This is a genomic window from Mesorhizobium sp. M0768, assembly GCF_040320195.1.
Lineage (GTDB): Bacteria > Pseudomonadota > Alphaproteobacteria > Rhizobiales > Rhizobiaceae > Mesorhizobium.
In genome coordinates this window covers 162,805-263,978 of sequence record NZ_JAMYPD010000007.1, presented here as the reverse complement: position 1 = coordinate 263,978, position 101,174 = coordinate 162,805, and the positions used below count along the sequence as shown (strand labels likewise).

Sequence of the window (101,174 nt, the reverse complement as noted above, 5' to 3'; positions counted from 1 at the left end):
GCGCCTGCTTGCGCTCCTGCGCGAACAGGGCAAATTCCGTCGCATTGCTGGCGCCGCACAGGCTTGCTGCGATCATCATCACGATCAGGTCGCCAAGCCGGTGCGTGGCGTTGGGCGCGCGTGGATCAGGCACCGCGCCAAAGTAGCTCTCAAGGCAGGAAATGGCAGTCGCTCCTTCGCTCAACTGCCTCTCCAAAGAATCCTTTCTCAGCCTAAACTCAACCCCAAAATCGCCATATGCGATTCCCCTGCCCCTTGAGGGGGAGATGCCCGGCAGGGCAGAGGGGGGTGCCTCGCGCCGACATTTCCTACCAAGGCACGACACTGATCTCCGGCCAGTTCTCCCTGGCACGCGCGCCCTTCATCTCGTGCGTCTGCCGATTATCCAGTGCACGGTTCGGGGTAACGCGAAACGAGAAGATGTCGTCGAGCCCGAACGGCGCCACGAGCGCGAGTTGCCCATCGGTGCCGAATCTAACGCCGACCGCATGGGTTTTCGAAGCGAAATAGGACAGCGCCTCGGCGGACGACGACAGTCTGGGATAGGAACCGCCAAAGCGCGCCTCAAACCACAGATGCACCCGCGCCTGGTTGCGCACTTCAACCGGCAGCGTCAGTCCTTCGAACTGCTTCGCCGCCCGGCGGATGACCGTGTCCTCGGCTTCATAGGACAGATCGCTCTCATCGAAATAGAACAGGTCGACATCGCGGATGCCGTACCCCGAGGGCTTCCCGGTCAGATGATTCCAGACGCTGTTGTAAAGCGCGCCGGACACGACCAGCCAGTCCGGCAGGCCTAGCACCCGTACCCGCGACAGCGTCTCACCGACCAGCGGATCGGCCGAGACGATATCGAGAAAGACTGCACGCTGTTCCTCGAAAGACAGCCCTGAATAGCGCAAATGGTCCATCGTCCCTTGGACGGCGATTCGCCATCTGCCGGCAACCCCTCTAGATCCTCAGCGCGCCATGCGTTGTGCAATTATCGGAAAGGGCGTCGTGACGCCCATTTCTGCAGGCTAGTTTCCCTCCCGCCCAAGGCTCATTGTTCGGTCGGTCTCGGACCAGAAGACTGGCTCCTCGATTGACGGCCATTCTTCGCCATACACAAAGCCTTCGATCGCCTCTAGCTTTCCTTCAATCTCATCGAAGAACAGCACCATGCCGCAAAGAAGCTGGTCAGGTCCAACGCACGCTACCCGAAGCGAACTGAACACTCGACTCTCAAAGCGCAATTCCGGGGGAACCGATGAGGCAACGATTGTGGTCATGAACCCTACAGGATCGCGGCTGCGGTCTTTGACTTTCAGCGCACGCATCATGTCAGGAGAAACGCCGGCGGAACGGCAGAACTCCTTGACGAAAAACACTTCCAGCGGGGTCAGGTGCATTTAGCTCAGCGGCAGAACGGACAGCGTTTCATTGGCGCTTGTACATCACGTCCGTTCGGATGACGTACTTGCGCCCCGACAGCACCTCGTCGCCGCGGTGTTCGATCGGATGATAGAAGGCCAGCGCCATGCCTTTCCTGGGTTTCACCACCAGGCTGGTGCCGGCATAACCCGGCATCTCGCCGCGAAACGAGGTTCCGCCCCCTTCAAATCCATCCGACAGATAGATCATGAAGGTAAACTGGCTGCGCTCCGAGGCATTGCGCTCGAAATAGCCGTCATTGTGCCAATCGAACTTCTGGCCCGGCCCGTAGCGATAGAAGCGGAAACGCTCATTCAGCCCAGTCAGCCGCCAGTCGCCGAGGCCGCGATAGAGCATCGGGCGCGCCCGCGCAAAAAGCAGGTCGGCAAGATCCTCGTCATCAAAAACGACGCGGTCGTTGTTGCGGAGTTCCGTCATCACGCTCGCGCCGCCGGCGCTGTTTACCTTGGCTGCCTCAAAACCACGCCGTTCGCTGTCGGCGATCAGATCGGCGCATTCCTGGTCGTCCAGGAACCCATCGACAGTCCCGATATGCGTTGCCAGCCAGTTGATGGAGAGCTTGTGGTCCATCAGAGCATCCCCTTACGTCCGCAGCACGCCGCCGGTCTGCTTGCCGACATTATCGACGATGCGCTTGGCCAGCGCCTCGAAATCCTCATCGGTCAGCGTCTTTTCGACCGGCTGGATCGACACTTCAATGGCGATCGATTTTTTCGCCGCGCCGAGCGCTGCACCCTCGAAAACATCGAACACCGAGACGCCGGAAATCAGCTTCCGGTCGGCGGCAAGGGCGGCGCGAACGAGTGTGCCGGCTTCGACCGCCTTGTCGACGACGAAGGCGAAATCGCGCTTGACCGCCTGGAAGGCGGACAGATCAAGCCTCGGCTTTGTTCGCGTCGGCTTGGCCTTCGGCTCGGGCACGGTATCGATGAACACTTCGAAGCCGCAAAGCGGGCCGGAGACGTCAAGCCCCTCCAGCGTCTTCGGATGGAACTCGCCAAACGTGCCAAGGATTACCTTCGGCCCAAGCTTGATCGTGCCGGAGCGGCCGGGATGATACCAGGCCGGGCCGCCAGCCTCGATCTGCAGCCGCTCGACCGGCGCGCCGCAGGCTTCGAGTGCTGCGATCGCATCGGCCTTGGCATCGAAGACGCCGACGGCGCCGGCATTGCCGGCCCAATGGCGGCCGGAGCCCTCGAGCCTGGCGGTGCCGCGCCGCACGCCGGCGGCAACGCGCCGCTGCTGGTCGGCACCATCGCCCTCATAAGTGCCCGACACTTCGAACAGCGCGACATCGCCGATGCCCTTGTCGGCATTGCGCTGTGCTGCCGCAATCAGCCCCGGCAGCAGCGACGGCCGCATGTCCGACATATCGGCGGCGATCGGGTTGGCAAGCTTCAGCGCCTGCTGGCCGCCGCCGAACAATTCGGCGTGTTTTGCCGGAATGAACGACCAGGTGACGGCCTCCATCATGCCGCGCACGGCAAGTGCCCGCTTGGCGGCGCGGGTGCGGATCTGCAGCACAGTGAGGATCCTGGCGTTGACCGCATCGTGCGAACCGAGCGGCTGCGGCGCGATGTTGTCGACGCCGTGGATGCGCATGACCTCCTCGACCAGGTCGGCCTTGCCGTCGACATCCGGCCGCCAGGACGGGACCGCCACATTGACGACATCGCCCGTGCCCTCCGGCCTGAAGCCGAGGCGGGCAAGAATGTCGAGGCTTGTCGAGCGCGGCACTTCGATGCCGGTCAGCCGCTTCACTTCCGACAATGGGAACGAGACGATCTTCGGCTGATGGCCGGCATAGCCGACGACTTCGGTTTGCGCCGGCGTACCGCCGCAGAAATCGAGCACCAGCTTCGTCGCCAGCTCCACACCGGGAATCATCATTTCCGGGTCGACGCCACGCTCGAAGCGGTAGCGTGCGTCGGTGATGATGCCGAGCGTGCGGCCGGTGCGGGCGGTGGTGATCGGGTCCCAAAGCGCCGACTCGATCAGCACGTCGGTGGTGTTCTCGTCGCAGCCGGAATGCTCGCCGCCCATGATGCCGGCAATCGATTCGATGCCGTCCTGGTCGGCGATCACGCACATCTCCGGCGTCAGCGTGTATTCGCGGCCGTCGAGCGACAGCACCTTTTCGCCATCACGCGCCCGGCGCACGGCGAGATTGCCGGTGACCTTCGCAGCGTCGAAGACATGCAGCGGCCGGCCGCGGTCGAAGGTGACGTAATTGGTGATATCGACGAGCGCGCTGATCGGCCTCAAGCCGATGGCGAGAAGCCTTTGCTGCAGCCATTTCGGCGACGGTCCGTTCTTGACGCCGCGCACCAGGCGCAGCGCAAAGCCGGGACAGAGCTCTGGCGCTTCGATCGTCACCTTGACCGGCGTCTCGCCCTTGCCGGGGATCGGCTCTATCGGCGCGCTCTTCAGCGTGCCGAGCCCGCTCGCCGCCAGATCGCGGGCGATGCCATGGACACTGGTGGCATCCGGCCGGTTCGGCGTCAGATTGATCTCGATCAGCGGGTCGTCGAGATGGGCATAGGCGGCGAAGCTGGTACCGACCGGCGCATCGGCCGGAAGGTCGATGATGCCGTCATGCTCCTCGGACAATTCGAGCTCGCGCTCGGAGCACATCATGCCGTGGCTTTCAACGCCGCGGATCTTGCCGACGGTCAGCGTCACATCGATGCCAGGAATATAGGTGCCCGGTGCTGCAAAGGCGCCGACCAGGCCCGCGCGGGCGTTCGGCGCTCCACACACGACCTGCACCGGCGGCTTGCCGTCGCCGGTGTCGACGGTCAGCACGCGAAGCCGGTCGGCGTCGGGATGCTGGACCGCCGTCAGCACCTTGGCGATGACGAAGGGGGCCAGGCTCGCCCGGTCGTCGACATGCTCGACCTCGAGGCCGATCGAGGTGAGACGCTCGACGATTTTCGCCAGCGAGGCGTCGGTCTCGAGATGATCCTTGAGCCAGGAGAGGGTGAGTTTCATGACTGTGTTCCGTCTGGTCTGGGCACGCTGCACTTGAAGCTATGCGGCCGCGCGTCGGACATGTGCAGGAAGGCGAGCTGCCTGCGGATTTGCTGCGGCCCGGTCGTCACGCGCTCAAGCCCCCGAACAGCGTCGGCATGTCGAGCGGCCTAAAACCGTAATGCGAAAGCCAGCGGACATCGGCGTCGAAGAAGGCGCGCAGATCCGGCATGCCGTATTTCAGCATGGCGATGCGGTCGATGCCCATGCCCCAGGCGAAGCCCTGGTATTCGTCAGGATCGAGGCCACCGTAACGGAGCACATTGGGGTGGACCATGCCGCAGCCGAGGATCTCCATCCAGTCCGAGCCCTCGCCGAAGCGCACCTCGCCGGGCCGCGAACGGTCGCACTGGATGTCGACCTCGAGGCTGGGCTCGGTAAACGGGAAGAAAGACGGCCGGAAGCGCATCTTGACGCTCGGCACCTCGAAGAAGGCTTTGCAGAACTCCTCCAGCACCCATTTCATGTTGGCGACGTTGGCTGATTTGTCGATCACCAGCCCCTCGACCTGATGGAACATCGGCGAGTGGGTGGCATCGGAATCCTGCCGGTAGGTCTTGCCGGGGATGACGATGCGGATCGGCGGCTTCTGCATCTCCATGGTGCGGATCTGCACCGGCGAGGTGTGGGTGCGCAAAAGCTTGCGCTCGCCCTGCTCGTCCGGCTGGAAGAAGAACGTGTCGTGCATCTCGCGCGCCGGGTGGCCTTCCGGGAAGTTCAGCGAGGTGAAATTGTAATAGTCGGTCTCGATGTCCGGACCTTCGGCGATGGCAAAGCCGAGATCGCCGAAAATCGCCGCGATCTCGTCGATAACCTGGCTGATCGGATGGATGCGGCCGCGCTCGGCCGGCGATTGCCTGACCGGCAAGCTGACGTCGACCTTCTCGGCGGCAAGCCGTGCTGTGATCGCCACATCTTTCAGCTCGGCGCGGCGCGCCGAAAGTGCCTCGGTGACGCGGTTCTTGAGGCCGTTGATTGCCGGGCCTTTGACCTGTCGCTCCTCGGCGCTCATCGAGCCGAGTGTCTTCAGCATCTCGGAAACCGAGCCCTTCTTGCCAAGGGCAGAGACACGCACCGCCTCGATCGCCTGCTCGTCGGCGGCCGAGGCGATCTCGGCCATCAGGGAATTTTCGAGAGTTTCCATGTCACTCATGTTCCAGATCCGATTGGAAGCAAAGAAAAACCCGCGCCAGCCCTGCCAGCGCGGGTTTCCCAAATCAAGTATCGAATAGCTTGGGAAGCGCTGGTCTTAAGCGACAGCGCTTTCAAAAGCATTCGGCGTGGTATTCTTCAGGTATTCGAGCGCGACTTTGGCCTTGGCCACGAGTGCGGCGAAGGCCTGCGGCTCGTGGATGGCCATGTCCGACAGGATCTTGCGATCGATCTCGATCCCGGCCTTGTTGAGACCGTCGATGAAACGGCCATAGGTCAGGCCATGCTCATGCGTCGCCGCATTGATGCGCTGGATCCACAGCGCGCGGAACGAGCGCTTGCGGTTCTTGCGGTCGCGATAGGCGTACTGCAGCGACTTTTCCACCGCCTGCTTGGCGATGCGGATGGTGTTCTTGCGACGGCCGTAAAAACCCTTGGCGGCTTTCAGGACCTTCTTGTGCTTGGCGTGCGAGGTGACGCCTCTCTTTACGCGTGCCATGTCATGATCTCCTTAACGCTGTCCAGACCGAATGCTCAGAGGCCGTTCGGCAGAAAATTCTTGATGACCTTCTTGCCATCCGGTTCAGCCAGAACCATCGTGCCGCGGGCATTTCGAATGAACTTGTTGGACCGCTTGATCATGCCGTGACGCTTGCCGGCCGCAGCCGACAGAACTTTACCCGTACCTGTGATCTTGAACCGCTTCTTGGCGGCCGATTTGGTCTTCATCTTGGGCATTTTGCTACTCCGTTTATATGCGCACCAATGCGCTTTTTGTTCGCTTCAGGCCGACCAAAGCCCGAAAAGCAAATGAAACCGCCACGGCATGCCCTGCCGGGCGGTTTTTTGGGAACGGCGGTCCTATACGTCAAAGCGGGGGCGCGCGCAACACCCCGTGCCCAGCAACACTGTACTCAGCAACACCGTACTCAGGGGAAACGGAACAGCACCGGCAATATGCCGGACTGCTGGGCGCCGTCGATCAGTTCGAAAGCCGGCAAGGCAACCAGGAAGACCAGACCGTCGAGCAGCGTGGTTCGCAGCAGGCGCGGCTTGAAGCCGCCGGTGTCGCCTTCCTGATACAGCGACAGTTTCGGGAAGAAGCGCGGCACTTTCAACAGGTAGGCCTGGTATGGCGCGCCAAGAACCTGCCTGAGGAATTTCTCCTCGCGCAGGATAACGATGTAAAATGCACCCGCGCAGAGCGCTCCAAAGCCGATCGTGGCGGTGATGGAGCCGATCTGTGCGCCGACACCGGCGGCAGCTAAAGTAGAGAAGACATAGAGCGGGTTGCGGGTGATCGAATAGGGTCCGCCGGTCACCACTTCGGAGGATTTGCGTCCACCAATATAGAGCGTCGACCACAAGCGTCCGACAACGCCGAGAAAGATCAGCAGGACGCCGACCATTTCGATCGTTTCATGCACAGGCGTATCGGGCGGAAAAACCGACTGCCCGAACAAAAGCATCGCGAAAAGGACGACGACGACGACGGCAAGCACCATCCTGCGCGTGTGCTGGTAGCTGCCCAGCCCATATTTGGCTTCCGAATGCTTGACGTCATTGACCATGTCGGGAATCCGATCGTCGAGGGAACCAGAGCGTCTTTGCTCTCGCCGGCGATCGCAGCGTCTGGCCAAGAAAACAGGCGCCCCGCCGATCGCCGGGACGCCTTGCAACATGATTCAGGCGGATTTTATGCACGTCGCCCAAAAGTGCGCAGCGGTTTTGCGACAACGACATGCACAAAACAGAACTAAAGCGCAACGCGCTTTAGCGGGGCGCCAGCACCATCATCATCTGACGGCCTTCGAGCTTCGGTTCGGCTTCGACCTTGGCGATCGGCGCCACTTCCTCGCGAACCTTGTTCAGAAGCTGCATACCGAGTTCCATATGCGCCATCTCGCGACCGCGGAAGCGCAATGTCAGCTTGACCTTGTCGCCTTCCTCGAAAAAGCGCCGAACGGCCTTCATCTTGGTCTCGTAGTCGTGGCTGTCGATGTTCGGGCGCATCTTGATCTCCTTGATCTCGATGACCTTCTGGTTCTTGCGCGCCTCGGCCGCCTTCTTCTGGTTGGCGTATTTCAGCTTGCCGAGATCGAGGATTTTTACGACGGGCGGCACTGCATTGGGCGATATCTCGACCAGATCGAGCCCCGCCTCTTCGGCGAGCAGCAATGCATCGTTGATGGAGACATCGCCGCGGTTCTGGCCTTCGGCGTCGATTAGCTGGACCCGGGGAACCCGGATGTCACGGTTGGAGCGCGGGCCTTCCTTGGTGGGCGCCGCTGCTTTGAAAGGTCTGCGAATGGTCGTGGTCTCCTTGAGCCGTTTCGTTAAGGGGTTCTTCAGTTCAGAATTGCGAACGCGCAATGTGGTGAGCGCGCGGTCGGAGTCAATAGCACAGCATTCTCAGGAAATCACCTGCTCGATGGAATGCTCCTCTGCACCAAGCGAAGAAAGTGGCGGAGCACTTTTCGTTGAATGCCTTGCTGTGCCAAAAGACCGGCGTGAGGGAATACACCATGACCACCACCCCGATCTTTCTGGACGTCGACGGGACGAGCATCGCCGTCAGGCATGCGACAGGTGCCGAGCCCGGCATCGTCTGGCTCGGCGGCTACAAATCGGACATGCTGGGCACCAAGGCCGAAACGTTGTCGGAATGGGCGCGCAAAGAAGGTCGCGCCTTTCTGCGCCACGATTATTCCGGCCACGGCGAATCGGGTGGCGCCTTTGCCGACGGCACCATCTCGAAATGGCTGGGCGAGAGCCTGGCGGTTTTCCGCCGCTTCACCCAGGGCAGGCAGATCCTGGTCGGCTCCTCGATGGGCGCCTGGATCGCGCTGCGCATGGTGCAGGAATTGCGCAAGGCGGGCGAAAACAGCATCGCAGGTCTTGTGCTGCTGGCCCCGGCGCCCGATTTCACATTCGAACTGGTGGAGCCGGTGCTGACCGGGGCGCAGAAGCGCAACCTCAGGAAAAAGGGCTTTTTCGAAGAGCCGTCGGACTATTCCGCCGAACCGTACATCTACACGCGCGCACTGATCGAGGACGGCCGCAACAACCGGGTGATGACCGGGCCGATCGACACGCACTGTCCGGTCCACATCCTGCAAGGCCTGGCCGATCCCGACGTGCCGTCGAGCCATGCGCTGAAGCTGGTCAGCCTGCTGCCGGCCGACGACGTCACGCTGTCGCTCATCCCCGACGGCGACCACCGCCTGTCGCGGCCGCAGGATCTCGACATGCTGGTGCGGGCGGTGGACGCTATGGTGCGGCAGGCGGGATAGAGACATGCGCATTTCCATTCCGGTGTCCGCCTTCGTGGCGGCGATCGTCGGCTTCGGCGGTACGCTGGCCATCGTCATTGCCGCCGCCAAGGCGGTCGGCGCAACGCAGGTCGAGACCGCAAGCTGGGTGACGGCGCTTTGCCTGGCGATGGCGATCGAGAGCCTGTGGCTGTCCTGGCGTACGAAAATGCCGGTCATCACCGCCTGGTCGACGCCAGGCTTGGCGCTGATCGCCGCGTCGACCGGCTTTTCGATGGGTGAGGCGGTTGGTGCCTTCGTCGTCACCGCGGTCCTGCTGATCACCACCGGCCTGTTCGGGCCCTTGACCAAGCTGATCGCCAGAATACCGGCGTCCGTCGCGTCCGGAATGCTGGCCGGCATCGTCGTCACCTTCGCCATCAATGCGGTGAAAACCGTTCCCGTCGACCCCTGGCTGATCCTGCCGCTGGTTGCGGCGTTCTTCGTCATCCGCCTGTTCAACCCGGCCCTCTCGGTGCTGCTGGTGCTGATCGGCGGCGGTCTCGCCGCCTTCCTCACCGGCCGGGTCGGCGGTCTGCCGGCACCGGAACTCTCGAGCTTGACGCTGGTGATGCCGCAGTTCACCGCCACTGCGATCATCGGCCTCGCCTTGCCGCTCTATCTCGTCACCATGGCCTCGCAGAACCTGTCCGGCCTCGCCGTGCTGAGGGCAGCCGGCTATCATCCCGAACCAGGGCCGCTGATCGGCGTCACCGGCCTGTTTTCGCTGCTGACGGCGCCGCTCGGCGCCTCGACCACCAATCTGGCGGCAATTTCGGCGGCGATCTGCACCGGGCCCGACGTGCATCCCGATCCGGCCGAGCGCTGGAAGACCGGGCCGTTCTATGCGTTGGCCTATCTCGTCTTTGCCCTGTTCGGCGCCTCGCTGGTGGCGATCTTCGCCGTATTGCCGCAGAGCCTGATCGCGCTGGTCGCCGGCCTGGCGCTGATGGCGCCGCTCGCCAATGCACTGTCGATCGCCTTGAAAGACGAGGACGAGCGGATGGCCGCCACCGTCACCTTCGCCGTCACCGCATCGGGGCTGACGCTGTTCGGCGTCGGTGCGGCGTTCTGGGGCCTGATCGCCGGATTGGTCGTGCTTTTCCTTGAAATGCTCAAAAAGCGATAATCATTTCAGCCGCTTGTCCGGTTTTGGCGGCTGCTGTCTTGAATCGCCGTTTTCTTCATCCCATTTCGATTCCACGCAGCCGGATTTGGCTGCCTCCAACTGAAGGATTGGAAGAAATGAACACATCTGCATTGATCCGTCCGGCCTGGACGCCGGCGACCATCGCGTTGATGGTGATCGGGTTCATGGTGTTCTGGCCGCTCGGCTTAGCCATGCTCGCCTACATCATCTGGGGCGATCGGCTCGAGGGCTTCAAGCGCGACGTCAACCGCGCCACCGACGGCATCTTCGCCGGTTGCCGCCGCGGTTCCGACAGGGCCGCGCGCTGGGGCCATGGCTCTGCACGCACCGGCAACGTCGCTTTCGACGACTGGCGCGAAAAGGAACTCGAGCGGCTTGCCGAGGAACGCCGCAAGCTCGACGAGATGCTGAGCGAGTTCGATGAATATGCCCGTGAATTGCGCCGCGCCAAGGACCAGGAAGAGTTCGATCGCTTCATGGCCAACCGCAACAAGTCGACGTCGCCCACGACGGGTGGGTCAACTGGCTCGACGACGAACAACAAACGCGGCGGCAACTCCACGCCAGGCCTGCTCGACGAGTAAGGTCCCGTGCCCAGATAGATAATCCAACGGCGTCGCGTCAGCGGCGCCGTTTCTTTTTTGTTCTAGTCGTTTCCCTCGAATCACGTATCGTCCCGGAATGTCCTTCGGCTTCTTCCGCACCCCGACGAAACCCAAGTCCACGCCCGTCGTGGAGCGCGAGCATTGCGTTGCCGGCCGCACGCTGCCGCTCAAGATCGTCGAGAACGACCGGGCGCGGCGCCTGACGCTGCGCATCGATTCCGGCGGCCGCGGTTTGCGCATCACCGTGCCGCCGGGGCTGCGCCGCGGCGAGGTGGAAAAATTCCTCGACCGCCATCAGGACTGGCTGGAGCAAAGGCTGGCCAAGGTACCCAACCGGCCGCAGGTGCGGCCCGGCATCAAGGTACCGGTGCGCGGTGTGCCGCATCGCATCGTCCATGAACCGTCGAAACGCGGAACCGTCACGCTGTCGCGCGACGAGCGCGGACCGCTGATGATCGTGCATGGCGAGCGTGTGCATCTGCCGCGCCGCATCGCCGATTTCCTGAAGCGCGAAGCCAAGCGCGAGATCGAGGCGCTGGTGACGAAGCACAGCGCGGCGATTGGCAAGCGAGCCAAGGCGATCCGTTTCAAGGACACGTCGAGCCGCTGGGGATCCTGCACGTCGGACGGCAATCTGGCGTTTTCCTGGCGCATCATGATGGCGCCGCGGCCGGTGATAAACTACCTCGTCGCGCATGAGGTGGCGCATCTCAAGGAGATGAACCACGGCCCGAAATTCTGGAAACTATGCGAGCAGCTTTGCCCGGATACCGAGCGCTGCAAGGACTGGCTCAAGCGCAATGGCGGCGCGCTGCAGGCGATCGCGTTCGAGTAGGATGCTTGTAGGGGCACGAAATGGAAACTGTAGCGATCCTTCGCGCCGGCCTCAATAGATTCTGCACTGCCGATCAATCGTCATTGGCTGCGTTCAACTCCTCCGGCCGCAACCCCTCATCGACATGGCGCGGCCAGGGCAGGAAATCCTTCTCGAAGGTCTCGTTGCTGAAATAAGCCAGCGCCCGGTGCGCCTCGGCGCCGTTGAAGGCTGCCTTGTCCATCAAATGAGCGATGACCTCATGGGCCTGCGCCAGCTTTTGCCTGAGTTCCGCGACGGTCTTTTCCGGCATGATCTTTGTTCTCCCGCCTCTGTGCCTGAGCAAGTAGCGTTGCGCTTATATTAGCAAGGTAGCGCGTTCCGCTCTTACATTAGCAAGGTAGCGCGTTCCGCGCTGGCGGCAAACAGGATGCTTTTTCTCGACTCTTTGGCCGTTTCATGCCAATCCCGCGCCATGGCGCTGGACATCAAGATATGCGGGTTGAAGACCGACAAGGCACTGGCTGCGGCATTGGCCGGCGGCGCCAGCCATGTCGGCTTCATTTTCTTTGCCAAAAGCCCGCGCTATGTCGAGCCGGCGGAAGCCGGCCGCCTGCGCGAAGCGGCGCGCGGCAAGGCCAAGGCGGTTGCCGTGACGGTCGACGCCAGCGATGCGTTCCTGGATGACATCGTCGAAAAGATGCAGCCCGATATGCTGCAGCTTCACGGCGCCGAGCCTCCCGAGCGGGTGGCCGAGGTGAAGGCCCGCTACGGCTTGCCGATGATGAAGGCACTGCCGGTCAGCGAGGCCGCCGATCTCGGGCGAGTCAAGCCCTTCATCGGCATTGCCGACCGCTTCCTGTTCGATGCCAAGCCGCCTAAGGGTTCGGAATTGCCGGGCGGCAACGGTCTTGCCTTCGACTGGCGCATTCTGGCTGGCCTTGACGCCGGCGTCGATTACATGCTTTCCGGAGGGCTCAATGCCGGCAATATCGGCGACGCCTTTCGGCTGGCGAACCCGCCCGGAATAGATGTTTCCTCGGGCGTGGAGAGCGCGCCGGGCGTCAAGGAACCGGCGCTGATCGAACAATTTTTCCGCGCCGTCGGGGCAGCACGCGACAACCGCGCCGCCTGACCACGCTTCAAACCACAGACCAGGAGATCGGCGATGGACAAGCCGGCGATACCGAATTCCTTCCGCACCGGCCCCGACGAGCAGGGCATGTTCGGCATTTTTGGCGGTCGTTTCGTTGCCGAAACGCTGATGCCGCTGATCCTTGAGCTGGAGCGGCACTGGAACGAGGTCAAGAACGACCCGGATTTCAAGGCCGAACTGACCGATCTCTCGACGCATTACGCCGGGCGGCCGTCGAAGCTCTATTTCGCCGAAGGCCTGACCAGGCATCTTCGTGAGGTGTCCTCGGCGAAGGGCCTAGGCGGCGGCGCAAAGGTCTATTTCAAGCGCGAGGACCTGAACCACACCGGCTCGCACAAGATCAACAACTGCCTCGGCCAGATCCTGCTCGCCAAGCGCATGGGCAAGACGAGGATCATCGCGGAGACCGGTGCCGGCCAGCATGGCGTCGCTTCCGCTACGGTCGCGGCGCGCTTCGGGCTTCCTTGTATCGTCTATATGGGCGCGACCGATGTCGCCCGGCAAAGCCCCAACGTATTTCGCATGAAGCTTCTGGGCGCCGAGGTGCGGCCGGTGACGGCCGGCCACGGCACGCTGAAGGACGCCATGAACGAGGCCCTGCGTGACTGGGTGACCAACGTCGAGGATACCTATTACCTGATCGGCACCGCCGCCGGCCCGCACCCCTATCCGGAGTTGGTGCGCGACTTCCAGTCGGTGATCGGCACCGAGGCGCGCGCCCAGATCCTCGAGCAGGAAGGCCGGCTGCCGGACACCATCATCGCTTGTGTCGGCGGCGGTTCCAACGCTATCGGCCTGTTCCATCCCTTCCTGGATGACAGTGAGGTGCGCATCATCGGCGTCGAAGCCGGCGGCCGCGGCCTCGACGGCATCGAGCATTGCGCCTCGATGAGTGCCGGCGCGCCCGGCGTGCTGCATGGCAACCGCACCTACCTCTTGCAGAACGCCGACGGCCAGATCATGGACGGCCACTCGATCTCGGCCGGGCTCGACTATCCGGGCGTCGGTCCCGAGCACTCATGGCTGCGCGATTCCGGCCGCGTCGACTATGTGCCGATCCTCGACGACGAGGCGCTGGAGGCGTTTCAGCTGACGACACGCGTCGAGGGCATCATTCCGGCGCTGGAATCGGCCCATGCCATCGCACAGGCGGTGAAGATCGTGCCTGACATGGAAAAGGACCAGATCGTCATCGTCAACCTGTCCGGCCGCGGCGACAAGGACGTGCATACGGTGGCCAATATGCTGGGCATGGAGATCTGATCATGGCCACCCGTATCGACCGCCGCATGGCAAAGCTGAAGGCCGAGGGGCGACCGGCACTCGTCACCTATTTCATGGGCGGCGATCCGGACTACGACACGTCCCTGTCGATCATGAAGGCGCTGCCCGGCGCCGGCAGCGACATCATCGAGTTAGGCATGCCGTTTTCCGATCCAATGGCCGACGGCCCGGCGATCCAGGCGGCCGGCCTGCGGGCGCTGAAGGGCGGCCAGACTTTGGTCAAGACGCTGAAGATGGCCTCGGAATTCCGCGCCGGCGACAGTGAAACGCCGATCGTCTTGATGGGCTATTACAATCCGATCTACATCTACGGCGTCGAGCGCTTCCTGAGCGACGCGCTGGCCAGCGGCATCGACGGGCTGATCGTCGTCGACCTGCCGCCTGAGATGGACGAGGAGCTTTGCATCCCGGCACTCAAGGCCGGCATCAATTTCATCCGGCTGGCGACGCCGACCACCGACGACAAGCGCCTGCCCAAGGTGCTGCAGAACACGTCGGGTTTCGTCTACTACGTCTCGATGACCGGCATCACCGGTTCGGCGCTGGCCGACACCGGCAAGGTGGCGGCAGCGGTCAAGCGCATCAAGAGCCATACCGACCTGCCGGTCTGTGTCGGCTTCGGCGTCAAGACCGCAGAGCAGGCGCGCACCATCGGCGCGTCGGCCGACGGCGTCGTTGTCGGCACCGCGATTGTCAATGCAGTCGCCAACGTGCTGGGGCCGAAGGGCGAAAAGACCGCCGATCCGGCCGAGGCCGTCGCCACGCTGGTCAGCGGGCTTTCGCAAGGGGTTCGCGCGGCTCGCCTTGCTGCCGCTGAATAATCTTGATCTTCTGGTTGGCCATGATCTCCAGCGAAAACCGGTTTCCACTTTTCGGGATCATGGTCTAACTCTTCGTAAGGACAGGAGCCGAAGCGATGAACTGGATCACCAATTACGTCCGCCCGAAGATCAATTCGATGCTCGGCCGCCGCACCGACATGCCGGAAAACCTGTGGATCAAGGATCCCGAGACCGGCGAAATGGTGTTCCATAAGGATCTGGAGCAGAACCAGTTCGTCATCCCGTCCTCCGGCCACCATATGAAGATATCAGCCAAGGAACGGCTGAAATTCTTCCTCGACGACGGCAAATACGAGACGCTGGAAAACCCCAAGGTCGTTCAGGATCCGCTCAAGTTCCGCGACGAGAAGCGCTACGTAGACCGGCTTAGGGATGCCAAGGCCAAGACCGGCATGGAAGACGCCATCATCAATGCGCTGGGCACGGTCGAGGGCGTGCCGGTGGTGGTGACGGTGCAGGATTTTGCCTTCATGGGCGGCTCGCTCGGCATGGCGGCAGGTGACGCCATCGTGCATGGTTTCGAGGTCGCCTTGCAGCGCAAGCGGCCGCTGATCCTGTTTGCGGCCTCCGGCGGCGCCCGTATGCAGGAAGGCATCCTGTCGCTGATGCAGTTGCCACGGACCACGGTCGGCGTCGACAGGCTGAAGGAGGCCGGCCTGCCCTACATCGTCGTCCTGACCAACCCGACGACCGGCGGCGTCACCGCCTCGTATGCGATGCTGGGCGACGTGCATATTGCCGAGCCCGGCGCCCTGATCGGCTTTGCCGGCCCGCGCGTCATCGAGCAGACCATCCGCGAAAAGCTGCCTGACGGCTTCCAGCGCGCCGAATATCTGATGGAACACGGCATGGTCGACATGGTGGTGTCACGGCTGGAGATGCGCCAGACCATTGCACGGCTGCTGAGAATGCTGCTCAAGCTGCCGGAGGAGCAAAAATCTCAGGAACCGGAAATCTTGCCGCCGTCGGTGATTCCGGCCGAAGCCCGGCCGCACGCCTGACGCATTCGCCACGAACTGCGATTGCGCGCCGTCCGCGGCGCGCCTAGGATTCGCCATGACCACGCTTGCCGCCGACCGCGAAATCGAAAGCCTGATTGCGCTTCATCCGAAGGGCTTCGACCTTTCGCTCGACCGCATTTCGCGGCTGCTCGAGCGGCTCGGCAATCCGCAGGACCAGCTGCCGCCGGTCATCCACATCGCCGGCACCAACGGCAAGGGCTCCTGTGCTGCTTTTTCACGGGCGCTGCTCGAAGCCGCCGGCTACCGCGTCCACGTCCACACCTCGCCACATCTGGTGAACTGGCACGAGCGCTACCGGCTGGCCGCAGATGGCGGCGGCAGGCTGGTCGACGACAAGGTCTTCGCCGAAGCCATCGCCCGCGTCGCCAAAGCCAATCAAGGCCAGAAGATCACCGTCTTCGAAATCCTCACCGCCGTCACCTTCCTGCTGTTTTCCGAACATCCAGCCGATGCCGTCATCCTCGAGGTTGGCCTTGGCGGCCGCTTCGACGCCACCAATGTCATCGCCGAGCCGGCCGTGTCGGTGATCATGCCGGTGTCGCTCGACCACGAAGCCTATCTCGGCGACCGCGTCGAGCTGATCGCCGCCGAAAAGGCCGGCATCATCAAGCGCGGATGCCCGGTCGTCATCGGCGCGCAGGAAAGCGAGACGGCGCAGCAGGTGCTCATCGAAACCGCCGAGCGGCTCGACTGCCCCGCCTTCGTCTATGGCCAGGATTTCCTTGCCTATGAGGAAAACGGCCGCATGGTCTATCAGGACGAAGACGGATTGATGGACCTGCCGCCGCCGCGCCTGCCGGGGCGCCATCAATTCGCCAATGCGGCGGCGGCGATCGCGGCGGTCAAGGCGGCGGGCTTCGAGATCAGCCACCGCGCTGCCGAGAAGGCGATGGCGAATGTTGCCTGGCCGGGCCGCATGCAAAAGCTGCCGCAAGGACGGCTGAGCGAACTGGCGCCGAAGGGCGCCGACATCTGGCTCGACGGCGGCCACAATCCCGGCGCTGGCGTGGTCGTCGCCGAGGCGCTGGCCGAGCAGGAGGAAAAGAACCCGCGTCCGCTGTTCCTGATCTCGGGTATGATCAACACCAAGGACCAGAGCGGCTATTTCCGCGCCTTCAAAGGCCTGGTCCGGCATGTCTACACCGTGCCGGTGAGCCTGAGCGACGCGGGCGTGCCGAACGACGAGCTGGCGACCCGCGCCATCGAGGCCGGCCTGTCGGCTGAACCGGTCAGTTCCGTCGCCAATGCGCTGATGCTGCTGCGCGACACATGGGACGGACCGCCGCCGCGCATCCTGATCGGCGGGTCACTTTACCTGGCCGGCGCGGTGTTGGCCGAAAACGGCACGCCGCCGGTTTGAGGCGTGCTTCAGCCGGGCCACGGTGACGCCAAACTTGTCAGACCACCGCGAGGAGCCAATCATGATCAAGGTAAAGCAGCTCGCACACGTTTGCATTTTCGCGAATGACCTGGAGATGACGCGAAGCTTCTATCGGGACGTCCTCGGCATGGACACCCAGTTCAATTTCCTGCGCGACGGGAAGATTTTTGGCTTCTACCTCAATTGCGGCAGCCGTAGCCATGTCGAGGTGTTCCAGAAAGACGGCGCCAGCTATGGCGACTTGAACCAGATCAACCACTTCTGCCTCGAAGTGGAAAACATCGACGCCGCGATCGCCCATCTGAGGTCAAAGGGGGTTGATGTCACTTCCAAGAAACGCGCGTGCGATGACACCTACCAGGCTTGGATCCGCGACCCCAACGGCGTGAGGATAGAACTGTTCGAATACACTGAAAAAAGCGCACAATTCGTCGGCGGCGATCGTGTCGCGGATTGGTGATCGCGCCTCGCCGGGACAATTGTAGCGGCGCAGCCGATGGTTGGTGGACTACTTCAGCTCGACCTCGATGAAGGCGAATTCGCCATCGTTTGCACTGATGACGTCATGTTCGACGCCCTCGTTGCGGAAATACGGGGCGCCCTTCTTCATCTCGGCAAAGGATTCGCCATCCTTGGTCAGGAGCTTCACCTTGCCGTCGGTCAAAGGCACGATCACATAGTCGTGGCCATGGCGGTGCCAGCCGGTGTTGTCGCCCGGGGCGAAGCGGTATTCGGTGACGATGACGCGCTCATTGTCGATGAAGACGGTGGCCTTGGCGGATCCGGTCATATCGCTTCTCCTTTGAATTCAGAAGAGAAGAATACCGGGCGGCAAGCCGCGAGTGCCAGAGCGGCCCACCAATGACGCCAGCAAAAGAAGGCCCGGCGCGAGGCCGGGCTTTTCTGCAAAATTTTGATCGGATCAGGCGAGGCTGCCGTTGATCCAGTGCGACAATGCCGTTTTCGGCGCAGCACCGACCTTCATGTCGGCGACTTCGCCGCCCTTGAAGATCATCAGCGTCGGGATCGAGCGCACGCCGAACTGCGCGGCCAGCTCAGGATTCTCGTCGATGTTGAGCTTGGCGATCTTTATCTTGCTGCCGAGTTCGATGGCGATGTCCTCGAGCGCCGGGGCGATCATCTTGCACGGGCCGCACCATTCCGCCCAGAAATCGACCACGACCGGCTCCTTGGCGTTGAGCACGTCGGCCTGGAAATTGCTCTTGTCGACCTTGACGGTGGCCATGCTGAGATCCTTTCGATTTATTCGTCCCACCAAATGTGGTGGTGATCGTGTCCGTCTTCAAGCAAGTGTTGTGTCACGCTCCCGTGAGTCTAGCAAGCGCGTCGTCCATGGCCGCTGCCGGCAGCTCGATCAGCCGCGGCGCTTCGGTGAACAGCAGCGCCGCCGAGACCTCGCGTCCCGGATAGAGCGGCTGAAGCAGCGCGCGATAAAGTGCGAGCTGCAGAACATAGGCTTGCGGCACTTCGGCGAGCGTAGCTGGCGCTGGCCGATTGGTCTTGTAGTCGACGATCGAAACCTTGTCCGGCGTTACTGCCAACCGGTCGATCTTGCCGGAAATCGAGCGCAGTTTGCCCCTCACCTCCAGGCTGCCCATGATGGCGACTTCGGCGCGCGAGTTTGGCGCAAACAGCGGCGCGAAGCGGCTGTCGGCAAGAATTCTGAAAACGCCAGCCAGGGCCTTGTCGCGCTCGTCGTCGGGCCATGCCGCGCCGGCTCTTGCCAGATAGCGTTCGGCGGCATCCCGGCGTGTTCCCTCGGCGATGCCGGGCAGCATCTGCAGCAATTTGTGCAGCGCCAGCCCGCGCACGACGGCAAAGCCGGGCTCGGCGTCGGCATCCAGCACCGGCGAACGCGTGTCGGCCACCGCTTGCCGCGCCTCGTCGATCAGCACCGAGGCGCCGGACGGCGAGAGCGGCCGCGGCAATTCCTCGAAGGGCGGCAGAGACTGGAACAGGGTTTCAGGCAGTGGTGCAAAGCGTTCCGCCTGTCGTGCCTCATTCACTGCCGCCAGTGGCATGGGCGGCAGCTTCGTCACCTGGAAACGATGCACGGTCTCGCCAGTGGCGGGATGCCGGCGTTCTTCGCTCTCTGCGGCACCGACCAGTGCGCGGCTGACGATCGAATGCCAGGTACCGATATTCGGCGCCCGCTTGCCGTGGTAGCCGCAGACGATCAGCCGATCCTCGGCGCGGGTCATGCCGACATAGAGCAGCCGGCGATATTCGTCGTCGGCGAGCTCGCGGGCGCGGGCCGATGCGGCGCGTGAAAACCCATTTGCGACATCGCTGGCCGAACGCCAGAGATAGCCCTTGCCCTCCCAGCAGTCGCCCGAGCCTTCGAACGGCATCAATCTCGGCAGATGCTGGTCACTGAACGGCGCGGAGCCGCCATCGACAAGGAATACCACCGGCGCCTCCAGGCCTTTGGCGGCATGCACGGTCATGACGCGAACCTCGTCGCGGGTCTGGTCCATTTCGCGCTTGATCTCGGGGCCGGCGTTTTCCAACGTCGACAGGAAGGATTCCAGTCCCGGCAGGCCGGTCCGCTCCTCGGCCAGGCAGAAATTCAGGAATTCGTCGAGGACGTCGCCGGCCTCCGGCCCGAGCCGCGCGATCATCTTCTTGCGCAGGCCGTCGCGGGCGAGAGCTGCAGCATAGAATTCGAACACCGGCTTGAATGCGGCCTCGTTCGACCATGTGCCGAGCCGGCTGACGACGGCGGCCAACGCCTCGCTTTCGCCGGCATGTCGGCGCAGCGAGGCGATCAGCGAGACGCTCGATGGCCTCTCCGCAGCAAGCGCGAAAAGCTGCTCTTCCGAGACATCGAAGATCGGGCTGCGCAGCACGGCGGCCAGCGACAGATCGTCCTCGGGCTGGATGAGAAAGTGACCGAGTGCGATCAGGTCCTTCACCGCGATATGGCCAGGCAGGCTGAGCCGGTCGGCGCCGGCCACCGGGATGTCGCGGCGCTTCAACGCCCGTGTCAGCGCATGGACGAAGCGGTCGCGCTTGCGCACCAGCACCAGCACGTCGCCGGGCCGGAGTTTCTTGCCACGCCCTTCGATGACCTCACCGTTGCCGATCCAGCCGGCAATCGTTGCGGCGACGTTTTCAGCGACGCGGACTGCCGGCGCGTGGGCATGGTCGACCGCTTGCGTCCAATCGTCTGGTTCGTCGACGACGTTGGCGCCGATCGACGGCCAGACCTCGACATGACCCGGCGCATCGGTGCGGATCGCCTTGTGGTCGAGCGGATCGGGATCGTGGCTGATGCCGCGCCGCACGTTCGGGTCGGCAAAGACCCGGTCGACGGCGGCAAGAACATCTTCGGTCGAGCGAAACGACCAGGTTAGCTTGAGATCGGCGAAGGCGGCGGCGGCGGATCTGACTTTGCCGGCAAACAAAAGCCGGCTGTCGGCAAAGGAGTCCGGGGCGGCTCCCTGGAAGGAATAGATCGACTGCTTTTCGTCGCCGACCGCAAAGATGGTGCGGTGGACGGCGTCGCGTGCGCCGAGCCCGGCAAAGAACTCCTCCGCCAGCCGCTTGACTACCTCCCACTGGTCGGGACTGGTGTCCTGCGCCTCGTCGAGGAGGATGTGGTCGATGCCCTGGTCGAGCTTGTACTGCACCCATGGGCCGGCGTCGGGCCGCGCCAGTAGATGGACCGTGCGGGTGATCAGGTCGTTGAAGTCGAGGAAGCCGCGCGCGCGCTTCAATTGCTCGTAGCGGGCGATCAGCCAGTCGGCGATGGTCAGCGCCGCACGCGTGCCTTCCAGCATCCTGAACAAGGCCAGCCGGTCGGAGATTTCAAGAATGGCGTCGACCGCCGCCAGATATCGTTCGGCAAGATCGGGCAACCGGTGAAGCAATGCCCTTTTAAACGTCTTTGCCGGATCGTAAGGCTCGCCGTCGGCCCTCAGGAAAGCCTTGGAGAGCAAATTCAGGCGACGTACCGGATCCTCCTCGGCAAAGGCAAGGCGGGCGTATGGCAGCAGATTGTTCAGCACGATGCGCGCATCGGCGGCCTCGGCTGCCCGTGAAAAGGTGACGAGATAATCCGGCAGGAAGCCGGGCAGCGGCCAGACCGAGGCGGCTATACCTTCGGCCGTCTGGCCGGCGCGGAAATGGAACTCGTCGAACAGCGCCTGAAAACCATCGCCGCCGGCCGCGGCGATGAACGCACGCAAACCATCGCGCTTGCGCACGATCTCGGCCAGCAGTGCGTCGAGCCCATGCTCGCCGCCGCGCTCCAGCACGGTGGCGAAGGCCTCGGACAATGCCGCATCGCCTGCAACGCCGCCCGAAATCATGTCGCGGCGGGCGGCGGCAAACAGCGAAGCCTCCATTTGCGGATCGAGCATTTCGAAATGCGCAGGGATATTGGCTTCCAGCGGGAACTGATGCAGCACCGATTCGCAGAAGGCGTGGATGGTCTGGATCTTCAGCCCGCCCGGTGTTTCCAGCGCCTCGGCAAACAACCGCCGCGCCCGGCGCATGGTTTCGCGGTCGGGCTGGCGGCCGTCCAGCGCCTCTATCCGTGTCGAGAGCTCGGCATCGCCCAGGGCCGTCCATTGCGACAGCGTCGAAAACACCCGGTTCGACATGTTGGCGGCGGCGGCACGCGTATAGGTCAGGCATAGGATCTTGGACGGATCGGTGCCGCGCAGCAACAGCCGGATAACGCGCTGGGCGAGTACATGGGTCTTGCCCGATCCGGCATTGGCCGACACCCAGGCGGAATTGCGCGGGTCGGATGCGCTTGCCTGGCTCGCGGCAGTGTCGCTTGGAATGGGGTAGGCCTTTTTCATGCCTCCCCTCCCTCGTCATCGGCGTCGCCGCCGGCGGACCATTCGAGCACGCGGGCGAGATGGTCGTAGTCGCCGTCGGTCTCGCCCTCGCGGAACGGCAGCGCCCGCGACAGATAGCCCGTCGCCGGGTCGGCGTAGTGGATCAGCAGTTTTTCCAGCCGCGCCCACGCTTCTTCGGCGAGATCGGCGGCGGTTCGCGGCTTGCGGTTGTATTCGAGGATGGATTCCTCGAACACTTCGCCATTCGGCCTCAGCCGCACGAAGGCCAGTTGCGACGGCTCGCATGCGCCAAGCTCCTTGAAAGCGCCGCGCCTGAGCAGCGCGCCCTCGAGTGCCAGTTGCGGCGCGAGCAGCGTGTGCGCCTGTGCTTTGGATGGCGAGGAGCCGGTCTTGTAATCGAGGATGTCGGCCATGCCGCCGGCCAGCAGATCGATGCGATCGGCATAGCCGGACAGGGTCACACCGGATCGGCCCACGCCGGTCTTTTCGGCGCGTTCCTCGGCGTACCGCCGTGCCACGGCTGCGGCCCGGCCGCGCTCCCATTCGATGATGCCGGCGGCAAGCTTTTCGAAGCGTGGCCACCACACCGCCTCGACATCGGCCGGCAGGGCCGCCTCGGCAAAGCAGGAGCGCCCGGCGGCAATAAGCCCATCCAACGCCTCCAGCGCGCGCGGGTCGGCCACCGTCGTTGCGAAAAGGTGCAGAATGGCGTGAAACAGCGTGCCACGCTCGGCTGCGCCCGGATCGCGAATGACCGGATCGAGCGGCATCAGGCCGAGTATCCTTCTGGCATAGACCGCATAGGGATCGCGACGCAGCGTTTCGATCTCGGTGACCGAGAAGTGGTGCGGCCGCGCGGCGAGCGGTGGTTTCGGCTGCGGCCGCGGCGCAAAGTCCTGCTTTTCGCCGGCATCGAGCACGCGCGCCCAGGCAAGCAGTTCGTCGCCGCGCCGGCGAAGTGCAGCAGCGTGGTCCTCGCCGACGAATGTAAGGATGCGCTGCAGCCAGCGCGAAGGTACCGACGGTGCATCGCCGGAGCGGCCGGAGCGAGCCAGCACCACTTTTTTGGCGCCCATGGCCATCTGGAAATCATGGGCGGCAAGGCCGATGCGCCGCTCGGGCGGTTCAAGATCGATGCCGGTCTTCATCAGCCGCGACATGAAGCGGTCGCTCTCCGGCTTGCGCGGCCACACGCCTTCGTTGAGCCCGCCGACGACCAGCGTGTCGACATCCTGAAGCCGCGCTTCCAGCACACCCCAGATGGCGATGTTCCTGTCGGTGCCCTGCGCCGGCTGGACCGTCTCGGGCGCGATCAGCGCCTCCATCACGTCAGGCCATTCGTCAGCGGCGAAGGAGAACGACACCGAGGCCGCGACCAGCTCGCGCAAGAGCTCGGCGAGCTTTTCGCCGGCATCGCCCGCATAGAGTTCGCTCGGGCTGCCGTCAGCGGCGCGGCCGAGACTTTCGAGCGCAACGACGCTGGCGCGCACAAGGGTGGCAAGATCGGCATTCTCGTCGCCGCGAAGAGCAACCAGCGGCGCCAGCGCGGCCGTTAGCCGGATCAGCAGGTCGCGCGCCTGTTCGATGCGCCTGACCGAAAGCCGCGGCCACCAGAAGGGTGGGCGGCGATTGCCGCTGCCGTCGAATTCGAGGAGCCGGGTGTCGAAGAGCTGCGGCAGCGACGCCACGTCCGGACGCCCTGTGCCACCGCGCAGCGCCACAAGTTCGACGATTTCGGCCGCATGGCGCACGCTTGCCCGCTCCAGGCCGAGGCCAAGCAGGGGATGCTTGAGCAGCGACAGCAGGGCGACGGGGTCGCCCGGGCGGAAGGCTGCCTGAAGCGCCAGCCTGAGCAGGCTGGCGGCTGGTGTGTTGATCAGCGGCGTGCCGCCGGAATCGTCGGCGGCAACGCCGAAGCGCAGCAGCTCGACTGAGACGCGCCGCGCCAGAGCGCGGTCGCCGGTGACGAGTGCGGCGCGCTGGCCGGGCCGTTCGACAGCCTGTTTGAGCGCGACGGCGATCGCCACGGCTTCGTCGCGTTCGCTGGCGGCTTCGAGAAGCGTCACCTCGGCGAAGGCCTCGGCAATATCGCCGGCCCTAAAGCGGGCGCGCGTCTCGGCCCAGAGCTCGGTGGTCTCCGCCGGGCGTAGCGCTTCGCCGACAAGTGCGGCGCGCAGCGCAAGCGGTCGCGGCGCAACAGCAAGCTCCTCGACATCGGCGCGCGGCACGCCGATCTTGCCGATCAACTTTGCCAGGCCGTATTGCGGGTGGCCAAGCACGGCTGGGCGCGCGCCCGGTGTGGTGATCGCGGCAAAGGACGGCTCGTCCAACGCCCGGTCGAGCCCGGGCAGCACAACGGCGCCATTGGGCAGACCGGCGATCACGGCAAGCAGCTCGGCCGTGGCGGGAATGGAGCCGGTGGACCCGGCGGCGATCACCGGTCCGGCTGGCGGATTACGCTTCAGCCGCGCCGCCTCCAGCCTTATCAGGGCATTACGATGCGCGGCCGGATTGGAACGATGGCGTTCCTCGAGCAGGTTCGGCCAGTTCTCCGTCACGATGGTCAGGAAGTCGAGTGTCACCTGCCACCAGCCTGCAAGATTGCCGGTTACAAGGTCGGCGAGCCTTGCCCAATCCGTGCCTTCGGTGTCGATCTCATCCATCAGGCGTGCAAGGTCGCGCGCCAGCCAGATGGCGTCGGCGGCGGAGGCCGGTATGACGATCTCCTCGTCGAACAATGCCGCGACATGTGCCGGCAGGCGGCGTTTCCACGCCCGCACCAGCGGCGCAAGCAGCAGAAGACGCTCGACCGCGGCGATCGGCGGCGCAAGGTCGATGGCGGCCGAACCTCCTGCCTCGAAGGCGGCTTCATCCTCATCGAACTCACCAAGCGGGCGGATGACCGGCAGGATCGCCGAGCGGCTTCCCGAGCGCGAGAGAGCATCGACGAAGACGCCGCGAAGCGCCCGCGCCGCACGGCGCGTCGGCACATAGATGGTGAGATCGGCCAGCGCCAGCGGATCGCCGTCATAGGCGAAGCCGGGAACTAAGCGCCCCGCAAGCAGCGCCTCGGCCAGCGTCGGCAGGAACGGCGCTCCGGGCGGGATCGAGAAAATGCGGCGGGAGCCGCTCATTTCGACTCGGTAAGAGCGCCGGGTGCCTCACCGACAGCATTGGGCGTGCCGGCAAGCGCGGCGGCGACCGCTGCTTCCGCCCGCGGGATCGCGTCAGGTGTGCCGACAGTAATCCAGTGACCCTGCATTTTCATGCCGAACAGGCGGCCGGCGGCGATTGCCGCATCGAAATAGGCGTTGAGCGACAGCGGGCCGGCTGGCGCATCCTTGAAGATGCGCGGATGGACGATTGCGGCGCCGGCATAGATCAGGCCAGCCGGATCGTTGTTCGCACGCCGCAAGGCGCCGTCCGGCGCCATCAGGAAATCGGTGCCGCCGCTATGTCCGGTTGCCGACTGGAGATCCGCAAGCATCAGCAGAATGTCCATTGTCGCGCCCTCCCATGCAAGGGCAAGTCGCCTGAGATTGGAAACGCCGCTGTCGATCCAGAAGGTGTCGGCGTTGAGCACATAGAAGGGCGCCCCTAACCTGGGCAATGCCTTGAGGATACCACCGGCGGAGTCAAGCAAGCCCCTACTCTCATCCGAGATGACGATTCTCGGCGCACTGCGGCGGGCTACATGGTCCACGATCTGTTGCGGGAGGTAATGGACGTTGACGACGGCCTTGGCGACGCCGGCTCCGGCTAGGCAGTCCAGCCCCCAGTCGAGCAATGTCTTGCCGGCGACCTTGACCAGCGGCTTCGGCATGGTGTCGGTGATCGGCCGCATGCGCTTGCCGAGCCCGGCGGCGAGCACCATGGCGGTCGTCGGCATCGGCTGCTCATCCGCCGCCTTCAGGCCCAAATCCTTAGCCGTCAAATCGAGCGTTCCTCCAGGAAGCCGTGGGCGATGTAGAAATCCTGCAGCCCGGCCAGCGCCGGATGCGCCAGTGCCCGGCGAAGATAGTCGCGGATGCGCGGCAGATGCTTCAGATAATAAGGCTTGCCATCGCGTTTTTCGAGCCGCACGAAGATGCCGAGGATCTTGGAATTGCGCTGTGCGGCCATGATTGCATAGCTTTCGCGGAATTCGTTCTCATCGAAGGCACCGGCAGCACGTCGCGCGGCGATGTAGGCGGCGAGCGTGTGCTTTTCGATTTCAGGTGAGATGGTGACGCGCGCGTCCATGGCGAGCGAGGCGACGTCGTAGGCTGACGGACCGATCAGCGCATCCTGGACATCGACGACGCCGAGGCGGTCGTGACCGGAACGGTCAGCGCGCCAGATCAGGTTGGGCGAATGAAAGTCGCGCAGCATCAGCGTGTACTCGCGCCCCTCCAGCCGATCGAGCACCGCACTCCATTCGCTGCGGTAACCGGCGCGCAGCGCCTCTCTAGGCGGAGCGCCTGATATCGCCGGGACATACCAATCGACCAGCAATTCGGCCTCGATCATTATGGCGTCGCGGTCGAAAGGCGGCACGTCGTGGAAGACGCCGGGGCCGGCCTGCATGCGGGCCGGCCATGTTTTGCCGTGCATCATGGCAAGCAGTTCGGCCGCCGCCGCATAACGCGCGGCCACCGGCTGGCCGCGCTTGTCGAGGAAGCCTTGGGAACCGAGATGCTCCAGCAGAAGAAAACCCTGCTCGAGATCCTGGGCATGGATTTCCGGGACGCTGACGCCGCCGGCCCGCAAGGCCCGGTCGACGGCGACGAACGCCGAAACGGATTGCGCGGTGTGAGCGATCTCGGCATAGGGTTTGCCGTCGCGGACTGGCGGTCCGAGCACCAGCCTTGGCGAGTTCATCAGCACGCGCGGCGGAAATCCGGCGAGCGTGACGATCTCGTAGGAGCGAGCCGAGGCATCACCGATGAAATATCGTCGCTGCGCTTCGCCCCAACCGGCCTGCCCGAGAAAATCGCGCATTGCCAGCGATCGCGCCGCGCGCTCGAAGGCGGCGCCCTCTCCCGATAGTCTCGCCAGTCGGCCGTCGCCCTGCTGGAGAAGTTCGACCAGCACCGAGGTTTTCGGCAGATATGCCTCTGCCCGCTCCGGCCATTCGACCAGCGCGGCGCCTTGCGTCAGCGCCTCGTCGAAGCCCAGCTCGTCCAGCTCGGATGCCGTGCCCAAGCGGTAGAGATCGAAATGATGAACCGGCACACGCGCGTCGTAGCTCTGGACCAGCGTGAAGGTCGGGCTCGGCACGTCGAGCCCGGCATCGTCGGCCAGTGCCCTGATCAGCGCCCGTGCCAAGGTCGATTTGCCGGCGCCGAGATCGCCCTTGAGGGCGAGCACGTCGCCAACGCGCAGCGACATGGCGAGATCCTCGCCGAACCTTGCCGTCGCAGCCTCGTCGGCGAGAAAACGCTCCAGCACCAATACCGCCATCGAACGCGCTACTCGGCCGCCGCGCGGATGCCGGACGGCGTGTCGGGAAAGGCGCAAACAACCGTGGTGCCCTTATCCCTGCCGGTCTCGATGCGGACGCTGCCGCCATGCAGTTCGACAAAGCTCTTGACGATCGACAGGCCGAGCCCGGCGCCACGGCGGCGGCCGCCATTGGTGCGCGGCTCGAAGCGCCGGAACACTGAGTCAAGCAGGTCCGGCGGCATGCCGGGGCCGTCATCGTGAACGGAAAATTCCACGCCGTCGGCAAGTTGGCGGCAGGCGAGCGTTATGGTGCTCGCCTCCGGCGCGTAATTGGCGGCATTGCTGAGCAGATTGAAGAGGATCTGGCGGACGCGGATCTCGTCGCCGTGGAAGGTTTTCGGCGCGGCCGCCGCGTCGATCCTGAGCTTGATCGCATGTTCCTCCAGCCGGTCGGCGACCAGTTCGGCGGCAGCCGTAATGGTTCGATCGATGTGAACTTCGGAAATGTCGAGTTCCATGATGCCGGCATCCACCGTCGCCAGGTCGAGGATGTCGTTGACGATGGTGAGCAGGACCGAGGAGGACGAGCCGACATGCCCGATATATTCGCGTTGCTTCTGGTTCAGCGGACCAGTCGACGGCAGTGAAAGAAGCTCGGTAAAGCCGATGATGTTGGTGAGTGGCGAGCGCAGCTCATAGGAGACGTGCTGCACGAATTCGTTCTTGATCTGGTCGGACTTTTGCAGCGCCTCATTCTTGTCCTTCAGCGCCCGCTCGACATTGACGCTGTCGGTAACGTCGACGAAGGTCATCATCACCTGGCCGTTGGGCAAAGGGATGACGGCGTAGCGCAAAACGGTGCCGTTGTTCAATTCGGTTTGGCCGTGGCGGTCGCGGCGCTCGTCGTCGAAGCCGGTGATGGCGGCAACGAACCCGCCCCACGGACTGTCGACGGCACGGCGGTCGCAAAGGTCGCGGATCGTCGAGACATGGACGTTGGGTTTTGAGGCATCGGCATCCAGCCCCCACAATGCCGCGAACGCCGGGTTCGACAGTCTCAGCCTGCCGTCGGGGCCGAACACAGCGACGCCTTCGGCGAGGTTGTCGAGCGTCTCGCCCTGGACCCGGACGGCGGTCTGGTAGCGGCTTTCAAGGTCCATCTTCTCGGTCAGGTTCTCGAACACCCAGGTGACGCCGCCCTTGGGCTGCGGATTGGCGACGACGCGAATGGTCTTGCCGTCCGGCAGATGCCACCAATGCTCCTGCGATTCAACCGCGCGGTAAGCGCCGAGCAGGCTCTCTTTCCAGCGCCGCCATTCGGGCTGCTCGGCGATCTTGCCTTCGCTGCGCAGGCGGTCGAGCAGCAAGGCGTTGTCCGGCGCGCTGTGCAGGAAGCCGCTGTCGAGGCCCCATAGTTTCTGGAACGCCTGATTGAAAAACCGCAATTTCTCGTCGGTGTCGAAAATCGCCACGGCGGTGTTGAGCTGATCGAGCGTGTCGGCGTGGCTCTGCATGGTCCGCTCATATTCGGCGCGAATGGCCTCGATAGCGCTGATGTCGCAGGCAAGACCAGCCGAACCATCCGCCCCGGCAAAATCGGTCACGGCAAACATACGGCGGTCGCCTTCGATGACCGTGGAGAGCGTCTGTTCAAAGACCGCGCGCGACCTGTGCTGCGCAGCGATCGTGTCGCGCGCCTGGCCGCCGAGGAATTCCTTGCCATCGCGGACCGCCGCTTCGGCATTCTCGGCCTCGACCGCTTCGGCATAGGCGCGGTTGACCCATTTCAGCCGCCCGTCGACAGTACGCAGCCATGACGGCATCTTGAGCGCATCCAGAAGACCGATCAGCGTCTCATGGTCGGCGGCTAAGCGCTGGTTCTCGATCTTCAGCCTGGCCTGGCTTCGCTGTGTCTCCGAAAGCGAGACGAAGCGAACCAGCACATGCGCCGCACTCTTGCGGCCGTGAACCTCGAGCGGCTGGCCGGCCTGCGATTCGATGACCAGATCGAACGGCTTTGCCTTGTCCCGCAGTGCCGCGACGGCATGTTCGAGTGCAGCCGCCGAACGCGGCATCAGCCAGCGGCCGAAAGCCAGGAAGGCCGCCCGGTCCTCCGGCGCGCCGCTCTCGATCGGCAATGTCCCGACAAGCTCGGGCTTCTTGTTCTCGGCCGCCCATACCACCACGCGCTGATCGCGGGAATGGAGCAGCGCCTCCGAGCGCTGCAGCGCGGCATTGACGTCGGCGATACGGGTCCTGAGCTCGGTATTTTCCGCCGCGGTGCGCGCCCGTTCGCGGATCAGAAAGATGGCCGACAGCAATGCCGCCCCCATGACGCCGACGAACATGGCGAGTTGCATGACCTCGACCGTGCTGACCGACAGCCCGGCCTTTTGCGCCACGCGGGTTTGGGCATGTGCAGTAAAGCCAAGCAGCGGACCAACTAGCGCGGAAGAAGCAAGCAGCACCCCGACACGGCTGCCGGCGCGCCATAGAAGGCTGCCGCCTCTGGCAGCGGAGCCCGTGATCGAATCGTTATGGCCGCCGGAAACGGCCTGCCCCGCGCAAGGCGGGTTATCCCCCGGCATGTCTTGGTCCTCTTCGCCGCCTGAATGCAAGACCGCCCTGATGCGTGCGCCCGGGCCTCGTCCCCGGACAGCGAATCAGCACCATAGCGCTTGCGCGAATCGGCGTGAAGAATCAATCAGCGCAAAAATAAAGCCGGGCGAAAAGTCAATCGCCCGGCTTCAATATCTAGTGGCAAGTTTCGCCGTGGTTAATAGCGGTAGTGTTCCGGCTTGAACGGTCCCTGCGGAGTGACGCCGATATAGGCGGCCTGTTCGCCGGACAGTTCGGTCAGGCGGGCACCGAGCTTGTCGAGATGCAGGCGCGCGACCTTTTCGTCGAGATGCTTCGGCAGGACATAGACCTGGTTCTCGTACTGACCGGGCTTGGTGTACAGCTCGATCTGGGCCAACACCTGATTGGTGAAGGACGCCGACATGACGAAGCTCGGATGGCCGGTGGCGTTGCCGAGGTTGAGCAGACGGCCTTCCGACAAAAGGATCATCCGCTTGCCGTCCGGGAAGGTGATCATGTCCACCTGAGGCTTGATGTTGGTCCACTTCAGGTTGCGCAGCGAGGCCACCTGGATCTCGTTGTCGAAGTGACCGATGTTGCCGACGATCACCATGTCCTTCATCAGGCGCATGTGGTCGAGGGTAACGACGTCCTTGTTGCCGGTGGTGGTGATGACGATGTCGGCCGTCGGCGCCGCGTCTTCGAGCGTGACCACCTCGAAACCGTCCATCGCCGCCTGCAGCGCGCAGATCGGATCGACCTCGGTGACCTTGACGCGGGCGCCGGCGCCCTTGAGCGAAGCCGACGAGCCCTTGCCGACGTCGCCATAGCCGCAGACAACCGCGACCTTGCCAGCCATCATCGTGTCGGTGCCGCGGCGAATGCCGTCGACAAGCGATTCCTTGCAGCCATATTTGTTGTCGAATTTCGACTTGGTGACGGAATCATTGACGTTGATCGCCGGGAACGGCAGCAGGCCTTTTTTCTGCAACTGATAGAGCCGGTTGACGCCGGTCGTCGTCTCTTCGGTGACGCCGCGGATCGCTTCCTTCTGCTTGGTGAAGAAGCCGGGCGATGCCTGCATGCGCTTCTTGATCTGGGCAAACAGGATCTCTTCCTCTTCGCTGCCCGGATTGGACAGCACATCCTCGCCGGCCTCGGCGCGGGCGCCGATCAGGATGTACATGGTGGCATCGCCACCGTCATCGAGGATCATGTTGGAGGTGCCGCCATCGGCCCACTGGAAGATCTTGTCGGTGTAGACCCAATAATCCTCCAGCGTCTCGCCCTTGACGGCAAACACCGGAATTCCGGCCTCGGCAATGGCCGCGGCAGCGTGGTCCTGGGTCGAGAAGATATTGCAGGAAGCCCAGCGGATGTCGGCGCCGAGCGCTTTCAGCGTTTCGATCAGCACCGCCGTCTGGATGGTCATGTGCAGCGAACCGGTGATGCGCGCGCCCTTGAGCGGCTTCTTGTCGCCGAATTCCTCGCGGCAGGCCATCAGGCCGGGCATTTCGGTTTCGGCGATCTCGATCTCCTTGCGGCCCCAGCCGGCAAGCGCGATGTCAGCGACCACATAGTCCTTGCTACCCGTCATGGCAGTGCTCCGATGCGAATTGATTGCGGGACGCGCCCGCCCCGAAGGCATTTCGGAGGGCGCGAGTTGCCGGCCTGACTAGCAGATCGGGAGTGGGACGACAATGGGATATAAAGAAATCTTTATCCGTGCATGTCTTCAGCGGCGGCGGCCATGAGAGCGCGCAGAAGGGGTGCTGTCCAAGGTGGCCGTCCCTCAGACCTCAGATCGGCAACACTTTCAAAGCCGGAAACAAAAACCCGCCTCGGCGGGCGGGTCTTCGGGGCCAATTGGCACTATAGCGAAATTAGTAGCATAGCTGCCGGCACAAAGCAAGAACAAAATACGCGACGGTCGCGCAAAAATGCGATTTCCTTCACCGCCGCAAGGTTGCGCCCGAACATGCCGTAGCAGGTGCCGTCGGCGAAGCCGTCAGCACTCCTCGCCGAAACGGGAAGCAACCAGTTGCTCCAGCGCATCGATGACCTCTTCGGCCTCCGGGCCGGTGGCGGTGACGCGTATCGAATAACCGGGGCTCGCCGCCAGCATCATCAGGCCCATGATCGAGGTGCCGCCGACCTTGACGCCGTCCTTCTCGACCTGGACCGTGGCGTTGAAGCCGCTGGCGATTTGAACGAACTTGGCCGAGGCGCGCGCATGCAGGCCGCGCTGGTTGACGATTGGAAAGTCGCGAACGATCTTGTCCTTTTCCGGCAACAGCGCGCTCATTTGCTGCTCAGGAGTTGACTGGCGACATTGATGTATTTGCGGCCGGCAGCCTGCGCCTCATCCAGCGCGGCCGTCATGTTGTCGCCCTTGCGAACGCTGGACAGCTTGATCAGCATCGGCAGGTTCATGCCGGCAATGACCTCGATACGCCCGGATTCCATCACGGAAATGGCGAGGTTAGAGGGCGTGCCGCCGAACATGTCGGTCAAAACGATGACGCCTGATCCCGTATCGACGCGGCCGACTGCCTCGATAATGTCGCGGCGGCGCTGTTCCATATCGTCGTCGGCACCGATCGCCACGGTCTCGAAATTGTCTTGTGGCCCAACGACATGTTCCACGGCATTGCGGAACTCGGCGGCCAGTTGACCGTGCGTTACAAGCACGAGTCCGATCATTCTTTGGTGGCTCCCGTCATCGCCGCTTCACAGGCGCATTTTATGCTCGCCGACCGTTCCAGGTGGCGGGAGCGCTATCTTGTCGACGCAAGGCCCGTTGACAAGCCCAAAATTGCGCCGGCCCAAGCCAATTTGACGCATTGCAGCAAAAAATCGAAATCGGATCACAGGAAAGGCGCAATTGACAGGCGCGACATCACTGCCGGCAAGGCCGCCGCTACATTGCGCCCGGCAAGATCGATGCGCGGCACTGGTACGCCGACAACGAGTTCGCAGCAGTCTTCCTGGAAGCGGGCCATTTTGCCGGCTGGCACCAGCCGGATAATGAGGTCGATCACGCAGCTTGGCTCGAACCGTATCGGTTTGGGGCCGAATCCCGGCACCTCGACGAGGCCGGCTATGCTGACTGGTGCGCGGCAGACCAGCCGCCCGTCGCAATCTGCAGCATAGAGCTGGTCATCGCCGATCAGCCGGGAAAACAGCTCACGCTGGCTGCAATGATCGATCAGGGCGAGCGCCAGCGTCGTCTTGCCCAAACCGGACGGTCCGGTGATGAGAATGCCGCGATCACCCATCAGGATCGCGGTGCCGTGAATATTTTCAGGCTGCACAATAGGACCAGGCGTGATTGGAATTCATCCGTCAGCCTTCCGCCGGCAGCGTCACCACGAAGCGCGCGCCCTTGATCTCGCCAGGCTTGGTGCCCGGGATGTTCTCGGCGCTCAGCGTGCCGCCATGGGCTTCAACGATCTGCCTGGATATCGACAGGCCAAGGCCCGAGTTCTGACCGAACGCCTCGCCGGCCGGCCGATCGGTATAGAACCGCTCGAAAATGCGGTCGATGTTATCGGCCCGGATACCGGGTCCATTGTCGTCGATGGTGACGATGTTGAACTTGCCGGCGCGCGCCAGCGATATGGTGATGTGGCCACGTTCCTCGGGAACGAACGAGCGGGCATTCTCGATCAGGTTGGTGATCACCTGGCCGATCCTCAGATCATGACCGACGACGAAGTAGCCTTTCACGCCCTGCGGCAGTTTGGCGACCTTGAATTCGATCTCGACCGCCTTCTTGTTGCGCGTGGCCTCGCGCGAGACGGCGACCAGATCGGTGATGAACTTCTTGAGGTCGACGGTTCCTGCATCTTCCCGCGCCAGCTCGGCATCGAGACGGGAGGCATCGGAAATATCGGTGATGAGACGGTCAAGCCGCCTCACATCGTGCTGGATGATATCCATCAGCCGGCTGCGCGAATTGTCGTTCCTGGCCAGCGGCAATGTCTCCACCGCGCTGCGCAGCGAGGTAAGCGGGTTCTTCAACTCGTGCGAGACATCCGCGGCAAAACTTTCGATCGCCTCGATGCGGGCGTAGAGCGCGTTGGTCATGTCGCGCACGGCGATCGACAGATTGCCGATCTCGTCCTGGCGGTCGGAGAAGTCGGGGATTTCCTCGCGGTTCTTGACGCCGCGGCGAACCCTGACCGCCGCCGCGGAAAGCCGGCGCAGCGGGTTGGCGATGGTGGAGGCCAGCAGCATCGACAGGATGGCGGTAACCAGGGCGGCAATGCCGAACACGCGCAGGATCGCCTTGCGCTCGGCCGCGACGATCTTGTCGATGTCGCCGCCTTCGGTCGACAGCATCAGCACGCCGAGAACGGCACGGAAGCGCTGGATCGGCACCGCCACAGAAACGATCTGCTCGCCCTGCTCCGAGATCCGCACGATCGTCGACGGGCTGCCGGTAAGCGCCTTGACCACTTCCGGAAACGCGGCGCCGTTGCCACCCGGCTGCTCGCGATAGACAGGCAGCTGCTTGTTGCGGAAGAAATCGAAGACGAATTTCTGGATGCGCTCCAGAAGGTCTGGCTGTTCCTCTTCGACCGGCGGCAAATCGTAGCGAAGGATCTGGCCGCGCGAATAGAGATGGCGGGAATCGAGCAGCAGGTTGGCGTCGCGGTCGTAAATGCGGGCGCGTGTGCGCGTCGGCGAGATCAACCGCCTGAGCACCGGCGCCACGCGTTCCGGATTGATCGGGAAATCGAGGTTGTCGAGCTGATCGGAGCCCGGGCCGAGGCTTTCGCCGGCCTGCAACTCGAGCAGCTTCTCCGGATCGATGCTGATCGAATCGGTCTCGACCGTCGCCGAGGCGGCGATCGCGCCGGCGATGATCTCGCCTTGAGTCATCAGGCTCTCGACACGGGCGTCGATCAGCCCGTCGCGAAAGGTATTGAGATAGAGAATGCCGGTGACCAGGACGGCAAGGCCGGCAAGGTTGAGAAAGAGGATACGCCGCGTCAGGCTGGAAAAGATGTGATGGCCGAGAAACCGGCGCATCGGCACCGTAATTTTCGACACGAAGGCGGGCAGAATCCGCGGCGGGCGCCTGGCGGCGCCCGACCGTCTCACTCGCTCTACTTGCACTGCCATCGAATAGCAGCTCCCGCTCGACTCAAGCTTCGCGGAACCGATATCCGACTCCGTAAAGGGTTTCGATCATTTCGAAGTCATCATCAACGGCCTTGAACTTTTTGCGCAGCCGCTTGATGTGACTGTCGATGGTGCGGTCATCGACATAGACCTGCTCATCATAAGCCGAATCCATCAGCGCATCACGGCTTTTTACGACCCCCGGACGCTGTGCCAGCGAATGCAGGATGAGGAACTCGGTGACGGTAAGCGTCACCGGCTCGCCCTTCCAGGTGCAGGTGTGGCGCTCCTGGTCCATGACAAGCTGGCCGCGCTCAAGCGACCGGGCCTGCTGGTTGGGCGCCTTGGCCGCCGCCTCGCGGGTGCTGGCGCGGCGCAGCACGGCGCGGACGCGCTCCACCAGAAGACGCTGCGAGAAGGGTTTGCGGATGAAGTCGTCGGCGCCCATCTTGAGGCCGAACAGTTCATCGATCTCATCGTCCTTGGAGGTCAGGAAGATTACTGGCAGGTCGGATTTCTGACGCATCCGGCGCAGCAACTCCATGCCGTCCATGCGCGGCATCTTGATGTCAAGGATGGCGAGGTTCGGCGGGCGCGCCGCCAGTCCCTCCAGCGCCGATGCCCCATCCGTGTAGGTTTCGACCCGATAACCCTCGGATTCGAGGGCGATCGAAACCGAAGTCAGAATGTTGCGATCGTCGTCGACAAGCGCGATTGTTGCCATTTCAAGCGGCTCCCTCATGAGCTGTCCCTTCTTTCGTCGAGAAGGGGCTTTTGCAGGACAAATTAGGTACAAAATGTGGCACAGGCTGTATCCGCTGTCACGCGCGGCATGTCGACGGCTACAATTGTACCTCGATATGGATTGGACGAATGAACATCGCCAATCCTTTGGGCAACCATCAGTGTTTTTGCACATATAAACGATTTAAACAACTTTCAAAATATTTAAATCGATTAATGATTTGATATCATTCGCCTTTTCTGGTTTTGACGTTTTTAGCTCCTGCAATGGGGGTTCCGGAATTCGCCGGTAAAGACGCGGTAAATCGAAGAAGGGACACCCATGTCGGAAGCCGGCAAACGCAATCCTGCATGTGCAATCGATCGCATCGACCTGAGAACCACGGGCGTGGTGCGCTATAATTTCGGCGCGGCCGCGCTCTACGAGGAGGCAATCCGCCGTGGCGAGGCCCGACTCACCGCGCATGGCGCGCTTGCCGCCGAGACCGGGCAGCACACCGGCCGCTCGCCCAGGGACAAATTCGTGGTGCGCGACGAAAGCACCGCGCCGCATATATGGTGGGACAACAACAAAGCGATTTCGCCGATCCAGTTCGATACGCTGCTTGCCGATTTTCGCGCCCACGCGGCCGGAAAGGACCTTTATGTGCAGGACCTGGTCGGCGGCGCCGACGAGGAACTGAAGCTGCCGACCAGGGTGATCACGGAGCTTGCCTGGCACTCCTTGTTCATCCGCAATCTGCTCATCCGACCGGCCGCCGCCGAACTCGAGCATTTCATGCCCGATTTGACGATCATCGACCTGCCGTCGTTTCGCGCCGATCCCGCCCGCCACGGCACGCGCGGCGAAACGGTGATTGCCGTCGATCTTTCGCACATGATCGTGTTGATCGGCGGTACCTCGTATGCCGGCGAGATGAAGAAGTCGGTGTTCACCGTGCTCAACTATCTGCTGCCGGCAAAAGGTGTGATGCCGATGCACTGCTCGGCCAATGAAGGGCCCGTCGGCGACGCGGCCGTTTTCTTCGGCCTTTCCGGGACCGGCAAGACGACGTTGTCGGCCGACCCGTCGCGCACGCTGGTCGGCGACGACGAGCATGGCTGGGGACCGCACGGCATCTTCAATTTCGAGGGCGGCTGCTATGCCAAGACGATCAAGCTTTCGGCCGAAGCCGAGCCGGAGATCTTCGCCACCACCCAGCGCTTCGGCACGGTGCTGGAGAATGTGGCGCTCGACGCAGGCCGCGTGCCGGATTTCGACGATGGCGGGCTGACCGAAAACACACGCTGCGCCTATCCGCTCCACTTCATCCCCAACGCCAGCAAGACGGGGCGCGCCAGCCACCCGAAGAACATCATCATGCTGACCGCCGACGCATTCGGTGTGATGCCGCCGATCGCGCGGCTGACCCCGGCGCAGGCCATGTACCATTTCCTCTCCGGCTATACCGCCAAGGTGGCGGGGACCGAGAAGGGCGTTACGGAACCCGAAGCGACATTTTCGACATGCTTCGGCGCACCGTTCATGCCGCGGCATCCGTCGGAATACGGCAATCTGCTGCGCGAGCTCATCGCCCGCCACGGCGTCGATTGCTGGCTGGTCAACACCGGCTGGACCGGCGGCGCCTACGGCACCGGCAAGCGAATGCCGATCAAAGCAACGCGGGCGCTGCTTGCGGCGGCGCTCGACGGCTCGCTGAAAGCGGCCGACTTCCGCACCGACGCCAATTTCGGTTTCGACGTTCCCGTGACGGTTGCCGGCGTCGACCGCGCCATTCTCGACCCTAGATCGACTTGGATCGACAAGCCCGCCTACGACCGGCAGGCGGCAAGGCTGGTCGGCATGTTCGTCGACAATTTCGAAAAATTCGAAGCCCATGTCGACGCCACCGTGCTCGGCGCCGCACCACGCATGCAGGTAGCGGCTGAATAGCCGTCGCCCCTGGTGATGCTTCAAGGCCCGGCTTCGATCGGGCCTTTTCTTTTTTCGCCTGCCGCGCCATGAGTGCGGCATGAACGCCGACGACAAGATCATCATTACCGACGATGCGGTGATTAATCCGGGCGACCTGCACGAGGACTTCATCCGTTCGTCCGGCCCGGGCGGCCAGAACGTCAACAAGGTGGCGACGGCAGTGCAATTGCGCTTCGATGCCGCCAATGCGGCTGGCCTGTCGGAGCGGGTGCGCGAACGGACCATCAAGCTTGCCGGCCAGCGCGCCACCAAGGACGGCGTCATCGTCATTGAAGCCGGACGCTTCCGCACCCAGGAGCAGAACCGGGCGGACGCCCGGGCGCGGCTGACGGCACTGGTCGCCAAGGCCGCCGAACCACCACCACCGCCGCGCAAGAAGACCAGGCCGTCCAAAGGCGCGGTCGAAAGACGGCTCAAGAGCAAGGCCGGGCGCGGCTCGATCAAGAAACTGCGCGGCCGGGTCGGGGATGAGTGACAGCCGAAGCGGCTTCCGATCTCAGATCGCCGGTTAAAGCGCGCAGCCACCGTCGGAGGCGGCTTTCGGGTCGCCGTTTTCATTTGACGGTGGCATTCTGATTTCTCCAGACCAACGGATTAAGCGACGCGATGCTCGTACTGCCCAAAGGCGTCCGCCATATGCCCGGCTACCTGTCGCGCGCCATGCAGGAAGTGCTGGTGGAAGATATCAGGCAGATCGTGCAGAACGCGCCGCTGTTCGTGCCGGCGATGCCGCGTACCGGCAAGGAGATGAGCGTGCGCATGACCAATTGCGGTCCGCTGGGCTGGGTCACCGACAAGGAGCACGGCTATCGCTACCAGCCGACCCACCCGGTGACCGGAAGGCCTTGGCCGCCGATCCCGGAGATGCTGCTCGAACTGTGGCGGGATGTATCTGCCTATGCGCACCCGCCGGAAGCCTGCCTGGTCAATTTCTATTCGCAGGATGCCAAGATGGGTCTTCACCAGGATCGCGACGAGAGCGATTTCTCCGCGCCTGTCGTCTCGGTGTCGCTCGGCGACGATTGCCTGTTCCGGGTCGGCCAGACGACGCGCGACGGCGCTACCAAATCGTTCAGGCTGAGGAGCGGCGACGTCGTCGTGCTTGGCGGCGAAGGGCGGCTCTGCTTTCACGGCGTCGACCGTATCTACCCGTCGACCTCGGCATTGCTCAGGAGTGGCGGCCGCATCAATCTGACGCTGCGACGGGTGACGATGCCGAAATAGGCTGTTCGGGTGGCCGGCGGCCCGGGCGGACATAATCGTCGCGCAGATAGATGCGCTCGGTCTCGTCCTCGATAAGAATGCGGTAGTGCGCCAGGATGGCGTCAAAGCCAAAATGCCCCATCAGTTGGCTTGTCCACATCGTGTTGTTTTTCTTGAAGACGACGATATCCGGGCGCAGACGCACGAACTCTTCGCGTTTGCTTTCGACGTAGCGCGCCATGATGGCTCGGTAACGCATGGCTTCGGCGGTGTCACCCGAGAGAGCTGCCTGCCGGGACAGGGAAAGTGCGAACGCTCCAAGCCAATCGCTGACGTGGGTCGAAACGAACTGCCCATCGATCATACGGTTCAACGGATGTCCCGAGGAAATATCCGAACTGACCAACGCTACGGTCGGCCGATCGGTGGCGGCGCGAATTGCAGCAACCAGCGCCGGCCCTGGTTTCTGGGTGCTCCAGTACGGCAAGAAAGCGATTGCCACCGCCGCCAATGCCCAAGCTCGCGAAGGAGCCGTCACGAACGTCAACAGCTTCGACGGCCGCTGCACGATCCTGGGCAGTGCCGACAGGCAGAAAATGGCTGCAACAGCGCAAAAGATCGCGGGATAGGCATGATAAGACCAGCCTTTGGCTTGGTAGAACAGGGGAAACATGCCGGCGATCGATGCCGCCAACGCTACCGCCGCCAGCTCTGGAAACCGCCTGGCCGGCCACAGCCACCAGATCAGGAAGACAAGGAAACACCACGAGAAACCGTAGCCGATCACAATCGGCCAAAAGATGCCGATCTTTGCATAAACGTCCGCCAAGAGGGGATAGATGTCGCGCACAAATTCCGGATGGATCAGCGTGACCGTGCTGAGATAGACAACGCAGATGCCGCCAATGACCCAGTGTTCCAGGGCGAAGATCGATTTCAGACTGCGCCGGCGCACTGCAACGACCAGCGCCGGCGCCAACACCATGATCGCATAGTAGGGCTTGACCAGCAGCAGAATGCTGCCCGACAGGCCGGCGAGTACGGCGAGCCCGGGGTCTGGTTGGGCAGTTGCGTCTCTGCGCGCGCGCCAGGCATGAAGCGCAAGCAGCGGCATGAAAAGTGCCATGCCGATATGCTCCCGCTCGCTGAAGGCATTTCCGGGGAAGACCACGAACATTGCGCAAAACGCTGGCCCCAGTGCAAACAATGATGCAGTTTCGGTGAAACTCGCACGCTTGACGATCACGCCCGAGAGCGAAAGTCCGATAAGCACGGCAAGGTATGTCCAGGCCTCAACCAGGATTTCCGGCGCGGTGCCCAGCCATCTGGCCGCAGCCACTGGCGGCAGATAGAGCCAGACGCTGAATGGGGGATTGGTCTCGTAGATTTGCGAGTAGAGCCGCTCACCGGACAGCATACGCTCGCAGACCGTGATCAGCCAGCTAGTGTCGGGAACAGTCCCCCAACGTCGCTGCCAGAAGATCGAGAAGACGGTGACTGCGGCAATGGCCAGGACATTGCGGCTAGGAAGCAGCGGCGCCGCAATATCCCGGTCGCGCCAGCGGCTCAAGCCGCCAATGTCGTTCGAGACGCTCATGCTGTTGCACCGAGGCTCTCGAGATCGAGCCATATGTCGTCCAGTGGAGCGATTGGATCCAGCCGTGTCATGGGTTTCCGGGGGCTCCTGCTCTATCGGTTTGGAGCGGCGCAGGCGCCGTGTAACGCAGATAGACAGTGATTTCCGGCTCGGCGTGCAGCAGACGATAGTCGGCCAAGGCGACCTGGATCCGCTTGTCCTGCAGCATCAGGGCAGTCCACGCCGGCGAGCCTGACAGCACGATATCGGGCTTCTTCGCTGATATCTCGGCGGCGTTTTCGCCGATCACCCGATCGCGGATGCTTTCAAGTTCCGGTCTCCGTTCGAGATCGCCGGTGACGCGGGCGAGCGTGTCCGCGTTGGAGACCGCCCAGGCGCTCGGATGGCGTGATATGAACCTGCCGCCGACCAGCCTGGCGAGGGGATGGGCAACCTGCATCTGGTCGGCAATCGACATGATGGCCGGGGTTTCGACCGTTGCGCGGATCGCGGCGACAGACCGGGCGATCGGGCCGTTATCCGTCGTCAGCGCCGCGTACTGTGCCCTGACCGCTATTTGCAGCACCAGCACGCAGCCGAAGATCAGGGCGGCCTTGCGAACGATGCCTGCACTGCCGAATGTGCCGAACCGCACAAGCTGCATGCCAAATGCAAGTGTCGCAACAACGACCATCGGCAGCGCGTGATTGGGCCAACCCTTGCCCATGACGATGAGGGCCGGAATGAACCCCAGGGCGGTCAGGAGCGGAATCCTGACGTCCCAGTTCGTGTTTCTCAGGCCGCCGGCCGCTAGCATGGTGGCGGCGGCTAGAAGCAGCACCACTTTCGGCCAGTTTGCCAGCATATCGGCGGCAGAGGCCCTCAACGGAAGATAGACCTCCCTGACCAAGGGCAGGACGTCGCTGACGTAAGCGCGGTCGAAGAGCGCGATGGACGCGATATAGGCGGCCACGATCGCAGCGCCCATCAGGTTCTCTGCGACGAAGAGCGGTCTCAGCGACCGCCTTTCAAGCGCAAGACAGAGCGACGGCAACATGAAGGCCAGCACAAAATAGGGCGGCTTGACCATGACCACGACCGCCGCGCAGAAACCCGCGACCATGTGCTCCAGGCGCGAGCCCGCGCTGAAATCCAGGTTCCGCTGACGTGTGCATTGCAACGCCACCCAAGGCAGAATGGCAATCAATGCGAAGTGCTCGCGTTGGCCGAATTGATCCGGCATGAAACACAGGATCAAAAACAGGGCCGCCGCTGCCGCCCACAGCGCATGGGGCTGCCGGTAGACCGGTTCATCGCGCGCGAGAATACGGACGGAACCGAAAAGACTGGCCAGGCTCAGGCAAACGACGCCAAGCGTCAGCCAGAATTCCGCACGTATGCCGGTGAGCTTTTCCAGGAGCATGAATGGCATGTAGAGCCAGATCGAGAAAGGTGGGTTCGTCTCCACGATGTCGGTGTTGAGCCGCTCTCCGCCAAGCAGGCGGTCGCAGACGACCAGAAGCCATGACACGTCGACATTGGTCGGGATTGCAACGGTGGATAGCCAGACGGCGTATGTGACGACCAGGCAGGCCAGCAGCAACGGAGCACCCGCTACGCCCGCAAAGGGCGAGAAGCGGTTGGCGCCGGGCAGCAGTTCATTGAGGGGTCGCGCGCTAGAGACCACGAAACACCCAGCGCCCGAGGACGACATAGTTGATGACCGGCACGGCAATGCAGGTAAGCAGGATCGGGACTGCGGCGGGGATGCCGAGCATCTGGGTCAAAAGCGCCGGCAGGGCGATCGCGACGGCGAGGCCGGAAGCGGTGAGCAGGAGGAAGCGGGGCAGTTCCATCGCGTGGCTGCCGCCCGAGGTGAAGGTGAAATATTTATGCCCGGTGTAGGAGAACAGCGCGGCGACGGCGTAGGCCGCAAACGATGTGAGCGCCGCCGGCAGGGCCGCCGTCGCCTGTCCACGCGACAGCAGGAAAGCGCAAACGGCGTAGATCAGCGTCGACGCAATGCCAATCAGCGCAAAGCGCGATAGTCGACGATACGAGCCGGTGCCCATAACGCGGTCAAGCTGCCAATTTCTCGTTGAGGCGAGCGGTTTCGACGGCGCTGTCCCTGCGGAACACCGCCAGCAGCGAAACGCCGAAGGGCAGGTTTGCATTTGGTATGATGCGGCCTTCCGCCGAAAACACTGCCTTCATCGCCGCATTCAGTGGTTTCGGCGGCGTGGCATGACCGGCTGGCAAGGCCGGCCTGCGCAACCTGTCCACCAGTCGTGCCAGTGCTGCGACAGGAAAGAGCGCGGCATTTGTGTAGCTCAGCCGGTCGATCGTGAAACCAGCCTTTTCAATTCGTTCACGCAGCAGATTGCGTGAATAGCGCCGCATGTGATGCAGCCCCACATCATGCGTGCTCCACAACCATTGGTGTGCGGGCACGGTAAGGACGACGCTGCCGCCTGGTTTCAGCATTTGGCGGATCGCGGCAAGCGACGCCTCGTCTTCGGCGACATGTTCCAGCACGTCGAACAGGCAGACGAGATCGCAGCTTTGCGGCGCGACAGGAATGTTGTCCGGCAGATGTCCGGCGAGGAAGTCGCGGCCGGTCTTTTCCCAGGCAATCCTGCGCGCGAGGTCGCTCATCTCGACTGCCGTCACCGCGCCGAACTGCTCCAGCATCCGGATATTGCCGCCGGTGCCGGCGCCGATCTCGACGATGCGCGCGTTTTCAGGCAGGCCGATGCTGCGAATGACCGCCTCGGCGATGGCGCGACGCCCGCAGAACCACCAATGCTCGTCTTCGGTGGCGGCCATCTGTCGGTAAGCGTCGATCTCCATCAGCTCATTCCCTCATATTTGCGGCGCACGATATAGATCGGACGCTGCTTGATCTCGGCGTAGACCCTGCCGAGGTATTGTCCGATGATGCCGATGCCGAGTAACTGGATGCCGCCAAGGAAAAGAACACTGACCAGCAGGGAGGCGTAGCCGGGCACATCAACGCCAAAGATCATTGTCTTGGCGACGATCAGCAGGCCGTAGAGGAACGACAGCGCGGAAATCGTCGCGCCGACATAGGTCCAGATTTCAAGCGGAGCGGTGGAGAAGCTGGTGATGCCTTCGAGCGCGAAGTTCCACAGCTTCCAGCCGGAGAATTTCGACTGGCCGGCGATGCGCTGATCGCGGACGTATTCGACGCTTGCGGTGCGGAACCCGACCCAGGCGAACAGGCCCTTCATGAAACGACGGCGTTCGGGCAAAGACCGCAGCGCCTGGATGACCTGGCGGTCGATCAAACGGAAGTCGCCGACATCGTGCGGGATCTTCTGCTGCGCGATCCAGTTGTGAACGCGGTAGAACATCGAGGCGGAGCGCTGCTTGAGAAAGCTGTCGCTCGACCGATTGGCTCGCTTGGCCAGAACAACCTCAAAACCCTCGCGCCACTTTTCCACAAGCAGCGGAATGACATGCGGCGGATCCTGCATATCGACATCCATCGGGATCGCTGCATCGGCATCGCAGCTGTCGAGCCCCGCGGTCATCGCGGCTTCCTTGCCGAAATTGCGTGAAAGGTCGATTACGTGGATGCGTGGATCGGTTTGTTGGGCTTCGATCAGCTTTTCGAGCGTCGTATCGCTGCTGCCGTCGTTGACGAAGATGAACTCGAGGGCAACGCCTTTGTCCTTCAGCAGCGCGGTGCTTTCGCATACCGCCTTCAGGAATGGAGCAATTGCGCCTTCCTCATTGTGGACAGGCACGATCAAGGCAATCGTTGCGCCGCCGCTGCCCGGACGTGCGATGCGGTCAGATGCCGGCCGATCGATGTTTAGGAATGGCGCATTCATTTGTTTGCCGAGCCCGCAGATCAGGCCCGACAATAGAAAGACTGGGTTAAGATGACTTTAAGGAATGTCCCGGGATTTCACAGTTTCCTGAGCGCCACTTCCTCGACCAGATGGTTGGCGCCCTTGCGCAGGATGAGATCGGCTCGGGCGCGGGTCGGCAATATATTCTCGCGCAGATTCTTCAGGTTGATGTTGGTCCACAGGCCCTCGGCGATGGCGCGGGCCGCATCTTCGGAAAGTTGCGAATAGCGGTGAAAGAAGGAGGCCGGGTCGCGGAAGGCGGTTTCGCGCAACCGCATGAAGCGGGCGATATACCAGTGATGGATCAGCGCCTCCTCGGCATCGATGTAGATGGCAAAGTCGAAGAAATCCGACAGGAAAGGCACGATCTTGCCATCCTTCGGCAGCTTGCCCGGCTGCAGGACGTTGATGCCCTCGAAGATCAGGATGTCCGGCCGGTCGATGGTCTGGAACTCGCCCGGGATGACGTCATAGGTCAGGTGCGAATAGACCGGCGCGCGGACGTTGCGCTGCGCCGATTTGATGCCGGACAGGAAGCGCAGCAGCGCGCCGACGTCGTAGCTGTCCGGAAAGCCCTTGCGCTCCATCAGGTTGTTGCGGCGCAGGACTTCGTTCGGCAGCAGGAAACCATCGGTGGTGACTAGGTCGACCTTGGGACTTGACGGCCAGCGCGCCAGCAGCTCCTTCAGCACGCGCGCCGTGGTCGATTTGCCGACCGCGACGGAACCGGCAATGCCGATGATGAACGGTGTCTTGGCCGCGTCCAGCGCGTTGAAGAAGGCCTGGCGCTGCCTGAACAGGAGTTGACTGGCTTCGACATGAGCCGACAACAGCCGCGACATCGAAAGATAGATTCGCTCGACCTCGTGGAGATCGACCGGATCGTTCAGCGACCGCAGACGACGGACCTCGTCCTCGGTGAGCGTCATCGGCGTATCGGCGCGGAACCGCGACCATTGCTCGGCCGAGAAGAAACGATAGGGTGAATACTTCTCGGTAGGAGCGAGCTGGTCCATCGAGTTCCTCCGCAGCGATCAGCCCCGGTCCAGCCGAGACGCCTTTTCGGCGATGCCCGAACGACCGGTGCGGCGTTCAAGCTCGTTGAGCACATCGCTCAGCGGAATGCCCGCTACGCCGAGAACGACAAGCCAATGATAGATGAGATCGGCGCTTTCCGAAACAAGCGCGTCCCGGTCGGCGCTGACGGCTGCGATCACCGTTTCGACTGCCTCTTCGCCGAGTTTCTGCGCTGCCTTGCTCATGCCACGCTGAAAGAGCTTGGCCGTCCACGAATCCGGATCGCCGGAACGTGCGCGTTCGCCAATAATCTTCTCCAGATCGGAGAGCGAGAACTCGGTCATGACGGCGTTTACAGCCTCTTCTTAGCCGGAAAGGCTCTAGGACCGATTACCCGGCGAGTCCAGCCGCATCGGCAGTCCGGCCTGAGCCATGTGCAGCTTGGCTTCGGCGATGCTGTAGGTGCCGAAATGGAAGATCGACGCCGCCAGCACCGCGCCGGCATGGCCGTCGCGAATGCCTTCGACAAGGTGGTCGAGCGTGCCGACGCCACCGGAAGCGATGACCGGCACGCGTACGGCATCGGCGACCGCGCGGGTAAGGGCTATATCATAGCCGGCCTTGGTGCCGTCGCGGTCCATCGATGTCAGCAGGATCTCGCCGGCGCCGAGGTCGACCACTCGCCGAGCGAACTCGACGGCGTCGATGCCGGTCTTCTCGCGGCCGCCATGGGTGAATATCTCCCAGCGATCAGCCTCGCTCGCAGCGGACACTTTCTTGGCATCGATAGCGACGACGATGCACTGGTTGCCGAATTTGTCGGCAGCCTCGGCGACAAAATTTGGGGTCTTCACCGCCGCCGTGTTGATCGACACCTTGTCGGCGCCGGCCAGTAGCAGCTTCCTGATGTCGGCGACCTGACGGACGCCACCGCCAACGGTCAGCGGCATGAAACATTGTTCGGCGGTGCGGGCGATGACATCGAAAATGGTCTCGCGGTTTTCCGACGAGGCGGTGATGTCGAGAAAGCAGAGCTCGTCGGCGCCGGCCGCGTCATAGGCTTTTGCCGCTTCGACGGGATCGCCGGCATCGACCAGGTCGACGAAATTGACGCCCTTGACGACACGGCCGTTCTTGACGTCGAGACAGGGGATGACGCGGGCTTTCAGCATCAGATCCTCTCGATCGCCGCAAGAAAGTCGACAAGCAGCTGGCCGACGACGGGCGGAACTTCGGACTGGGAATCAAAGGCCGGGTCGTAGGCCGAGAGCGTCACGCCGACAATCGGGATTGACCTGGCCAGTCCGCAGGCAAGCTGCCGCAGCTGTTCCGGACTCGGGCCGCCCGGGTGCGCGTAGCGGTTCACCTGCAGCACATCCGGATCGAGGACATCCAGGTCGAGATGCAGATGCGCCCGCACAGTCCCTGTCGCCGTGAGCTTTCCGATCATATCGAGTGCACCGGCACATTCGGTGCGCACGATCGGCAAAGTTTCCAGCAGTCGCTTTTCGTCGGGATCGAGGTCGCGGGCATCGACCAGCATGCAGCGCGCCGGGTCTATCGGCCGGAACCCCGGAATTGCTGCCGCCATCGGATGCCAGCAGAGCCCGAGCGTCGCCGCCAGCGCCATGCCGTCGAGAAAGCCGTAGGCCGACGTCTCCGGCGTGTTGAGATCGCCATGCTGGTCGATCCAGATGATCGAATCCGCCGCTTCGCCGGCAACCGCACCGGCGGCGGTCAGGCAATTTCCAGCAAGGATAATGGGGAAGCGTCCTCCATCGCGGGCGAGGTTAACCTTGGTCGCGACGGCGTTGCAGACGGCGAAGCCGGTTGCAATTTCGCGCCCCTGCTCGTCTCCGACCTTGCCGATATCTTCGACGGCGACGTCATGGCCAGCCACGGTCAGGGCTTCGACCAGCCTACCGCCGACGATGGCGTCCGGCCCCTGGCCGCACCCCTCGTGATAATGCCCGCTGTCGTAGGGAGCAACGATAATCGAGACCTTCACGTTTCACTCCCTGCCATCGGTTTCCCACGCAGGATCGCCAATGCCTCGGCCGGGTCGATGCGGCCGTCGTAGAGGGCGCGGCCGGAGATCGCGCCTTCGAGCTTGCGGGCATCGGGCATGGTCATGCGCACGATGTCGGAGATCGAGGCGAGCCCGCCCGAGGCGATAACCGGGATCGACACCGCGTCGGCGAGATCGATGGTGGCGTCCCAGTTGATGCCAGTCAGCACACCGTCGCGGTCGATATCGGTGTAGATGATGGCGGCGACGCCGGCACCCTCGAATTTCCTCGCCAGTTCAATGACGCCGAGGCTCGAAGCCTCAGCCCAGCCTTCGACCGCGACCTTACCGCCCTTGGCGTCGATGCCGACAGCGATCTTGCCCGGGAATGCCTTGCAGGCCTGCCTGACCAGATCCGGATCGCGGACCGCCACGGTGCCAAGAATGACGCGGGCCAGCCCACGGTCGAGCCAGTCCTCGATCTGCGCCAGGGTGCGGATGCCGCCGCCGAGCTGCACCGGATTGCTCGTCGCCTTCAGGATGGCGCCGACCGCGGCGCTGTTGACGCTCTGGCCCTTGAAGGCGCCGTTGAGGTCGACGACGTGCAGCCATTCGAAGCCCTGCTCTTCGAAGACGCGCGCCTGAGCGGCGGGATCGTCATTGTAGATGGTGGCGGTCGCCATGTCGCCATGCCTGAGGCGCACGCATTTGCCGTCCTTGAGGTCTATCGCCGGAAACAGAAACACCTTCAGGCGCCTTCGACGATGACAAAGTGGCCGGTCGAGCCGGCGAGCCTGTACTTCAACGCCTCCTGGTATTCAGGCGAGCCGTAGCATTCCAGCGCCTTTTCATAGGATTCGAATTCCACCAGCACGTGCCGATTGCCTGCCGGTCCTTCCGGGCTGGTGTACCGCCCGGCGCGCACCGGGAACTTCGCGCCGTATTTCGCGAAAGCCGCGGCATTGGCCTCGATATATCGCTTGTAGATCTCGGGATCGCGGACATCGACCATTGCCATCCAATAGCCCTTCTTGCTCATGGTTCAGGGCCTCCAGCCTAGGAAATTGGTGATCAGCGCCAGGCCCAGCGCCTGGCTCTTCTCGGGGTGGAATTGCGTTCCGGCGAGGTTGTCGCGAGCGACAGCGGCCGTTACCGGGCCGCCATAGTCGGCAACCGCCAGCACCTCATCCTCCTTCCGTGCATCGAGATGGTAGGAGTGGACGAAATAGGCGTGCAGTCCCTTGCCACCCGTCGCAATGCCGGAAAACAGCGGATGCTTGCGCTTCAGGTCAATCGTGTTCCAGCCGATCTGCGGGATCTTCAGTGTCGGATCGGCCGGCGTGATCTCCTTGACGTCGCCGGCGACCCAGCCAAAGCCCTTTGTGACGGTCTTTTCCAGGCCTCGCTCCGACATCAGCTGCATGCCGACGCAAATGCCGAGGAACGGCCGAGCCTTGGCGATCGCCACCTCCTCGATCGCTTCCCACATGCCGGCGACCGCACGCAGTCCAGCGGCGCAATCGGCATAGGCACCGACGCCGGGCAGGACGATGCGGTCGGCGGTCCTGACCCGCTCGGCATCGGCGGTGAGTTCGATCGCGGCGGCAATGCCGGCTTCATGCGCGGCACGCTCGAAGGCCTTGGTGGCCGAGCGCAGATTGCCCGACCCGTAATCGATGATCGCTACCCTCATCTCAGGGCTTTCCCGGAATATGGTTCAGCCCCAGCGCCAGGCCCATCTGCGCCGACCGGGCATGTGCTGCGTCTGGGACGATGCGTTGCACCGTCGGTTGTTCATCCGACTGAGCATCGGCTTCCAATGCATAGCGGAGGTCTGCGTCGTCGAGCCTGTCGGCCTCGACCACGCCCCATTCATGCCAGCCGCGACGGCGCAGGGCTGCGATCCGCAAGCCCTGCCCTTCCAGTCCGACAAAGAGCATGACAAGCAGGGATAAAAGCGAGCCGGTTGTTTCTAGGTCCAGCCTTTCGCCTAGCATCGAGAGCAGGCCCATGGCGACAAACGCCAATGCCGCCTCGACCCACAGCCGGTGCCAGGCCAGCCACAGCGGCGGCACCAGGAAGCCGAGCCAGGCAAAGCCGTCACGGATAAAGGTAGTGTCCACGCTTTCGCTGCGGCCTGGCGGCTTCATCACGACATAGATGGCCATGACGCTATCCTTTCAGGGATCCCTTGGTGGAGGGAACCGCGTCCGGCTGGCGCGGGTCGCGCTCAAGCGCCGAACGCAACACACGCGCCACGGCCTTGAAGCAGGTCTCGGCGATGTGGTGGTTGTTGGCGCCGTAATGATTGGTGACATGAAGCGTGATGCCGGCATTCTGCGCCAGCGCGTGGAAGAATTCGCGCACCAGCTCGGTGTCGAACGTACCGATCTTCGGCGACGAGAACGAAACATTCCAGACCAGAAAAGGCCGGCCGGAGACATCGATTGCCGCCCGCGTCAGTGTCTCGTCCATGGCGAGATCGATCGAGGCGTAGCGCATGATGCCGCGCCGCTCGCCCAACGCCTTGGCCAGCGCCTGGCCGAGCGCGATGCCCGTATCCTCGACCGTGTGGTGGTCGTCTATGTGCAGGTCGCCCTTGGCCTTCACGGTCATGTCGATCAGCGAATGGCGCGACAACTGGTCCAGCATATGGTCGAAGAAGCCGACGCCCGTCGAAATGTCGGATTTACCCGAGCCGTCGACCTGAACCGACACGGCGATGTCGGTTTCCCTGGTCTTGCGGCTTATCTCGGCGGAACGGGGCGCCATGACCTCATCCTTGTCTCAGATTTGCACGGTTCAGGCGTTCACATGCCTGAAAACGAAAGCCTTCTAGCAGCATGATCCGGCGATTGCCAGTTACCGCTGCGGAGCACAGTCCGGCCCGGCGGATGGCCGGTTTGCAATCATCCGGCCTATGCATACATATGGCCGATCAAGTCACTCGTAACGCGCCGATCGCCTCGATGGGATCGGTGCTGATCGGAGCAGAAAATGTCGAATGAACTGACCATGCATGCCACGACCATCCTGACCGTGCGCAAGGGCGGCAAGGTGGTGATCGCCGGCGACGGCCAGGTCAGCCTCGGCCAGACCATCATGAAGGGCAACGCCAAGAAGGTGCGCCGCATCGGCAAAAGCGGCAACGTCATTGCCGGCTTCGCCGGGGCCACCGCCGATGCCTTCACGCTGCTGGAGCGGCTCGAAGCCAAGCTCGAACAATATCCCGACCAGCTAACACGTGCCTGCGTCGAGCTCGCCAAGGACTGGCGCACCGACCGTTATTTGCGCCGGCTGGAAGCAATGATGCTGGTGGCCGACAAGTCGGTGTCGCTGGCGCTGACCGGCACCGGCGACGTGCTGGAGCCCGAATTTGGCGTCATGGCCATCGGCTCCGGCGGCAATTACGCGCTGGCAGCGGCACGCGCTTTGATGGACAGCGACAAGGGCGCAGAGGAGATCGCCCGCAAGGCGATGCAGATCGCGTCAGACATTTGCGTCTACACAAACAACAACTTCGTCGTCGAAACCCTCGATGCCGCCTGAGCGGAGCCTCCGCTATGGTTTTCGGCCGGTGATCCAGAGGGACCTGCCGATGATCGCCGGCTGGCTTGCCGAGCCGCATGTCGCCGAATGGTGGAACGACCCAGAGACCGAGATTGCGGAGATCCGCGAGCATATCGACAGCATTTCGGTCGAGCCGCTGATTATCGAGCTCGACGGAAAGCCCATCGGCTATTTGCAGAGCTACGATCCGCATCTGGAGGACGGCCATCCCTATAGCGACCAGCCGTTCGGCACGCTCGGCATCGATCTGTCGATCGGCGTGCCGGGGCTTGTCGGGGTCGGCCACGGCTCGGCGATCGTCCGGCAGTTCGTCGAGCAGCTTTTCGAGGAAGGTACGCCGCGCGTCATCATCGACCCGGACCCCGCCAATGCACGGGCTATCCGTGCCTATGAAAAGGCCGGTTTCAGGGCTATCGATCGCAGGAAGTCGGAATATGGCGATGCCGTGCTGATGGCGATTGATGCCCCAGAGGGTGACGCCGGACAGGGTGACGCAAAAGAGGGGCAATAGCAGCATGAGCGTATCCAGCGACAAAACCGTCTCGGCCTACGGAGACAGCTGGCGAATGGGGCTTCTGCTGGTTCTCGGCCTGGTCATCTTCCAGGCCGGGGTCCTCTACGGCATGGGGCGGACGCCGATCTGTACCTGCGGCTATGTCAAGCTGTGGCACGGCATTGTGCAGAGCTCCGAAAATTCCCAGCATATTTCCGACTGGTACAGCTTCTCGCACATCATTCACGGTTTCCTGTTCTATGCGCTGGCGTGGTTCCTTTTCCCGCGCTCGCCGATCGGGCTCAGGCTGGCCTTTGCGGTGGTGATAGAGGGCGGCTGGGAGTTGCTCGAGAACAGCCCTTTCATCATCGACCGCTATCGCGCCGGCACGATCTCGCTCGACTATTATGGCGACAGCATCATCAATTCGGTGTCCGACACGCTGGCCATGGTGCTGGGGTTTGTCATGGCGCGAAGGCTTCCTATATGGGTGATCGTGACCCTCGCCCTCATCTTCGAATTCGGTGTCGGCTATCTCATCCGGGACAATCTGACACTCAACGTGATCATGCTGCTGCATCCGTTCGAGTCCATTCGGCAGTGGCAAAGTGGAATTTAGTGACATGAGCACCTTCTCTCCCCGCGAAATCGTTTCGGAACTCGACCGCTTCATCATCGGCCAGAAAGACGCCAAGCGTGCCGTGGCGATTGCCTTGCGCAACCGTTGGCGCCGCCAGCAGCTCGAGGGCCAGATGCGCGAAGAGGTGATGCCGAAGAACATCCTGATGATCGGCCCGACCGGTGTCGGCAAGACCGAGATTTCACGCCGCCTGGCACGCCTTGCCGGTGCGCCTTTCGTCAAGGTCGAAGCCACCAAGTTCACCGAGGTCGGTTATGTCGGCCGCGATGTCGAGCAGATCATCCGCGATCTGGTCGAGATCGCCATCGGGCTGGTGCGCGAGAAGATGCGCGAGGACGTCAAGGCGCGTGCCCACATCAACGCCGAGGAACGGGTGCTCGAAGCGCTCGTCGGCAAGACGGCGAGCCCGGCCACCCGCGACAGTTTCCGCAAGAAGCTGCGCGACGGCGAACTCGACGACAAGGAGATCGAGATCGAAGTGGCCGATACCGGCAATGGCGGCATGCCTGGCTTCGAGATTCCCGGCATGCCGGGCGCCAATATCGGCGTGCTCAACATCAACGACATGCTGTCGAAGGCGATGGGCGGCAAGAAGACCAAGTTGCGCAAGACGACCGTCAAGGAATCCTACGGGCTGTTGATCAGCGACGAGTCCGACAAGCTGCTCGATCAGGACGAAGTGGTGCGCAAGGCACTCGAATCGACCGAGAATGACGGCATCGTCTTCCTTGACGAGATTGACAAGATCGCCTCGCGCGAAGGCGGCATCGGTGCCGGTGTTTCGCGTGAAGGTGTGCAGCGCGACCTGCTGCCGCTGGTCGAAGGCACCACGGTTGCGACCAAATATGGACCGGTGAAGACCGACCACATCCTGTTCATAGCCTCGGGTGCGTTCCACGTCGCCAAGCCCTCCGACCTGCTGCCGGAATTGCAGGGCCGCCTGCCGATCCGCGTCGAGCTGCGGGCGCTGGAGAAGGACGATTTCGTCCGCATCCTCACCGAGACCGAAGCCAGCCTGATCAAGCAGTATATCGCGCTGATGAAGACCGAAGGCGTCGACCTGGTCTTCACCGATGACGCGATCGATTCGTTGGCCGGCATCGCCGTGGACCTTAACGCCAGCGTCGAGAATATCGGCGCCAGGCGGCTGCAGACGGTGATGGAACGGGTGCTGGACGATATCTCCTATGACGCGCCGGACCGCAACGGCACCTCGGTGACCATCGATGCCGCCTATGTCGAGAAGCATGTCGGCGACCTCTCCAGAAACACGGACTTGTCGCGTTTCATCCTGTAGGAGACGCTTCATTCTCGAAGCGGGTCGGGGAATTGCTCCCGGCCTCCCCAATTTGGCCCAGCATTCCCGATGTGTGGCCAAATGGAAGCATCCGGCAAGCTTTCGTCCCGTCGGGTGCAGGCGTCTCTCGACTCCCGGTGGAGCATTACCTAGTTTGCCGGCGACTATTTGGGCGGCGGCGCATGAAAAAACTGATCCTCGTCATTTTGGGGCTGACGCTGGCGGCAGCCATGTTCGCCGCGCAAGCGGCAACGATGGTGCCGCCGGGCAACCGCAACACCGAGCAGCCCGACATACCGGGCGCTTCGAGCCGGCGCACCCAGGCGACCAACACCACCTTCCAGGCGAAATACCGCAAAGTCTTTGCGCTGCTCCAGAACGATGCCGAGTTGCGCGGCAAGATCAAGCAGGCAGCCGCGGCCTATGGCATCGACCCAATGCATATCGTCGGCGCCATCGTCGGCGAGCACACCTACAATGTCGATGCCTACGACCGGCTGCAGACCTACTACGTCAAGGCGATTTCGTATCTGTCGAGCAAGCTCTCCTTTGCCTATGATGGCGAGGACATCTCCGATTTCGTGCAGCGGCCGCAATTTGCGAAATGCGCAGGGAAGTCCGACAGCTACGATCTTTGGGAGTGCCGCGAACAGGTGTGGAACCGGTCGTTCCGCGGCAAGACCGTCGACGGCGAGAGCTTTCCCAACGACCGCTTAGGCGCTACTTTCTTCCAGCCTTATTATGCCGGGCAGACTTTTGGCCTTGGCCAGCTCAATCCGCTGACGGCGCTGCAAATGAGCGACCTCGTGCACAGGGTTTCCGGCCTGCCGGAACTCGACGTCGGCGATCCCAACGCGGTCTACAAGACCATCATGGATCCTGACCTGACACTGCCTTATGTCGCAGCAACAATCCGGAAATCGATCGACGCCTATAGAAGCATTGCCGGCTTTGACATCTCAGGCAATCCCGGCATCACGTCGACGCTCTACAATGTCGGCAACCCCGAACAGCGCGCCTATGCGCTGAAGGCCGAGAACGACAAGCGCCGCGCTGCGGGCGAGCCGGAAAAACTGCCCGAGGAAAATTACTATGGCTGGCTGGTCAACGACAAGCTGCCGGAGCTGAAGGCGCTGTTTTAAGGCGAGCGTCGAGATTCAGGTCTCACCCACTCTTGGGCGTTGGCGCCGCCCCTCATTGCCCTGCCGGGCATTTCTCCCCGTTTAGTGACGGGGAGAAAGAAGCCTGCGCCGATGGTTTCGCCAATCTCGAATGCCGCAGAAAGGGCGCCAACGCTCGTGACAGCCCCTTCTCCCCGTCACTATACGGGGAGAAGATGCCGGCAGGCAGATGAGGGGCGGCGCCCAACCTCGACATTTGGCGCGGCGTTCATGCCGCCAGCAGCGACTTCAGCTTGATCGCCTGCGAGCCCAGCGCTTCCGGCGGCGGCTTTGCCTGCTTTGCAATCAGCATCTCGGCCAGCCTGATGTCGCGCGCGACCGCGTTGCCGGGGCCAATGCCGCTTGCCGCAACCAGCCTGCCGTCCTCGGCGAGGTGGAACAGGATGAAGGCGCCGTCGCCGAGGTCGCGGCGCACGATGCTGCGGCCTTCGTCCGACAGGCCGGCGATCTGCAAGGTCAGGCCGTACTGATCCGACCAGAACCACGGCACCGCCGCATGGGACTCGCCGGCGCCAAGCATATTCCTTGCGGCGAGCGCGCCCTGCTCCTGTGCATTACGCCAGGCTTCGAGCCGCACGCGCCTGCCGCCATAGATGGCGAGCGGAAACGAACAGCAATCGCCGGCGGCAAAGATATCCGGGTCGCTGGTGCGAAGCTCGGCGTCGACGGCAACACCATTGTCGACGGTCAGCCCCGCCTCCGCGGCAAGTCCGGTCACCGGCACGGCGCCGATGCCGATCACGGCAAGATCGGCGACAATGTCGTGTCCACCGGCGAGCGCGATGCGCACTTCGGCGCCATCATCGGCAATGGCGGCGATGCCCTCGCCGCACAGGATTTTCACGCCTTCCGCTTCATGCGCATGATGGATAACCCCAGCGATCTCGGCGGGCACGCCGCGCATCAAGATGCGCGGCTGCGCCTCGATGATGGTGACCGCGGCACCCAGTCTGCGTGCCGCCGCGGCAAGCTCAAGCCCGATGAAGCCGCCGCCGACTATGGCGATGCGATTTCCGGCGCTGAGATGGGCGCGAATGGCCAGCGCGTCGTTGAAGGTCCGGAGGTAGACGCAGCGCCCGCCAAGGCCCGGCATAGGCAGCTTGCGCGGCACCGAACCGGTCGCCAGCAGGAGCTTGTCGTAGGCCAGGGCGGAACCGTCCGAGAGGCGCACGACATGCGCCTCTCGGACGATCGCCACCGCCTGGACCGAATGGATATGCCTGATCGATCTTTCGGCCAGAACCGCCTCACTGGCGATCGCCTTGATCAGGGGCGCGTCGGCAACCATCGCGTCTTTCGACAGCGGCGGGCGCTCATAGGGCAGATGCGGCTCGTCGCCGACCAGCGTCACCGGGCCATCATAGCCGAGCTCGCGCAGCGCAAGGGCGGCGCGCCCGCCGCATTCGCCGGCGCCGATGATGACCATTCCCTTCGTCATCATCAACCGATCCGGACAAGGACTTTGCCGGCGTCGACTTTGACCGGATAAGTTCTTAGATCGACGCAGACCGGCGCGCCCTTGGCAGCCCCTGTCTTGTAGTTGAAGCGGCCATTATGCTTCGGGCACTCGATGACGTCGTCCATGACCAGCCCGTCCGCCAGATGCACCTTCTCATGCGTGCAAAGCCCGTCGGTGGCGAAATACCCGTCGTCGGGGCTGCGATAGATGGCAAAGGTGCGGCCGCCATGGTCGAAGCGCATCACGTCTTCTTCGTCGATGTCCTCGGCGTCACAGGCCTCGACCCAGTCGCTCATTTACGGGTCCCTCGATGTTTGGTGCGTTGGCATGGGCTTGTCATTCAGCAGCCACCGCAACAGCAGCGTTATCGCTGTGGAAATCCTCCCGATAGGGCCGCGCCGTCGGCGGCAGTTCGCGCTTGATGAAATAATCCTCATTGCGCAGCTGGCGCAGGAAAGCCGGTATCATCTCGCGGTAGCCGGCCAGGATGGATGGTGTCGGCGCCGGCAGATCGTGCTTGATCAGTTCGTGCAGCCTGGGCAGCGCGTGATAGGGCACCATGGGAAACATGTGATGCTCGACGTGGTAGTTCATGTTCCAGTAGATGAAGCGGCTTATCGGGTTCATGTAGACGGTGCGGCTGTTGAGCCGGTGATCGGTGACGTTTTCAGCCAGGCCGCCATGCTGCAGCAGGCCGACCATGACATGGTGCCAGGCACCGTAAAGCCTGGGCAGACCGACCAGCATCAGCGGCAGGAACGAGCCGGTATAGAGCGCCAGCGCAATGGTCGCGGCATAGATTGTCGTCCAGATGCGGGCAATGCGAATTGCCTTCGGCTGCTCCTGGTCGGGAATGAAGGTTCTTTCGGCCGGACTGACGATACCGGCTGCATTGCGCAGCATGTCGCTCATCGCATGCCAGGCGTCGAGAATGCCGACGAAGTTGAGCACCACGCGCAGCAGATCGGGCGGACGCATCACCGAGATCTCCGGATCGCGGCCGACTATGATGGTATCGGTATGATGTCGCGTGTGGCTCCAGCGCCAGGTCACCGGGTTGCGCATGATCATGAAGCAGGCGACCTGATAGACCACGTCGTTCATCCACTGCGTCCTGAAAGCGGTGCCGTGGCCGCATTCGTGCCAGCGTGAATCGGTGGAGGAACCGTAGAGGACGCCATAGACGAAGAAGAACGGCACGCACCACCAGCTGCCCCAGAACCAGGCGGCGCCGGCGCCGCTGAGGATCATGGTGCCGAGCCAGATGATGGTATCGCGGATCGCCAGGCCGTCGGAGCGCTGCATCAGCTCCTTCATCTGCTTGCGCGGCACGTCGGTGTGATACCACTCGGCCGCCGCCAGCCCGCTCTCGACGGCAAGCTTCGCGTCGCGGCCGATCAGGCTGTAGTCGCGTCGGGACGCTGCTGCGGAGCTCGTATTCCCGGTTCGGAGTCCAATATCCACCATAGCGGAGGCCTCGATCATATTCGGTCAGCGTTCAAAATAACGCCGAGCCCTGATAGGCTCAATATCACAAAGATAGTTTCTATCATTTTCCATCAGAATGGTGTAAAAGGGCCAAACAGTGGAATGAGGCAGCGATGGCGAAACGGCCGACGATCACCGACCTGGCGCGCATTTCGGGGGTCAGCGTTGCCACCGTCGATCGAGTGCTGAACAACCGCTTGCCGGTGCGCGAGGAAACCGCGCGCCGCGTCTATGAGGCCGCGACCAGCATCGGCTATCACGCAGCCGGATTGATCAAGCAGCGGATGCGCCATGAATTGCCCGAATACCGGCTCGGGTTCCTGCTGTTGAGGCGGGAGGACGTCTTCTACAGCGAATTTGCCCGCGAGCTTGAACTGGCGGTATCGCAGTCGCCGCGCTTTCGCGGCGTGGCCACCATCGACTTCGCCGCTTCGCTGGCGCCGGACGAGATCGTCGAGCGGATGCGCAAGCTGGCCGCCAAATCCAGGGCCGTCGCCCTGGTCGGGCCTGATCACCCGACGCTGACGGTCGCCGTCGAGGCTCTCAAAGCCAATGGCGTACCGGTGTTCTCCCTGCTTTCCGACTTTGCGTCCGGTATTCGCGAGGGCTATGTTGGCCTGGACAATCGCAAGGTCGGCCGCACCGCTGCCTGGATGATCTCGAAGGCCGCGAAGAGACCTGGCAAGGTTGCCCTCTTCGTCGGCAGCCATCGCTTCCATGGCCATGAGCTTCGCGAGATCGGTTTTCGCTCCTTCTTTCGCGAGCAGGCGCCGGAATTCACTCTCCTCGAGACGTTGGTCAATCTGGAAGCGAACCAGATCACGCATGATGCAATGATCGAGCTTCTGGCCCGCCACCCTGATCTCGCCGGTTGCTATGTCGCCGGTGGCGGCATGGAAGGCGCGATCTCGGCGCTGAGGGAGGCAAAGCCGGCTGAGATGCCGGCGGTCGTCTGCAACGAGATCACGCCCGACTCCCGCGCGGCGCTGGCAGATAATTTCCTGACCATGGTGATCTCGACGCCACTGGCGGCGCTTTGCCGCGAGCTTGTCGGGCTGATGGCGCATGCCATCGAGACCGGCGCTGCGAATGCGCCGGGCCAGACCTTTCTGCCCTTCGACATTTATCTGCCAGAAAACATCTGACGTCGCGGTCATCGGCGGCAGACATGATGTAATCTATCAGAATGCTTTCAGGCCTCGCTTGCCTGAGCGTCCGTCCAAAAGCGCTCGAAATGCCGAAAATCCATTCCTCATGGCGAAATCTCGCTTGACGCCCACGTGAAATGGAATAAATATTTCACCATCTGAGCATTTTGGTTCTTTCGTTCCGGAAGATCTGTTTCAGGCAAATGCCTCTGGAACCAAAAATGGCAATCGGGAGAGAATTCCCTGCGAGATCGGGGATTCCGGGTAGATCGGTGCAGCCGGACACCAATGTGGAGGAGAAATAAAATGAAGAAACTGCTTTTGGGCGTCGCGTTCGCGGCGCTGATGAGTTCGTCCGCCTTTGCCGCCAAGATCGGCGTGTCGATGGCGTTGTTCGACGACAATTTTCTCACCGTGCTGCGCAACGGCATGATTGAACAGGCTAAAGGCATGGACGGCGTCGAGCTGCAGGTGGAGGATGCGCAGAACGACGTCGCCAAGCAACTCGACCAGATCAAGAACTTCGCCGCCTCAGGCGTCGACGCCATGATCGTCAACCCGGTCGACACCTCGGCGACCCAGGCAATGTCGGACGCAGCCGCCGCTGCCAAGATTCCACTGGTCTATGTCAATCGCGAGCCGGTCAACGTCGACAAGCTGCCCGAAAACCAGGCCTTCGTCGCCTCGAACGAAGCCGATTCCGGCACGCTCGAGACCAAGGAGGTCTGCCGCCTGTTCAAGGAGGCCGGCAAGACTGAAGCCAATGTCTATGTGATCATGGGCGAGCTGTCGAACCAGGCAGCGGTGCAGCGCACCAAGGACATTGATGACGTGATCGCCACACCGGAGTGCAGCTTCATCAAGATCATCGACAAGCAGACGTCGAACTGGAAGCGCGAAGAAGCGCAGAACCTGATGACCAACTGGCTGTCGACCGGCAAGCCGTTCGACGGCGTCATCGCCAATAATGACGAAAGCGCCATCGGCGCCATCCAGGCGATGAAGGCCGCCAACATCGACATGAAGTCGGTTGTCGTCGGCGGGGTCGACGCTACCCAGGATGCGCTTGCCGCGATGCAGGCGGGCGACCTCGATGCGACGGTGTTCCAGGACGCGGCCGGCCAGGGTGCCGGCGCGCTTGACGCAGCGCTCAAGCTGGCGAAGGGCGAGAAGGTCGAGCACAAGGTCTACATCCCCTTCCAGCTGGTCACGCCGGCGAATATCGACAAGTTCCTGAAGAAGAACTGAGGCGGACCTGTCCGATACGGAGCGGCGCGCCAAAGTAAGACAGCGCCGCTCCGCTTTTTCCCTCTCGGCCTGAACAGCGCCGAGTGGAGACCGTGGCTGACGGAGGAAGCACGATTGGCACAGACATCTCACGGCGTCGGCGGGCTCAGCTATGATGCGAAGCGGCGCGCATGGCCGGCCGAATTCAACGTCTTGCTGGCGCTCGTCATCCTGGTCGGCGCTTTCGAGCTGATCGGCCGGGTCTTCCTGGGCGACAGCTTCCTTTTCAATACCCGCGACAATATCGATGCGATCTTCAACGAAGCGCGGCTGCAGATCATCATCCTGCAGGTGTCGATCGTCGGCATTATTGCCATCGGCGTGACGCAGGTGATCATTACCGGCGGCATCGACCTGTCCTCAGGTTCGATCGTCGGCGCCACGGCGATGATAGCCATGAGCTTCGCCCAGGTGGCGACCGTCAATGGCAACCCGAACCCGAAGGCGATGTTCATCGCCCAGGGCTGGACCGACCTGCCGGTGATCGTGCCCGTGCTGGTCGCGATCGGCTGCGGCCTGCTGGCCGGCCTGGTCAACGGCGCTTTGATCGCCTACACGCGCATCCCGCCGTTCATCGCCACGCTCGGCATGATGGTCACCGCCCGCGGCATCGCCAAATGGTGGTCAAAGGGGCAGCCGATCTCGTTTCCGACCGAGAGTTTCGCCGCCATCGGCAAGGGGCTGATGCCGGTCATCATTTTCATATCGCTCGCAGTGCTGTTCCAGCTGATCCTGAGTTACACCAAATATGGCAAGCACTGCTATGCAATCGGCTCCAATGAGGACGCCGCGCGCATGTCCGGCATCAACATCGCCAACCACAAGATCCTTGTCTACGTCATTGCCGGCGTCCTCGCCGCGCTCGCCGCCGTGGTGCTGAGCTCCAAGAATCTCACCGCCCAGGCGGGCATGGGTGTAATGTACGAGCTCGACGCGATCGCCATGGCGGTTATCGGCGGCGTCTCTCTGTCGGGCGGCCGCGGTTCGATTATTGGGACGGTGATAGGCTCGCTGATCTTCGGCGTGATCATCTCCGGTTTCACCTTTCTGCGCCTCGACGCCTATTATCAGGAGATGGTCAAAGGCGTGATCATCGTCGGCGCAGTCGTTCTCGACCAGTGGCGCCAACGCCTGCGGGCAATGAGGGCTTGATCATGTCGGACATCGTCCTGAGGACCGAAAACCTGACCAAGTATTATGGCGGCGTCCATGCGCTGGAGGGTGCCAACTTCGAGCTGCGCAAGGGCGAGCATGTCGCCATCATGGGCGACAACGGCGCCGGCAAATCGACCTTCGTACGCCAGATCACCGGCGTCGAGCAGCGCACCAGCGGCAGGATGTGGTTCGACGGCAAGGAAGTGAATTTTGCCGGCCCCATCGAAGCCCGCGAGGCAGGCATCGAGACGGTGTTCCAGAACCTGGCGCTCGCCGACGACCTCGACGTGCCGTCGAACCTGTTCCTCGGCCGCGAGCGGGTGCTGTTCAATCTCGGGCCCTTCTCGATCCTCGATCGCAAGTTCATGCGCAAGGCGACCGAGGCAGCCTTGGTCCGCACAGCGGTCAAGATCCCCAACCTTTCCAATACTATCCGCCACATGTCGGGCGGCCAGCGCCAGTGCGTAGCAATTGCCAGAACCGCGACCTTTGCTTCCAAGCTCATCATCATGGATGAGCCGACGGCGGCACTCGGCGTGCAGGAGACGATGCAGGTCGAAAACATCATCCGCACGCTGAAGGAGAATGGCGAACCGCTGATCCTGATCTCTCACAACATGCGCCAGGTGTTCGACCTGGTCGACCGCATCGTCGTTTTCCGGCGCGGCCGCATCGTCGCCAATTTGCGCAAGCAGGACACCGACGGCAACGATATCGTCTCCTACATCACCGGCGCCAAGACCGGGCAGGCGGAACTTGCGGCGTAACGGCCAACGCCGAGCCACAGGCGCTGACACGCCCTCCCTTCCGAACCATCCTCAAAGGAAAATTCTTCATGCCTCTTCGCTTTGCTCTTCTCGGTGCCGGCCGTATCGGCAAGGTTCATGCTCGCGCCGTTGGTTCCAATCCGCAGGCCAGGCTGGTTGCGGTTGCCGACGCCTTCGAGAAGGCGGCGACCGATCTGGCCTCTGCCTATGACGCCGAAGTGCGCAGCATCGATGCCATCGAGAAGGCCGGCGATATCGACGCGGTCGTCATCTGCACGCCGACCGACACTCATGCCGACCTGATCGAACGCTTCGCCAAAGCGGGTAAAGCGATTTTCTGCGAAAAGCCGATCGACCTCGACGCCGCCAGGGTGGAACACTGCCTGGCCGTCGTCGACAAGGCCGGCGCCACCTTGATGGTCGGCTTCAACCGCCGCTTCGATCCGCATTTTGCCGCCGTGCGCAAGGCGATCGACGACGGCGCCATCGGCACTGTCGAAATGGTGACAATCACCTCGCGCGATCCCGGCCCGCCGCCGCTCGACTATATCGGCCGCTCGGGCGGCATCTTCCGCGACATGACCATTCATGATTTCGACATGGCGCGCTTCCTGCTCGGCGAGGAGCCGGTGGCGGTCAGCGCGCATGCTTCGGTGCTGGTCGACAAGAAGATCGGCGAGGCCGGCGACTTCGACAGCGTCAGCGTCATCCTCGAAACTGCTTCCGGCAAGCAATGCGTTATCTCCAACTCACGCCGCGCCACCTACGGTTACGACCAGCGCATCGAGGTGCATGGCTCGAAAGGCATGATTGCGGCCGAGAACCAGCGGCCGGTGTCGATCGAACTGGCCAATGAGAAGGGCTATACGCGGCCGCCGCTGCACGATTTCTTCATGACCCGTTATCTCGACGCTTATGCCAACGAGATCGCTGCCTTCATCGCGGCAGCGACGTCAGGCAAGAAGGCGGCGCCGAGCGGCAAGGACGGGCTGGTGGCGCTCAGGCTGGCGGATGCGGCGCTGAAATCGGCCAAGGAAGGCAAGACCGTCCGCCTCGACAAAACAATCTGACTATCAAGCACAGGAGCAAGGCGATGAACGGTTCAGCCGGTCGCAATTCCGAAACACGCGCCATCGTCACCGGCGGCGCACAAGGCATCGGCTTTGCCGTCGCCGAAGCGCTGGCCGATGAGGGCTGCCGGGCGCTGGCACTGATCGGCCGCTCGCAGGAGAAGGGCGACAAGGCTGTCGCCATCCTTAAGGGGGCAGGCGTCGATGCCATCTTCATCAGCGCCGACGTCTCAAAAGTGGCCGACTGCAAGCGTGCGGTCGAAACGGCGATTGGCCATTTTGGTTCCGTCAACGCGCTGGTCAACGCCGCTGCCACCTCGGCTCGCGGCTCGCTGGTCGAGACCTCCGAGGATCTGTTCGACCAGATATTCCAGACCAATGTGCGCGGCCCGTTTTTCCTGATGCAGGGCGTGGTGGCGCATTTGCTGGCGCGCCAGGCACCGGGCTCGATCGTCAACGTGCTGTCGATGTCGGCGCATTGCGGCCAGTCGTTCCTGGCGCCTTATTCGTCAAGCAAGGGAGCGCTGGCGACACTCACCAAGAATGTCGCCAATGCCTATCGCGGCAATCGCATCCGCTGCAATGCGGTGCTGCCCGGCTGGATGGACACCGAGGGCGAGGCGATCGTGCAGAAGAAATGGCACGACGCCCCGGACGACTGGCTGGAAAGGGCCGAGGCCGCGCAGCCGATGGGTCAATTGGTGAAGCCGGCACAGCTTGCCCGGTTGATCAGCTATATGATCAGCCCGCAGTCCGGCGTCATGACCGGGTCGCTGGTCGATTACGACCAGAGCGTCGCCGGGTCGTCGCCGGAATAACGCCGGCAAGTCTAGCGGAACGCTTCGTCATCCACGGGCGGAGCAAGGAGCGCAGCGACGCGGCGCAGACCCGAGGATGACGAAGTTCGGGGGGCTTCAGCCAATCGCGAATGGCTGGAGTAAACCTCCTCCTCACCAGGCACGTGACAAGCGCATCCGCATCGACTATATCAGCCCTCATGATCAACCTGACCGCCACATATTGGTACTTTATGAGCTCGCTGGCGGCGGGAGGATTGCGCTCGATCTGAAGATTGCAGCAACAATATCCGAACAGCCGCCAGACCTGGCGGCTTTTTTGTTTTCAGCCGGCAGGTCTCCCCAATCAGGAGCATAAGCCGTGTTGACGACCACAGACGATCTTCGGGTCAAGGAAATCAGAGAACTGAGCACACCCGACGAGGTGATGCGGGAGATACCGCGCACGCTGACGGCGACGCGCACCGTTGCCGCGTCACGCAATGCTATCCACGCCGTGCTGACCGGCACCGACGATCGGCTGGTGGTCGTCGTCGGCCCCTGTTCAATCCACGACCCGGCCGCCGCCGTAGACTATGCCAGCCGTTTGGCATCGCTGCGTGAAAGCCTGTCGGACCGGCTGGAGATCGTGATGCGGGTTTATTTCGAGAAACCGCGCACGACAGTCGGCTGGAAGGGCCTGATCAACGATCCCGACCTCGACGGCAGCTTCAACATTGACAAGGGCCTGCGGATGGCCCGCAACGTGCTCTCCGCCGTCAACAATCTCGGCCTTCCGGCGGCCACCGAATTCCTCGACATGGCCACCCCGCAATATATTGCTGACCTCGTCGCCTGGGGAGCGATCGGCGCGCGCACGACCGAGAGCCAGATCCATCGCGAACTCGCATCAGGCCTCTCCTGCCCGGTCGGCTTCAAGAACGGCACCGACGGCAATTTGCGGATCGCCGCCGAAGCCGTGAAATCCGCCGCCCAGCCGCATCATTTCATGGCGGTGACAAAGGGCGGGCGCAGCGCCATCGCGACGACCACCGGCAACGAGGACTGCCACGTCATCCTGCGCGGCGGCATTGTGCCCAACTACGACGCGGCAAGCATTGCTGCTGCCTCCGCTGAGCTCGGCCGGATCGGCGTGGCGCCGCGGCTGATGATCGATGTCAGCCACGCCAACAGCAGCAAGAAGCCGGAAAACCAGCCGCTGGTGGCGGCTGACGCGGCGGGCCAGATCGCGGCGGGCGACGAGCGCATCATCGGCGTCATGATCGAGAGCAACCTTGTCGCCGGCCGGCAGGATGTCGTGCCCGGCAAGCCGCTCCTCTATGGCCAGAGCATCACCGATGGCTGCATCGACTGGGCGACCACCGAGACCGTGCTGCACGGCCTTGCCGACGCCGTCGAGCAGCGCCGGTCGGTGCGCCGCGCCATAATCGCCGGCCGGCCAGGAGCCGCCTGAGGCAGCCAATGCCGGCCCTGGCCCTTCTCCCCTTGTGGGAGAAGGTGGATCGGCGCGCAGCGCCGAGCCGGATGAGGGGTGCTGGAAGAAACTCGGCGCAAAAATATTGAGGGATTTTAAGCGTTTATTTCTTCGCTGTAGCGATCCGTCCAACACCCCTCATCCGACCGAGCTTCGCTCGGCCACCTTCTCCCACAAGGGGAGAAGGGGAGACCAGCGCGGGCTTACTACCGCACCTCCACCCAGCGCTGTTCCGCGAACGAGCGCGCCATCGCGTGCACCGTGCGCTCGATCTCCAGGCCTTCGTCGAAATCGATGATCCGCGCCGGCTTGCCGGCAAGTCGCGTCAACAGTTCCCGGCATTCGATAATCTTGAGGTCATTAAAGCCAAGGCCGTGGCCGGGCGCCGGCAGGAAGGCATCATAAGGCTTATGATGCGGCGCCACGAGGATGGTGCGATAGCCTTGCTCGGTCGGCCGGTCGGCCGTCAAATAGAGTTGGAACTCATTCATCCGCTCCTGGTCATACAGTATCGAGCCCTTCGAGCCAAAAATCTGGATGGCGATCCGGCCTTTGCGGCCCCAGGCCGAACGGTTGACCAGCAGCGTGCCCGCGATGCCGTTTTCGAGATGCATCAGGATGCTGGCGATGTCGTAGGTCTCGACCGCGCGGCGCCCGCCCGAGGCGACGCGGCGGTCGGCATAGGGTTTGGCCATGTCGCACATGACGCGGGCAACGCGGCCGAACAGTATGGCGATGAGCGACAGCGGGTGCACGGCGAAATCGTCGAGCGCGCCGTAGCCGGACGCCGCCTCGTGCTTCCAGAAGAACAGCGCCTCCGGATCGGCCATGAAGTCCTCGTCCATCTCGATACGCAGATGGTTGACCTCGCCGATGATCTTCTCGTCGAGCAGCGCCCCGATATGGCGGATCGCTGGGTTCTGGATGTAGTTATAGCCCAGCGCGGCGACCTTGCCGGACTTTTGGGCCGCCGCAGCCATTGCTTGCGCCTCCGCAAAATTCGGCGCCATCGGTTTTTCACACCACAGATGCTTGCCGGCTTCGAGGATGGCGATGGCCATTTCCGGGTGGAACTGGTTCGGCGTGGTCAGCGAGATGACATCGACATCCGGGTCGTCGACGACAGCGCGCCAGTCACCGGACGCCTTGGCGAAGCCGAATTCGCTGGCACGGCGTTTGGCAAGATCCTCGTTGACCTCGCCCAGATGGACCAGCCTTGGCTTGGCCACATCGGGAAAGACGGTGCCGACCGCGTTCCAGGCAATGGCGTGGCACTTGCCCATGAAACCCGTGCCGATAAGACCTACCCCGACCATCCGCTTGCCTCCCTGTGCGCAAAATTTGTGTGGATGAATTAGTCCATTTTGTCTGCAGATGGAACGCTTGTCTCATTTTTTATGGTGTTCTTGCACAGGCCCGCTATGATGGGCCACAGAGGGAACCAGACGATGAGCCTGGGCGGAGCGACGATGGACGAACGGGTGCCGCGCGATTTCGAGACGCTGCGGGCGACGATACTGGAGCGGCGTCAGAGCCTGCCGAAACGTATCGCCCAGATCGCCGCCTATGCGCTCGACAACCCAGACGATATCGCCTTCGGCACCGCTGCCAGCATCGCCGCTTCCGCCGGTGTCCAGCCTTCGACCCTGATCCGCTTTGCCCAGCAGCTTGGTTTTGATGGTTTCACCAGCCTGCAGTTGGTGTTTCGCGAGCGCCTGCGCGAGCGCAACTCATCCTATGATGAAAGGCTGGCGGCATTGCGCGCCAAGGCCGAGGAAGGCGCCGGCCACCGCGCGATTTTCGACGGTTTTGTTGCCGCAGCCAGTACCTCGCTCAACGACATTTCGCGCACGCTGAATGAAGACCATTTCGAAGATGCGATCACCGTGCTGGCCAAGGCCGAAACCATTTACGTGCTGGCCAAGCGGCGCTCCTACCCGGTCGCCTCCTATATCGCCTATGCATTGGGCAAGCTCAAGATCCGCAACCAGCTGATCGAATCGGCCGCCGGCCTCAATGCAGAGATGATCGGCTTTGCCTCTCCAAGGGACGCCGTGATCGCCATCAGCTTTTCGCCCTATGCCCCGGCCACCATCGAGGAGGCGCGCGTCATTTCGGAGCAAGGCGTGCCGATCGTGGCGATTACCGACAGCTCCTTTTCGCCACTCGCCCAATTCGCCAGGGTCTGGTTCGAGGTCGCCGAGGCCGATTTCGCCGGCTTCCGCTCGCTGTCGGCGACGATGGCTTTGGCTATGGCGCTGACCGTCGCGGTCGGCGAGAAGCGGCGCGACAGCGGCCGCAAGCGCAAGCCTTAGATCACCTCTATTGCCGTTTCGCCTTCTGCCGAAAGCCGCGCTGCGTCGCGTGCGGGCGGCGACCCGAACTGGCGGGCATACTCCCGGCTGAACTGGGAAGCACTCTCATAGCCGACGGCGAAGGCGACACGTGCGACGTTGCCCGGCTGGGCAATCAGCAGATGGCGGGCTTCCAGCAAGCGGATTTGCTTTTGATACTGGATTGGGCTCATGGCCGTCGCCGCCTTGAAGTGACGATAAAACGCAGCACTGCTCATACGGGCAATCTCGGCCAGATCGCCGACCCGGACCGGCTGATGGGGATGCGAACGGATCCAGGCGATCGCCCGGCCAATCCGGGACAGATGGCCATCGGCGCGCGCAAGTTCACGGAGCTTTCCGCCTTGGGGGCCTTGCAGGAGCCGAAACAGCATCTCTCGCTCGATCATGGTCGCGAGCACGGGAATCTCCGCTGGCCGGTCAAGCAGCCGCATCATTCGACGCAACGCGTCGAGCAGGTCGTCATCAGCGGGAGAGGTGGAGAAACTGTCGCCACTGAGGGCCGGCGCGTGCTCGACGAGGAGCGCGGCGACGGCCTGCAGGTCAAGGGTCAAGCCAATGGCCAGGTAAGGACGCGCCGCGCTCGCTTCGAGTATCTGGCTGATGGTGGGCGTCTCGACAGTATAGATGAAATAGCTGGCCGGATTGTAACGAAGAGCCCGGTCGCCGATCAGAACCGTCTTCGCGCCCTGCAGTACGAATAAGATCCCCGACCCCCACACCCCTGGTATTGGCGCCGTGGCGACTTCGCTGCGGCCGATCGAAACGCGGGGAATCGCCGTTCTTGTTCTTCGCCCGCGCGCATGGCGGCTGGCGATCTCGATCAACTCCTGCAGCGCTTCGCTCATTGCGCCAGCATCGCGCATTCGCACCGGCTGCGCAACAGCGTGAGAGGATTAGGCAAGAACCGGAGAATTTCCGGCGCGCGGCGCCCGCTGTCTCGCGCCATTTGTGGGTCTTCCACAGCAAACATGGAGACACCGATATGACGACATCGAAAAGCGCGCTGGTGACCGGCGCCAACAAGGGTATAGGCCGTGAAATCGCCCGGCAACTGGCGACCAAGGGCTTCAAGGTCTGGCTCGGCGCCAGGAGCGCCGAACGCGGCATGGCGGCGGCGCAGGCATTGCGCGCCGAAGGCCTCGACGTGGAGTGGCTTGAGCTGGACGTCACGCGGGATGACAGTGTGAAGGCGGCAGCCGAGGCATTCAGGCAGGCCAGCCCCTGCCTCGACGTGCTGGTGAACAACGCCGGCGTCGCCATCAATTACGACCTGCCGCCGAGCCAGCAGCGGATCGCCGACATCAGGCCACCTACGACGTCAATGTCTTCGGCCCGATCCGCGTGACCCAGGCATTCCTGTCGCTGCTGCTAGCAGCACCTGCTGCCCGGATCGTGATGGTGAGCAGCTCCACCGGGTCCATCGGCCGGGCGCTCGATCCCGCCACTGCGAACCACGCCGTTAACATGATGGGCTACGGCAGCTCCAAGACAGCCTTGAACGCCATCACGGTGGCATTCGCCAGGGAGCTCGCGCCGCAAGGCATCAAGGTCAACGCCGCGGCGCCCGGCTACACTGCCACCGATCTCAACGGGTATAAAGGTCACCGCACGGTGCAGCAGGCGGCCGAGATCGTCATTCACCTGGCGACCTTGGACGCCGATGGCCCGACCGCCGGGTACTTCAACGATGATGGCCCGCTTCCTTGGTAAATCAGCTGGTTTCAGTGGTAGACACTTGACGTTCGTCTGACTTCAAAGTTTCTGAACGCGCGAGCCTTGCACAGCACTTTTCAGCCTTGGGAATGCTCGTTCCATATTGACTATGGATTGGAATTATTATTTCATATTGCCGGCGCCACGCTGCCGCTCGCGCGTGTTACCCAAAACAACAAAGCCGATGGGAGGTTCGAATGGGCGAAGCCGTGGAAGCGAGACATGCGCCGCTCGACATTATCACCATCGGCCGCGCTTCCGTCGATCTCTATGGTCAGCAGATCGGCTCGCGCCTCGAGGACATTACTTCCTTTGCCAAGTCGGTCGGCGGCTGTCCGGCCAATATCGCGGTCGGTACTGCCAGGCTCGGCCTGCGCTCGGCGCTGCTCACCCGCGTCGGCAATGAGCAGATGGGCCGCTTCATCCGCGAGCAGCTGACCCGCGAGGGCGTTTCGGTCCAAGGCCTCAAGACCGATCCGGAGCGGCTGACCGCCCTGGTGCTGCTGTCGGTCGAGGATGAAGGCGTCTCGCCGATGATCTTCTATCGCAGCGATTGCGCCGACATGGCGCTTTCGAAAGACGATATCGATGAGGCGTTTATCGCTTCGGCACGCGCGGTCGTCGTCACCGGCACGCATTTTTCACGGCCCAACAGCGACGCCGCCCAGCGCAAGGCGATCCGTGTCATGAAAGCCAAGGGCGGCAAGGTGGTGTTCGACATCGACTACCGCCCCAACCTCTGGGGTCTCGCCGGCCACGCCGAAGGCTTCGAGCGCTATGTGAAATCCGACCGCGTCTCGGCGCAGTTGAAGACGGTGCTGCCCGATTGCGATCTCATCGTCGGCACCGAAGAGGAAATCATGATCGCCTCGGGCGCAGACGATTGCCTGAGCGCGCTGAAAACCATCCGCTCGCTGTCGGCGGCAACCATCGTGCTGAAACGCGGCGCCATGGGCTGCATCGTCTATGACGGGCCGATCAGCGACGACCTCGAGGACGGTATCGTCGGCAAGGGATTTCCAATCGAGGTCTACAATGTGCTCGGCGCCGGCGACGCCTTCATGTCGGGCTTCCTGCGCGGCTGGCTCGGCGAGGAAGGCCTGGCGACGGCGGCGACCTGGGCCAATGCCTGCGGCGCCTTTGCCGTGTCGCGGCTCCTCTGCGCACCGGAATACCCGACTTTCGAGGAATTGCAGTTCTTCCTGAAAAACGGCAGCAAGCATCTGGCGCTGCGCAAGGACGAGGCGATCAATCACATCCATTGGGCGACCACGCGCCGGCGCGACATCCCCTCGCTGATGGCGTTCGCCTGCGACCACCGCGTCCAGCTGGAGGATGTCGCGGCAAAAGCCGGCGCCGATCCGTCGCGAATCCCGGCTTTCAAGGTGCTGACGGTCAAGGCTGCGGCCAAGGTTGCGGCTGGCCGCGCCGGCTACGGCATGCTGCTCGACGAAAAATACGGACGCGAGGCGATGTTCGAATTCGCCCACCATTCCTTCGCCTGGCTCGGCCGGCCGGTCGAGTTGCCGGGTTCGCGGCCGCTTCGCTTCGAGTTCTCGCAAGACATAGGTTCGCAACTGACCGAATGGCCGGTCGACCACTGCATCAAGTGCCTGTGCTTCTATCATCCAGACGATCCCGCGGCGCTGAAGAGCGAACAGCAGCAGAAACTGCGCGCTTTGTTCGAGGCCGCGCGGAAAATGGGCAGAGAACTTCTGGTCGAGATCATCGCCGGCAAGCACGGCAGGCTCGACGACATGACCATCCCGCGCGCGCTCGAGGAACTCTACGCACTCGGCATCAAGCCCGATTGGTGGAAGCTCGAACCGCAGGCATCGGCCGGCGCATGGGCAAAGATCGAAGCGGTGATCCTGAAGCACGATCCGTGGTGCCGTGGAATTGTGCTGCTTGGCCTGGAAGCGCCGCAGGACGAGCTGGAAGCGGCCTTCGCCGCCACCGCCAAGGCGCCTATCGTCAAAGGCTTCGCTGTCGGCCGCACCATCTTCATTAACGCGGCCGAACAATGGCTTGCCGGCAAGATGTCGGACGAGGAGGCGGTGGCCGACATGGCATCGCGTTTCGAAAAACTGACCGAGGCATGGCTTGCCGCGCGCGGTCGCAAAGCAGCATAAGAAGGCGCGACATAAGCACTGCGGAGGAACCGACATGACCAAGACAATCCGCCTGACGATGGCGCAGGCGCTGACCCGCTTTCTTGCCCGACAGATGACCGAGATGCACGGCAAGAAAGTGCCGATCTTCGGCGGAGTCTGGGCGATCTTCGGCCACGGCAATGTCGCCGGCGTCGGCGAGGCGCTCTACCAGGTTCGCGACGAACTGCCGACCTTCCGTGCCCATAACGAGCAGGCAATGGCGCATGCGGCGATCGCCTACGCCAAGGCCAATTTCCGCCGCCGCTTCATGGCCGCGACCAGTTCGATCGGCCCCGGCGCGCTCAACATGGTGACCGCTGCGGCACTTGCGCATGTAAACAGGTTGCCTGTCCTGTTTCTGCCTGGCGACGTCTTCGCCAATCGCATTCCCGATCCCGTCCTGCAGCAGGCCGAGGATTTTTCCGATGGCACGGCGACGGTCAATGACTGCCTCCGCCCGGTGTCGCGCTATTTCGACCGCATCACGCGGCCGGAGCAGATCGTGCCGGCGCTCAACCGCGCCATGCAGGTGCTGACCGATCCCGCCGAATGCGGCCCGGTGACGCTGGCGCTGTGCCAGGACGTGCAGGCCGAGGCCTATGACTACCCCGAGAGTTTCTTTGCCGAGCGACTCTGGACGCCGCGACGGCAGCGCCCGGACCGCAACGAACTGGCGGCCGCAGTCGCGGTACTCAAAGCAGCGAAAAAGCCGCTGGTGATCGCGGGCGGCGGCGCACTCTATTCGCAGGCGTCCGAGGAGCTGGCAAAACTGGTGCAAGGCGCCGGCATTCCAGTTTGTGAGACGCAAGGCGGCAAATCCTCGCTCCCGGACGATCATCCGTTGAACATGGGCGCGGTCGGCGTTACCGGCACTTCGGCGGCCAACAGGCTGGCCGAAGAGGCCGACGTCGTGCTTGCCGTCGGCACCAGACTGCAGGATTTCACCACCGGCTCCTGGGCATTGTTCAAGCATGCCGGCAGGACCATCATCGGGCTCAACGTGCAGCCTTTTGACGCCGGAAAGCACCAGGCGCTGCCGCTGGTCGCCGATGCGGCGGAAGGGCTCGCCGAACTCGCTGCGGCGCTGAAAGGCTGGAAAGCCCCTTCAGGCTGGACCGACAATGCGATCACGGGCAAGAAGAACTGGCAAGCGGATGCCGACAAGGTGACGGCGTCGACCAATGCCGCCTATCCGTCCGACGCGCAAGTGATCGGCGCAGTACAGCGCGCCATGGGCTCCGGCGTGGTACTGCTTCATGCCGCCGGCGGCTTGCCCGGCGAATTGCACAAGCTATGGCAGGCGGGTACCCCCGGCTCCTACCACGCAGAATACGGCTTCTCGACAATGGGCTATGAAATCGCCGGCGGGCTTGGCGTCAAGATGGCCAAGCCGGACGAAGAGGTCGTGGTGATGATCGGCGACGGCTCTTACCTGATGCTCAATTCCGAGATCGCGACCTCGGTGATGCTCGGCCTCAAGCTGACCATCGTGCTGCTCGACAACCGCGGCTATGGCTGCATCAACCGGTTGCAGATGGCGACCGGCGGCGCCAACTTCAACAATCTGCTGAAGGACGCCCGTCACGAAACCTTGCCCGAGATCGACTTCGCCGCGCACGCTGCGAGCATGGGTGCGATTGCCGAAAAAGTGCCGTCGGTCGCCGGGCTGGAAACGGCGCTGGCGCAAGCGAAGAAGAACACGCGAACGACGGTGCTGGTCATCGACACCGACCCGCTGGTTTCGACCGAGGCCGGTGGAAGCTGGTGGGATGTCGCAGTGCCGGAAGTCTCGGCACGGCCGCAAGTGAATGCCGCGCGCAAGAAATACGAGGAAGCGCTGGGCGGGCGGGTTCTTTAGCCATCCGCGAACGCGCCTCGAATGTCTGAAACTGGAGTGACGACTTGAAAGCCAAACTGGGCATGTCCCCCATTGCATGGTGGAACGACGATCTTGCCGAACTCAGCGATGATGTGTCGCTGGAGGAGTGCCTGCGCCAGTCGCGCTCGGCTGGCTTTACCGGAATGGAAATGGGCCGCCGCTTTCCCAACGATCCGCAAATCATGCTGCCGATCCTGAAAGAGGCCGACGTGACGCTTTGCGGCGGCTGGTTCTCGGGGACGCTGGTCGACGAAGACATGGCGAAGAACAAGGATCGTATCCAGCCGATGATCGACCTGTTCAAGGCGGTGAACGCGCCATGCATCGTCTATGGTGAAGTCGGCCGCTCCATCCAGGGCGACCGCTCGAAGCCGCTCGCCAGCAAGCCCAGGCTTTCGGACGAGGAAATGAAAGCCTACGCCCGGCGGCTCACGCAGTTCGGCGAATGGTGTGCAGAGCAAGGCATGCCGCTCTCCTACCATCATCATATGGCGGCAGTAGTTGAGACCGAGCCAGAGCTAGATGCCTTCATGCGCTATTCGGGAGAAGGCATTCCATTGCTGCTTGACGCGGGTCACCTGGCCTTTGCCGGCGGCGATGTGCTGCGCGCTATTGATAACCACCACCGGCGCATCAACCACGTGCATGTGAAAGACGTACGCATGGAGGTGATCAACAAGCTGGATCGTAGCAGGCAATCCTTTCTCGATGCGGTGGCGCTTGGTGCCTTCACCGTGCCGGGAGATGGCTCCTTGGACTTTGGCGCCATCGTCCAGAGGCTCGCCGACCATGGCTATGAGGGCTGGTTCGTGGTCGAGGCCGAGCAGGATCCGAAGAAGAACCCGCCGCTCAAGATGGCGCAGGTCGGCTACAAGGAATTGATGCGGGTGATGACAGCGGCCGGCTATACGGTGGAGACAAAAGGCTTTCCCAATGCTTGAGGCTCGCGAGGAAGGGCTGATCCGATGCCGGGGGTGATCCGATGAAAGACTCCGAGCACCCGTTTTTCCGGCCGCTGTGGCGGCGCGTTGCCGTTGTCGCGGTCTGCCTGGTCTGGTCGGTGATCGAATTCGCCACCGGCACGCCGTTCTGGGGCGTGATCGCGCTCGGCTTCGCCGGCTATGCCGTCTGGCAATTCTTCTATCTCTACAAGCCGGCTGACGAGGACAAGTCATCGGCGGACGCCGAACCGAAGGAATGACCATGTCGAAGCTGCTCGTCAAAGCCAATAAGGGCCACGGCCGCGTCGCTCATGTGACGCCGCAAAACGCCGGCTGGACCTATGTCGGCTTCGATCTGCATCGGCTCAGGCCCGGCGAGAGCGCTTCCGGGCAAACCGCGGATCGTGAGGTCTGCCTGGTGTTCGTCACCGGCAAGGGCAAGGCCAAGGCCGGCGGCAAGGATCTCGGCTTGCTCGGCGAACGCATGTCGCCGTTCGAGGGCAAGCCGTGGTCGGTCTATGTGCCGCAGGGGTCGGAGTGGTCGGTGAGCGCCGATACCGATCTCGAACTTGCCGTCTGCTCGGCGCCAGGACTGGGCGGCGGTCTGCCGGTCCGTGTCATCGGACCTGACGATCTCCGCCAGGAGGTTCGCGGCAAAGGCACCAACACGCGCTATGTCACCAACATCCTGCCGGAGGGCAGGCCGGCCGATTCCTTGCTGGTGGTCGAGGTCATCACGCCCGGCGGCCACACATCGAGCTATCCGCCGCACAAGCACGACCAGGACAATCTGCCGGCCGAATCCTATCTCGAGGAAACCTATTACCACCGCCTCAACCCGCCGCAGGGCTTTGCTTTCCAGCGCGTCTACACCGATGCCGACGAGAACGGTGCTCGTTCGCTCGACGAGGCGATGGCGATCGAGGACGGCGACGTCGTGCTGGTCCCCAAGGGTTATCACCCCTGCGCAGCCTGCCACGGCTATGATCTCTATTATCTCAACGTCATGGCCGGACCGAAGCGGACGTGGAAATTCCACAACGCGCCCGAGCACGAATGGCTGATGAAGGCCTAACCATTTCCCCTTCGCCCCAACCGCTGGTCCAAGCGAAAAATCGTCGGCTAACGACCCGGCTGTGTGGTTTTGTTACCGAAAACGCCGCAAAGCTTCGTCAATTCGTCATGGAAATCACCTATGGCAGCGGGGCTGACGAGGACTTTCGATGCGCTACGCGATCTATTTCACCCCCCGACAAGACGAACCGCTGGCACGGATCGCCGCCAACTGGCTCGGCCGCGACCCATTCGGTGCCGCCACAAAGCCGGTCGAGGCTGCGGGCGAGTTGTCGGCGGCAGAAGTTGCCTTCCATACCGCCTCGGCGCGCCGCTATGGCTTTCATGCGACACTGAAGGCGCCCTTCAGATTGGCCTCCAACGAGACGGAAACGTCGCTTCGTGCAGCACTCGACGATTTTGCCGAGGCGACGCCGGTGGTTACGATCCCGCGCCTCGTCGTCAGCCAGATCGACGGCTTCTTCGCGCTGTTGCCGGAAGCACCGCTGCCGGCGCTCAACCGCTTCGCCGATGACGTGGTGCGCGACTTCGACCGCTTCCGCGCGCCGTTGACGGAAGCCGAGATCGAACGGCGCAGCCCCGATTCGCTGAAGCCCGACGAGTTCCGCAATCTCTGCCAGTGGGGCTATCCCTATGTCTTCGAGACGTTTCGCTTCCATATGACGCTGTCCGGCCGGGTGTCGTCACAGGAAAGCCCTCGTCTTCGCCTAGCAATCGACAGCCTGTTTGCGGACGTGCTGCAACGGCCGGTGGCGGTGGACGCGTTGACGCTGTTTGTGGAAACTGAACCGGGCGCTCCGTTCATGGTGCTGTCCCATCACGCGCTCGGGCGCCGCCCGGCCAGAAGAACCGCCTAAATGACTATTTGCTTTAACCGCATGGTGCGACGCCAATTCATTTTCAATTGGCTGCAAAATGCTGCAAGGACTGCCTGAAATGACTGCCGAGACCGTTCTTGACAATGCCCGTATTGTGCTGGCCGACCAGATCGTCGAAGGGTCGATCGTGCTGCGCGACGGCATGATCGCCGCCATCGATCCCGGCGCTGGCCGCAGCGGCGAGGACATGGGCGGCGACTTCATCATCCCTGGCCTGGTCGAGCTCCACACCGACCATCTCGAAGGCCATTACGCGCCACGGCCGAAAGTGCGCTGGAACCCGATCGCAGCTGTGCTCGCCCATGACGCGCAGGTGGCGACCGCCGGCATCACCACTGTGCTCGACGCCTTGCGCGTCGGCATGGACGAGGATGCCGACCTGACGGCCGCCGACATACGCAAGCTGGCCGACGCGATCGAGGACAGCGTGCAGCAGGACCGGCTCAGGGCCGACCATTTCCTCCATCTGCGTTGCGAGGTTTCGGCGCCGGACTGCCTCACGGCCTTCGCCAATTTCGACGGCGACGAGCGGGTCAGGCTGGCGTCGCTGATGGACCATGCGCCCGGACAGCGCCAGTTCGTCAATTTGGAAACCTACGCCTATTACTACCAGCGCAAGCTGAAGCTGACCGATCGCGATTTCCAGAAATTCTGCGAAAAGCGGATGGCGGAATCGGCGAGGAATTCGAGCCCGAACCGCAGCTTCATCGCCGCTGCCTGCCAAGAGCGCGGCATCGTGCTCGCCAGCCATGACGACGCAACCGTCGGCCATGTCGACGAAGCGATCGCGCAAGGTGTGCGCGTCGCCGAGTTCCCGACCACCGAGGAGGCGGCGCGGGCTTCAAAAGAGGCAGGGCTCGGCGTATTGATGGGCGCGCCGAACGTCATGCGCGGCGCGTCACATTCGGGCAATGTCTCGGCCCGCACGCTGGCCGGCGATGGCCTGCTCGATATCCTGTCGTCGGACTACATTCCGTTCAGTCTGATCCAGTCAGCCTTCTTCCTCGGCGACGTGGTCGAGGGCATTTCCTTGCCACAGGCGGTGGCGATGGTCTCGAAGAACCCGGCCGAGGCGGTCGGCCTCACCGATCGCGGTGTCATCGAGCCCGGCCGGCGCGCCGATCTGGTTCGCGTGCGCGTCGACGACCATGTCCCGGTCGTCCGCACGGTCTGGCGGCAGGGACGCCGGGTCGCATGATGGTGTCGGCATCGGTCGAGCGTGAATTGTCCGCTATCGGATTTCCGATCCGCGACGGTGTCTTCGTCGCCGTCGTCGGGCCGAGCGGTGCCGGCAAGGACACGGTGATCGGCTATGCGCGCGCCGTGTTTGCCGACGAGAGCCGGCTGGAGTTCGTGCGCCGGGTGATCACCCGGCCGAGCGATGCGGCCACCGAGGATCACGATACGCTCGCCGATGCTGCCTTCGTCGAGGCCGAAGCGGATGGTGCCTTCGCCATTTCCTGGGAGGCGCATGGCCTGCGCTACGGCATCCCGGCCGAAGTCGACTGGTCGGTCTCAAACGGCCGTGTCGCGATCGCCAACGTCTCGCGCGCGATCATCCCGGCGCTGCGGGAGCGCTACGCCAATCTGGCGGTCGTCGAGATAACGGCTACACCGGATATCCTGGCCGAGCGGCTGGCATTGCGGGGTCGCGAATCGCGCGGCGAAGTGCTGGCACGGCTGGCGCGCAGTGCCAATGTGGCGCTGTCCGGACCGGGTGTCACCTCGATCGACAATAGCGGCCCTCGTGAAGCCGCCGGCGAGCGCTTCGCCGAGGTGCTGCGCAAGGCCATGGCCTTCTCCGACATGTCGGGCCTTATCTAAAGTAGAGCCCATCCGATGCATTCGGTATGGGCGCTACTTGTCTAACCGATATCTTTTTTAGAAACCGGTATCCACTTCTCGGGATTATGGCCTCATGCGGCGTGCCGGTCCCGACCAGCGTGACGAGTATCCGTGGCAGTGGTTGTCGACGGCTTCGCTGGCGCATCCGCTGGTGTATCCAGAACTGCAACGTGGTGCCGATACACCATCTCCCAGCCCTTCCAGCCGGTGAACAGCAGTATGCAGACCACTATGAACGACAAGAGCGCACCCCATGGGCGGACCGCGGCTTCGGCGCCTTGCGCATAGCGAAGGTAGAAATTGATCAGTGCCACAACGACCGCGGTCAAGTTGCCCAGCATGTGGTACCAGGCGTCGGACAAGGCGCGAATGCGCGGCTCGTTGAGGAAGTCGATAAAACCGGCTGTCGCAGCGAGAAGGGCCATTACGATGGCTGCCCCGATCAGCCACATCGATGCCCGTGCCCAGAAGGCATCGGCAGTCCCCCAGAAAACCAGGTCGGTGACAAACGCACCGACAAGAAACGCGACAGGAAAAGGTATCAGCATCGGGTGGAGGGGGTGAGTTCCTACTTTGGCGGTACTAACTGGATTCGTGGGCATGGAACGCCTCCGCGTAGCAAAGCTTAAATAAACGCTCAGATACGGGTTTCGTTCCAAATAGAGACCGACCTGAACTGCTGTCGCGAAGCTCCGGCTGACTCTTTCACGCCACCTGCCATGGCCGTCGGCGTATTTCATCCAGCTATTTTTGCGTCACTCAGCGGCAGCACCCGCCACGCCCTTGCGTGTGGCTTCCAGCATCCGCCGCCGCGCCCTGAACACGCCCCATTGCTGGTCGACCAGCACGCCGATGAGGATCACCCCGCCCATGACGGCGAAGTTGAGCGAGGACGGGATGCCGAGCAGGTTGACGAGGTTCTGCAGCTCCTGCAGCAGCACGGTGCCGAGCAGGACGCCGATCAGCGAGCCTTCGCCGCCACGCAGCGAGAAGCCGCCGAGCACCGCGGCCGCGATGGCATAGAGCTCGTAGAACTGGCCGTGGCTCGCCGGCGAGATCGAGCGTGTGTACATGGCGAAATAGATAGCTGACAGCGCCGTCAGCACGCCGCAGATGAGATAGGCGGCCATGACGATGCGGCCGGTGCGGATGCCGGAATATTTTGCCGCTTCCTCGTTCTTGCCGATGGCATAGAGATAGCGCCCGAACACCGACCGGTGCAGCACCACCCACATGACGACGGCGATGACGATCAGCGCGATGAAGCTGTTCGGCACGCCCCAGGACCGCCCCGCCGTCAGGAACTCGAGTTCCGGGAAGTTCTGTCCGAAGGCAAAGCCGGCGGTGCCGTCAGCGGTGTAGAAGCGCGCCACGCCGCGATAGATCAACAGGCCGCACAAAGTCACCACGAAAGGCTGCAATTTGAGCCGGGTGATCAGCCAGCCATGCGCCAGCCCGATGATGCCGCCGAGCACCAGGATCAGCGGCAGGGCGACCGGCCAGGCCATGCCGCGCGTGGCGATGAAGTCGATGAACAGCACGCCGAGCAGCGCAACCACCGAGCCGACCGACAATTCGATGCCACCGGTGATGATGACGAAGGCTTGGCCAATCGACAGGATGCCGAACAACCCGATCAGGTTCGAGGTGTTGGCGAGATTGATCGGCAGCAGGAAGCGTGGGTTGATGATTGCCACCACCGCGCCGACCACCAGGATCAGGATCAGCAGGCCGAGATCTTTCTTGCTCATCGTCTTCTCCCAGTGCCTGCGAACTACTTCGGCTGCTTGCCGACCGCCAGCAGCAGCACGTTTTCCTGGCTGAACCGGTCCTTGTCGAGAATGCCCGAGATCTGGCCTTCATGCATGACGGCAATGCGGTCGGAAACGCCGATCACCTCCTCCATGTCGCTGGAGATCATCAGCACGGCGACGCCGGCGTCGGCCAGCGCCCGCATCAGCCCGTAGATCTCGGCCTTGGCGCCGATGTCGATACCGCGGGTCGGTTCGTCGAGAATCATCACCTTCGGCTTCATCGCCAGCCATTTGGCAAGCACGACCTTTTGCTGATTGCCGCCCGACAGCGTACCGGTACGCGTCTGCACGGAGGGCGCCCTGATGCCGAGATCGGTCTTCTGCTTCTCGGCGGTGGCGGCCTCGGCGCCGGCCGAGACCAGCGAGCGCCGCGAATGCGCCGGCAGATTGGGCAGCGAGATGTTTTGGGCGATCGAAAGGTCGAGCAGGATGCCGGTCAGCTTGCGATCCTCGGGGACGAGGAAAATACCGTTGGCCACTGCGTCCGCGGCCGAACCAAGAACCAGATCTTTTCCGTCAAGCTGGAACGAGCCGCCAAAGCTCTTGTCGATGCCGAACAGGACGCGCGCCAGCTCCGTCCGGCCGGAGCCGACGAGACCGGCGAGGCCGAGGATCTCGCCATGCCTGACATCGAGGTCGACGGGCCGGTCGGGATAGGCAGCGGTGCGAATGGCCTTGACCGACAGCGCGACAGAGCCCGGCGGGCGCGCCGATTCCGCGGCCTTCTCGCGCTCCTTCAGCATGCGGCCGATCATCAGCTTGACCATCTGGTCGTGATTGATCGCGCTCTTCGGCAAGGTTCCGGCGAGCATTCCGTCCCTGAGCACGACGACGCGGTCGGCGACGCGCTCGACCTCGTGAAGGCGGTGCGAGATGAAAATGACACTGATGCCGTCTGCCTTCAGCGCCTTGATGACGCCGAGCAGCTTGTCGGTTTCGGCGATCGGCAGGCTCGAGGTCGGTTCGTCGAGGATAACCAGCCTTGCCTCGATCGACAGCGCCTTGGCGATCTCGACCATTTGCTGCTGCGCCAGCGACAGCGCCGACACCGGCGTATCGGCCGAGAAATTGGCGCCCACGCGTTTGAGCAGCGGCGCCGCCTGCGCTCGCAGCCTGGCGCGGTCGACGAGCTTGAGCGGCCCGGCGCGCAGCGGTTCGCGGCCAAAGAAGATATTGGCGGCCACGTCGAGGTTTTCGAACAGGTTGAGTTCCTGGTGGACGAAGGCGATGCCCGAGCCGATGCTCGCCTCGACAGTCAGCCCGTCATGGGCGGCGCCATCGACGGTGATGGTGCCGGTGTCCGGCCTGGTCACGCCCCCGAGGATCTTCATCAGCGTCGATTTGCCGGCGCCGTTTTCGCCGACCAGGCCGATGACCTCGCCGGGCCTTACGTCCATCGAGAATCCGTCCAGCGCGACGACACCGGGATAGGTCTTGCGCACACCGTCGAGGCTCAGGAACGGAGCGTCCGTGGATGCAACGATGGATGGGTCGGAATAATTCATCACGCCTGACAGCAGCCGGTGAGCCGTTTGGTCTCAGACTGACGGGCCTCGCGAGGCCCGTCAATAGAACGCCGGCTCAAGGCGAACCTTGAGCCGGCGCAACCTAATTTGCTCAGTTTCCAGACATCGCCTTGAGGCTGGCGGCGTAGGCGTCGACATCGTCCTTGCCGATGATCTTGGTCGGGATGATGATCAGGCCATCGGCGGGAATGCCCGACTTATCGCCCTCGAGATAGGCAGCCATCAGCTTCATGCCCTGATATGCCCATTCGAAGGGCTGCTGCACGACGGTGGCGGCGACGGTGCCTTCCTTGACGCCGCCCAGCGTGATCGGATCGTCGTCGAAGCCGACGACGGTGATCTGGCCGAGCTTGCCGGCATCGCGCAGCGCTTCATAGATGCGCGGCGTGTTGTAGGAATAGAAGCCGACCATGCAGGTGACGTCGGGGCTGGCGACCAGCGCGTCCTCGACGTTCTTCTTGGCGCGAGCCTGATCGATGTCGTCGCCACGCACGTCGACCAATTCGATCTTGGTGCCGGCGAGACCTTCCTTCATGCCCTGGATGCGCTCCTTGGCGTTGTCGGCGCCGAGCAGGCCGACGAAGCCGAGGCACTTGCCGCCGTCAGGCATGGCCTTCTTGGCGATCTCTGCCGCCTGCTTGCCGGCATCGACATTGGACGAGCCAATATAGGCGACACGCTTGGTCTGCGGTGCGTCGCTATCGGTGGTGAACAACGCCGTTTCCGAGGCGATCTTGTTCAGCCCGTCGGTCGACGTCTTGGGATCGACGGCCGAGACCATGATCGCCTTCACGCCGGCCGTCACCAGATCGTCCATCAGGCGCTGCTGGATGGCGACCGAGGACTGCTCCGGATATTTGAGCTCCAGATTGTAATTGGGCAGTTCGCCTTGAGCCTTCTTGACGCCGGCTTCGGCCGCCTTCCAGAAATCGGAAGCGCCGTTGACGACGAAGGCCAGTGTCGGCTTGTCGTCGGCCCGCGCAATTGCGCTGGCGGACAGGCCGAGCAGCAGGGCCGCAGCGGCGACGGACGCATTTCGTATTACAGATTTCATATTCAACCTCCCATTTGACTTAGTAATTTTCGCTGATGATGAACGTGCCGACGCGGCTTGGACGCCCTCCTCCTCAGGGTTCCGGCAGCGAGGAACGACGCCATTCCAGCCGCGATCATCGACTTTAGAGACTCATTCGCCGTTCGTAAATAGTCCGATTTGTCTGACATTTCCCGAAACGGCAGGCGAACTTCGGCTGACGGGAACCGTCCGATACCAGGCTTGCTTGCATTCCGAACACGCACGGTCCGATGTCGTCCGGGCATGACGGATTGACGTTATAGGGATGCCAGATATTAGTAAAGAGTATTAGTTGATCGGGATTTCTCGCCACAAAAGAGAGATCTTCCCAGTCGCTGCCGCTTGGGATTGGCGACTAAATCGCGTAAGAGGGTAGATTATATCTATTAGCGCCGCTTTGCCTTATAAATGCGAAATTCGAGGGACTAACGACGTGAACGAACCACTTCGGGATGCGGTCCTTCAGGGTACCAGGCGGCGCAAGCCGTCGGGGAAAAACCCCAAGGGCCGCGTTACCATGACCGACATCGCCAGGGCGGCAGGCTGTTCGCAGGCGACGGTTTCGTTCGTGCTCAACAACACGCCGGGCATCAGGCTGTCGCAGCAAACCCGAGAGCGGGTGATCGAGACGGCGCGAACGCTGGGCTATTCGCCGCCCGTGTTTTCTGCCTTGCGAGCCCCGGTTGCAGCATTCGACGGGCTGGATGGCGTGATCGGCTTCGCCGTCGACCAGTTGGCGACCAGCCCGGAGGCGGTCGTCGCCATTGAAGGGGCGCGGCAAGCCTCGTGGAACGCCGGCAATGTAGTGTTGGTGGCGCAGACCATGGGCGACGAGGTGATGGAGCCCCGGGCCATCGCGGCACTGACCAAGCGGGGCATTTCGGCACTGATCTACATGACCATTTTCACCCGCGAGATCGTCGCGCCGGACTATCTCTACGGCCTCGACATTCCGGTCATCCTGCTCAACTGCTACACCGCCGACTATGCCTTCCCCGCCGTGGTGCCGAGCGAGATCGCCGGCGGCCAGAGCTCCACCCGCCACTTGATCGGCCATGGCCACCGGCGCATCGCCACCATCACCGGCGAGCCCTGGATGCAAGCGGCGCAGGACCGGCTGAAGGGCTACCGCCGGGCGCTGGCGACGGCCGACATTCCGTTCGACCCGGCGCTGGTCGTCGAAGGCGACTGGTCGGCGAGCGCCGGCTATGCCGCGACCGTCAAGCTCTTGGCGCTGAAGGACCGGCCGACCGCGATCTTCTGCCAGAACGACCGCACCGCGATCGGCTGCTACGAGGCGCTGAAGGAGGCCGGCCTGCACATCCCCCGGGATATTTCGGTGATCGGTTATGACGACGAGGAGATCGCGCGGCATCTGTTCCCGCCGCTGACGACGTCGATCCTGCCGCATATGGCGATGGGACAATGGGCGATCGAGCAGCTCGAAGTCCCCGCTGCTCCCGGTCGTGGCCGCTATCCCATCACCAAGCTCGAATGCCCGCTGGTGGAGCGGGAGTCGGTTGGCGCTCTGGCGGGCTGAGGCGAGAGCGCCGGCGATCGACAATGGCACAGGCTTGACATCGGGCCCGGCATATACCCGATTGATTTCATGAGATTGCAAAGCTGCTACAATTTTCAGGACTTCCGCCGGCTGGCAAAACAGCGCCTGCCAGGTCCGATCTTCAATTATATCGATGGCGGCGCGGACGACGAGACGACGCTGCGGCGCAACACGGCGGCGTTCGAGGACTGCGATCTCGTCCCCAACGTCCTTGCCGGCGTCGGACAGGTCGACATGTCGGTCACCGTCATGGGCCAGAAGCTGGCGATGCCGGTCTATTGTTCGCCGACGGCTCTCCAGCGACTGTTTCACCATAGCGGCGAGCGCGCCGTCGCCGCGGCGGCGGAGAAGTTCGGCACGATGTTCGGCGTCTCGTCGCTCGGCACGGTCAGCCTGGAGGAAGTCCGCAAGCACAGGACGCCGCAGGTCTATCAGTTCTATTTCCACAGGGATCGCGGCCTGAACCGCGCCATGATGGAGCGCGCCAAGACGTCCGGCGTCGACGTGATGATGCTGACGGTCGACAGCGTCACCGGCGGAAACCGCGAGCGTGACCTGCGGACCGGCTTTTCCATCCCCTTTCGGCTTACGCTCGGCGGCATGATGCAGTTCGCGATCAAGCCGAGATGGGCTATCGACTATTTGACGCACGAAAAGTTCAGCCTGCCGCAGTTGGACGGCCATATCGATCTCGGCGGCGGCGCGCTTTCCATCAGCCGCTATTTCACCGAGATCCTCGAGCCGTCGCTGGATTGGAAGGACGTCGAAGACATGGTCCGCTTCTGGAACGGCCAGTTTTGCCTGAAGGGGATCATGAGCGTCGCCGATGCCAGAAAGGCGGTCGACATCGGCTGCACCGGTATCGTTCTGTCAAATCATGGCGGCAGACAGCTGGACGGCTCGCGCAGCCCCTTCGACCAACTGTCGGAGATTGCCGACGCGGTGGGCGACAAGATAGACGTGATCATCGACAGCGGCGTCCAGCGCGGCACGCATGTGCTGAAGGCCCTGTCGTTGGGCGCCAAGGCCGTCGGCGTCGGGCGCTACTATCTCTTCCCGCTGGCAGCCGCCGGACAGGCCGGCGTCGAACGGGCGCTCGGCCTGATGCGAACCGAGATCGAACGCGACATGCGGCTGATGGGATGCAGGTCGGTGGCAGAGCTTTCCAGGGGGAATGTGCGGTTTAGGTAATAGAGCCGGGAAGTGGCGCACGGCATAAGCTTTTCGAAGTGCGAAACTATACCGACCTGCCGCTGCTCCTGCCGTCCGTTTCGAAGACAGCCTCGCCGGAAACAGCATCCGTATATCCGCCCTCAAGCTGCTGCAACGTATGGCGGAACCGATCAAGATTGCCCAGCATTTTGTGCCTGGCATCGACCATGTGCTGAAAAGTGTCCCACTCTCCAATCGAGAAGAAGGCGCCATCTCCCGATTTGATGAGAGCCATTTTTCGCAATCCCTCGAAATTGCGCGGAGCGCTGCTGAACAGTTCGACGAATTCGTCTTCACTACCCGGCTTGACCCAGAAGCGGACGCTGTTGAATGCCGTCATGTACGTTCCCCCGTGAAAGAACTGAAAACCTCGAATATGCGAGGCCCTAACGCACCTCGAACCCTTCGAACAGGTGTACAGGAAAATCGGAAGGTTGGCTTCAGTCACCTCTGGCCGAAAGCCCCGTTTCTGGCGCTATTTTGCCAGGAAGAGGACGACGCTCGATCTCAATCGGTACGCCCTTCCGACCGGCAATGAAACGCGCTGTTAACGCCGTTCGCGGGTGACAGGATGTTGGCCGCAGTTCGAAGGTATAATCCGCGTCTCGCTGTCAGTTGCGGAGGCGAAAATGAATTTGCTTCGGATTGCGCTCTTGTGCACGGCCATGATCGACGTTGGAATGCCGGCCGTTCGCGCTGAGGATCGGCCTGTGCCGCAGAACAATAAAGCCGCAACAACGCAGCCGCCCGTTCATTGTGAAGGCCAAAATTGTCTCCCGCCGGCGAAAGATCCCGTGCAGGAATGCACTGGCCAGGATTGCACGCCAGGCCCGCCGACTGAACCGGGCCCGGAGATTAAGCAGGCCGACTGAGCAGCATTAGCTGACGATCCCCTTTTTGGCATGGATGGCGCTCAGCCCTCGCGACTTTCCGGCCACCGGTGGTAGATTCTGTTACTTATGTTCCCGGGGGTAGGCATGAGTTTATTGGCGCGCCCGAAGAGATTCGAACTCCTGACCCCCAGATTCGTAGTCTGGTGCTCTATCCAGCTGAGCTACGGGCGCGCAACAGGCCATGCTTTGCATAGCCCCGCGATCCGATTCTGGCGACCGGCCGCGAATGTGAGCTGTTCCCTAGCGACTGAATTTGCGAAAAGCAAGCCGATCCTGGCCAAAAGTTTTGCCGTCATGTTTTGCCGTCATGCGCCGGCCGGCGAAGGCAAGATCGCGTCACGCGGCGGCCGAGCCGATAGGTCGTCGTCTTGGATCAGTCATTTGCCAATCGGAACGGCCCGTAACGAAAGACGCCGTTGCACGGCGGCCGAGCCGATGGCTCGTAGCCTCGGACCAACCATTTGCGAATTGAAACGGTCCGTAACGAAACGGTTCGTTACGCCGGGCGGCGCAGTCCGTTGCGGGCCTGGTCGAGCCGGACCGGCTGGTCGGGAATGGTGACCGCGAATGTGGTGCGGCCGCCGATGCTTTCGACCAGCTCCACCGTGCCGCCATGGGCGCGGATCAATTCATGGGCGATCGCCAGGCCAAGGCCGGTGCCGCCGCTGCGGGCCGAGCCGCGGAATGCCGCGAACAGGTTTTCTCGCGCCTTTGGCGGCAGGCCGGGGCCGGTGTCGGTGACGACGATGCGGCTGACGCTGCCGATGCGCTCGGCCGATATGGTCAGGCGGCGCACCACGGCGCTCTCGGTGTCGGCCGCCATCGCCTGCACGGCGTTGCGGCTAAGATTGGTGAGCACGCGGAACAGCTGGTCGGAATCGGCGTCGACCTCGAGCACCGGATCGACGGCGTTGACGAATTCGATGCCGCATTCGATGTCGAGCAGGCCCTGGACGTCCTCGACCAGCTGGCGCAGCCGCAGCCTGCGGCGCGACGGCGGCGGCTCCTGGGTGCGGCCATAGGCCAGCACGCCCTCCGAGTAGGACACCGCACGGTCGAGCGCGCGCAGCAGTTTTGGTGCGAATGCCTGCACGGTCGGGTCCTTGACCTGGCGCAGGCGGTCCGACATCAGTTGCGCCGAGGCGAGGATGTTGCGCATGTCGTGGTTGATCTTCGACACGGCCAGGCCGAGATCGGCCAGGTGCTTCTGCTCGGTCAGCATCTTCTGCAGCCGCTCCTGCATCTGCGACAGCTCGCGTTCGGCGACGCCGATCTCGTCGGCCCGGGCGGCGGGGTGAATGATGCGGCCGGGGTCGTCGGGCGCCTCGGAAAAGGACAGCATCGAGCGTGTCATCGTCCTGATCGGGCCGATCATGATCAGGTCTATCGCGGCGTAGACCAGCATGGCGGTGAACAGCGAGATCAGCAGCGAGACGAAGGCGACGTTGCGCGAATAGATCAGCATGGCATTGCGCAGGCGGTGGTCGGGCATGATCAGCTCGAATTCTTTGTCGCTGTCGCCGACCGGCCCGAAAACGCGCAGCATCCGCTTGCCGCCGAAAAACAGCGTGTCCAGCGCGCCGGTCATACCCTCGATCATGCCGACATTGGCGATATCGATATGCTCGTCGACCTGCGGCGGCATTTCGGCCACGACCAGAAGCCGCGAGACGCCGCCGTCGCGCACGGCGATCGCCTTGGCGCCGATCGCCATCAGTACGTCGTTCTGGGCGGCACGCGACAGCGAGGCAGGTTCGCCCTGCACTAGGACGATGGAAACCGCGGCGGCGGTGCTCAGCCTCTCCTTCAGCCAACTCAGCCTGTAGCTGGCGATCCAGGGCACGAAGATGAGGATTTCGGCCAAGAGCACGAAGACGATGGTGAGCAGCAGCAACTTGGTCGACAGGCCGCGCGCCAGCGGCACCCTGCGGGTGGCCGCCTTCGCCTGGGCGATGCTTTCGTCGGTTGCTGGGACTTCACTCATGCTCGTCGTCACGGCTGCCTGTCATCACGGCTGCTTGTCTTAGGGACTGCTCGTCTTCACGATCGCTTGATCGGGTGAGATTAGGCGATTGCGGCTTTTTTGCCAAATTCATCCTTGGTCGAAGCCGGACAAAGGGCCGCAAGACTTCGATGCCGGTCCGACAATGCCGGCCCGACACGCTGGATTGACTTCCAAAACCCTTCTTTCTATAAGCCCGCTCACGCTCGGGCCATTCGTCCCGGCGCGGTTTCGATCGCGCCTAAACCGGCCCGGCAAAGCTCCTGTTACAAAGTGACAGAATCAAGAAGGGCCGCACCCCGCGGTATTTAAACAAATGAAGCGTACTTACCAGCCGTCCAAACTCGTCCGCAAACGCAGGCACGGTTTCCGCGCCCGCATGGCCACCAAAGGTGGCCGCGGCGTCGTCGCAGCCCGCCGCAACCGCGGCCGCAAGCGTCTCAGCGCCTGAGCACCAAGCGAGAGACAAGATCGTTGCCCGCAACCGGCAAGCCAACGGGTGCCCATCCCAAGCGGCTTCTGAAGCGCGCGGAATTCCTGGCTGTCCGCCGCGGCGAAAAGCGCCGCGGGCGGCTTTTCCTCGTCGAGGTCCTGGGCCGCGGCGACAGCGAGGCGCCGCGCGTCGGCTACACCGTCACTAGGAAGGTCGGCAACGCCGTCGTTCGCAACCGCATCCGGCGGCGGCTCAGAGAGGCCGTGCGCACGCATGCCGCGGATGACATGGCGCCGGGCAATGATTATGTCATCGTCGGGCGCGAAGACGTGCTTACCACTCCGTTCGGCCAGTTGAAGGCCGAACTCTCCCGCAGATTGCGTGGAACACGATAGGCCAAGGGCTTCGATGGAAAACAACCGCAACTTCTTCATCACCATCGCACTGTCGGTGCTGATCCTGGCGCTTTGGCAATATTTCTATGTGATGCCGCGCAGCGAGATGCAGCGCGAAGCCGCCCGCATCGAAGAGCAGCGCGTGGCGGAGCAGAAGAAGGCCGCCCAAGGCACCAGTCCGGGCGCCAGCGAAACACCGGTGCAGCCCGGCGCCATTCCGAGCGCGCCTGGCGGCGAAGCCGTCACCGCGGCTAGCCGCGACCAGGCGATCGCCTCGACCAAGCGCGTCAAGATCGACACGCCGAGCCTCGAAGGCTCGATCAACCTCACCGGCGCACGTCTCGACGATCTCAAGCTCAAGCATTACAGGGAGACGGTCGACAAGACCTCGCCCGAGATCGCGTTGCTCAACCCGGCGTCCCTGCCGAACGGCTATTTCGCCGAGATTGGTTTTTCCGGCACGCCGGATGTGGGCAGGCTGCCGGGTCCCGACACCGTCTGGCAGACCGACGGCAATGCGACGCTGACACCGGCGACGCCGGTGACACTGACCTTCACCAACGACAAGGGCCTGACCTTCAAACGCACCTTCTCGGTCGACGCCCAGTATATGTTCACCGTGTCCGACACGGTCCAGAACGGCGGCTCGGCGCCCGCGACGCTGTCGAACTATGGCCGCGTCACCCGTTTCGACAAGCCGGCTATCGCCAGTACCTATGTGCTGCACGAAGGCCTGATCGGCGTTACCGGAAGCGAGGGCCTGCAGGAGTACAAATACTCCAGCGTCGAATCGGAAAGGGAATACAAGCCAGGCAAGTCGACCGACGGCTGGCTAGGCATCACCGATAAATACTGGGCGGTGACCCTGGTGCCGCCTGGCGGCGGCGAATTTCAGCCCAAATTCTCTTATTTCGAGTTCAAAAGCGGGCCCCATCCGCACAGCTACCAGTCCGATTTCCTGTCCGATCCGGTCACAATCGCTCCCGGGCAATCGACGACCGTGGAGTCGGAGATATTCGCCGGCGCCAAGGAAGTTTCGACGATCAACGCCTATGAAAAGGACCGTCATATCCGTCAGTTCGACCTCCTGATCGACTGGGGCTGGTTCTATTTCATCACCAAGCCGATGTTCTGGCTGATCGACACGCTTTACAAATTCTTCGGCAATTTCGGTCTGGCGATCCTCGCCACCACCGTCATCGTCAAGGCGCTGTTCTTCCCGCTCGCCAACAAGTCCTATGCGTCGATGGCGAACATGAAGAAGGTGCAGCCCAAGATGCTCGAGATCCGCGAGAAATACGCGGACGACAAGATGAAGCAGCAGCAGGCGATGATGGAGCTCTACAAGACCGAGAAGATCAATCCGCTCGCCGGCTGCTGGCCGGTGGCATTGCAGATCCCGGTGTTCTTCTCGCTCTACAAGGTGCTCTACATCACCATCGAAATGCGGCACGCGCCGTTCTTCGGCTGGATCCAGGATCTGGCGGCGCCGGACCCGACATCGATTTTCAACCTGTTCGGGCTGATCCCCGTTACCTTGCCGCACATGCTGATGATCGGCGTCTGGCCGCTGATCATGGGCGTGACGATGTTCCTGCAGATGCGCATGAACCCGACGCCGCCGGACCCGACGCAGGCGGCGATCTTCACGTGGATGCCCGTGATCTTCACCTTCATGATGGCGGGTTTTCCGGCCGGCCTCGTCATCTACTGGGCCTGGAACAACACGCTGTCGATCCTGCAGCAGGGCGTGATCATGAAGCGGCAAGGCGCCAAGATCGAATTGTGGGACAATCTGGTCGCGCTGTTCCGCAAGAAACCGTCGCCGGCGGAATAGCCGGCGCTCCGACGATGCGAGACCAAAAAGCCCCGGTTCGTCCGGGGCTTTTTGCACAAGCTGCCCGCCTGGATTAAGCGATTGGTACTGCCGGACGGATCGCGCTATTTTGACCTGCCTGGCAGTTGCTCGACGGAGCTCGATATGACCGGACCCAATCCATCGATCAAGCATCCGATCCCGTTGCACACACGCGTCGGCTTTCTGAAACCGCTGGTGACGGCGCCGAATATCGAGATCGGCGACTTCACCTATTATGACGACCCTGACGGACCCGACAAATTCGCCGAAAAATGCGTGCTGCATCATTATCCGTTCATCGGCGACAGGCTGGTCATCGGCAAGTTCTGCGCCATCGCCGAGGGTGCGCGCTTCATCATGAACGGCGCCAATCACGCCATGTCCGGCTTTTCGACCTATCCGTTCAACATCTTTGGTCACGGCTGGGAGGAAGGTTTCGACCCGGCGACATGGTCGAAGGAGGTGCGTGGCGACACAATCGTCGGCAACGACGTCTGGATCGGCATGGAAGCGGTGATGCTGCCGGGCGTGAAAATCGGCGACGGCGCTATCGTCGCGGCAAAGTCGGTGGTGACGCACGATGTGCCAGCCTATGCGATTGTCGCCGGTAATCCGGCCAAAGTGGTGAAGATGCGCTTCGATGACAGGACCATCCGGCGGCTGCTGGCGCTGGCGTGGTGGCACTGGCCGGTGGAAAAGATCAGCCGCAATCTCGATGCCATTCGTGGCAGCAACATTTTTCTTCTGGAGGCAGCGGTTTGAACGCGTTGAACAAGACCACGATCGGCATCGAATTGTTCACGCGAGCCTGGATCTTCATCCGCGGCGTGCCGGCGATGAAATTCCTGCCGCCGGAGGGTCCACCCGAGATCGCCTTTGCCGGCCGCTCCAATGTCGGCAAATCGTCGCTGATCAACGCGCTGGTCAACCAGAAGGGGCTGGCGCGCACCTCCAACACGCCGGGCCGCACGCAAGAACTCAACTATTTCGTGCCTGGCGGATTTTCGGGAGAAGGCGCCGATCTGCCGCCGATGGCCCTGGTCGACATGCCGGGCTATGGCTACGCCACGGCGCCGAAGGAAAAGGTCGACGAGTGGACGAAGCTCGTGTTCGACTATCTGAAGGGCCGGGTGACGCTGAAGCGCGTCTACGTGCTGATCGATGCCCGCCATGGCATCAAGGCCAAGGACGACGAGGTGCTGTCGCTGCTCGACAAGGCGGCGGTGTCGTATCAGATCGTGCTGACCAAGACCGACAAGATCAAAGCGGCGGGGGTACCGCGGCTGATCGAGGAAACGCTCCAGAAGATCAAGAAACGCCCGGCGGCATTTCCCTTCGTGCTCGCCACGTCGTCGGAAAAGAGCGAGGGCCTCGAGGAATTGCGTGCGGCGATCGTGCTCGCCGCCAATGGCGGATAGGCCACCGACCCTGGCAGCCTGTCAGGCGGGGCTGGAGGCCCGTTCCTGCTCTGCAAGCTGTTCGGTGCCGTAGGCCTTCAGGAACACATCGACGCCCGACCTGACGATGTGTTCGATCTCGGCCGCACTTGGCGCCTTGGTGCGATAGGCGAAAATGCACTGGCGGAAAAGACCGGCCAGACACAGCTCGGTGAACTGATAGGCGGCAAGCTCGACGTCGTCGATCTTCAGCAGGCCGCGTTCGATAGCCATGTTGAGGAAAACGACGACCCTGTCATGGCCACGCTTCGGGCCGCGTTCGTAGAACCGGGCACCAAGCTCCGGAATGCGTTCCGACGCGCCGATCACCGTCCGCTGCGCCAGGATGACCCTCGCCGAAGTGATCTTCATGGACAGCACGACGCCGAACTTCACCAGCGTCTGGCGAAGGTCGCCAATCTGGTCGAGCACTTCATACATGTTCTTGAAAATCGTGCCGCGCTCTTCCTCAATCAGCGCTTCGAACAGCTCTTCCTTGTTGGCGAAGTAGACATAGATGGTGCCCTTGGACACGCCGGCCTCGCGCGTAATGTCGTTCATCGACGCGGCTTCGAAGCCCTTGTCGATGAAGACACGGCGCGCACCCTCGATGATCTGGCTGCGCTTGACCGGGTCTTGCCCCGCGGCCGGGCGGCCGCGCGGCAGACTGTCCAGCAGATCGCACTGGTTCTTGCCGGCGCTGGGCAATGGGCCTGAATCAGGCAAAGGAGCGGCCTTGGGGGCTTCGGCCATAATGTCACACCTCGTAAATAATTCGAACCATCCGGTTCGATTGCTCTTGATATGGGCCTCTTTAAGCGCTAAGTCAACGTCGAGATCGAACCGAACGGTTCAGTCTGACGAAATTCAGCGCCAGTTAATTTAGAGAGATATCATGTCCTCGAACGCGCCCACCAGTGCCGAAGTCCGCCCCTTCCCCAGTGCCAAGGTCCAGCCTGCGATCGAGGCGCCGGAGGCCCCTCTCAAGCCCGCCGACGTCACCCCGCTGGCTCCCGCCAAGAAGAAGCGCTCAATGCGCTCGATGTTGCTGCCCATCATCGGCCTGGCCCTGCTGGGCGCCGGCGCCTGGTATGGCTATGATTACTGGACCGACGGGCGCTTCATGATCACGACCGACGACGCCTATGTTCAGGCCGACACGGCGTTCATCTCGCCAAAAATCTCGGGTTATGTCGATCAGGTCAAAGTGACCGAGAACCAGCAGGTGAAGGCCGGCGACCCGCTGCTGATCGTCGATGACGGCGACTACAAGATAGCCGTTGCCCAGGCCGAGGCGCAGATCGCCACGTTGAGCAAGACGCTCGACCGCATCGATGCCCAGACCGAGGCGGCGCGCGCCTCGCTCAAGCAGGCGCAGGCGCAGAAGACCGCCGACCAGGCCGCGGCCGATAATGCGAAGCGAGCTCAGGTTCGTGCCGCCCAGTTGCTCAAGACCCGCGTCGGTACCCAGGCCCAGTTGGACGATGCCCAGACGGCGGTCGAGCAAGCCAATGCCGCACTAGCCGGCGCCGACGCGCAGATCGCGGCGGCTCAGGCCAATATCGGCGTGCTCCAGGCGCAGCGGGCGGAATCGGCAAGCACGCTGGCCTCGCTGCAGCTTGCCCACGACAAGGCGGTGCGGGATCTGTCCTTCACCGTGCTGCGCGCACCCTATGACGGCGTGGTCGGCAACCGCTCGGTCGAGCAGGGCGACCTGATCAGCCCCGGACAGAAGCTCGCCGTCATCGTGCCAATGGACAAGCTCTACATCGTCGCCAACTTCAAGGAGACCCAGCTTGCCCGGCTGGTGCCTGGTGAAAAGGTCAGAGTGTCGGTCGACGCGATCGACGGTCAGGACATCGAGGGTACCGTGTCGTCGCTGGCCCCGGCTTCGGGAGCAGTGTTCTCGCTGCTGCCGCCGGAGAACGCCACAGGCAATTTCACCAAGGTGGTGCAGCGCGTTCCGGTTCGCATCGACTTGCCCGCGGATGTGCTGAAGACGGGCAAGCTGCGCGCCGGCCTGAGCGTCGTCGTCGCCGTCGACAGCCGCACGGCGCCTTCGGCATCGAAGTAAAGCGGAACCGGGAGCAAAGGTCATGGCGACCGCAACCCTAACTGCAGGATCGGCGCCGACGCCAGCCATGCCGGTGCCGGTTGACCACATCTCGACACGCCGCGTCATCGCCTTCCTGGCAATGGTGTTCGGCATGTTCATGGCCATCCTGGACATCCAGATCGTCTCGGCCTCGCTGGCCGAGATCCAGGCGGGCCTGAGCGCCAGTTCGGACGAGATTCCGTGGGTGCAGACGGCGTATCTGATTGCCGAGGTGGTGATGATCCCGCTGTCGGGCTTCCTCAGCCGGATGCTGTCGACGCGGGTGCTGTTCACAATCTCGGCGGCAGGTTTCACCGCGGCCAGCGCGCTGGCGGCGACCGCAACCAATATCGACCAGATGATCGTCTACCGCGCCGTGCAGGGCTTCATCGGCGGCGGCATGATCCCGAGCGTCTTTGCAGCCGCCTTCACCATCTTCCCGCCGTCGCGTCGCGCCATCGTATCGCCGATGATCGGCCTGGTAGCGACGCTGGCGCCAACCATCGGCCCGACCGTCGGCGGCTATATCAGCCATGCCATGTCCTGGCACTGGCTGTTCCTGGTCAACGTCGTGCCCGGCATTCTGGTGACGACGGCCGCCTGGTCGCTGATCGACTTCGACAAACCCAATCTCAAGCTGTTCAGCAAGTTCGACTGGTGGGGGCTTGCCGGCATGGCCGCCTTCCTCGGCTGCATGGAATATGTGCTGGAGGAAGGTCCCAACAACGACTGGCTGCAGGATCAGGCGGTGTTCATCTGCGCCGTCATCATGACCTTCGGCGCGGTGCTGTTCTTCTGGCGCGTGTTCACCGCCGAGGAGCCGATTGTCGATCTGAGGGCTTTCAGCAATATCAATTTTGCCTTCGGCTCGCTGTTCTCCTTCGTCGTCGGCATCGGCCTCTACGGTCTGACCTATCTTTATCCGGTGTTCCTGGGGCGGATCCGCGGCTACGATTCGATGATGATCGGCGAGGCGCTGTTCGTCAGCGGCCTGGCCATGTTCTTCACTGCGCCGATCTCCGGCATCCTATCGAACAAGATGGACCCGCGCATCATGATGATGATCGGCTTCTTCGGCTTCGCCACGGGGACCTGGTGGATGACGCATCTCACCGCCGACTGGGATTTCTATGAACTGCTGATCCCGCAGATCCTGCGGGGCTGCTCGATGATGCTTTGCATGGTGCCAATCAACAACATTGCGCTCGGAACCTTGCCGCCGGAGCGGCTGAAGAATGCGTCTGGCCTGTTCAACCTGACCCGCAATCTCGGCGGCGCCGTCGGCCTGGCAGTCATCAACACCGTGCTGATCGACCGCAATGCCTTCCACTACGCCAGGCTCTCCGAGCACGTGCAATGGGGAAGTGCCGCTGCGCAGCAGAAGCTGCAGAACATGACGCTCAACTTCGAGCAGACCGCCGGGCTCGACGCCTCCAAGGCGGCCATCTCCAAACTGTCAGGCATGGTCCAGCAGCAGGCGTCGCTGCTGTCGTTCATGGACGTATTCTTCATGCTGACGGTTTTGTTCGCGACGCTTGGGCTCTTCACCCTGGTGATCCGCAAGCCAGCCGCTCAGGGCGGCGGTGGCGGAGGCCATTGAGGCGCGCTGGATCCCCCGCCTGGCGCCCTCGCGCATGACCCCGAAAAAGCGATTTTCGGGGTCATGCGCAAAATCAACCATTACGAAGTTCTCTCGCGCTCCGACAAAGTCAGGGTCGCAGCCGTCCTCACGCCGTCGCCGGCTTGAAGGTCAAGGCAACGCCATTGATGCAGTGTCGCAACCCGGTCGGCGGCGGACCGTCGTCGAATACGTGGCCGAGATGGCCGCCGCAGCGGCGACAATGGACCTCCGTGCGGGTCATGCCCAAAGACCTGTCCACGGTCTTGCCGACGGAATTCGGGATTTCCTGCCAGAAGCTCGGCCAGCCTGTGCCGGAATCGAACTTGGTCTCTGACGAATAGACCGGCAGGCCGCAGCCGGCGCAAGCGAAGATGCCTTTGCGGTGCTCGTTGAGAAGCGGACTGGTGCCCGGGTATTCCGTGCCCTCCTTGCGCAGCACATTGAAGGCCGCGTCGGACAGGATGGCGCGCCACTCGGCTTCGGTCTTGGTAACCTCGAAAGTCTCAGCCGCGCGTGCATCCTGGGCTCCGCCCATGCGCAGCGCGGTGGCGCCTGCGACAACGCCAATGGCTGCCGCACCACTCAAAAGAAGCTCGCGACGGTTCATGGCCATTCCTCCTGTCATTGCTTGTGCCAAATTCGACCGCCGCACGGAAATCAAAAGCCGGTGACGATCGCTGTCCTCAAAGCGGGACTCCGCGCCTATCCACATCTTGCGTGAACGGCGCGGAGTGTACGCAGGGAGGCCCTTAGCGATATCTTCGCCGGCAGCGTGCGTTTGTTACATCTTCGGCAGGAGAACCTTGTCGACGACGTGGATGACGCCGTTGGACTGCTCGACATCGGCGATCGTCACATTGGCGACGTTGCCGTTCTCGTCGGTCACGGTGACCTTGCCGCCGTCGGCCTTGAGCGACAGTTCGCAACCACCGACCGTCTTGACCTTGTGGGTGCCGCCGTCGTTCTTGACCATCTTGGCGACGTCGGCGGCCATCGCTTTGGCGCCGATGACATGGCAAGTCAGGATCTTGACGAGCTTGTCCTTGTTTTCAGGCCTGAGCAGCGTCTCCACCGTGCCGGCTGGAAGTGCCGCAAAGGCCTCGTTGGTCGGCGCGAACACAGTGAAGGGGCCAGCGCTTTGCAGCGTATCGACCAGGCCGCCTGCCTTAACGGCAGCGACCAGCGTCGTGTGGTCCTTCGAGTTGACAGCATTTTCGACGATGTTTTTCTGGGCATACATGGCGGCGCCGCCGACCATCGGATTTTGAGCATAGGCAATGGTGGCGAGCGCGGAAATGGCGACCGTTCCGGCAAGCAAAAGGGTGGCGGATTTACGCATGATTTCAATCTCCTCGGGTTATCGTTCCCCTCATTTGGGAACGCAAGGAGATACGCGATAGAAATGCTGGAGTTTCTTCCTCTCCGCAAAAAAATATTTGTCGCTGCAATTTGCCCGGCGCGGATCGACAGCCGCCAACAAGCTTTGCAGGCGTTTCAATCGCGGGAGATAGATTTCAGGTCTGCTTCCGGAGATGAGAAGCGGTCAGATGCTCTTCAGATCGCCCGCTGCGACCACCGGTCCAGTCGGCTGGCCGGTCGGTGAACCGCCGGCAGGCTCAACGCTGACCGCAAGCACGGCGCCTTTCGCCAATTTCTCCTGGACGGCGGGCGGGATGGCCAAATGCGCGGTCGCACCGGCCGGGATGACGCCCATCGACACCGGCGCCTTCTTGCCTTCGATCATCCACAGCTCGAAGTCCTTGCCGGCGGCCCGCTCGCCGGAAACGTGGGAAAGACCGACCTCGTGACGGGCGGCATCGTAGACGACGAGATATTTGACGTCGCTGCCTTCGGCCGCCAGCGAGGCGACAAGCCGCGCCTGCGGCGGTTCGGTGGACGGGCGGAAGTAAGGCACGGCGATGTAGATCGCCAGCGCCGCGATGGCGGCGGCGGCAAGACCGCGCCAGAAGCCAAGGCTCGACCACAGGCCGGCGCGCGGCTCTGCAGCGAACAGCCGGCGGTCCAATGCTTCCTTGACCCTGATCGGAGGCTCTGTCTCCGGATAGGCGGCGGCCATCGGCGAAAGATGCGCCTCCCAGGCATCGACAAGGCGCGCGAAGGCGGCGTCCGCATCGATGCGGCGCGACGCGATCTCGCGTTCATCGGCGGCCAGAACGCCAAGAACGTATTCGGCGGCGAACAGGTCGTCGCCCCCACGTTCCGGTCCATTGTCGTCAGCCAGCGTCATCTTTCCAGGCATTCTCTCAGTTTCAACAGGCTGCGGCGCAGCCAGGTCCGCATCGTGTTCAGCGGTACGCCATAGCGCTCCGCCAGTTCGGCATAGCTTTTGCCATCCAGATAGGCGCCCCGGACGGCCGCCGCCCGGTCCTTCTCCAATTCCTTGAGACAATGGTAGATGCGTTCGGACTCACCGCCCGCCACGGCCATGGCCTCCGGCCCCGGCGCCGGATCGGCCACGTCGAGCGCGGCATCGATATAGGCGGCAGGCTCTCGCCGCGCCCTGATCCGATCGATCGCATGATTGCGCGCAATGGCCACCAGCCAGGAGATCGGGCTCAGATCCGAAACGGCGAAACGGTCCGCCTTCGTCCATATCTTGACGAAGACCTCTTGAAGCGCCTCTTCTGCATCTCCCCGATCCTTCAATACACGAAGGCAGACGCCGAAAAGTTTCGCGCTGGTCTGCCGGTAGAGCAGATCGAACGCAGCCCGGTCCTTCATCGAAGTCCGGACAATCAGGTTGCTGATGTCCTGCGGCGTCATCCGCCGCCAAATTAGGCGATTGCAATGTATTTGCAACGACTGAAATGGTCTTGCGCACCGGCAGCGCCAGCGTCGATTGCCAATGAAATCGCAGCCCGCTAGCTTGCAATGAGCGGGAGGGCGACCATGTCGATCGAGCGGGTTCTGTGGGAGCATGACGCAACCGGCCAGGCCGCACTCGTGCACAAGGGAGAGATCACACCGCAAGATCTCGTCGATGCGGCGATCGCCCGGGCCGAGGCCACCCACCCGGAGATCAACGCCATCGCCGAACCGCTCTATGAGGCGGCGCGGGCGCGGGCGAAAACCGTCGACCACAAGCTGCCGTTTGCCGGAGTGCCCTTTGCGCTGAAGGACCTCGGCATCGCCATGAAGGGCGTGCCGACGCATGGCGGCAGCCGCATCCCGGCCTTCACCCCCGATTTCAGCTCGGTGATGACGGAACGCTATCTGGCCGCCGGCCTGATCCCGATCGCCACCAGCACCGCACCCGAACACGGGCTGAGGCTGGTGACCGAATCGGCGGCTTTCGGCATCACCCGCAACCCATGGGACACCGCGCATACGACCGGCGGTTCCTCAGGCGGTGCGGCTGCGCTGGTCGCGGCCGGCGTCGTGCCGGTGGCGCATGCCTCGGATGGCGGCGGCTCGATCAGGGTGCCTGCGGCCTGTACCGGGCTGGTCGGGCTGAAGACGTCGCGCGGCCGGGTGCCCTTGACGCCGCTCGTCACCGAAAGCTGGTACGGCTTCGTCGTCGACCATGCGCTGGCTCGCTCGGTGCGCGACACGGCCCGGCTGCTCGACCTGACCCACGGGCCGGACCCACTGTCGCCCTATGCGGCACCGCCGCCGAAAGGCAGTTTCGCTGCGGCCGCCGGGCGCGATCCGGGCAAGCTCAAGCTCGCCTTCTATCGAAAATCGCCGCTCGGCCTGCCGATATCGGAACAGACGTTGAAAGCTCTGGATGCGGCGATCGGGCTGGCGCGCGAAGGCGGACACAGCGTCGAGGAGATCGACCTGCCCTATATCGATCGCGATTTCATCGCCGATTTTGCCAGAACCGTCGCTGCGGCGGTGGCCGGCACGATGCGTGGCGAGGCCTTGCGCGTCGGCCGCTCCATCTCAGGCGACATCGAACGCGCCACGCGCGTGATGAGCGGGTTCGGTGAAATTCTCTCGGCCGGCGAAATCTATGCCGGCCTGCAGCGGCTGCACGCAACCTCGCGCCGGCTTATCACCGAAACCGCGCATTATGATGCAGTGCTGATGCCTGTCATCGCGCACCCGCCGCTCGCCTGCGGCACCATGGACCCGAAAGGCGCCGACGAATTCATCGAGAATGTTCTGGACAGACTGCGCCTCGCCGGCCTGCTGAAGTTCAAGCCGCTATTCGGCCAGCTGATGGACAAGAGCCTGTGGTTCACCCACTGGCCGGCGATCCAGAACGTCAGCGGGCAACCGTCGATCACGCTTCCGGTTTACGTCACCGATGCCGGCCTGCCGCTCGGCGTCCAGGCCGCCGGCCGCCCCGGCGACGAGGAAACGCTTTTGTCGTTCGCCGCGCAGATGGAAAGGATCTCGGGCTGGCTGGGCCGACGGGCGCCGCTGCAGCGGCCGGCATAGGCGGTGATTTGATCGATCGTGACAGCAAAGCCGTTTGCCCCGTCGTCTAATTCCCGCTAAGACGCCGCCGTTCATGCCAAGCTGGGAACCACGCCGATGACGGATGTCGCCGCCACCGCCGAAATGCAGGCCGCGCTGCTTTCAAGGGCGCTGCCCTACATGCAGCGCTACGAGAACAAGACGGTCGTGGTGAAATATGGCGGCCACGCGATGGGCGACATCGCGCTCGGCAAGGCTTTCGCCCGCGACATCGCACTTTTGAAACAATCCGGCGTCAACCCGATCGTCGTGCATGGCGGCGGGCCGCAGATCGGCGCCATGCTCGCCAAGATGGGCATCGAATCCAAATTCGAGGGCGGCTTGCGCGTCACCGACCAGAAAACCGTCGAGATTGTCGAGATGGTGCTGGCCGGGTCGATCAACAAGGAGATCGTCGCGCTGATCAATGCCGAGGGCGAGTGGGCGATCGGCCTGTGCGGCAAGGACGGCAACATGGTGTTTGCCGAAAAGGCACGAAAGACCATGATCGATCCGGATTCCAACATCGAACGGGTGCTCGACCTGGGCTTCGTTGGTGAGCCTGTCGAGGTCGACCGCACATTGCTCGACCTCCTGGCGCGGTCCGAAATGAT

Annotated in this window: 100 protein-coding genes, 1 tRNA gene and 1 pseudogene (1 of these 102 running past the window's edge); 47 read left to right on the top strand and 55 right to left on the bottom strand. The window is 62.9% G+C overall.

Annotated features, from left to right (window positions below; genetic code table 11):
* The 10 genes from NKI08_RS12805 to infC form a co-directional block, all read right to left on the bottom strand.
* Window positions 1–184, bottom strand: a 184-nt coding sequence (locus NKI08_RS12805; protein WP_352769651.1) for a transposase family protein, incomplete at its 3' end; no start/stop codon positions are given.
* A gap of 124 nt (window positions 185–308) precedes the next feature.
* Window positions 309–911, bottom strand: a complete 603-nt coding sequence (locus tag NKI08_RS12800; RefSeq protein WP_352454789.1) for a nucleotidyltransferase family protein — start codon at window positions 909–911, stop codon at window positions 309–311.
* Window positions 912–1,019: 108 nt separating this feature from the next.
* Window positions 1,020–1,391, bottom strand: coding sequence for a hypothetical protein (locus tag NKI08_RS12795; RefSeq protein WP_352769647.1), 372 nt, complete (start codon window positions 1,389–1,391; stop codon window positions 1,020–1,022).
* Window positions 1,392–1,419: 28 nt separating this feature from the next.
* Complete coding sequence (locus NKI08_RS12790) at window positions 1,420–2,004, bottom strand: prolyl hydroxylase family protein (RefSeq protein ID WP_352769644.1); 585 nt, start codon at window positions 2,002–2,004, stop codon at window positions 1,420–1,422.
* A gap of 12 nt (window positions 2,005–2,016) precedes the next feature.
* Window positions 2,017–4,425, bottom strand: coding sequence for a phenylalanine--tRNA ligase subunit beta (gene pheT, locus NKI08_RS12785; RefSeq protein ID WP_352769641.1), 2,409 nt, complete (start codon window positions 4,423–4,425; stop codon window positions 2,017–2,019).
* Between the two features lie 106 nt (window positions 4,426–4,531).
* The gene (pheS, locus tag NKI08_RS12780; protein WP_352451635.1) at window positions 4,532–5,617 is read right to left on the bottom strand and encodes a phenylalanine--tRNA ligase subunit alpha; all 1,086 of its coding nucleotides are present in this window, start codon (window positions 5,615–5,617) and stop codon (window positions 4,532–4,534) included.
* A gap of 96 nt (window positions 5,618–5,713) precedes the next feature.
* Window positions 5,714–6,115, bottom strand: coding sequence for a 50S ribosomal protein L20 (gene rplT, locus NKI08_RS12775; protein WP_006201247.1), 402 nt, complete (start codon window positions 6,113–6,115; stop codon window positions 5,714–5,716).
* A gap of 35 nt (window positions 6,116–6,150) precedes the next feature.
* Window positions 6,151–6,354: a 50S ribosomal protein L35 gene (gene rpmI, locus NKI08_RS12770; RefSeq protein ID WP_006201248.1), complete on the bottom strand. Its 204-nt coding sequence runs from the start codon at window positions 6,352–6,354 to the stop codon at window positions 6,151–6,153.
* Window positions 6,355–6,545: 191 nt separating this feature from the next.
* Window positions 6,546–7,187, bottom strand: a complete 642-nt coding sequence (locus NKI08_RS12765; protein WP_352451636.1) for a methyltransferase family protein — start codon at window positions 7,185–7,187, stop codon at window positions 6,546–6,548.
* Window positions 7,188–7,389: 202 nt separating this feature from the next.
* The gene (gene infC / locus NKI08_RS12760) at window positions 7,390–7,926 is read right to left on the bottom strand and encodes a translation initiation factor IF-3 (protein ID WP_023677573.1); all 537 of its coding nucleotides are present in this window, start codon (window positions 7,924–7,926) and stop codon (window positions 7,390–7,392) included.
* Window positions 7,927–8,141: 215 nt separating this feature from the next.
* On the opposite strand from infC, the gene NKI08_RS12755 reads away from it, so the two are divergent.
* The 4 genes from NKI08_RS12755 to NKI08_RS12740 all read left to right on the top strand — a co-directional run bounded on the left by NKI08_RS12755 (window position 8,142) and on the right by NKI08_RS12740 (window position 11,517).
* Window positions 8,142–8,909 (top strand): alpha/beta hydrolase, encoded by a 768-nt coding sequence (locus tag NKI08_RS12755; protein WP_352472561.1) that lies wholly within the window; start codon window positions 8,142–8,144, stop codon window positions 8,907–8,909.
* 4 nt (window positions 8,910–8,913) lie between these two features.
* The gene (locus tag NKI08_RS12750) at window positions 8,914–10,056 is read left to right on the top strand and encodes a benzoate/H(+) symporter BenE family transporter (protein ID WP_352472562.1); all 1,143 of its coding nucleotides are present in this window, start codon (window positions 8,914–8,916) and stop codon (window positions 10,054–10,056) included.
* Window positions 10,057–10,172: 116 nt separating this feature from the next.
* Window positions 10,173–10,661 (top strand): DUF2852 domain-containing protein, encoded by a 489-nt coding sequence (locus NKI08_RS12745; RefSeq protein ID WP_352451639.1) that lies wholly within the window; start codon window positions 10,173–10,175, stop codon window positions 10,659–10,661.
* Between the two features lie 97 nt (window positions 10,662–10,758).
* On the top strand, window positions 10,759–11,517 hold the full coding sequence (locus NKI08_RS12740) for a M48 family metallopeptidase (RefSeq protein ID WP_352769637.1): 759 nt from the start codon (window positions 10,759–10,761) through the stop codon (window positions 11,515–11,517).
* A 73-nt stretch (window positions 11,518–11,590) separates the two neighbouring features.
* Here the strand turns inward: NKI08_RS12740 and NKI08_RS12735 are convergent, their stop codons facing one another.
* Window positions 11,591–11,809 (bottom strand): hypothetical protein, encoded by a 219-nt coding sequence (locus tag NKI08_RS12735; protein WP_254815955.1) that lies wholly within the window; start codon window positions 11,807–11,809, stop codon window positions 11,591–11,593.
* Between the two features lie 162 nt (window positions 11,810–11,971).
* On the opposite strand from NKI08_RS12735, the gene NKI08_RS12730 reads away from it, so the two are divergent.
* From NKI08_RS12730 to NKI08_RS12705, 6 genes are all read left to right on the top strand, one after another.
* Window positions 11,972–12,631 carry a phosphoribosylanthranilate isomerase gene (locus tag NKI08_RS12730; protein WP_352769688.1) on the top strand — a complete coding sequence of 220 codons (660 nt, stop codon included), beginning with the start codon at window positions 11,972–11,974 and terminating at the stop codon, window positions 12,629–12,631.
* Window positions 12,632–12,664: 33 nt separating this feature from the next.
* The gene (gene trpB / locus NKI08_RS12725; protein ID WP_352769634.1) at window positions 12,665–13,915 is read left to right on the top strand and encodes a tryptophan synthase subunit beta; all 1,251 of its coding nucleotides are present in this window, start codon (window positions 12,665–12,667) and stop codon (window positions 13,913–13,915) included.
* Between the two features lie 2 nt (window positions 13,916–13,917).
* Entirely contained in the window at window positions 13,918–14,757 is an 840-nt protein-coding gene (trpA, locus tag NKI08_RS12720) for a tryptophan synthase subunit alpha (protein ID WP_023677563.1), read from the top strand.
* Window positions 14,758–14,852: 95 nt separating this feature from the next.
* On the top strand, window positions 14,853–15,779 hold the full coding sequence (accD, locus tag NKI08_RS12715) for an acetyl-CoA carboxylase, carboxyltransferase subunit beta (RefSeq protein ID WP_352682217.1): 927 nt from the start codon (window positions 14,853–14,855) through the stop codon (window positions 15,777–15,779).
* 55 nt (window positions 15,780–15,834) lie between these two features.
* A complete protein-coding gene (locus NKI08_RS12710) occupies window positions 15,835–17,160 on the top strand; it encodes a bifunctional folylpolyglutamate synthase/dihydrofolate synthase (RefSeq protein ID WP_352769630.1) in 1,326 nt (441 codons plus the stop codon).
* A 61-nt stretch (window positions 17,161–17,221) separates the two neighbouring features.
* Window positions 17,222–17,641, top strand: a complete 420-nt coding sequence (locus NKI08_RS12705) for a VOC family protein (RefSeq protein WP_352769627.1) — start codon at window positions 17,222–17,224, stop codon at window positions 17,639–17,641.
* 48 nt (window positions 17,642–17,689) lie between these two features.
* Here the strand turns inward: NKI08_RS12705 and NKI08_RS12700 are convergent, their stop codons facing one another.
* From NKI08_RS12700 to NKI08_RS12640, 13 genes are all read right to left on the bottom strand, one after another.
* Window positions 17,690–17,971, bottom strand: a complete 282-nt coding sequence (locus NKI08_RS12700) for a cupin domain-containing protein (RefSeq protein WP_023718287.1) — start codon at window positions 17,969–17,971, stop codon at window positions 17,690–17,692.
* A 132-nt stretch (window positions 17,972–18,103) separates the two neighbouring features.
* A complete protein-coding gene (gene trxA / locus NKI08_RS12695; protein ID WP_023677558.1) occupies window positions 18,104–18,427 on the bottom strand; it encodes a thioredoxin in 324 nt (107 codons plus the stop codon).
* Window positions 18,428–18,500: 73 nt separating this feature from the next.
* Complete coding sequence (gene addA / locus NKI08_RS12690; protein ID WP_352769624.1) at window positions 18,501–22,013, bottom strand: double-strand break repair helicase AddA; 3,513 nt, start codon at window positions 22,011–22,013, stop codon at window positions 18,501–18,503.
* Entirely contained in the window at window positions 22,010–25,147 is a 3,138-nt protein-coding gene (addB, locus tag NKI08_RS12685) for a double-strand break repair protein AddB (RefSeq protein WP_352769621.1), read from the bottom strand. Before addB ends, addA begins: the two co-directional genes overlap by 4 nt.
* Window positions 25,144–25,887, bottom strand: coding sequence for a nucleotidyltransferase family protein (locus tag NKI08_RS12680; RefSeq protein ID WP_352616837.1), 744 nt, complete (start codon window positions 25,885–25,887; stop codon window positions 25,144–25,146). The genes addB and NKI08_RS12680 overlap by 4 nt, the downstream gene beginning before the upstream one ends.
* Window positions 25,888–25,943: 56 nt before the next feature.
* Window positions 25,944–27,455: a tRNA (adenosine(37)-N6)-threonylcarbamoyltransferase complex ATPase subunit type 1 TsaE gene (gene tsaE, locus NKI08_RS12675; protein WP_352769618.1), complete on the bottom strand. Its 1,512-nt coding sequence runs from the start codon at window positions 27,453–27,455 to the stop codon at window positions 25,944–25,946.
* An 8-nt stretch (window positions 27,456–27,463) separates the two neighbouring features.
* Entirely contained in the window at window positions 27,464–30,025 is a 2,562-nt protein-coding gene (locus NKI08_RS12670; protein ID WP_352769615.1) for a sensor histidine kinase, read from the bottom strand.
* A gap of 188 nt (window positions 30,026–30,213) precedes the next feature.
* Window positions 30,214–31,614, bottom strand: coding sequence for an adenosylhomocysteinase (gene ahcY / locus NKI08_RS12665; protein WP_023677552.1), 1,401 nt, complete (start codon window positions 31,612–31,614; stop codon window positions 30,214–30,216).
* A 411-nt stretch (window positions 31,615–32,025) separates the two neighbouring features.
* Window positions 32,026–32,322 (bottom strand): HPr family phosphocarrier protein, encoded by a 297-nt coding sequence (locus NKI08_RS12660; RefSeq protein WP_023677551.1) that lies wholly within the window; start codon window positions 32,320–32,322, stop codon window positions 32,026–32,028.
* Entirely contained in the window at window positions 32,319–32,720 is a 402-nt protein-coding gene (locus NKI08_RS12655) for a PTS sugar transporter subunit IIA (RefSeq protein ID WP_023677550.1), read from the bottom strand. The genes NKI08_RS12660 and NKI08_RS12655 overlap by 4 nt, the downstream gene beginning before the upstream one ends.
* Before the next feature lie 164 nt (window positions 32,721–32,884).
* A complete protein-coding gene (locus tag NKI08_RS12650; protein ID WP_352769611.1) occupies window positions 32,885–33,331 on the bottom strand; it encodes an HPr kinase/phosphorylase in 447 nt (148 codons plus the stop codon).
* A gap of 31 nt (window positions 33,332–33,362) precedes the next feature.
* Window positions 33,363–35,147: a sensor histidine kinase gene (locus NKI08_RS12645; protein WP_023677548.1), complete on the bottom strand. Its 1,785-nt coding sequence runs from the start codon at window positions 35,145–35,147 to the stop codon at window positions 33,363–33,365.
* Between the two features lie 22 nt (window positions 35,148–35,169).
* Complete coding sequence (locus NKI08_RS12640; protein ID WP_023677547.1) at window positions 35,170–35,871, bottom strand: response regulator transcription factor; 702 nt, start codon at window positions 35,869–35,871, stop codon at window positions 35,170–35,172.
* 342 nt (window positions 35,872–36,213) lie between these two features.
* Between NKI08_RS12640 and NKI08_RS12635 the strand changes: the two genes are divergently transcribed.
* The 3 genes from NKI08_RS12635 (at window position 36,214) to NKI08_RS12625 (ending at window position 39,090) form a co-directional block, all read left to right on the top strand.
* Window positions 36,214–37,824: a phosphoenolpyruvate carboxykinase gene (locus NKI08_RS12635; RefSeq protein WP_352539988.1), complete on the top strand. Its 1,611-nt coding sequence runs from the start codon at window positions 36,214–36,216 to the stop codon at window positions 37,822–37,824.
* Between the two features lie 79 nt (window positions 37,825–37,903).
* Window positions 37,904–38,341 carry an alternative ribosome rescue aminoacyl-tRNA hydrolase ArfB gene (gene arfB, locus NKI08_RS12630; protein ID WP_023677545.1) on the top strand — a complete coding sequence of 146 codons (438 nt, stop codon included), beginning with the start codon at window positions 37,904–37,906 and terminating at the stop codon, window positions 38,339–38,341.
* A 131-nt stretch (window positions 38,342–38,472) separates the two neighbouring features.
* Window positions 38,473–39,090 (top strand): alpha-ketoglutarate-dependent dioxygenase AlkB family protein, encoded by a 618-nt coding sequence (locus tag NKI08_RS12625; protein ID WP_352769608.1) that lies wholly within the window; start codon window positions 38,473–38,475, stop codon window positions 39,088–39,090.
* Here NKI08_RS12625 and NKI08_RS12620 read toward each other — a convergent pair.
* From NKI08_RS12620 to hisB, 14 genes are all read right to left on the bottom strand, one after another.
* A complete protein-coding gene (locus NKI08_RS12620) occupies window positions 39,053–40,666 on the bottom strand; it encodes a hypothetical protein (protein WP_352769605.1) in 1,614 nt (537 codons plus the stop codon). The genes NKI08_RS12625 and NKI08_RS12620 overlap by 38 nt on opposite strands.
* A gap of 67 nt (window positions 40,667–40,733) precedes the next feature.
* On the bottom strand, window positions 40,734–42,332 hold the full coding sequence (locus NKI08_RS12615; protein WP_352769602.1) for a hypothetical protein: 1,599 nt from the start codon (window positions 42,330–42,332) through the stop codon (window positions 40,734–40,736).
* Window positions 42,322–42,717: a GtrA family protein gene (locus NKI08_RS12610; RefSeq protein ID WP_352451659.1), complete on the bottom strand. Its 396-nt coding sequence runs from the start codon at window positions 42,715–42,717 to the stop codon at window positions 42,322–42,324. Before NKI08_RS12610 ends, NKI08_RS12615 begins: the two co-directional genes overlap by 11 nt.
* A 7-nt stretch (window positions 42,718–42,724) precedes the next feature.
* Window positions 42,725–43,495, bottom strand: a complete 771-nt coding sequence (locus tag NKI08_RS12605) for a class I SAM-dependent methyltransferase (RefSeq protein ID WP_352769598.1) — start codon at window positions 43,493–43,495, stop codon at window positions 42,725–42,727.
* Complete coding sequence (locus NKI08_RS12600; protein WP_352769595.1) at window positions 43,495–44,502, bottom strand: glycosyltransferase family 2 protein; 1,008 nt, start codon at window positions 44,500–44,502, stop codon at window positions 43,495–43,497. Before NKI08_RS12600 ends, NKI08_RS12605 begins: the two co-directional genes overlap by 1 nt.
* Window positions 44,503–44,579: 77 nt before the next feature.
* Window positions 44,580–45,539 (bottom strand): type I pantothenate kinase, encoded by a 960-nt coding sequence (gene coaA / locus NKI08_RS12595; protein ID WP_352451662.1) that lies wholly within the window; start codon window positions 45,537–45,539, stop codon window positions 44,580–44,582.
* 18 nt (window positions 45,540–45,557) lie between these two features.
* On the bottom strand, window positions 45,558–45,884 hold the full coding sequence (locus NKI08_RS12590; protein WP_352451663.1) for a phosphoribosyl-ATP diphosphatase: 327 nt from the start codon (window positions 45,882–45,884) through the stop codon (window positions 45,558–45,560).
* A 36-nt stretch (window positions 45,885–45,920) separates the two neighbouring features.
* Window positions 45,921–46,715 carry an imidazole glycerol phosphate synthase subunit HisF gene (gene hisF, locus NKI08_RS12585; protein WP_023677537.1) on the bottom strand — a complete coding sequence of 265 codons (795 nt, stop codon included), beginning with the start codon at window positions 46,713–46,715 and terminating at the stop codon, window positions 45,921–45,923.
* Window positions 46,712–47,548 (bottom strand): arginase family protein, encoded by an 837-nt coding sequence (locus NKI08_RS12580; RefSeq protein ID WP_352769592.1) that lies wholly within the window; start codon window positions 47,546–47,548, stop codon window positions 46,712–46,714. Before NKI08_RS12580 ends, hisF begins: the two co-directional genes overlap by 4 nt.
* Window positions 47,545–48,294: a 1-(5-phosphoribosyl)-5-[(5-phosphoribosylamino)methylideneamino]imidazole-4-carboxamide isomerase gene (gene hisA / locus NKI08_RS12575; protein ID WP_352769590.1), complete on the bottom strand. Its 750-nt coding sequence runs from the start codon at window positions 48,292–48,294 to the stop codon at window positions 47,545–47,547. Before hisA ends, NKI08_RS12580 begins: the two co-directional genes overlap by 4 nt.
* A gap of 2 nt (window positions 48,295–48,296) precedes the next feature.
* Window positions 48,297–48,587 (bottom strand): DUF1330 domain-containing protein, encoded by a 291-nt coding sequence (locus NKI08_RS12570; protein ID WP_352472581.1) that lies wholly within the window; start codon window positions 48,585–48,587, stop codon window positions 48,297–48,299.
* Window positions 48,588–48,590: 3 nt separating this feature from the next.
* A complete protein-coding gene (gene hisH / locus NKI08_RS12565; RefSeq protein WP_352769586.1) occupies window positions 48,591–49,241 on the bottom strand; it encodes an imidazole glycerol phosphate synthase subunit HisH in 651 nt (216 codons plus the stop codon).
* Window position 49,242: 1 nt separating this feature from the next.
* Window positions 49,243–49,716: a DUF2628 domain-containing protein gene (locus tag NKI08_RS12560; protein ID WP_352451667.1), complete on the bottom strand. Its 474-nt coding sequence runs from the start codon at window positions 49,714–49,716 to the stop codon at window positions 49,243–49,245.
* Between the two features lie 4 nt (window positions 49,717–49,720).
* Complete coding sequence (gene hisB, locus NKI08_RS12555; RefSeq protein ID WP_352769582.1) at window positions 49,721–50,320, bottom strand: imidazoleglycerol-phosphate dehydratase HisB; 600 nt, start codon at window positions 50,318–50,320, stop codon at window positions 49,721–49,723.
* 225 nt (window positions 50,321–50,545) lie between these two features.
* Between hisB and hslV the strand changes: the two genes are divergently transcribed.
* From hslV to NKI08_RS12530, 5 genes are all read left to right on the top strand, one after another.
* A complete protein-coding gene (gene hslV / locus NKI08_RS12550) occupies window positions 50,546–51,097 on the top strand; it encodes an ATP-dependent protease subunit HslV (protein WP_352472584.1) in 552 nt (183 codons plus the stop codon).
* On the top strand, window positions 51,087–51,629 hold the full coding sequence (locus NKI08_RS12545) for a GNAT family N-acetyltransferase (RefSeq protein WP_352769579.1): 543 nt from the start codon (window positions 51,087–51,089) through the stop codon (window positions 51,627–51,629). Before hslV ends, NKI08_RS12545 begins: the two co-directional genes overlap by 11 nt.
* A 4-nt stretch (window positions 51,630–51,633) precedes the next feature.
* Window positions 51,634–52,230: a DUF2585 domain-containing protein gene (locus NKI08_RS12540; protein ID WP_352769577.1), complete on the top strand. Its 597-nt coding sequence runs from the start codon at window positions 51,634–51,636 to the stop codon at window positions 52,228–52,230.
* A gap of 4 nt (window positions 52,231–52,234) precedes the next feature.
* Window positions 52,235–53,548, top strand: a complete 1,314-nt coding sequence (hslU, locus tag NKI08_RS12535) for an ATP-dependent protease ATPase subunit HslU (RefSeq protein ID WP_352769574.1) — start codon at window positions 52,235–52,237, stop codon at window positions 53,546–53,548.
* 182 nt (window positions 53,549–53,730) lie between these two features.
* Window positions 53,731–54,690 (top strand): DUF1402 family protein, encoded by a 960-nt coding sequence (locus NKI08_RS12530; RefSeq protein ID WP_352769571.1) that lies wholly within the window; start codon window positions 53,731–53,733, stop codon window positions 54,688–54,690.
* Window positions 54,691–54,937: 247 nt separating this feature from the next.
* Here NKI08_RS12530 and NKI08_RS12525 read toward each other — a convergent pair whose 3' ends face one another.
* From NKI08_RS12525 to NKI08_RS12515, 3 genes are read right to left on the bottom strand one after another with little or no spacing between them, the layout of a single operon-like run.
* Window positions 54,938–56,167 carry an NAD(P)/FAD-dependent oxidoreductase gene (locus NKI08_RS12525; protein WP_352769685.1) on the bottom strand — a complete coding sequence of 410 codons (1,230 nt, stop codon included), beginning with the start codon at window positions 56,165–56,167 and terminating at the stop codon, window positions 54,938–54,940.
* A gap of 2 nt (window positions 56,168–56,169) precedes the next feature.
* The gene (locus tag NKI08_RS12520) at window positions 56,170–56,484 is read right to left on the bottom strand and encodes a MocE family 2Fe-2S type ferredoxin (protein WP_352769569.1); all 315 of its coding nucleotides are present in this window, start codon (window positions 56,482–56,484) and stop codon (window positions 56,170–56,172) included.
* Window positions 56,485–56,524: 40 nt separating this feature from the next.
* Window positions 56,525–57,673 carry a fatty acid desaturase family protein gene (locus tag NKI08_RS12515; RefSeq protein ID WP_502899595.1) on the bottom strand — a complete coding sequence of 383 codons (1,149 nt, stop codon included), beginning with the start codon at window positions 57,671–57,673 and terminating at the stop codon, window positions 56,525–56,527.
* Window positions 57,674–57,789: 116 nt separating this feature from the next.
* Between NKI08_RS12515 and NKI08_RS12510 the strand changes: the two genes are divergently transcribed.
* The 8 genes from NKI08_RS12510 (at window position 57,790) to NKI08_RS12475 (ending at window position 65,353) form a co-directional block, all read left to right on the top strand.
* Window positions 57,790–58,821, top strand: coding sequence for a LacI family DNA-binding transcriptional regulator (locus NKI08_RS12510; protein WP_023677522.1), 1,032 nt, complete (start codon window positions 57,790–57,792; stop codon window positions 58,819–58,821).
* 309 nt (window positions 58,822–59,130) lie between these two features.
* Window positions 59,131–60,072 carry a sugar ABC transporter substrate-binding protein gene (locus NKI08_RS12505; RefSeq protein WP_352769566.1) on the top strand — a complete coding sequence of 314 codons (942 nt, stop codon included), beginning with the start codon at window positions 59,131–59,133 and terminating at the stop codon, window positions 60,070–60,072.
* 114 nt (window positions 60,073–60,186) lie between these two features.
* Entirely contained in the window at window positions 60,187–61,263 is a 1,077-nt protein-coding gene (locus NKI08_RS12500; RefSeq protein WP_352769563.1) for an ABC transporter permease, read from the top strand.
* A 2-nt stretch (window positions 61,264–61,265) separates the two neighbouring features.
* Complete coding sequence (locus NKI08_RS12495; RefSeq protein ID WP_352769560.1) at window positions 61,266–62,033, top strand: ATP-binding cassette domain-containing protein; 768 nt, start codon at window positions 61,266–61,268, stop codon at window positions 62,031–62,033.
* A 68-nt stretch (window positions 62,034–62,101) separates the two neighbouring features.
* Window positions 62,102–63,103 carry an inositol 2-dehydrogenase gene (gene iolG, locus NKI08_RS12490; protein ID WP_352769557.1) on the top strand — a complete coding sequence of 334 codons (1,002 nt, stop codon included), beginning with the start codon at window positions 62,102–62,104 and terminating at the stop codon, window positions 63,101–63,103.
* A 23-nt stretch (window positions 63,104–63,126) separates the two neighbouring features.
* Window positions 63,127–63,921 (top strand): SDR family oxidoreductase, encoded by a 795-nt coding sequence (locus NKI08_RS12485; RefSeq protein WP_352614971.1) that lies wholly within the window; start codon window positions 63,127–63,129, stop codon window positions 63,919–63,921.
* Window positions 63,922–63,997: 76 nt separating this feature from the next.
* The gene (locus NKI08_RS12480) at window positions 63,998–64,258 is read left to right on the top strand and encodes a hypothetical protein (protein ID WP_352769554.1); all 261 of its coding nucleotides are present in this window, start codon (window positions 63,998–64,000) and stop codon (window positions 64,256–64,258) included.
* Window positions 64,259–64,261: 3 nt separating this feature from the next.
* Window positions 64,262–65,353, top strand: a complete 1,092-nt coding sequence (locus NKI08_RS12475) for a 3-deoxy-7-phosphoheptulonate synthase (protein WP_352769552.1) — start codon at window positions 64,262–64,264, stop codon at window positions 65,351–65,353.
* A 227-nt stretch (window positions 65,354–65,580) separates the two neighbouring features.
* Here the strand turns inward: NKI08_RS12475 and NKI08_RS12470 are convergent, their stop codons facing one another.
* Window positions 65,581–66,690: a Gfo/Idh/MocA family protein gene (locus NKI08_RS12470; RefSeq protein ID WP_352769550.1), complete on the bottom strand. Its 1,110-nt coding sequence runs from the start codon at window positions 66,688–66,690 to the stop codon at window positions 65,581–65,583.
* A 153-nt stretch (window positions 66,691–66,843) separates the two neighbouring features.
* On the opposite strand from NKI08_RS12470, the gene NKI08_RS12465 reads away from it, so the two are divergent.
* Complete coding sequence (locus NKI08_RS12465) at window positions 66,844–67,689, top strand: MurR/RpiR family transcriptional regulator (protein ID WP_352540037.1); 846 nt, start codon at window positions 66,844–66,846, stop codon at window positions 67,687–67,689.
* On the opposite strand, the gene NKI08_RS12460 is transcribed toward NKI08_RS12465, so the two are convergent.
* Window positions 67,686–68,576 (bottom strand): AraC family transcriptional regulator, encoded by an 891-nt coding sequence (locus NKI08_RS12460; RefSeq protein ID WP_352769547.1) that lies wholly within the window; start codon window positions 68,574–68,576, stop codon window positions 67,686–67,688. The genes NKI08_RS12465 and NKI08_RS12460 overlap by 4 nt on opposite strands.
* Before the next feature lie 137 nt (window positions 68,577–68,713).
* On the opposite strand from NKI08_RS12460, the pseudogene NKI08_RS12455 reads away from it, so the two are divergent.
* The 9 genes and pseudogenes from NKI08_RS12455 to phnN all read left to right on the top strand — a co-directional run bounded on the left by NKI08_RS12455 (window position 68,714) and on the right by phnN (window position 78,193).
* Window positions 68,714–69,441, top strand: a pseudogene (locus NKI08_RS12455) (SDR family NAD(P)-dependent oxidoreductase).
* Window positions 69,442–69,641: 200 nt separating this feature from the next.
* Window positions 69,642–71,576, top strand: a complete 1,935-nt coding sequence (locus NKI08_RS12450) for a bifunctional 5-dehydro-2-deoxygluconokinase/5-dehydro-2-deoxyphosphogluconate aldolase (RefSeq protein ID WP_352472329.1) — start codon at window positions 69,642–69,644, stop codon at window positions 71,574–71,576.
* A 34-nt stretch (window positions 71,577–71,610) separates the two neighbouring features.
* Window positions 71,611–73,455, top strand: coding sequence for a 3D-(3,5/4)-trihydroxycyclohexane-1,2-dione acylhydrolase (decyclizing) (gene iolD, locus NKI08_RS12445; RefSeq protein ID WP_352769544.1), 1,845 nt, complete (start codon window positions 71,611–71,613; stop codon window positions 73,453–73,455).
* A 44-nt stretch (window positions 73,456–73,499) separates the two neighbouring features.
* Window positions 73,500–74,417, top strand: coding sequence for a myo-inosose-2 dehydratase (iolE, locus tag NKI08_RS12440; protein ID WP_352472331.1), 918 nt, complete (start codon window positions 73,500–73,502; stop codon window positions 74,415–74,417).
* 41 nt (window positions 74,418–74,458) lie between these two features.
* Window positions 74,459–74,677 (top strand): DUF3329 domain-containing protein, encoded by a 219-nt coding sequence (locus NKI08_RS12435; protein ID WP_352453009.1) that lies wholly within the window; start codon window positions 74,459–74,461, stop codon window positions 74,675–74,677.
* Between the two features lie 2 nt (window positions 74,678–74,679).
* On the top strand, window positions 74,680–75,492 hold the full coding sequence (gene iolB, locus NKI08_RS12430; protein WP_352769541.1) for a 5-deoxy-glucuronate isomerase: 813 nt from the start codon (window positions 74,680–74,682) through the stop codon (window positions 75,490–75,492).
* A gap of 148 nt (window positions 75,493–75,640) precedes the next feature.
* Window positions 75,641–76,348: a DUF1045 domain-containing protein gene (locus NKI08_RS12425; RefSeq protein WP_352769538.1), complete on the top strand. Its 708-nt coding sequence runs from the start codon at window positions 75,641–75,643 to the stop codon at window positions 76,346–76,348.
* A 79-nt stretch (window positions 76,349–76,427) separates the two neighbouring features.
* Window positions 76,428–77,567 (top strand): alpha-D-ribose 1-methylphosphonate 5-triphosphate diphosphatase, encoded by a 1,140-nt coding sequence (locus NKI08_RS12420; RefSeq protein WP_352769536.1) that lies wholly within the window; start codon window positions 76,428–76,430, stop codon window positions 77,565–77,567.
* Window positions 77,564–78,193, top strand: a complete 630-nt coding sequence (gene phnN / locus NKI08_RS12415; protein WP_352769533.1) for a phosphonate metabolism protein/1,5-bisphosphokinase (PRPP-forming) PhnN — start codon at window positions 77,564–77,566, stop codon at window positions 78,191–78,193. The genes NKI08_RS12420 and phnN overlap by 4 nt, the downstream gene beginning before the upstream one ends.
* Before the next feature lie 92 nt (window positions 78,194–78,285).
* On the opposite strand, the gene NKI08_RS12410 is transcribed toward phnN, so the two are convergent.
* The 4 genes from NKI08_RS12410 to NKI08_RS12395 all read right to left on the bottom strand — a co-directional run bounded on the left by NKI08_RS12410 (window position 78,286) and on the right by NKI08_RS12395 (window position 82,608).
* Window positions 78,286–78,816 (bottom strand): DUF2231 domain-containing protein, encoded by a 531-nt coding sequence (locus tag NKI08_RS12410; protein WP_352472336.1) that lies wholly within the window; start codon window positions 78,814–78,816, stop codon window positions 78,286–78,288.
* A gap of 153 nt (window positions 78,817–78,969) precedes the next feature.
* A complete protein-coding gene (locus NKI08_RS12405) occupies window positions 78,970–79,965 on the bottom strand; it encodes an ABC transporter permease (RefSeq protein WP_352769530.1) in 996 nt (331 codons plus the stop codon).
* 23 nt (window positions 79,966–79,988) lie between these two features.
* Window positions 79,989–81,533, bottom strand: a complete 1,545-nt coding sequence (locus NKI08_RS12400) for a sugar ABC transporter ATP-binding protein (RefSeq protein ID WP_352769527.1) — start codon at window positions 81,531–81,533, stop codon at window positions 79,989–79,991.
* Between the two features lie 112 nt (window positions 81,534–81,645).
* The gene (locus NKI08_RS12395) at window positions 81,646–82,608 is read right to left on the bottom strand and encodes a sugar-binding protein (RefSeq protein WP_352539964.1); all 963 of its coding nucleotides are present in this window, start codon (window positions 82,606–82,608) and stop codon (window positions 81,646–81,648) included.
* 538 nt (window positions 82,609–83,146) lie between these two features.
* Between NKI08_RS12395 and NKI08_RS12390 the strand changes: the two genes are divergently transcribed.
* Complete coding sequence (locus NKI08_RS12390; protein WP_352769679.1) at window positions 83,147–84,169, top strand: LacI family DNA-binding transcriptional regulator; 1,023 nt, start codon at window positions 83,147–83,149, stop codon at window positions 84,167–84,169.
* A gap of 69 nt (window positions 84,170–84,238) precedes the next feature.
* A complete protein-coding gene (locus tag NKI08_RS12385; protein ID WP_352724652.1) occupies window positions 84,239–85,381 on the top strand; it encodes an alpha-hydroxy acid oxidase in 1,143 nt (380 codons plus the stop codon).
* A gap of 46 nt (window positions 85,382–85,427) precedes the next feature.
* On the opposite strand, the gene NKI08_RS12380 is transcribed toward NKI08_RS12385, so the two are convergent.
* The 3 genes from NKI08_RS12380 to NKI08_RS12370 form a co-directional block, all read right to left on the bottom strand.
* Window positions 85,428–85,742 (bottom strand): antibiotic biosynthesis monooxygenase family protein, encoded by a 315-nt coding sequence (locus NKI08_RS12380; RefSeq protein ID WP_352697242.1) that lies wholly within the window; start codon window positions 85,740–85,742, stop codon window positions 85,428–85,430.
* A 647-nt stretch (window positions 85,743–86,389) separates the two neighbouring features.
* A tRNA-Arg gene (locus NKI08_RS12375) sits at window positions 86,390–86,466 on the bottom strand.
* 325 nt (window positions 86,467–86,791) lie between these two features.
* Window positions 86,792–88,279, bottom strand: a complete 1,488-nt coding sequence (locus NKI08_RS12370) for an ATP-binding protein (RefSeq protein WP_352455990.1) — start codon at window positions 88,277–88,279, stop codon at window positions 86,792–86,794.
* A gap of 334 nt (window positions 88,280–88,613) precedes the next feature.
* Here NKI08_RS12370 and rpmH point away from each other — a divergent pair, with 334 nt between their 5' ends.
* From rpmH to yihA, 5 genes are all read left to right on the top strand, one after another.
* Complete coding sequence (rpmH, locus tag NKI08_RS12365) at window positions 88,614–88,748, top strand: 50S ribosomal protein L34 (RefSeq protein WP_008833937.1); 135 nt, start codon at window positions 88,614–88,616, stop codon at window positions 88,746–88,748.
* Window positions 88,749–88,771: 23 nt separating this feature from the next.
* Entirely contained in the window at window positions 88,772–89,125 is a 354-nt protein-coding gene (rnpA, locus tag NKI08_RS12360; RefSeq protein ID WP_352539960.1) for a ribonuclease P protein component, read from the top strand.
* A gap of 13 nt (window positions 89,126–89,138) precedes the next feature.
* A complete protein-coding gene (gene yidC, locus NKI08_RS12355) occupies window positions 89,139–90,962 on the top strand; it encodes a membrane protein insertase YidC (RefSeq protein WP_352769521.1) in 1,824 nt (607 codons plus the stop codon).
* A 144-nt stretch (window positions 90,963–91,106) separates the two neighbouring features.
* Complete coding sequence (locus tag NKI08_RS12350; protein ID WP_352452996.1) at window positions 91,107–91,745, top strand: CatB-related O-acetyltransferase; 639 nt, start codon at window positions 91,107–91,109, stop codon at window positions 91,743–91,745.
* Window positions 91,742–92,401: a ribosome biogenesis GTP-binding protein YihA/YsxC gene (gene yihA / locus NKI08_RS12345; RefSeq protein WP_031193748.1), complete on the top strand. Its 660-nt coding sequence runs from the start codon at window positions 91,742–91,744 to the stop codon at window positions 92,399–92,401. Before NKI08_RS12350 ends, yihA begins: the two co-directional genes overlap by 4 nt.
* A gap of 21 nt (window positions 92,402–92,422) precedes the next feature.
* Here the strand turns inward: yihA and NKI08_RS12340 are convergent, their stop codons facing one another.
* Entirely contained in the window at window positions 92,423–93,172 is a 750-nt protein-coding gene (locus NKI08_RS12340) for a TetR/AcrR family transcriptional regulator (protein ID WP_352769518.1), read from the bottom strand.
* A gap of 142 nt (window positions 93,173–93,314) precedes the next feature.
* On the opposite strand from NKI08_RS12340, the gene NKI08_RS12335 reads away from it, so the two are divergent.
* Together NKI08_RS12335 and NKI08_RS12330 are read left to right on the top strand one after the other, a co-directional pair.
* Window positions 93,315–94,493, top strand: a complete 1,179-nt coding sequence (locus NKI08_RS12335; protein ID WP_352769515.1) for an HlyD family secretion protein — start codon at window positions 93,315–93,317, stop codon at window positions 94,491–94,493.
* Between the two features lie 67 nt (window positions 94,494–94,560).
* Window positions 94,561–96,114: a DHA2 family efflux MFS transporter permease subunit gene (locus NKI08_RS12330; RefSeq protein ID WP_245274730.1), complete on the top strand. Its 1,554-nt coding sequence runs from the start codon at window positions 94,561–94,563 to the stop codon at window positions 96,112–96,114.
* Window positions 96,115–96,241: 127 nt separating this feature from the next.
* Here the strand turns inward: NKI08_RS12330 and msrB are convergent, their stop codons facing one another.
* From msrB to NKI08_RS12310, 4 genes are all read right to left on the bottom strand, one after another.
* A complete protein-coding gene (msrB, locus tag NKI08_RS12325) occupies window positions 96,242–96,742 on the bottom strand; it encodes a peptide-methionine (R)-S-oxide reductase MsrB (RefSeq protein ID WP_023677487.1) in 501 nt (166 codons plus the stop codon).
* A gap of 174 nt (window positions 96,743–96,916) precedes the next feature.
* On the bottom strand, window positions 96,917–97,474 hold the full coding sequence (locus NKI08_RS12320; protein ID WP_352682581.1) for a fasciclin domain-containing protein: 558 nt from the start codon (window positions 97,472–97,474) through the stop codon (window positions 96,917–96,919).
* A gap of 204 nt (window positions 97,475–97,678) precedes the next feature.
* Window positions 97,679–98,383 carry an anti-sigma factor gene (locus NKI08_RS12315; RefSeq protein ID WP_023677485.1) on the bottom strand — a complete coding sequence of 235 codons (705 nt, stop codon included), beginning with the start codon at window positions 98,381–98,383 and terminating at the stop codon, window positions 97,679–97,681.
* Window positions 98,380–98,919: a sigma-70 family RNA polymerase sigma factor gene (locus tag NKI08_RS12310; protein WP_023677484.1), complete on the bottom strand. Its 540-nt coding sequence runs from the start codon at window positions 98,917–98,919 to the stop codon at window positions 98,380–98,382. Before NKI08_RS12310 ends, NKI08_RS12315 begins: the two co-directional genes overlap by 4 nt.
* A 126-nt stretch (window positions 98,920–99,045) precedes the next feature.
* Here NKI08_RS12310 and NKI08_RS12305 point away from each other — a divergent pair, with 126 nt between their 5' ends.
* The gene (locus tag NKI08_RS12305; RefSeq protein WP_352769511.1) at window positions 99,046–100,542 is read left to right on the top strand and encodes an amidase; all 1,497 of its coding nucleotides are present in this window, start codon (window positions 99,046–99,048) and stop codon (window positions 100,540–100,542) included.
* A 96-nt stretch (window positions 100,543–100,638) separates the two neighbouring features.
* On the top strand, window positions 100,639–101,174 hold the 5' portion of the coding sequence (gene argB, locus NKI08_RS12300; protein ID WP_352472350.1) for an acetylglutamate kinase. Its footprint extends 358 nt past the window's final position; the window shows 536 of its 894 coding nt (coding positions 1–536); it begins with the start codon at window positions 100,639–100,641; the stop codon falls past the right edge of the window.

What these genes read in the sequence shown, in the direction of transcription:
- pheT (WP_352769641.1), bottom strand. Translation starts at nt 4,425, where the DNA reads ATGAAACTCACCCTCTCCTGGCTCAAGGATCATCTCGAGACCGACGCC.
- rpmI (WP_006201248.1), bottom strand. Translation starts at nt 6,354, where the DNA reads ATGCCCAAGATGAAGACCAAATCGGCCGCCAAGAAGCGGTTCAAGATC.
- NKI08_RS12610 (WP_352451659.1), bottom strand. Translation starts at nt 42,717, where the DNA reads ATGGGCACCGGCTCGTATCGTCGACTATCGCGCTTTGCGCTGATTGGC.
- NKI08_RS12730 (WP_352769688.1), top strand. Translation starts at nt 11,972, where the DNA reads ATGGCGCTGGACATCAAGATATGCGGGTTGAAGACCGACAAGGCACTG.
- NKI08_RS12465 (WP_352540037.1), top strand. Translation starts at nt 66,844, where the DNA reads ATGGACGAACGGGTGCCGCGCGATTTCGAGACGCTGCGGGCGACGATA.
- NKI08_RS12570 (WP_352472581.1), bottom strand. Translation starts at nt 48,587, where the DNA reads ATGAGCAAGAAGGGCTATTGGATGGCAATGGTCGATGTCCGCGATCCC.
- NKI08_RS12635 (WP_352539988.1), top strand. Translation starts at nt 36,214, where the DNA reads ATGTCGGAAGCCGGCAAACGCAATCCTGCATGTGCAATCGATCGCATC.
- iolB (WP_352769541.1), top strand. Translation starts at nt 74,680, where the DNA reads ATGTCGAAGCTGCTCGTCAAAGCCAATAAGGGCCACGGCCGCGTCGCT.
- NKI08_RS12735 (WP_254815955.1), bottom strand. Translation starts at nt 11,809, where the DNA reads ATGCCGGAAAAGACCGTCGCGGAACTCAGGCAAAAGCTGGCGCAGGCC.
- accD (WP_352682217.1), top strand. Translation starts at nt 14,853, where the DNA reads ATGAACTGGATCACCAATTACGTCCGCCCGAAGATCAATTCGATGCTC.
- pheS (WP_352451635.1), bottom strand. Translation starts at nt 5,617, where the DNA reads ATGAGTGACATGGAAACTCTCGAAAATTCCCTGATGGCCGAGATCGCC.
- ahcY (WP_023677552.1), bottom strand. Translation starts at nt 31,614, where the DNA reads ATGACGGGTAGCAAGGACTATGTGGTCGCTGACATCGCGCTTGCCGGC.
- NKI08_RS12590 (WP_352451663.1), bottom strand. Translation starts at nt 45,884, where the DNA reads ATGACCGAGTTCTCGCTCTCCGATCTGGAGAAGATTATTGGCGAACGC.
- NKI08_RS12450 (WP_352472329.1), top strand. Translation starts at nt 69,642, where the DNA reads ATGGGCGAAGCCGTGGAAGCGAGACATGCGCCGCTCGACATTATCACC.
- hslV (WP_352472584.1), top strand. Translation starts at nt 50,546, where the DNA reads ATGTCGAATGAACTGACCATGCATGCCACGACCATCCTGACCGTGCGC.
- NKI08_RS12320 (WP_352682581.1), bottom strand. Translation starts at nt 97,474, where the DNA reads ATGCGTAAATCCGCCACCCTTTTGCTTGCCGGAACGGTCGCCATTTCC.
- NKI08_RS12600 (WP_352769595.1), bottom strand. Translation starts at nt 44,502, where the DNA reads ATGAATGCGCCATTCCTAAACATCGATCGGCCGGCATCTGACCGCATC.
- NKI08_RS12795 (WP_352769647.1), bottom strand. Translation starts at nt 1,391, where the DNA reads ATGCACCTGACCCCGCTGGAAGTGTTTTTCGTCAAGGAGTTCTGCCGT.
- NKI08_RS12410 (WP_352472336.1), bottom strand. Translation starts at nt 78,816, where the DNA reads ATGCCCACGAATCCAGTTAGTACCGCCAAAGTAGGAACTCACCCCCTC.
- NKI08_RS12505 (WP_352769566.1), top strand. Translation starts at nt 59,131, where the DNA reads ATGAAGAAACTGCTTTTGGGCGTCGCGTTCGCGGCGCTGATGAGTTCG.
- NKI08_RS12700 (WP_023718287.1), bottom strand. Translation starts at nt 17,971, where the DNA reads ATGACCGGATCCGCCAAGGCCACCGTCTTCATCGACAATGAGCGCGTC.
- NKI08_RS12625 (WP_352769608.1), top strand. Translation starts at nt 38,473, where the DNA reads ATGCTCGTACTGCCCAAAGGCGTCCGCCATATGCCCGGCTACCTGTCG.
- iolD (WP_352769544.1), top strand. Translation starts at nt 71,611, where the DNA reads ATGACCAAGACAATCCGCCTGACGATGGCGCAGGCGCTGACCCGCTTT.
- trpB (WP_352769634.1), top strand. Translation starts at nt 12,665, where the DNA reads ATGGACAAGCCGGCGATACCGAATTCCTTCCGCACCGGCCCCGACGAG.
- NKI08_RS12395 (WP_352539964.1), bottom strand. Translation starts at nt 82,608, where the DNA reads ATGAAATCTGTAATACGAAATGCGTCCGTCGCCGCTGCGGCCCTGCTG.
- NKI08_RS12525 (WP_352769685.1), bottom strand. Translation starts at nt 56,167, where the DNA reads ATGACGAAGGGAATGGTCATCATCGGCGCCGGCGAATGCGGCGGGCGC.
- NKI08_RS12400 (WP_352769527.1), bottom strand. Translation starts at nt 81,533, where the DNA reads ATGAATTATTCCGACCCATCCATCGTTGCATCCACGGACGCTCCGTTC.
- NKI08_RS12305 (WP_352769511.1), top strand. Translation starts at nt 99,046, where the DNA reads ATGTCGATCGAGCGGGTTCTGTGGGAGCATGACGCAACCGGCCAGGCC.
- NKI08_RS12315 (WP_023677485.1), bottom strand. Translation starts at nt 98,383, where the DNA reads ATGACGCTGGCTGACGACAATGGACCGGAACGTGGGGGCGACGACCTG.
- NKI08_RS12545 (WP_352769579.1), top strand. Translation starts at nt 51,087, where the DNA reads ATGCCGCCTGAGCGGAGCCTCCGCTATGGTTTTCGGCCGGTGATCCAG.
- trpA (WP_023677563.1), top strand. Translation starts at nt 13,918, where the DNA reads ATGGCCACCCGTATCGACCGCCGCATGGCAAAGCTGAAGGCCGAGGGG.
- NKI08_RS12530 (WP_352769571.1), top strand. Translation starts at nt 53,731, where the DNA reads ATGAAAAAACTGATCCTCGTCATTTTGGGGCTGACGCTGGCGGCAGCC.
- NKI08_RS12515 (WP_502899595.1), bottom strand. Translation starts at nt 57,673, where the DNA reads ATGATCGAGGCCTCCGCTATGGTGGATATTGGACTCCGAACCGGGAAT.
- NKI08_RS12385 (WP_352724652.1), top strand. Translation starts at nt 84,239, where the DNA reads ATGAGATTGCAAAGCTGCTACAATTTTCAGGACTTCCGCCGGCTGGCA.
- NKI08_RS12745 (WP_352451639.1), top strand. Translation starts at nt 10,173, where the DNA reads ATGAACACATCTGCATTGATCCGTCCGGCCTGGACGCCGGCGACCATC.
- NKI08_RS12750 (WP_352472562.1), top strand. Translation starts at nt 8,914, where the DNA reads ATGCGCATTTCCATTCCGGTGTCCGCCTTCGTGGCGGCGATCGTCGGC.
- NKI08_RS12520 (WP_352769569.1), bottom strand. Translation starts at nt 56,484, where the DNA reads ATGAGCGACTGGGTCGAGGCCTGTGACGCCGAGGACATCGACGAAGAA.
- NKI08_RS12660 (WP_023677551.1), bottom strand. Translation starts at nt 32,322, where the DNA reads ATGAGCGCGCTGTTGCCGGAAAAGGACAAGATCGTTCGCGACTTTCCA.
- NKI08_RS12425 (WP_352769538.1), top strand. Translation starts at nt 75,641, where the DNA reads ATGCGCTACGCGATCTATTTCACCCCCCGACAAGACGAACCGCTGGCA.
- addA (WP_352769624.1), bottom strand. Translation starts at nt 22,013, where the DNA reads ATGAAAAAGGCCTACCCCATTCCAAGCGACACTGCCGCGAGCCAGGCA.
- NKI08_RS12790 (WP_352769644.1), bottom strand. Translation starts at nt 2,004, where the DNA reads ATGGACCACAAGCTCTCCATCAACTGGCTGGCAACGCATATCGGGACT.
- arfB (WP_023677545.1), top strand. Translation starts at nt 37,904, where the DNA reads ATGAACGCCGACGACAAGATCATCATTACCGACGATGCGGTGATTAAT.
- NKI08_RS12405 (WP_352769530.1), bottom strand. Translation starts at nt 79,965, where the DNA reads ATGAGCAAGAAAGATCTCGGCCTGCTGATCCTGATCCTGGTGGTCGGC.
- NKI08_RS12765 (WP_352451636.1), bottom strand. Translation starts at nt 7,187, where the DNA reads ATGGTCAATGACGTCAAGCATTCGGAAGCCAAATATGGGCTGGGCAGC.
- NKI08_RS12670 (WP_352769615.1), bottom strand. Translation starts at nt 30,025, where the DNA reads ATGCCGGGGGATAACCCGCCTTGCGCGGGGCAGGCCGTTTCCGGCGGC.
- NKI08_RS12620 (WP_352769605.1), bottom strand. Translation starts at nt 40,666, where the DNA reads ATGAGCGTCTCGAACGACATTGGCGGCTTGAGCCGCTGGCGCGACCGG.
- NKI08_RS12380 (WP_352697242.1), bottom strand. Translation starts at nt 85,742, where the DNA reads ATGACGGCATTCAACAGCGTCCGCTTCTGGGTCAAGCCGGGTAGTGAA.
- coaA (WP_352451662.1), bottom strand. Translation starts at nt 45,539, where the DNA reads ATGGACCAGCTCGCTCCTACCGAGAAGTATTCACCCTATCGTTTCTTC.
- NKI08_RS12485 (WP_352614971.1), top strand. Translation starts at nt 63,127, where the DNA reads ATGAACGGTTCAGCCGGTCGCAATTCCGAAACACGCGCCATCGTCACC.
- NKI08_RS12390 (WP_352769679.1), top strand. Translation starts at nt 83,147, where the DNA reads ATGACCGACATCGCCAGGGCGGCAGGCTGTTCGCAGGCGACGGTTTCG.
- NKI08_RS12310 (WP_023677484.1), bottom strand. Translation starts at nt 98,919, where the DNA reads ATGACGCCGCAGGACATCAGCAACCTGATTGTCCGGACTTCGATGAAG.
- NKI08_RS12655 (WP_023677550.1), bottom strand. Translation starts at nt 32,720, where the DNA reads ATGATCGGACTCGTGCTTGTAACGCACGGTCAACTGGCCGCCGAGTTC.
- rpmH (WP_008833937.1), top strand. Translation starts at nt 88,614, where the DNA reads ATGAAGCGTACTTACCAGCCGTCCAAACTCGTCCGCAAACGCAGGCAC.
- NKI08_RS12560 (WP_352451667.1), bottom strand. Translation starts at nt 49,716, where the DNA reads ATGGCCATCTATGTCGTGATGAAGCCGCCAGGCCGCAGCGAAAGCGTG.
- NKI08_RS12435 (WP_352453009.1), top strand. Translation starts at nt 74,459, where the DNA reads ATGAAAGACTCCGAGCACCCGTTTTTCCGGCCGCTGTGGCGGCGCGTT.
- NKI08_RS12710 (WP_352769630.1), top strand. Translation starts at nt 15,835, where the DNA reads ATGACCACGCTTGCCGCCGACCGCGAAATCGAAAGCCTGATTGCGCTT.
- tsaE (WP_352769618.1), bottom strand. Translation starts at nt 27,455, where the DNA reads ATGGCGGTATTGGTGCTGGAGCGTTTTCTCGCCGACGAGGCTGCGACG.
- addB (WP_352769621.1), bottom strand. Translation starts at nt 25,147, where the DNA reads ATGAGCGGCTCCCGCCGCATTTTCTCGATCCCGCCCGGAGCGCCGTTC.
- NKI08_RS12800 (WP_352454789.1), bottom strand. Translation starts at nt 911, where the DNA reads ATGGACCATTTGCGCTATTCAGGGCTGTCTTTCGAGGAACAGCGTGCA.
- yidC (WP_352769521.1), top strand. Translation starts at nt 89,139, where the DNA reads ATGGAAAACAACCGCAACTTCTTCATCACCATCGCACTGTCGGTGCTG.
- hisH (WP_352769586.1), bottom strand. Translation starts at nt 49,241, where the DNA reads ATGAGGGTAGCGATCATCGATTACGGGTCGGGCAATCTGCGCTCGGCC.
- NKI08_RS12510 (WP_023677522.1), top strand. Translation starts at nt 57,790, where the DNA reads ATGGCGAAACGGCCGACGATCACCGACCTGGCGCGCATTTCGGGGGTC.
- NKI08_RS12605 (WP_352769598.1), bottom strand. Translation starts at nt 43,495, where the DNA reads ATGGAGATCGACGCTTACCGACAGATGGCCGCCACCGAAGACGAGCAT.
- NKI08_RS12460 (WP_352769547.1), bottom strand. Translation starts at nt 68,576, where the DNA reads ATGAGCGAAGCGCTGCAGGAGTTGATCGAGATCGCCAGCCGCCATGCG.
- NKI08_RS12470 (WP_352769550.1), bottom strand. Translation starts at nt 66,690, where the DNA reads ATGGTCGGGGTAGGTCTTATCGGCACGGGTTTCATGGGCAAGTGCCAC.
- rplT (WP_006201247.1), bottom strand. Translation starts at nt 6,115, where the DNA reads ATGGCACGCGTAAAGAGAGGCGTCACCTCGCACGCCAAGCACAAGAAG.
- NKI08_RS12755 (WP_352472561.1), top strand. Translation starts at nt 8,142, where the DNA reads ATGACCACCACCCCGATCTTTCTGGACGTCGACGGGACGAGCATCGCC.
- NKI08_RS12540 (WP_352769577.1), top strand. Translation starts at nt 51,634, where the DNA reads ATGAGCGTATCCAGCGACAAAACCGTCTCGGCCTACGGAGACAGCTGG.
- NKI08_RS12740 (WP_352769637.1), top strand. Translation starts at nt 10,759, where the DNA reads ATGTCCTTCGGCTTCTTCCGCACCCCGACGAAACCCAAGTCCACGCCC.
- NKI08_RS12420 (WP_352769536.1), top strand. Translation starts at nt 76,428, where the DNA reads ATGACTGCCGAGACCGTTCTTGACAATGCCCGTATTGTGCTGGCCGAC.
- NKI08_RS12480 (WP_352769554.1), top strand. Translation starts at nt 63,998, where the DNA reads ATGACGAAGTTCGGGGGGCTTCAGCCAATCGCGAATGGCTGGAGTAAA.
- NKI08_RS12350 (WP_352452996.1), top strand. Translation starts at nt 91,107, where the DNA reads ATGACCGGACCCAATCCATCGATCAAGCATCCGATCCCGTTGCACACA.
- NKI08_RS12370 (WP_352455990.1), bottom strand. Translation starts at nt 88,279, where the DNA reads ATGAGTGAAGTCCCAGCAACCGACGAAAGCATCGCCCAGGCGAAGGCG.
- hisB (WP_352769582.1), bottom strand. Translation starts at nt 50,320, where the DNA reads ATGGCGCCCCGTTCCGCCGAGATAAGCCGCAAGACCAGGGAAACCGAC.
- NKI08_RS12335 (WP_352769515.1), top strand. Translation starts at nt 93,315, where the DNA reads ATGTCCTCGAACGCGCCCACCAGTGCCGAAGTCCGCCCCTTCCCCAGT.
- hslU (WP_352769574.1), top strand. Translation starts at nt 52,235, where the DNA reads ATGAGCACCTTCTCTCCCCGCGAAATCGTTTCGGAACTCGACCGCTTC.
- NKI08_RS12340 (WP_352769518.1), bottom strand. Translation starts at nt 93,172, where the DNA reads ATGGCCGAAGCCCCCAAGGCCGCTCCTTTGCCTGATTCAGGCCCATTG.
- NKI08_RS12640 (WP_023677547.1), bottom strand. Translation starts at nt 35,871, where the DNA reads ATGGCAACAATCGCGCTTGTCGACGACGATCGCAACATTCTGACTTCG.
- NKI08_RS12330 (WP_245274730.1), top strand. Translation starts at nt 94,561, where the DNA reads ATGCCGGTGCCGGTTGACCACATCTCGACACGCCGCGTCATCGCCTTC.
- msrB (WP_023677487.1), bottom strand. Translation starts at nt 96,742, where the DNA reads ATGAACCGTCGCGAGCTTCTTTTGAGTGGTGCGGCAGCCATTGGCGTT.
- NKI08_RS12680 (WP_352616837.1), bottom strand. Translation starts at nt 25,887, where the DNA reads ATGGTGCTCGCCGCCGGGCTCGGCAAGCGCATGCGGCCGATCACCGAC.
- NKI08_RS12645 (WP_023677548.1), bottom strand. Translation starts at nt 35,147, where the DNA reads ATGGCAGTGCAAGTAGAGCGAGTGAGACGGTCGGGCGCCGCCAGGCGC.
- NKI08_RS12495 (WP_352769560.1), top strand. Translation starts at nt 61,266, where the DNA reads ATGTCGGACATCGTCCTGAGGACCGAAAACCTGACCAAGTATTATGGC.
- NKI08_RS12705 (WP_352769627.1), top strand. Translation starts at nt 17,222, where the DNA reads ATGATCAAGGTAAAGCAGCTCGCACACGTTTGCATTTTCGCGAATGAC.
- phnN (WP_352769533.1), top strand. Translation starts at nt 77,564, where the DNA reads ATGATGGTGTCGGCATCGGTCGAGCGTGAATTGTCCGCTATCGGATTT.
- trxA (WP_023677558.1), bottom strand. Translation starts at nt 18,427, where the DNA reads ATGGCCACCGTCAAGGTCGACAAGAGCAATTTCCAGGCCGACGTGCTC.
- iolG (WP_352769557.1), top strand. Translation starts at nt 62,102, where the DNA reads ATGCCTCTTCGCTTTGCTCTTCTCGGTGCCGGCCGTATCGGCAAGGTT.